This is a genomic window from Tropicibacter naphthalenivorans (genome assembly GCF_900176475.1).
GTDB classification, from domain to species: Bacteria; Pseudomonadota; Alphaproteobacteria; order Rhodobacterales; family Rhodobacteraceae; genus Tropicibacter; species Tropicibacter naphthalenivorans.
This window is the reverse complement of sequence record NZ_FWXX01000006.1, coordinates 55,926-167,405: the sequence shown is the minus strand read 5'-3', so window position 1 is coordinate 167,405 and position 111,480 is coordinate 55,926. Positions and strand designations below refer to the sequence as shown.

The 111,480-nt window shown below is 64.3% G+C and carries 103 protein-coding genes and 2 riboswitches (2 of these 105 running past the window's edge); of the genes, 73 read left to right on the top strand and 30 right to left on the bottom strand.

Going from position 1 to position 111,480, the window contains the following annotated elements:
• The 3 genes in view from B9A11_RS13955 to cobD are tightly spaced (at most 6 nt apart) and all read left to right on the top strand, a layout consistent with a single transcriptional unit that may run on beyond the window.
• Positions 1–456, top strand: partial view of a hypothetical protein gene (locus tag B9A11_RS13955; protein WP_058248652.1) — the 3' portion only. It extends 306 nt beyond the left edge of the window; only the last 456 of its 762 coding nucleotides appear in the window; its start codon lies beyond the left edge, outside the window; its stop codon occupies positions 454–456.
• On the top strand, positions 453–1,391 hold the full coding sequence (gene cbiB / locus B9A11_RS13950) for an adenosylcobinamide-phosphate synthase CbiB (protein WP_058248651.1): 939 nt from the start codon (positions 453–455) through the stop codon (positions 1,389–1,391). Before B9A11_RS13955 ends, cbiB begins: the two co-directional genes overlap by 4 nt.
• A 6-nt stretch (positions 1,392–1,397) precedes the next feature.
• Positions 1,398–2,387 carry a threonine-phosphate decarboxylase CobD gene (cobD, locus tag B9A11_RS13945; RefSeq protein WP_058248650.1) on the top strand — a complete coding sequence of 330 codons (990 nt, stop codon included), beginning with the start codon at positions 1,398–1,400 and terminating at the stop codon, positions 2,385–2,387.
• On the opposite strand, the gene B9A11_RS13940 is transcribed toward cobD, so the two are convergent.
• Together B9A11_RS13940 and cobO are read right to left on the bottom strand one after the other, a co-directional pair.
• Positions 2,384–3,838, bottom strand: coding sequence for a cobyric acid synthase (locus B9A11_RS13940; protein ID WP_058248649.1), 1,455 nt, complete (start codon positions 3,836–3,838; stop codon positions 2,384–2,386). The genes cobD and B9A11_RS13940 overlap by 4 nt on opposite strands.
• 3 nt (positions 3,839–3,841) lie before the next feature.
• Positions 3,842–4,453: a cob(I)yrinic acid a,c-diamide adenosyltransferase gene (cobO, locus tag B9A11_RS13935; protein ID WP_058248648.1), complete on the bottom strand. Its 612-nt coding sequence runs from the start codon at positions 4,451–4,453 to the stop codon at positions 3,842–3,844.
• A gap of 38 nt (positions 4,454–4,491) precedes the next feature.
• Positions 4,492–4,698, top strand: a riboswitch (cobalamin riboswitch).
• A 103-nt stretch (positions 4,699–4,801) separates the two neighbouring features.
• On the opposite strand from cobO, the gene B9A11_RS13930 reads away from it, so the two are divergent.
• The 7 genes from B9A11_RS13930 to cobJ are packed head-to-tail and all read left to right on the top strand — an operon-like array spanning position 4,802 to position 12,811.
• Positions 4,802–5,218: a DUF1636 family protein gene (locus tag B9A11_RS13930; RefSeq protein WP_058248647.1), complete on the top strand. Its 417-nt coding sequence runs from the start codon at positions 4,802–4,804 to the stop codon at positions 5,216–5,218.
• The gene (cobW, locus tag B9A11_RS13925) at positions 5,211–6,266 is read left to right on the top strand and encodes a cobalamin biosynthesis protein CobW (protein ID WP_058248646.1); all 1,056 of its coding nucleotides are present in this window, start codon (positions 5,211–5,213) and stop codon (positions 6,264–6,266) included. The genes B9A11_RS13930 and cobW overlap by 8 nt, the downstream gene beginning before the upstream one ends.
• An 18-nt stretch (positions 6,267–6,284) precedes the next feature.
• Entirely contained in the window at positions 6,285–9,584 is a 3,300-nt protein-coding gene (gene cobN, locus B9A11_RS13920) for a cobaltochelatase subunit CobN (protein WP_058248645.1), read from the top strand.
• Positions 9,581–10,702: a cobalamin biosynthesis protein CobG gene (locus B9A11_RS13915; protein WP_234988853.1), complete on the top strand. Its 1,122-nt coding sequence runs from the start codon at positions 9,581–9,583 to the stop codon at positions 10,700–10,702. The genes cobN and B9A11_RS13915 overlap by 4 nt, the downstream gene beginning before the upstream one ends.
• A gap of 5 nt (positions 10,703–10,707) precedes the next feature.
• Positions 10,708–11,337 (top strand): precorrin-8X methylmutase, encoded by a 630-nt coding sequence (locus B9A11_RS13910; protein ID WP_058248644.1) that lies wholly within the window; start codon positions 10,708–10,710, stop codon positions 11,335–11,337.
• Positions 11,334–12,062: a precorrin-2 C(20)-methyltransferase gene (gene cobI / locus B9A11_RS13905; RefSeq protein WP_058248643.1), complete on the top strand. Its 729-nt coding sequence runs from the start codon at positions 11,334–11,336 to the stop codon at positions 12,060–12,062. The genes B9A11_RS13910 and cobI overlap by 4 nt, the downstream gene beginning before the upstream one ends.
• A complete protein-coding gene (gene cobJ, locus B9A11_RS13900; RefSeq protein ID WP_058248642.1) occupies positions 12,059–12,811 on the top strand; it encodes a precorrin-3B C(17)-methyltransferase in 753 nt (250 codons plus the stop codon). Before cobI ends, cobJ begins: the two co-directional genes overlap by 4 nt.
• Here the strand turns inward: cobJ and B9A11_RS13895 are convergent.
• Entirely contained in the window at positions 12,784–13,539 is a 756-nt protein-coding gene (locus B9A11_RS13895) for a cobalt-precorrin-6A reductase (protein ID WP_058248641.1), read from the bottom strand. The genes cobJ and B9A11_RS13895 overlap by 28 nt on opposite strands.
• On the opposite strand from B9A11_RS13895, the gene B9A11_RS13890 reads away from it, so the two are divergent.
• The 11 genes from B9A11_RS13890 to B9A11_RS13840 all read left to right on the top strand — a co-directional run bounded on the left by B9A11_RS13890 (position 13,538) and on the right by B9A11_RS13840 (position 22,476).
• Positions 13,538–14,737, top strand: a complete 1,200-nt coding sequence (locus B9A11_RS13890; protein ID WP_058248640.1) for a bifunctional cobalt-precorrin-7 (C(5))-methyltransferase/cobalt-precorrin-6B (C(15))-methyltransferase — start codon at positions 13,538–13,540, stop codon at positions 14,735–14,737. The two genes, B9A11_RS13895 and B9A11_RS13890, sit on opposite strands and share 2 nt — an antisense overlap.
• Positions 14,719–15,102: a cobalamin biosynthesis protein gene (locus B9A11_RS13885; protein WP_370736543.1), complete on the top strand. Its 384-nt coding sequence runs from the start codon at positions 14,719–14,721 to the stop codon at positions 15,100–15,102. Before B9A11_RS13890 ends, B9A11_RS13885 begins: the two co-directional genes overlap by 19 nt.
• Entirely contained in the window at positions 15,099–15,893 is a 795-nt protein-coding gene (cobM, locus tag B9A11_RS13880; RefSeq protein WP_058248638.1) for a precorrin-4 C(11)-methyltransferase, read from the top strand. The genes B9A11_RS13885 and cobM overlap by 4 nt, the downstream gene beginning before the upstream one ends.
• Positions 15,886–17,202 (top strand): cobyrinate a,c-diamide synthase, encoded by a 1,317-nt coding sequence (locus B9A11_RS13875; RefSeq protein ID WP_058248731.1) that lies wholly within the window; start codon positions 15,886–15,888, stop codon positions 17,200–17,202. Before cobM ends, B9A11_RS13875 begins: the two co-directional genes overlap by 8 nt.
• A complete protein-coding gene (cobA, locus tag B9A11_RS13870; RefSeq protein ID WP_058248637.1) occupies positions 17,199–17,936 on the top strand; it encodes a uroporphyrinogen-III C-methyltransferase in 738 nt (245 codons plus the stop codon). Before B9A11_RS13875 ends, cobA begins: the two co-directional genes overlap by 4 nt.
• Positions 17,933–18,676 carry a precorrin-6A synthase (deacetylating) gene (gene cobF / locus B9A11_RS13865; RefSeq protein WP_058248636.1) on the top strand — a complete coding sequence of 248 codons (744 nt, stop codon included), beginning with the start codon at positions 17,933–17,935 and terminating at the stop codon, positions 18,674–18,676. Before cobA ends, cobF begins: the two co-directional genes overlap by 4 nt.
• 66 nt (positions 18,677–18,742) lie before the next feature.
• A riboswitch (cobalamin riboswitch) is annotated at positions 18,743–18,944 on the top strand.
• Between the two features lie 131 nt (positions 18,945–19,075).
• On the top strand, positions 19,076–19,861 hold the full coding sequence (locus tag B9A11_RS13860; RefSeq protein WP_058248635.1) for a DUF4198 domain-containing protein: 786 nt from the start codon (positions 19,076–19,078) through the stop codon (positions 19,859–19,861).
• Between the two features lie 10 nt (positions 19,862–19,871).
• Complete coding sequence (cbiM, locus tag B9A11_RS13855; RefSeq protein ID WP_058248634.1) at positions 19,872–20,489, top strand: cobalt transporter CbiM; 618 nt, start codon at positions 19,872–19,874, stop codon at positions 20,487–20,489.
• Positions 20,486–21,055, top strand: a complete 570-nt coding sequence (locus B9A11_RS13850; protein WP_058248633.1) for a hypothetical protein — start codon at positions 20,486–20,488, stop codon at positions 21,053–21,055. The genes cbiM and B9A11_RS13850 overlap by 4 nt, the downstream gene beginning before the upstream one ends.
• Entirely contained in the window at positions 21,056–21,844 is a 789-nt protein-coding gene (gene cbiQ, locus B9A11_RS13845; RefSeq protein WP_058248632.1) for a cobalt ECF transporter T component CbiQ, read from the top strand.
• Complete coding sequence (locus tag B9A11_RS13840) at positions 21,835–22,476, top strand: energy-coupling factor ABC transporter ATP-binding protein (protein ID WP_058248631.1); 642 nt, start codon at positions 21,835–21,837, stop codon at positions 22,474–22,476. Before cbiQ ends, B9A11_RS13840 begins: the two co-directional genes overlap by 10 nt.
• 63 nt (positions 22,477–22,539) lie before the next feature.
• On the opposite strand, the gene B9A11_RS13835 is transcribed toward B9A11_RS13840, so the two are convergent.
• Entirely contained in the window at positions 22,540–25,305 is a 2,766-nt protein-coding gene (locus B9A11_RS13835; protein WP_058248630.1) for a calcium-binding protein, read from the bottom strand.
• Between the two features lie 595 nt (positions 25,306–25,900).
• On the opposite strand from B9A11_RS13835, the gene B9A11_RS13830 reads away from it, so the two are divergent.
• Both B9A11_RS13830 and flbT read left to right on the top strand, forming a co-directional pair.
• Positions 25,901–27,196, top strand: coding sequence for a flagellin (locus B9A11_RS13830; RefSeq protein ID WP_058248629.1), 1,296 nt, complete (start codon positions 25,901–25,903; stop codon positions 27,194–27,196).
• 181 nt (positions 27,197–27,377) lie between these two features.
• The gene (gene flbT, locus B9A11_RS13825) at positions 27,378–27,779 is read left to right on the top strand and encodes a flagellar biosynthesis repressor FlbT (protein WP_058248628.1); all 402 of its coding nucleotides are present in this window, start codon (positions 27,378–27,380) and stop codon (positions 27,777–27,779) included.
• 48 nt (positions 27,780–27,827) lie between these two features.
• Here the strand turns inward: flbT and B9A11_RS13820 are convergent, their stop codons facing one another.
• From B9A11_RS13820 to B9A11_RS13810, 3 genes are all read right to left on the bottom strand, one after another.
• A complete protein-coding gene (locus B9A11_RS13820) occupies positions 27,828–28,907 on the bottom strand; it encodes a transglutaminase-like domain-containing protein (RefSeq protein WP_058248627.1) in 1,080 nt (359 codons plus the stop codon).
• A gap of 138 nt (positions 28,908–29,045) precedes the next feature.
• Entirely contained in the window at positions 29,046–31,247 is a 2,202-nt protein-coding gene (locus B9A11_RS13815; protein WP_058248626.1) for an NADP-dependent isocitrate dehydrogenase, read from the bottom strand.
• 116 nt (positions 31,248–31,363) lie between these two features.
• Positions 31,364–33,316 (bottom strand): sensor histidine kinase, encoded by a 1,953-nt coding sequence (locus B9A11_RS13810; protein ID WP_058248625.1) that lies wholly within the window; start codon positions 33,314–33,316, stop codon positions 31,364–31,366.
• A gap of 206 nt (positions 33,317–33,522) precedes the next feature.
• Here B9A11_RS13810 and B9A11_RS13805 point away from each other — a divergent pair, with 206 nt between their 5' ends.
• From B9A11_RS13805 to B9A11_RS13795, 3 genes are read left to right on the top strand one after another with little or no spacing between them, the layout of a single operon-like run.
• Entirely contained in the window at positions 33,523–34,227 is a 705-nt protein-coding gene (locus B9A11_RS13805) for an ABC transporter permease (RefSeq protein WP_058248624.1), read from the top strand.
• The gene (locus B9A11_RS13800) at positions 34,224–34,937 is read left to right on the top strand and encodes an ATP-binding cassette domain-containing protein (protein ID WP_058248730.1); all 714 of its coding nucleotides are present in this window, start codon (positions 34,224–34,226) and stop codon (positions 34,935–34,937) included. Before B9A11_RS13805 ends, B9A11_RS13800 begins: the two co-directional genes overlap by 4 nt.
• Positions 34,937–35,734 (top strand): ABC transporter substrate-binding protein, encoded by a 798-nt coding sequence (locus B9A11_RS13795; RefSeq protein WP_058248729.1) that lies wholly within the window; start codon positions 34,937–34,939, stop codon positions 35,732–35,734. The genes B9A11_RS13800 and B9A11_RS13795 overlap by 1 nt, the downstream gene beginning before the upstream one ends.
• Before the next feature lie 71 nt (positions 35,735–35,805).
• On the opposite strand, the gene B9A11_RS13790 is transcribed toward B9A11_RS13795, so the two are convergent.
• From B9A11_RS13790 to B9A11_RS13775, 4 genes are read right to left on the bottom strand one after another with little or no spacing between them, the layout of a single operon-like run.
• Positions 35,806–36,315, bottom strand: a complete 510-nt coding sequence (locus B9A11_RS13790; protein ID WP_058248623.1) for a DUF6505 family protein — start codon at positions 36,313–36,315, stop codon at positions 35,806–35,808.
• The gene (locus tag B9A11_RS13785; RefSeq protein ID WP_058248622.1) at positions 36,312–37,019 is read right to left on the bottom strand and encodes a biotin/lipoate--protein ligase family protein; all 708 of its coding nucleotides are present in this window, start codon (positions 37,017–37,019) and stop codon (positions 36,312–36,314) included. Before B9A11_RS13785 ends, B9A11_RS13790 begins: the two co-directional genes overlap by 4 nt.
• Positions 37,016–38,077 carry an Mrp/NBP35 family ATP-binding protein gene (locus tag B9A11_RS13780; RefSeq protein ID WP_058248621.1) on the bottom strand — a complete coding sequence of 354 codons (1,062 nt, stop codon included), beginning with the start codon at positions 38,075–38,077 and terminating at the stop codon, positions 37,016–37,018. The genes B9A11_RS13785 and B9A11_RS13780 overlap by 4 nt, the downstream gene beginning before the upstream one ends.
• Positions 38,078–38,269: a DUF6494 family protein gene (locus B9A11_RS13775; protein ID WP_058248620.1), complete on the bottom strand. Its 192-nt coding sequence runs from the start codon at positions 38,267–38,269 to the stop codon at positions 38,078–38,080.
• A gap of 56 nt (positions 38,270–38,325) precedes the next feature.
• Here B9A11_RS13775 and B9A11_RS13770 point away from each other — a divergent pair, with 56 nt between their 5' ends.
• A complete protein-coding gene (locus B9A11_RS13770) occupies positions 38,326–39,069 on the top strand; it encodes a hypothetical protein (RefSeq protein WP_058248619.1) in 744 nt (247 codons plus the stop codon).
• A gap of 5 nt (positions 39,070–39,074) precedes the next feature.
• Here B9A11_RS13770 and B9A11_RS13765 read toward each other — a convergent pair whose 3' ends face one another.
• Complete coding sequence (locus B9A11_RS13765) at positions 39,075–41,018, bottom strand: 4Fe-4S binding protein (protein WP_058248618.1); 1,944 nt, start codon at positions 41,016–41,018, stop codon at positions 39,075–39,077.
• A 374-nt stretch (positions 41,019–41,392) separates the two neighbouring features.
• Here B9A11_RS13765 and B9A11_RS13760 point away from each other — a divergent pair, with 374 nt between their 5' ends.
• The 10 genes from B9A11_RS13760 (at position 41,393) to B9A11_RS13720 (ending at position 51,108) form a co-directional block, all read left to right on the top strand.
• On the top strand, positions 41,393–41,926 hold the full coding sequence (locus B9A11_RS13760) for a DUF3305 domain-containing protein (RefSeq protein ID WP_058248728.1): 534 nt from the start codon (positions 41,393–41,395) through the stop codon (positions 41,924–41,926).
• A complete protein-coding gene (locus tag B9A11_RS13755) occupies positions 41,923–42,516 on the top strand; it encodes a DUF3306 domain-containing protein (RefSeq protein WP_058248617.1) in 594 nt (197 codons plus the stop codon). Before B9A11_RS13760 ends, B9A11_RS13755 begins: the two co-directional genes overlap by 4 nt.
• A gap of 2 nt (positions 42,517–42,518) precedes the next feature.
• A complete protein-coding gene (locus B9A11_RS13750; protein ID WP_143595887.1) occupies positions 42,519–43,121 on the top strand; it encodes a TorD/DmsD family molecular chaperone in 603 nt (200 codons plus the stop codon).
• A gap of 74 nt (positions 43,122–43,195) precedes the next feature.
• Complete coding sequence (locus B9A11_RS13745; RefSeq protein WP_058248615.1) at positions 43,196–43,381, top strand: hypothetical protein; 186 nt, start codon at positions 43,196–43,198, stop codon at positions 43,379–43,381.
• A 109-nt stretch (positions 43,382–43,490) separates the two neighbouring features.
• Positions 43,491–46,385 (top strand): formate dehydrogenase subunit alpha, encoded by a 2,895-nt coding sequence (locus tag B9A11_RS13740; protein ID WP_058248614.1) that lies wholly within the window; start codon positions 43,491–43,493, stop codon positions 46,383–46,385.
• Between the two features lie 12 nt (positions 46,386–46,397).
• Positions 46,398–46,991, top strand: coding sequence for a formate dehydrogenase FDH3 subunit beta (gene fdh3B / locus B9A11_RS13735; protein WP_058248613.1), 594 nt, complete (start codon positions 46,398–46,400; stop codon positions 46,989–46,991).
• Positions 46,992–47,127: 136 nt separating this feature from the next.
• Complete coding sequence (locus B9A11_RS13730) at positions 47,128–48,327, top strand: formate dehydrogenase subunit gamma (RefSeq protein ID WP_058248612.1); 1,200 nt, start codon at positions 47,128–47,130, stop codon at positions 48,325–48,327.
• Positions 48,324–49,613, top strand: coding sequence for a c-type cytochrome (locus B9A11_RS13725; protein ID WP_058248611.1), 1,290 nt, complete (start codon positions 48,324–48,326; stop codon positions 49,611–49,613). Before B9A11_RS13730 ends, B9A11_RS13725 begins: the two co-directional genes overlap by 4 nt.
• A gap of 6 nt (positions 49,614–49,619) precedes the next feature.
• Positions 49,620–49,745, top strand: a complete 126-nt coding sequence (locus tag B9A11_RS22485; RefSeq protein ID WP_268811252.1) for a hypothetical protein — start codon at positions 49,620–49,622, stop codon at positions 49,743–49,745.
• Between the two features lie 28 nt (positions 49,746–49,773).
• Positions 49,774–51,108: a sigma-54-dependent transcriptional regulator gene (locus B9A11_RS13720; RefSeq protein ID WP_058248610.1), complete on the top strand. Its 1,335-nt coding sequence runs from the start codon at positions 49,774–49,776 to the stop codon at positions 51,106–51,108.
• Here the strand turns inward: B9A11_RS13720 and B9A11_RS13715 are convergent, their stop codons facing one another.
• Positions 51,109–52,287 carry an ROK family transcriptional regulator gene (locus B9A11_RS13715; protein ID WP_058248609.1) on the bottom strand — a complete coding sequence of 393 codons (1,179 nt, stop codon included), beginning with the start codon at positions 52,285–52,287 and terminating at the stop codon, positions 51,109–51,111.
• A 256-nt stretch (positions 52,288–52,543) separates the two neighbouring features.
• Here B9A11_RS13715 and B9A11_RS13710 point away from each other — a divergent pair, with 256 nt between their 5' ends.
• From B9A11_RS13710 to B9A11_RS13700, 3 genes are all read left to right on the top strand, one after another.
• Positions 52,544–53,563 carry a sugar ABC transporter substrate-binding protein gene (locus B9A11_RS13710; RefSeq protein ID WP_058248608.1) on the top strand — a complete coding sequence of 340 codons (1,020 nt, stop codon included), beginning with the start codon at positions 52,544–52,546 and terminating at the stop codon, positions 53,561–53,563.
• Between the two features lie 99 nt (positions 53,564–53,662).
• Positions 53,663–54,745, top strand: a complete 1,083-nt coding sequence (locus tag B9A11_RS13705) for an ABC transporter permease (RefSeq protein ID WP_058248607.1) — start codon at positions 53,663–53,665, stop codon at positions 54,743–54,745.
• Positions 54,721–55,542, top strand: coding sequence for an ATP-binding cassette domain-containing protein (locus tag B9A11_RS13700; protein WP_083499900.1), 822 nt, complete (start codon positions 54,721–54,723; stop codon positions 55,540–55,542). Before B9A11_RS13705 ends, B9A11_RS13700 begins: the two co-directional genes overlap by 25 nt.
• 73 nt (positions 55,543–55,615) lie before the next feature.
• On the opposite strand, the gene B9A11_RS13695 is transcribed toward B9A11_RS13700, so the two are convergent.
• The 6 genes from B9A11_RS13695 to B9A11_RS13670 all read right to left on the bottom strand — a co-directional run bounded on the left by B9A11_RS13695 (position 55,616) and on the right by B9A11_RS13670 (position 66,759).
• Positions 55,616–57,100, bottom strand: coding sequence for a hypothetical protein (locus tag B9A11_RS13695; protein WP_058248605.1), 1,485 nt, complete (start codon positions 57,098–57,100; stop codon positions 55,616–55,618).
• Positions 57,101–57,135: 35 nt separating this feature from the next.
• On the bottom strand, positions 57,136–61,635 hold the full coding sequence (locus tag B9A11_RS13690; protein ID WP_058248604.1) for a molybdopterin cofactor-binding domain-containing protein: 4,500 nt from the start codon (positions 61,633–61,635) through the stop codon (positions 57,136–57,138).
• Between the two features lie 21 nt (positions 61,636–61,656).
• Complete coding sequence (locus tag B9A11_RS13685; protein ID WP_058248603.1) at positions 61,657–63,654, bottom strand: alkaline phosphatase family protein; 1,998 nt, start codon at positions 63,652–63,654, stop codon at positions 61,657–61,659.
• Positions 63,655–63,829: 175 nt separating this feature from the next.
• On the bottom strand, positions 63,830–65,122 hold the full coding sequence (locus tag B9A11_RS13680) for a TRAP transporter large permease (RefSeq protein WP_058248602.1): 1,293 nt from the start codon (positions 65,120–65,122) through the stop codon (positions 63,830–63,832).
• Positions 65,119–65,664 carry a TRAP transporter small permease gene (locus tag B9A11_RS13675; protein ID WP_058248601.1) on the bottom strand — a complete coding sequence of 182 codons (546 nt, stop codon included), beginning with the start codon at positions 65,662–65,664 and terminating at the stop codon, positions 65,119–65,121. The genes B9A11_RS13680 and B9A11_RS13675 overlap by 4 nt, the downstream gene beginning before the upstream one ends.
• A 75-nt stretch (positions 65,665–65,739) precedes the next feature.
• On the bottom strand, positions 65,740–66,759 hold the full coding sequence (locus B9A11_RS13670; protein WP_058248600.1) for a TRAP transporter substrate-binding protein: 1,020 nt from the start codon (positions 66,757–66,759) through the stop codon (positions 65,740–65,742).
• Between the two features lie 324 nt (positions 66,760–67,083).
• Here B9A11_RS13670 and B9A11_RS13665 point away from each other — a divergent pair, with 324 nt between their 5' ends.
• Genes B9A11_RS13665 through B9A11_RS13650 form a run of 4 tightly spaced genes read left to right on the top strand, consistent with a single transcriptional unit; the run spans position 67,084 to position 72,001 of the window.
• Positions 67,084–68,940: a methyl-accepting chemotaxis protein gene (locus B9A11_RS13665; RefSeq protein WP_234988852.1), complete on the top strand. Its 1,857-nt coding sequence runs from the start codon at positions 67,084–67,086 to the stop codon at positions 68,938–68,940.
• Between the two features lie 14 nt (positions 68,941–68,954).
• Positions 68,955–69,812, top strand: a complete 858-nt coding sequence (locus B9A11_RS13660; protein WP_234988851.1) for a CheR family methyltransferase — start codon at positions 68,955–68,957, stop codon at positions 69,810–69,812.
• Positions 69,812–70,291 carry a chemotaxis protein CheD gene (locus B9A11_RS13655; protein ID WP_058248597.1) on the top strand — a complete coding sequence of 160 codons (480 nt, stop codon included), beginning with the start codon at positions 69,812–69,814 and terminating at the stop codon, positions 70,289–70,291. Before B9A11_RS13660 ends, B9A11_RS13655 begins: the two co-directional genes overlap by 1 nt.
• Positions 70,292–70,294: 3 nt before the next feature.
• Positions 70,295–72,001, top strand: coding sequence for a chemotaxis protein CheW (locus B9A11_RS13650; protein ID WP_058248596.1), 1,707 nt, complete (start codon positions 70,295–70,297; stop codon positions 71,999–72,001).
• On the opposite strand, the gene B9A11_RS13645 is transcribed toward B9A11_RS13650, so the two are convergent.
• Positions 71,983–73,632 carry a sulfatase-like hydrolase/transferase gene (locus B9A11_RS13645; RefSeq protein WP_058248595.1) on the bottom strand — a complete coding sequence of 550 codons (1,650 nt, stop codon included), beginning with the start codon at positions 73,630–73,632 and terminating at the stop codon, positions 71,983–71,985. The two genes, B9A11_RS13650 and B9A11_RS13645, sit on opposite strands and share 19 nt — an antisense overlap.
• Entirely contained in the window at positions 73,629–74,138 is a 510-nt protein-coding gene (locus tag B9A11_RS13640) for a MarR family winged helix-turn-helix transcriptional regulator (RefSeq protein WP_058248594.1), read from the bottom strand. The genes B9A11_RS13645 and B9A11_RS13640 overlap by 4 nt, the downstream gene beginning before the upstream one ends.
• 141 nt (positions 74,139–74,279) lie before the next feature.
• Here B9A11_RS13640 and B9A11_RS13635 point away from each other — a divergent pair, with 141 nt between their 5' ends.
• From B9A11_RS13635 to paaE, 9 genes are all read left to right on the top strand, one after another.
• Entirely contained in the window at positions 74,280–75,335 is a 1,056-nt protein-coding gene (locus B9A11_RS13635) for a TAXI family TRAP transporter solute-binding subunit (protein ID WP_058248593.1), read from the top strand.
• Positions 75,336–75,393: 58 nt separating this feature from the next.
• Positions 75,394–77,361, top strand: a complete 1,968-nt coding sequence (locus tag B9A11_RS13630; protein WP_058248592.1) for a TRAP transporter large permease subunit — start codon at positions 75,394–75,396, stop codon at positions 77,359–77,361.
• Entirely contained in the window at positions 77,342–77,800 is a 459-nt protein-coding gene (locus tag B9A11_RS13625) for a DUF3237 domain-containing protein (protein ID WP_058248591.1), read from the top strand. Before B9A11_RS13630 ends, B9A11_RS13625 begins: the two co-directional genes overlap by 20 nt.
• 289 nt (positions 77,801–78,089) lie before the next feature.
• Positions 78,090–79,295 carry a 3-oxoadipyl-CoA thiolase gene (pcaF, locus tag B9A11_RS13620; RefSeq protein WP_058248590.1) on the top strand — a complete coding sequence of 402 codons (1,206 nt, stop codon included), beginning with the start codon at positions 78,090–78,092 and terminating at the stop codon, positions 79,293–79,295.
• Positions 79,296–79,313: 18 nt separating this feature from the next.
• Positions 79,314–80,297, top strand: a complete 984-nt coding sequence (paaA, locus tag B9A11_RS13615) for a 1,2-phenylacetyl-CoA epoxidase subunit PaaA (RefSeq protein ID WP_058248589.1) — start codon at positions 79,314–79,316, stop codon at positions 80,295–80,297.
• 13 nt (positions 80,298–80,310) lie between these two features.
• Positions 80,311–80,598, top strand: coding sequence for a 1,2-phenylacetyl-CoA epoxidase subunit PaaB (gene paaB / locus B9A11_RS13610; protein ID WP_058248588.1), 288 nt, complete (start codon positions 80,311–80,313; stop codon positions 80,596–80,598).
• Entirely contained in the window at positions 80,598–81,377 is a 780-nt protein-coding gene (gene paaC / locus B9A11_RS13605) for a 1,2-phenylacetyl-CoA epoxidase subunit PaaC (RefSeq protein WP_058248587.1), read from the top strand. The genes paaB and paaC overlap by 1 nt, the downstream gene beginning before the upstream one ends.
• Positions 81,371–81,874, top strand: coding sequence for a 1,2-phenylacetyl-CoA epoxidase subunit PaaD (gene paaD / locus B9A11_RS13600; RefSeq protein ID WP_058248586.1), 504 nt, complete (start codon positions 81,371–81,373; stop codon positions 81,872–81,874). The genes paaC and paaD overlap by 7 nt, the downstream gene beginning before the upstream one ends.
• Before the next feature lie 71 nt (positions 81,875–81,945).
• The gene (paaE, locus tag B9A11_RS13595; protein WP_058248585.1) at positions 81,946–83,007 is read left to right on the top strand and encodes a 1,2-phenylacetyl-CoA epoxidase subunit PaaE; all 1,062 of its coding nucleotides are present in this window, start codon (positions 81,946–81,948) and stop codon (positions 83,005–83,007) included.
• Between the two features lie 26 nt (positions 83,008–83,033).
• Here the strand turns inward: paaE and B9A11_RS13590 are convergent, their stop codons facing one another.
• Entirely contained in the window at positions 83,034–84,443 is a 1,410-nt protein-coding gene (locus B9A11_RS13590; RefSeq protein WP_058248584.1) for an RtcB family protein, read from the bottom strand.
• Positions 84,444–84,858: 415 nt separating this feature from the next.
• On the bottom strand, positions 84,859–86,409 hold the full coding sequence (locus tag B9A11_RS13585; RefSeq protein WP_058248583.1) for a vWA domain-containing protein: 1,551 nt from the start codon (positions 86,407–86,409) through the stop codon (positions 84,859–84,861).
• A gap of 176 nt (positions 86,410–86,585) precedes the next feature.
• Here B9A11_RS13585 and rtcR point away from each other — a divergent pair, with 176 nt between their 5' ends.
• Positions 86,586–88,157: an RNA repair transcriptional activator RtcR gene (rtcR, locus tag B9A11_RS13580; RefSeq protein ID WP_058248582.1), complete on the top strand. Its 1,572-nt coding sequence runs from the start codon at positions 86,586–86,588 to the stop codon at positions 88,155–88,157.
• 14 nt (positions 88,158–88,171) lie between these two features.
• On the opposite strand, the gene B9A11_RS13575 is transcribed toward rtcR, so the two are convergent.
• On the bottom strand, positions 88,172–90,052 hold the full coding sequence (locus B9A11_RS13575; protein WP_058248581.1) for a trypsin-like peptidase domain-containing protein: 1,881 nt from the start codon (positions 90,050–90,052) through the stop codon (positions 88,172–88,174).
• Between the two features lie 358 nt (positions 90,053–90,410).
• Positions 90,411–90,848 (bottom strand): helix-turn-helix domain-containing protein, encoded by a 438-nt coding sequence (locus tag B9A11_RS13570; RefSeq protein ID WP_058248580.1) that lies wholly within the window; start codon positions 90,846–90,848, stop codon positions 90,411–90,413.
• Between the two features lie 266 nt (positions 90,849–91,114).
• Here B9A11_RS13570 and B9A11_RS13565 point away from each other — a divergent pair, with 266 nt between their 5' ends.
• From B9A11_RS13565 to B9A11_RS13510, 12 genes are all read left to right on the top strand, one after another.
• Positions 91,115–93,118: a hypothetical protein gene (locus tag B9A11_RS13565; protein WP_058248579.1), complete on the top strand. Its 2,004-nt coding sequence runs from the start codon at positions 91,115–91,117 to the stop codon at positions 93,116–93,118.
• A 55-nt stretch (positions 93,119–93,173) separates the two neighbouring features.
• The gene (locus B9A11_RS13560; RefSeq protein WP_083499898.1) at positions 93,174–93,956 is read left to right on the top strand and encodes an AAA family ATPase; all 783 of its coding nucleotides are present in this window, start codon (positions 93,174–93,176) and stop codon (positions 93,954–93,956) included.
• Positions 93,956–94,375 carry a hypothetical protein gene (locus tag B9A11_RS13555; protein ID WP_058248577.1) on the top strand — a complete coding sequence of 140 codons (420 nt, stop codon included), beginning with the start codon at positions 93,956–93,958 and terminating at the stop codon, positions 94,373–94,375. Before B9A11_RS13560 ends, B9A11_RS13555 begins: the two co-directional genes overlap by 1 nt.
• Positions 94,372–94,782, top strand: coding sequence for a regulatory protein GemA (locus B9A11_RS13550; protein WP_058248576.1), 411 nt, complete (start codon positions 94,372–94,374; stop codon positions 94,780–94,782). The genes B9A11_RS13555 and B9A11_RS13550 overlap by 4 nt, the downstream gene beginning before the upstream one ends.
• 452 nt (positions 94,783–95,234) lie before the next feature.
• On the top strand, positions 95,235–96,131 hold the full coding sequence (locus tag B9A11_RS13545; RefSeq protein ID WP_058248575.1) for a Mu-like prophage major head subunit gpT family protein: 897 nt from the start codon (positions 95,235–95,237) through the stop codon (positions 96,129–96,131).
• Between the two features lie 17 nt (positions 96,132–96,148).
• The gene (locus B9A11_RS13540) at positions 96,149–96,589 is read left to right on the top strand and encodes a hypothetical protein (protein WP_058248574.1); all 441 of its coding nucleotides are present in this window, start codon (positions 96,149–96,151) and stop codon (positions 96,587–96,589) included.
• 64 nt (positions 96,590–96,653) lie between these two features.
• Positions 96,654–97,502 (top strand): phage protease, encoded by an 849-nt coding sequence (locus tag B9A11_RS13535; RefSeq protein WP_306345512.1) that lies wholly within the window; start codon positions 96,654–96,656, stop codon positions 97,500–97,502.
• A gap of 106 nt (positions 97,503–97,608) precedes the next feature.
• On the top strand, positions 97,609–97,977 hold the full coding sequence (locus B9A11_RS13530; RefSeq protein ID WP_058248572.1) for a hypothetical protein: 369 nt from the start codon (positions 97,609–97,611) through the stop codon (positions 97,975–97,977).
• Positions 97,974–98,348, top strand: coding sequence for a hypothetical protein (locus B9A11_RS13525; protein WP_058248571.1), 375 nt, complete (start codon positions 97,974–97,976; stop codon positions 98,346–98,348). Before B9A11_RS13530 ends, B9A11_RS13525 begins: the two co-directional genes overlap by 4 nt.
• 261 nt (positions 98,349–98,609) lie before the next feature.
• Positions 98,610–99,410 carry a DUF4394 domain-containing protein gene (locus B9A11_RS13520; RefSeq protein WP_234988850.1) on the top strand — a complete coding sequence of 267 codons (801 nt, stop codon included), beginning with the start codon at positions 98,610–98,612 and terminating at the stop codon, positions 99,408–99,410.
• Positions 99,411–99,614: 204 nt separating this feature from the next.
• Positions 99,615–100,145, top strand: coding sequence for a sigma-70 family RNA polymerase sigma factor (locus B9A11_RS13515; protein ID WP_058248569.1), 531 nt, complete (start codon positions 99,615–99,617; stop codon positions 100,143–100,145).
• A complete protein-coding gene (locus tag B9A11_RS13510; protein ID WP_058248568.1) occupies positions 100,142–100,864 on the top strand; it encodes an anti-sigma factor in 723 nt (240 codons plus the stop codon). The genes B9A11_RS13515 and B9A11_RS13510 overlap by 4 nt, the downstream gene beginning before the upstream one ends.
• 39 nt (positions 100,865–100,903) lie before the next feature.
• Here the strand turns inward: B9A11_RS13510 and B9A11_RS13505 are convergent, their stop codons facing one another.
• Positions 100,904–101,737, bottom strand: a complete 834-nt coding sequence (locus tag B9A11_RS13505; RefSeq protein WP_058248567.1) for an NAD(P)H-binding protein — start codon at positions 101,735–101,737, stop codon at positions 100,904–100,906.
• Positions 101,738–101,891: 154 nt separating this feature from the next.
• Between B9A11_RS13505 and B9A11_RS13500 the strand changes: the two genes are divergently transcribed.
• Both B9A11_RS13500 and B9A11_RS21430 read left to right on the top strand, forming a co-directional pair.
• On the top strand, positions 101,892–102,869 hold the full coding sequence (locus B9A11_RS13500) for an AraC family transcriptional regulator (RefSeq protein ID WP_058248566.1): 978 nt from the start codon (positions 101,892–101,894) through the stop codon (positions 102,867–102,869).
• Between the two features lie 106 nt (positions 102,870–102,975).
• Positions 102,976–103,152: a hypothetical protein gene (locus B9A11_RS21430; protein WP_159452504.1), complete on the top strand. Its 177-nt coding sequence runs from the start codon at positions 102,976–102,978 to the stop codon at positions 103,150–103,152.
• On the opposite strand, the gene B9A11_RS13495 is transcribed toward B9A11_RS21430, so the two are convergent.
• The 4 genes from B9A11_RS13495 to B9A11_RS13480 are packed head-to-tail and all read right to left on the bottom strand — an operon-like array spanning position 103,149 to position 108,276.
• A complete protein-coding gene (locus tag B9A11_RS13495; protein WP_058248565.1) occupies positions 103,149–103,688 on the bottom strand; it encodes a sarcosine oxidase subunit gamma in 540 nt (179 codons plus the stop codon). The two genes, B9A11_RS21430 and B9A11_RS13495, sit on opposite strands and share 4 nt — an antisense overlap.
• Positions 103,685–106,684 (bottom strand): sarcosine oxidase subunit alpha, encoded by a 3,000-nt coding sequence (locus tag B9A11_RS13490; protein ID WP_058248564.1) that lies wholly within the window; start codon positions 106,682–106,684, stop codon positions 103,685–103,687. Before B9A11_RS13490 ends, B9A11_RS13495 begins: the two co-directional genes overlap by 4 nt.
• Positions 106,681–106,983: a sarcosine oxidase subunit delta gene (locus B9A11_RS13485; protein WP_058248563.1), complete on the bottom strand. Its 303-nt coding sequence runs from the start codon at positions 106,981–106,983 to the stop codon at positions 106,681–106,683. Before B9A11_RS13485 ends, B9A11_RS13490 begins: the two co-directional genes overlap by 4 nt.
• Before the next feature lie 39 nt (positions 106,984–107,022).
• On the bottom strand, positions 107,023–108,276 hold the full coding sequence (locus B9A11_RS13480; protein WP_058248562.1) for a sarcosine oxidase subunit beta family protein: 1,254 nt from the start codon (positions 108,274–108,276) through the stop codon (positions 107,023–107,025).
• A 106-nt stretch (positions 108,277–108,382) separates the two neighbouring features.
• Here B9A11_RS13480 and B9A11_RS13475 point away from each other — a divergent pair, with 106 nt between their 5' ends.
• From B9A11_RS13475 to B9A11_RS13460, 5 genes are all read left to right on the top strand, one after another.
• A complete protein-coding gene (locus B9A11_RS13475; protein WP_058248561.1) occupies positions 108,383–109,375 on the top strand; it encodes a GlxA family transcriptional regulator in 993 nt (330 codons plus the stop codon).
• Positions 109,376–109,398: 23 nt separating this feature from the next.
• Entirely contained in the window at positions 109,399–110,178 is a 780-nt protein-coding gene (locus B9A11_RS13470) for an SDR family NAD(P)-dependent oxidoreductase (protein ID WP_058248560.1), read from the top strand.
• A 60-nt stretch (positions 110,179–110,238) separates the two neighbouring features.
• Complete coding sequence (locus B9A11_RS13465) at positions 110,239–110,820, top strand: exonuclease domain-containing protein (protein WP_058248559.1); 582 nt, start codon at positions 110,239–110,241, stop codon at positions 110,818–110,820.
• A 173-nt stretch (positions 110,821–110,993) separates the two neighbouring features.
• Positions 110,994–111,359: a thiamine pyrophosphate-binding protein gene (locus B9A11_RS22205; RefSeq protein WP_058248558.1), complete on the top strand. Its 366-nt coding sequence runs from the start codon at positions 110,994–110,996 to the stop codon at positions 111,357–111,359.
• Between the two features lie 12 nt (positions 111,360–111,371).
• Positions 111,372–111,480, top strand: the beginning of a protein-coding gene (locus B9A11_RS13460; protein WP_306345511.1) for a thiamine pyrophosphate-dependent enzyme. 890 nt of this gene lie beyond the right edge of the window; 109 of the gene's 999 nt are visible here — the first part of the coding sequence; it begins with the start codon at positions 111,372–111,374; its stop codon lies beyond the right edge, outside the window.

Below are 111,480 nucleotides of genomic sequence, written 5' to 3'. Positions count from 1 at the left end.
GAAGGCGCAACCGACCCGCTGATGTTCGATGCCCCCGACGCGCTGCTTTGGGCCTCTCGCCAAGGGCAAATTCTCGAACATTTCGCGCCTCCCCCGGCTTGCGTCATCGTGGGCGGCTATTGGGGCGCGCCGACGCGAACGGACGCGCAAGATATTGATTTCCCGGACATCTCGGACTTTATCCCTACATGGCAACAGGCCGTCTCGCGCGGCGACCTGCCCGCCGTGGCCCGCCTCTCCAGCCTCTCCGCAGCCCGCTGCACAGCATTGCGCGGCCCGGGCGATCCAATGGCGGATCTCGCCCGAGACCTCGGCGCTTTGGGCCACATCCGGGCGCACACCGGCTCGGCCCGAGGCTTGGTTTTCCCGCCCCAAGGCGCGCCCGCATACGCCATCAACGCCCTCACCGAAGCGGGCCTCAAACACGTTTTCACCTTTGAAACGGGGGCGCTATGAGCTTTGCTGCAATGATTCTGATCGGGGTGCTGATCGACCTCGCCCTCGGCTGGCCGGACGGCCTGTACGCGCGCATCGGCCACCCAGTGACATGGCTGGGCAAGGTGATTTCCGCGCTGGAGGCCCGCCTCAACACCGGCCCGCGTTTGCGCCGCCTGACCACCGGAACCCTGACTGTGATCCTTTGCGTCGCGCTCGCCGCACTGCCCATGTGGGCCATCCAGACGCTGCTGCCAGGCGGTTGGCTCGGCGCGCTCCTCGGCGGCATCCTCGCTTGGCCGCTGATCGCCGTGCGCTCCATGCACGACCACGTGGCCGCCGTCGCCAAGCCCCTCGTCGCCGGGGACCTCCCTGCTGCGCGCCACGCCGTGTCGATGATCGTCGGCCGCGACCCCAGCGTGCTGGACGAGGCCGGCGTCGCCCGTGCCGCCACAGAAAGCCTTGCCGAAAACACCTCCGACGGGATCATCGCGCCGATCTTTTGGGGTGTCGTTCTGGGGCTGCCGGGGATCGCCGCCTACAAGGCGATCAACACGATGGATTCGATGATCGGCCACCACAACGACCGCTTTGAGGCCTTTGGCAAAGCCGCCGCCCGCCTTGACGATCTGGTCAACCTGATCCCGGCGCGGCTGTGCGGGGGGCTCTTTGCGCTGGCCTCCGGGGCGCAGGTGCTCAAGGCTCTCAAGGTCATGGCCCGCGACGCCCGCACGCACCGCTCGCCCAACGCCGGTTGGCCCGAAGGCGCCATGGCCGGAGCGCTGAACGTCCGCCTCTCTGGCCCGCGCATCTATGGCACCACCACTGTGGCCGAGCCTTGGCTGAACGGCGGTGCGCCGGACCCCACCGCGCAGGATTTGGCGCGGGGGCTGCGCCTTTATCGGCGGGCGATGGCGCTGATGATGCTTGCACTTGCCGCGCTGGCGCTGTTCTAAGGCGGCATGACACAGCAGACTCGTGACCACGGCGGCAACCTTGATGCGGCGATCCAAGACTTTGGCGGCGCGCCCGAGGATTGGATCGACCTGTCCACCGGCATCAACCCGGTGGCCTATCCGGTGCCGCCCATCCGCGCCGAGGCTTGGGCGATCCTGCCGCGCAAATCTGACATGGCGCGGCTGATGGGTGCCGCGCGCGTGGCCTATGGCACAAAGGCGGACATCGTGGCGCTCGCCGGGGCCCAAGGCGCGATCCAAGCCGTGCCGTTCCTGCGCGCGCCGGGTCTCGCCCGCGTATTGACACCCACCTACAACGAACACGCGGCGGCTCTGCGCATGGGCGGCTGGACCACCCAAGAAGTGCCGTCTGTAGACGCCTTGACCGGCGCGGAGCTCGCCGTGGTCGTCAACCCCAACAACCCCGACGGGCTTTTCTACACCCCCGAAGCGCTGCGCGATCTGGCGGGGCAGGTGGGTCTGCTGGTGGTGGACGAAAGCTTTGGCGACCCCGCGCCGGAATTGTCCCTCGCAGGCCAAGTGCATGAGCTGGATAACGTCTTAATCCTAAGGTCTTTTGGCAAGTTTTACGGGCTGGCGGGGGTGCGTTTGGGTTTTGCCCTTGGGGCCGCGCCCTTGGTGGACTGCCTGCGCGAGATGGCGGGGCCGTGGCCGGTGTCTGGCCCGGCGATTGACATCGCCTGCGCGGCCTTGGCGGATACCGATTGGCAGGCGGAAACCATCGCGCGGCTGACCCAAGACGCGGCGCGGCTCGACGCCTTAGCGCAGGGCGCGGGCTGGACGCTGATCGGCGGCACGCCGCTGTTCCGCACCTATCACGCGCCGGACGCCGCAGAGGCGCAAAACGCGCTGGCCAAGGCGCATATCTGGTCGCGCATCTTCCCCTATTCGCCGAACTGGGTGCGGCTGGGGCTGGCGGGGACAGAGCCAGAGTGGCACCGCCTCACCGCCGCTTTCAATACGCTCAAAGGTTAAGGTTTTAGCCCCAATTCGAGCAATCCACCCACGTCGAGATGCGTCTCAAGGTGGTCCGCAAGCGCGTCCAAGGTGTCTTCGACCGATTGCTCATAGGCGTGGTCGGACAGGCTGACGCCCAAGGTTTGCAGCCACGCGCGGCGAAAGCCATCGTCCGAGAACATGCCGTGTAGATAACTGCCCGCGACGCGACCATCGGCGGACACAGCGCCTTCGGGCGTGCCTGCCACATGTGCAAAGGGGCGCGCGCGGTCGGGGCCGTTCGACTCTCCGATGTGAATTTCATACCCCGAGAACGGCAGGCCCAGACCAGCGTGCTGGGCGCGCACTTCGGTCAGATGCTTGTCGCCGCCCATGACGGTTTCAATGTCCAAAAGGCCAAGGCCGGGGGTCTCACCCGGTGCGCCCTCTAGTCCTTGGGGGTCGGCCACCACGCGGCCAAGCATTTGATACCCCCCGCAAATCCCCAAAACACGCCCGCCGCGCCGGTGATGCGCGAGCAGGTCAATGTCCCAACCTTGGGCGCGCAGGAACGCCAGATCGCCGCGCGTGGATTTCGAGCCGGGGATGATCACCAGATCCGCATCGGCGGGGATCGGCTGCCCCGCAGAGAGCATGGTCACGCGCACGCCGGGTTCGGCCACCAGCGGGTCAAGATCGTCAAAGTTCGCGATCCGCGTCAGGCGCAGGCAGACCACGTGAAAGCCGCTCTGCTTGGGGGCGCTGGCAATGTCCAAAGCGTCCTCGGCGGGCAGGCGCCACGCCTCGGGGAACCACGGGGCGACGCCATAACCGCGCCAGCCGGTCTGCGCCTCGATCATGGCGTAGCCATCGTCGAACAGAGACGGATCACCGCGGAATTTGTTAACGAGAAAGCCGCGCACGCGGGCGGTATCTTCGGGAGGCATAACGACCTGCGTGCCGACGATCTGCGCGATCACGCCGCCCCGGTCGATGTCACCGCACAGCACCACGGGTACCTCCGCCGCCTCGGCAAAGCCCATGTTGGCAATGTCGCCCTTGCGCAGGTTGACCTCGGCGGGGCTGCCCGCGCCTTCGACGATGACCAGATCATGCGCCGCGCGCAAGCGGTTGAAACTGTCCAGAACCGCGCCCATCAGCGTCGGTTTCAGCTTGGCGTAATCGCGCGCCTTGGCGGTGGTCAGGCGCTTGCCCTGCACCACGACCTGCGCGCCCACATCCGTTTCGGGTTTCAGCAGCACCGGGTTCATGTCCGTATGCGCCGCCAGCCCGCAAGCCCGCGCCTGCAAGGCCTGCGCGCGGCCAATCTCTCCGCCATTGGCGGTCACGGCGGCGTTGTTGGACATGTTCTGCGGCTTGAAGGGCGCGACGGACAGCCCCCGTCGCTTTGCTGCACGGCACAGCCCGGCCACCAGCATCGACTTGCCGACATTGCTGCCGGTCCCCTGGATCATCAACGCGCCGCTCATGGCTTACATCTCGACGCCTTTTTGGGCCTTGATACCGTCGCGGAAGGGGTGCTTGACCAAGGTCATCTCGGTCACCAGATCGGCGGCCTCGATCAGCTCGGGCTTGGCGTTGCGCCCGGTCAGGCAGACGTGGGTCATTTCGGGCTTTTGATGCAAAAGGAAATCGACCACCTCGTCGATGTCCAGATAATCATAGCGCAAGGCGATATTGATCTCGTCCAGCAGGACGAACTGGATTTCGGGGTCAAGGATCTGCTGCTTGGCAATCTCCCAACCCTTTTGCGCGGCGGCAATGTCACGCTCGCGGTCCTGCGTTTCCCAGGTAAAGCCTTCGCCCGACACGAAAAACCGGCATTCCTCGGCAAAGCGTTCGCGGATCATCATCGCCTCGCCGGTGATCCAGTTGCCCTTGATGAACTGCACCACGGCGCAGGGCATCTGGTGCGCGATGCAGCGCATGATCATGCCAAAACCGGACGACGATTTGCCCTTGCCCGGACCGGTGTGCACGATGATCAGACCTTTTTCGTCGGTCTTGGTGGCCATCATGCGGTCCCGCGCGGCTTTGATTTTCTTCATCTTCTCCGCGTGGCGGGCGTTGATGTCGTCGCTCATAGGACATTCCTCGGTGTTGACAAGTTGCTTGGATTCGGACCATGTGCCCAAACGTTGGTGCCTGTGTAAACAGGTGAAAAGGGAATGTGCAGCCGCGTTTTGCGAGGTCAAGCACAGCCGCCCCCGCGACCGTGAACAAAAAGGGCGCGATCCGCCACTGGCCAAAGGCTGGGAAGGCACGCGACCGAAGGGGAGCCTCCCCGAGATTTGTAAGCCGGGAGACCTGCCAACCCACGACTTTGAGACCGGACGGGGTGTTCCGGTGTCGGGATGCGCCTGCCGGGGCGGTTCCGCCATCAGACCCGCGTGCCATGTAATTTGGGACCGAGCAGAATGGAGCCGAGGACCATGAAGGATCAGGCAAACGCCCCCCAGACCGAGCTGCTGGTCTGCGTTAAATGCCGTCGCGGGCAGGAAATCCCGTCTGACGCGCGCCGTCCCGGGCAGTATCTGTACGATGAAATCACCGCTTTGGAGACGCCCGAAGGGGTGAGCGTGACCCCCGTCGAGTGCCTGCAAAACTGCGATCACGGCTGCACGGTGGCCCTGCGCGGCGGCGATGCCCGCTGGACCTATGTTTTCGCAAACGTCGACGAAGTGTCGCATCCGAAGATGATCCTTGATGGTGCAGCACAGTATCAAGAAACCGCCGACGGCGTCATTCCATGGCGTCAACGCCCCGAACATTTCAAACGCAACTGCGTGGCGCGTATCCCGCCCGTGACTTTGCCCGAAACTCTGCCTGAGGAGACCAACAATGACTGATCTGGCCAAACTTCCCGTCACCGTGATCACCGGCTTTCTGGGCTCGGGCAAGACGACGCTGGTGCGTCACCTGATGCAGAACCCGGGCGGCAAGCGCCTTGCGGTTGTGGTCAACGAATTCGGCGACGTGGGTGTGGATGGCGACATCCTCAAATCCTGCGCGATCCCCGATTGCCCCGCCGAAAACATCATGGAGCTGGCGAACGGCTGCATCTGCTGCACCGTGGCGGATGATTTCATCCCGACCATCGAGGCGCTGATGGCGCTGGAGCCGCGTCCCGACCACATCCTGATCGAAACCTCTGGTCTGGCGCTGCCGAAACCCTTGCTCAAAGCCTTCGACTGGCCCGATATCCGCTCCAAGATCACCGTCGACGGCGTGATCGCCCTGGCCGACGCCGAGGCTGTGGCGGCGGGTCGTTTCGCGCCGAACGTGGCGGCGGTGGACGCGCAGCGCATGGCCGACGACAGCATCGACCACGAAACCCCGCTGTCCGAAGTCTTTGAGGATCAGATCAGCTGCGCCGACATCATCCTGCTGACCAAGCCCGATCTGGCCGGTCCCGAAGGTGTCGCCAAGGCCAAGGAAATCATCGCCGCCGAAGCGCCCCGTCCGCTGCCCGTGGTCGAGGTCGCCGAAGGCGCGGTGGACCCGCGTGTGATCCTCGGGCTCGAAGCCGCCGCCGAAGACGACATGGACGCGCGCCCCAGCCACCACGACGGCCATCACGACCACGAGCACGACGATTTTGAATCGATTGTCGTTGACCTCCCCGAGCTGGACGACCCGGCGCAGCTGGTCACCGCCATCGAACGCCTCGCGAATGAGCTGAACATCCTGCGCGTCAAAGGTTATGCGAGCGTCAAGGGCAAGCCTATGCGTCTGCTGGTGCAGGCCGTCGGCGCGCGCGTGCGTCACCAGTACGACCGCCCGTGGACGCCCGGCGAGGCGCGCGACAGCCGCGTGGTGGTCATCGCCGAGCATGACGACATCAAGGTGGCCGAAATCCGCGCCATCCTTGGGGCCGCGCCGGTCGCGGCGGAATAAGGCTCTCGGACGCTCGCCATGCACGTCATCTTTCGCGAAAGCCACGGGCTCGAAGAGACCGAGACGCCGACCGATCTGGGGCAGACGCCTGCGGATCTGGTGGTGCTGTCGCTGTCTGACAGCGATCTCGGGGCCTTTGCCGAAGGCTGGCAGCGCGGTGACGGGCGCGACGGGCGGATGCCGTCCTTGCGTTTGGCGAATATCGCGGCGCTCAAGCATCCCTTATCCGTCGATACCTATGTGGAACAGACACTTAGCGGCGCCAAGGGTATCCTGATCCGGCTGATCGGCGGGGTGCCGTACTGGCCCTACGGTCTGCAACAGATCCACGCTTTGGCGCAGGCCAAGGGGATTGCCTTGGCGGTTTTGCCCGCTGACGGGCGCGTCGATACCCGGCTGGACGAACTGTCCACTTTGCCAGTCTCGACCCTGCGGCGGCTGGCGCATCTGTGCGACACCGGCGGGGTGATCGCGGCGCAGGCGGCCTTGGCGCAGATGGCGCTGGCGGCGGGGCTCTATGCCGGTCCGGTGATCGGGGCCAAGGGCTTGCCGCCCGTGGGCGCGTGGACACCCGAAACCGGCGCGGCCTGTCCCGTGCTGGCGCTGGGGCAAGAGGCCGCTTTGGCGGCCAAACCGCGCGTCTTGGTGGTCTTCTACCGCAGCTATCTGGTGGCCGCCGACCTCGCGCCGATCACCGCATTGTTCGAGGAGTTCCGGGGGCGCGGCTGCGACGTGATCGCGCTGTTCGCGCCGACGTTAAAAGCGCCCGACGTGGCCGGATGGCTGCGCCGCCAAGTGCGCGCTTTGCGCCCCGCCGCGATCCTCAACGCCACGGCGTTTTCCGGCAAAGGCGACAGCGGCACGTCTCCCTTGGATGCGGGCGAAGTCCCTGTTTTCCAAGTGGCTTTGGCCACCTCGACTCGCGAGGCATGGGCGGAGGCAGAGCGCGGCTTGTCCCCCGCCGACCTCGCCATGCACGTGGTCCTGCCCGAGGTGGACGGGCGCGTTCTGGCGGGCGTTGCGTCCTTCAAGGAACCCGCGCCACGCGACCCCGATCTGCAATTCTCGCGCTACGCCCACCGCCCCGATCCCGAGCGGATCAGCGCCATTGCCGATCGGGTGCTGGGCTGGATGGGGCTGGCGGCAAAGCCTGCCGCCGACCGCCGTCTTGCGGTGATCCTGTCAACCTATCCGGGCAAAGATTGGAACATGGGCCACGCGGTTGGCCTTGACGCGCTGGCCTCCACCGAGGCGATCCTTTCGGACCTTCAGGGCGCGGGCTATGCGGTGGATACGGACGCCACGCCTTTGCCCGATGCGCTCAAGGCGCGCGCCCTCCGCTGGCCGCTAAGCGCCTATAGAGACGCGCTTTCCAAGCTGCCGCAGCAGATGCAAGACGACCTGCACACCGCTTGGGGCGACCCCGAGGGCGACACCCAAGACGGGCATTTCCACTTTGCCGCCACCCAGCGCGGCCACGTCACCATCGCGCTTCAGCCCGAGCGCGGCACCGTCGAGACTCGCGACGACAGCTATCACGACCTCGCGCGCACGCCCCGCCACGCCTATGTGGCGTTCTACCTGTGGCTGCAAATTCAGACCGACGCGCTGGTCCATATCGGCGCCCATGGCACGCTGGAATGGCTGCCGGGCAAGGCCGTCGCCCTGTCCGATACCTGCTGGCCCGAGCGGCTGACCGGCGCGTTGCCCGTGGTTTACCCCTTTATCGTCAACGATCCCGGCGAGGCTGCGCAGGCCAAGCGGCGCATCGGCGCGGTCACCCTCGGCCACATCCCGCCCCCTTTGCGCGCCTCCGAGACGCCCGACCGTCTAGCACGGCTCGAAGCGCTCTTGGACGAGTTTTCCAACGCTGACGGGCTTGACCCGAAACGCCGCGATCGTCTGCAAGCGGACATCCGCGCCGAGGCGCAAGCCCTTGGGGTGGAACAGGATTTGGGGCTGGACCAAGCCAGCTGCACCGCCGAGGCGATCACCCGCATCGACCGGTTTGTCTGTGACATCAAGGAAAGCCAGTTCGGCGAGGGCTTGCACATCTGGGGCCGTACCCCGCGCGACGGTGCGCCCTTTGCCACCGAAGCCGCCGTGGCCAGCGAACGTCAGGCCTTGCTCGACGCTTTGGATGGCAAACGCATCGAGGCCGGCCCGTCCGGCTCGCCGTATCGGGGCCGTTCGGACGTGCTGCCCACCGGGCGCAATCTGTTCACCACCGATCCGCGATCGGTGCCGACGCGCTCGGCCTATGCGCAGGGGCTGACGCTGGCGCAGGAACTGGTGCGCCGCCATTTGCAGGACGAAGGCGACTGGCCCAAAGGCGTGATCGTCGATTTGTGGGGCTCGGCCACCATGCGCACCGCGGGCGAGGAATTCGCCATGGCCTTGGCGCTGCTGGGGGTCAAACCGATCTGGGACAAGGGGTCCGAGCGGGTGTCGGGCATCGAAGTGCTGCCCATCGCCGAGCTTGACCGCCCGCGCATCGACGTGACCTTGCGGGTGTCCGGCCTGTTCCGCGACGTCTTTCCGACGCTGTCGGCGCTGTTCGGGCAGGCGGTGCGGGCGCTGGCGGCGCGCGACGAGGCATCCGACTGGAACCCCTACGTGGGCCGCAGCGATCTGGCGCGCGTTTACGGGCCTGCGCCGGGGCAGTTCGGCATGGGCATGGGCGCCTCGGTCGAGGATTACACCGACGAAGGCCGCCGCGCCGCCGGGGAGGCATGGCTGCGGGCCAGCGCCTGGGCTTATGACGGCGACAAGGCGCAGCAGAACACCCAAGGGATCGCCGCGCGGGTCGCCGGGGCGGACAGCTTTATCCACCTTCAGGACCTGCCGGAAACTGACCTGTTGCTGGCCGGGGATTACGCCGCGCATGAGGCGGGCTTTGCTGCGGCCCAAGGCGTCACGGGCGGGCAGGCCAACCTCTATCACCTTGATAACACGGACCCTTCGCGCCCCCGCGCGCGGTCCCTGACTGAGGAAATCGCCCGCGTGGTGCAGGCCCGCGCCGCCAACCCGGCTTGGATCGACGGCATGAAGGATCACGGCTTTCGCGGGGCGGCCGAGATCGCCGCGACGCTTGATCACATGGCCAGCTTTGCGCATCTGGCGCGGGCGGTTCCGGCGCATCTGTTCGACCTCTACCACGAGGCGACCTTGGGCGATGAGGCCACCGACGCCTTTCTGCGCGAAGCCAACCCAGAGGCGCACGCTGCCATGCAGGCGCGCTTTGCTGCCTTGCTTGAGGCCGGTCTGTGGCAGACCCGCCGCAACTCGGTCCTTGCCCAGATGGGAGCCGCCGAATGACCACCGCAGTCGCCCCCAGCGTCAAGGGCTGGTGCCCCGGAGCCTACCGCCCGATGATGTCCGCCGATGGTTTGGTTGTGCGGGTGCGCCCGCAGTTCGGGCGGCTGGACGGCGCGCAGGTCGTGGGGCTGTGTGATCTGGCGATCCGCTATGGCTCTGGCGCGCTGGACCTGACGAACCGGGCGAACCTGCAAGTGCGCGGGGTGGCCGAGGGCGATCATGCGGCGCTGCTGGACGGGCTGAATGCGCTTGGCCTGCTGGACGCTGATCCGGGCCTGGAGGGGCGGCGCAATATCCTGATTTCGCCGTTCTGGACGGCTGGGGATGTGACGCATCGCCTGACCACCGATCTGATGGCGCGGCTGGCGGACCTGCCCCAGCTGCCGCCCAAGGTCGGCTTTGCGGTGGATTGCGGCGATGCGCCTTTGCTGACGCGCGACCCGGCGGATTTCCGGTTTGAACGCGCGGACGACGGGCTGATCCTGCGCGCCGATGGCGTAGCCTTGGGCTGTCCGGTGACGCCCGAGACGGCGATTGATGCGCTGATCGAGATGGCCGAGTGGTTCAACGCCCACCGCACGCCGGATCGCCGCCGCATGGGCCTTGTCACAGCTGTGAACTTGCTGCCCGAGACGTGGCAGACCACCGCGCCGCGCGCCTCTGCCTCGCGCCCGCAGATCGGCAAACGGCCCGAGGGCGTTTTGATCGGCGCGCCGTTTGGCCAGATCGACGCGGCGGCCCTGCGCGAGACCGGGGCGCACGCCTTGCGCGTCACCCCGTGGCGGGTCTTTTTGCTCGAAGGGGCCGAGATGCCGCGCGACGCTGCCTTTCTGACCGTGCCAAACGACCCGTTAACCCGCGTCGATGCCTGCCCCGGCGCGCCGCTGTGCCCTTCGGCTTCGGTGACCACGCGCGACATCGCCCGCGCGCTGGCCCCGCGCGTGACCGGCACATTGCACATCTCGGGCTGCCCCAAGGGCTGCGCCCGCACCACCCCCGCCGATCTGACCTTGGTCGGGAACGCGGGACGTTTTGACCTCGTGACGCGTGGCCTTGCCAGCGATACGCCCCAGAAAACCGGGCTCACGCCCGAAGACTTGCTGTCCGGAGACTTCTGACGCCCATGCCCTACACCTACGAAACCAATGGCGCGGCCATCTACAAGGAATCCTTTGCCACCATTCGCCGCGAGGCGGATCTGGCGCGGTTCACCCCCGAAGAAGAGCCGATCACCGTGCGCATGATCCATGCCGCAGGCATGGTGGGGCTGGAAAAGTTCGTCCATATGTCGCCCGATTTCGCCACCGCGGCGCGCGCCGCTCTGGCCAATGGCGCGGCGATCCTGTGCGACGCTTATATGGTGTCCGAAGGCGTCACGCGCCCGCGTCTGCCCGCCGACAACCCGGTGATCTGCACCCTGCGCGATCCCGCCGTGCCGCAGATGGCCAAGGACATGAGCAACACCCGCAGCGCCGCAGCTTTGGAACTGTGGCGGCCCCATCTGGAGGGCGCTTTGGTCGCCATCGGCAACGCGCCCACCGCGCTGTTCCACCTGCTCAACATGCTCGAAGACCCGGACTGCCCGCGCCCCGCGGCGATCATCGGCTGCCCCGTGGGCTTTGTCGGCGCGCGCGAGAGCAAGGACGCCCTGTGGGAGGCGCAGCCGGTCCCGTCGCTGATCGTCGAAGGGCGCCTCGGCGGCAGCGCCATCACCGTCGCGGCGATCAACGCCATCGCGAGCTACGCGGAATGAGTGTTGGGACGATCCATGGCGTGGGTCTTGGGCCGGGCGATCCCGACCTGATGAGCGTGCGCGCCCACCGTCTGCTGACCGGGGCGAAACACGTGGCGTTTTTCCGCAAGGCGGGGCGCACGGGTCAGGCGCGCAAGATCATCGACGGGCTGCTGCGCGAGGACGTGGTGGAATACCCGATGGACTACCCCGTCACGACCGAGATTCCGCTGACCGATCCGCGCTACAATCAGGCGCTGTCGGCCTTCTACGAAGAGGCGTCGGCCCATCTGCGCGCGCTGGCCGAGGGCGGCGAGGACGTGGTGGTGCTCAGCGAAGGGGACCCGTTCTTTTTCGGCTCTTTCATGCACATCTACACCCGCGTGCGCGATCATGTGCCGGTGCAGGTGGTGCCCGCGATCACCGGGATGGCGGCGGCGTGGACCGCGACCGGAGAGCCGATCACCTGGGGTGACGACGTCTTGACCGTGCTCATGGGCACGCTGAACGAGGCAGAGATGCGCGCCCGGATGCAGACCACCGACGCGCTGGTGGTGATGAAGATCGGGCGCAACATCGACAAGGTGGTCGGCGCGCTGAAAGCGGCGGGCAAATACGACGACGCTTGGCTGGTGGAATACGCCTCGATGCCGAACCAGACGGTGCACAAACTGGCCGACGTCGAAGGCCGCGTGACGCCGTATTTCTCTATCATCATCGTGCACGGACAGGGGCGCAGACCATGAGCGGATGGGTCAAGATTGCCGGGCTTGGCCCCGGCGCAAGCGATTTGGTGACGCCGCAGGTGGACGCCGCGCTGGCCGAGGCGACGGACGTGGTGGGCTACATCCCTTACGTGGCGCGGGTGGCAGAGCGCCCCGGCCTGACGCTGCATCCGTCGGACAACCGGGTGGAAATCGACCGGTCGCGCCATGCGCTGGAAATGGCCGCCGAGGGCAAGCGCGTGGTCGTCGTCTCTTCGGGCGATCCGGGCGTTTTCGCAATGGCGGCAGCGGTTTACGAGGCGGTCGAGGCGGGGCCAGAGGCGTGGCGCAATTTGGATATCCAAGTTCTACCGGGCATCACCGCGATGCTCGCGGCGGCGGCGGCGGCGGGCGCGCCCTTGGGGCATGACTTCTGCGCCATTAACCTCAGCGACAACCTCAAGCCGTGGTCGCTGATCGAAAAGCGCCTGCGTCTGGCGGTCGAGGGCGACTTTGCCATGGCGTTTTACAATCCCCGCTCCAAATCGCGGCCCGAAGGCTTTGTCAAAACGCTGCAAATCCTTAACGAGGCGGCCGGGGATCAGCGTCCGGTGATCTTTGCCCGCGCCGTGTCCACGCCCGAGCAGGCGATCCGCGTGGTCCCTTTGGATCAGGCCACGCCGGACATGGCGGACATGCGCACCATGGTGATCGTCGGCGCGTCCAACACGCGGATCATCGAGCGCGACGGCGCGCCCATCGTCTACACCCCGAGGTCGGTGGGCGTATGATCCAGCCAACCCAGAACTTCGGCAACGCTGTGCGCCTCGGCGCGGGCGGGCAGGGCAGGGCGGTCGATCATGACCACCGGCAGGCCCAGCGTCCGCGCGGCCAGCAGCTTGGCCTGCGCGCCGGTGCCGCCAGAGTTCTTGGACACGACCATGGTGATCTTATGCGCGCGCATCAGCGCCAGATCTCCGTCATAGCTGAACGGGCCTCGGTCGACCTGAACGAAGTGGTCGGGGAAATCGGGGGGCGTGTCCGGCGCATCCACCAGCCGCAGCAGGTAGAAATGCTGGGGGTTGGGCGCGAATTCGGGCAGGTGCATCCGGCCCACGGCCAGCATGACACGCTCGGGGGCGCGGTCCAGCGCTTTGACCGCCCCGGCGATGTCCGGCACGCGGGTCCAGTCGTCGCCCGCCTCGGGCGTCCACGGCGCGCGGGTCAGGGCGATCAGCGGCGTATTGGTCAGGGTGCAGGCCTCCACCGCGTTGCGGCTCATTTGCGCCGCGAAAGGGTGCGTCGCGTCAATCACATGGGTGATCTTGTGCGCGGTCAGGTAGGCGGCAAGGCCCTCTGCGCCGCCAAAACCGCCCACGCGCAAGGGCAAGGGCTGACGGATGGGTCGTTCCACCCGCCCCGCCAGCGACACGGTCGCGCGGGTCCCCGCCTCATGCAGGGCGCGGCACAGGGCGGTCGCCTCGGTTGTGCCGCCCAGAATAAGCAGGTTTGGCTCCATGACTGACGCTCCTTGGTTGCATATCATCGGGCTGGGCGAAGATGCGCCACAAGGCTTGTCGCCCGCAAGCCTAAGCGCCTTGAAAAACGCCGAAATCGTCATGGGACCGCCGCGGCATCTGTCTTTGCTGCCCGCCTTGGACGCCGAGAGGATCGCTTGGCCGGTGCCGTTCGCGGATGGCGTCACGCAGTTGCTCGCTTTGCGCGGGCGGCGGGTGGCGATGCTGGCCTCGGGTGATCCGTTCTGGTTCGGCGCGGGCACCAGCGTGACGCGGCACTTGGAAGCGCAGGAATGGGTCGCCCTACCGGGTCCGTCGACGTTTTCGTTGGCCGCAAGCCAGATGGGCTGGCCGTTGGAGCGGACCGCCTGTTTCGGCCTGCACGCGGCCCCCTTGGCGCGGTTGCGAAGCGCCTTGGCCCCCGGTGCGCGGATGATCGTGCTGTTGCGCGACGGCGCGGCTGTGCGGGACTTGGCGGACTATCTGACGGGCGAAGGCTTCGGCGCGTCCTTCATGACGGTTCTCGAAGCCCTCGGCGGGCCGCGGATGCGCCGCACCGACGCGGTGGCCGATGCCTTGCCCGACGTCGCCTTTTCCCACCCGGTCTGCTGCGCGGTCGAGGTGCAGGGCGCGGGCGCGGTCTTGCCCTTGGCGTCGGGCCGCGCGGACGCGTGGTTCGACAGCGACGGCACCATGACGAAACGGCCTGTGCGGGCGTTAACCCTGTCGGCCCTCGCGCCGCGCCCGTTTGAGCACCTGTGGGACATCGGCGGCGGCTCTGGCTCCATCGCCATCGAGTGGCTGCTGAGCCATCCGACCCTGACCGCCACCACAATCGAACCGCGCGCAGACCGTGCCGAGCGTATCACCGCCAACGCCGCCAAGCTGGGTGTTGACCGGCTAAAGGTGATCCACGGCAGCGCACCCGAGGGGCTGAGCGGCCTGACCCCGCCCGACGTGGTGTTCATCGGTGGCGGGCTGTCCGAAGGCTTGCTGGCGTGGCTCGAAGACACCCTGCCGCAAGGCACGCGCCTTGTCGCCAACGCCGTAACGCTGGAAAGCGAAGCGCTGGTGACGCTCGCTCATGCGCGCCTTGGCGGCGATCTTTTGCGGATTGAACTGGCCGCTGCCCAGCCCTTGGGCCCGAAACGCGGCTGGAAGGCCAGCTATCCCATCGTGCAATGGAGCGTGACGCTATGATCGTGGCGGGCTTTGGTTTTCGCAAGGCGGCGGGCGTGGACAGCCTGCGCGACGCGCTGAGGCGCGCGGGGCAAACCCATGCGCCCACGCATCTGGCGACCGCTGCCGAAAAGGCCTCCTCTGCCGTGTTCCAATCCCTTGCGCAGACGTTGGACCTGCCCACCGTCGCCGTCTCGCAGGACGCGCTACAAGCGATTGAAACGCAAACACACTCCGTCGCCGCCGAGGCCCGCTTTGCCACCGGCAGCGTTGCCGAAGCCGCCGCCCTTGCCGCCGCTGGCCCCGGCGCGCGGCTGCTGACCCCCAGACAGATATCCACCGACCGCATGGCCACCTGCGCCATCGCCATTGGAGAGACCCCATGACCGTTCATTTCATCGGTGCCGGCCCCGGCGCGCCCGACCTTTTGACCCTGCGCGGGCGTGATATCATCGCGTCTTGCCCGGTGTGCCTGTACGCGGGTTCGCTGGTGCCCGAGGCGATCCTTGGCCACTGCCCAAAGGACGCCAAGATCGTCAACACCGCCGCCATGTCGCTGGATGACATCATCGCCGAGATCAAAGCGGCGCATGACGCAGGCCAGGACGTCGCGCGCCTGCACTCGGGCGATCTGTCGGTCTGGTCCGCCATGGGCGAGCAACTTCGCCGCCTCAAGGCGTTGAATATCCCGGTGTCCGTGACCCCCGGCGTGCCGTCCTTTGCCGCCGCCGCGGCCGCTTTGGGGGCCGAGCTGACCCTGCCGGGGCTGGCGCAATCGGTGGTGCTGACCCGGACGCCGGGGCGCGCGTCGAGCATGCCCGAGGGCGAGACGCTGACCAATTTCGCCGCCACCGGCGCGACCCTCGCGATCCACCTGTCGGTGCAGAACATCGACAAGGTGGTGGCCGATCTGACCCCCGCCTATGGCGCCGATTGCCCGGTCGCCGTGGTGTACCGCGCCAGCTGGCCCGACCAGCAGATCGTGCGCGCGACGCTGTCCGACATTGCCGCCAAGCTGGGCGAAGGCATCACCCGCACCGCGCTGATCCTCGTCGGGCCTGCGCTGGCGGGCGAAGGTTTTGACGAAAGCTGTCTCTACGCTGTCGATTACGACCGCCGTTACCGCCCGCAAAGCGCCGAAAGCCCATGGGCCAGCTGGAGCCATGGGGATGACTAATATGCCGGGCGTTCTGGTCTCCGCGCCCTCGTCGGGGACGGGCAAGACCACCGTGATGCTGGGCCTGCTGCGCGCCCTAGCTGACGACGGGCTGCGGGTGCAGGCGTTCAAATCCGGCCCTGACTACATCGACCCGGCCTTTCACCGGGCGGCGAGCGGGCGGCCTTCGTTCAACCTGGATACCTGGGCCATGGGGCCGGGGTTGCTGGGGGCGGTTGCGGCACAGGCGCAGGGCGCGGACATCTGCGTCGCTGAAGGGTCCATGGGTTTGTTCGACGGGGTCGCCACACGCGGTCAAAGCGGATACGGCAGCAGCGCCGAGACCGCGCAGCGCATGGGCTGGCCGGTGGTCTTGGTGCTGGACGTGGGCGGGCAGGCGCAATCGGCCGCCGCGACCGCTTTGGGCTTCAAGATGTACAACCCGGACGTGCCCTTCGCGGGGGTGATCCTGAACCGCGTCGCCTCGCCCCGGCATGAACGGCTGGCGCGGCTGGGGATGGACAAGGCGGGTCTGCCCGTGCTTGGCGTCTTGCCCCGGCGCGGCGATTTGGCCCTGCCAGAGCGGCACCTTGGCCTGATCCAGGCGGTCGAGCATCCCGACCTTGAGGCGGCGATCAAAGGCTACGCCGACTTCCTGCGCGAACACGTGGATTTGCAGGCGATCAAGGCCGCTGCGAAAGGCGCGCGCACCGGGCAAGGCGGGCCTTTGCCCAAGCCCCCCGCGCAGCGCATCGCCCTTGCGCAGGATGCGGCGTTTTCCTTTGCCTATCCGCATCTGACCGAAGGTTGGCGGGCGGCGGGCGCGGAAATCCTGCCTTTCTCGCCGCTGGCAGATGAGGCTCCGGACCCCAGCGCCGACATCGTCTGGCTGCCCGGTGGCTACCCCGAGCTGCACGCGGGCAAACTCGCCGCCGCGCAGACTTACCTGACGGGCCTGCGCCAGCACGCACAGACCAAGCCGGTGCACGGCGAATGCGGCGGCTACATGGCTTTGGGCGAAGCCTTGATCGACAAGGACGGCACGCGCCACCAGATGGCGGGCTTGCTGGGCCTTGTGACCAGCTACGAAAAGCGCAAGTTCCACCTTGGGTATCGTCAGGCGGTGCTACAGGCCCCGATGCCGGGGTTCGACGCGGGCCATAAGCTGCGCGGGCATGAATTCCACTACTCGACGATCCTCGATCAGCCCGACGCCCCGCTGGCGCAGGTCAGCGACGCCGACGGCAACCCTGTCCCGGAAACAGGCTCGACCCGCGGGCATGTCACCGGAACCTTCTTTCACCTTATCACCGAAGAGGAACAGCCATGACCGGTTTTGTCAGTTTCGTCGGCTCTGGTCCCGGCGATCCCGAGCTGCTGACGCTCAAGGCCGTGGACCGGCTGAAACGCGCCGACGCGATCCTGTTCGACGATCTGTCCGCCGGGCCGATCCTTGAATACGCCGCCCCCGGTGCGGACCTGATCGGCGTGGGCAAACGGGCCGGGCGCGCCTCGCCCAAGCAAGACCATGTGAGCCGTCTGCTGGTCGATTACGCGCAGGCGCATCAGCGGGTGGTGCGGCTGAAATCCGGCGACAGCGGGCTGTTTGGCCGTCTCGAAGAAGAGCTGACCGCCCTGCGCGCCGAGAAAATCCCCTACGAGCTGGTCCCCGGCATCCCCTCTGCTGTGGCGGCGGCAGCGGCGGCGGGCATTCCGCTGACCCGGCGCCTCAACGCGCGGCGGGTGCAGTTCGTCACCGGCCATGACGTGACCGGACAATTGCCCGATGATGCCAACCTTGCCGCGCTGGCCGATCCCAAGGCCTCGACCGTGGTGTTCATGGGCAAGCGGACCTTCCCCAAGCTGCTGGCGCAACTGCAAGAGCATGGGCTGGACGCGAACACGCCTGCGATCCTCGCCGAGGACGTCAGCCGCCCCGAGCAAAAGATCACCCGCACCACCATGGCCGCCTTGGCCGAGCAACTGGCGGATGAGGTCGGCACCAGCGCGGCGCTGATCCTGTACGGGCCGCTGGCCGAAGAAATGCCGGAGGATGTCCTATGATTACAGACCTTTGGCTGGTGGGCATTGGCAGCGGCAGCCCGTCGCATGTGACCGGTGAGGGGATGCAAGCCTTGCGCGAAGCCTCGGTGATCCTCGTGCCTGAGAAGGGCGAGGGCAAAGACGATCTGGCGGGCCTGCGCCGGACCTTGCTGGACGCGGCGGGGTCAAACGCGCAGGTGGTGCCGTTCGAATACCCTGTGCGCGACCCGGCGCTGCCCTACCAAGAGCGGGTCATCGCGTGGCACGATGAAATCGCGCGCCGTTGGCAGGCCGCTTTGCAAGGGGTCGAGGTCTCTGGCCCCGTGGCGCTGTTGGTCTGGGGCGATCCGTCGCTGTACGACAGCACCATGCGCATCGCCACGCGGCTGACCCCCGCGCCCAAGCTGCGCGTGATCCCCGGCATCACCGCGATCCAGGCGCTGACGGCGGCGCATTGCATCCCGCTGAACACGGTGAACGGCCCGGTGACCATCACCACGGGGCGGCGCCTGCGCGATTACGGCTGGCCGCCCGAGGCAGAGACCTTGGTTGTCATGCTCGACGGGCTGTCCAGCTTTCAGCATCTGAGCGAAGAGGCGCATATCTGGTGGGGGGCGTTCCTTGGGATGCCCGAACAGATCCTGATTGACGGGCCGGTCCAAGAGGTCGCGCAACAGATCGTCGAGACCCGTGCGCGTGCCCGTGCGGAACACGGCTGGATCATGGACACCTACCTGATGCGCCGAAAAGAGGCGTCGTGACGCCGATGTCGTTTTCGGCCCGCAACTGAGACAAAAAGCCGATTGACGCCGCGCGGGCGTCTCTGGCAAGACGACTTTGTGATCGGTCCCGGCCTCCAACCGGGCGAAAGAGGGAATGTAGTGCGGCGCGCCCACGCGTCAAATCTGCAACTGCCCCCGCAACTGTGAGCGGTGAGCAGGGCCAAACATGCCACTGGTTTCGACCGGGAAGGCTGGCCCAATGCCAAGACCCGCAAGTCAGGAGACCTGCCGAACACGCGCCCCATGGCAAACGGGGCGCATTCACCGGACGCCGGGGTGTGCGTTTGGCCGATCTCGGGCTTTTGTCCGGTCTCGGTCCGCGTCCCACGGCGTTCAGACGCATCCGCGCCGGGGAGGGCGCTTGGACAGGATCGAATGATGAAACGCCTCTTGATGGCATCTGCGCTGGCCGTGATGGCCCCGGCCTTGGCAAATGCGCATTTCTTGCTGCAATACACTGAAAACACGATGATCGAGCGCCCCGGCGAGGTGCCGGTCAAGCTGGCGTTCTGGCATCCGATGGACAACGGGCCGGTGATGGACCTGGCCTTGCCGGAGGCGTTCTACGTCATCCACCGGGGCGAGCGGACGGACCTGCTGGACACCCTCCAGCCCGTTACCTTCACCAGCCCGGTGAACTCTGGCGCGGCGTTCAACGGCACGGTGCCGGTGCGCCGCTCGGGGGATTACATCCTTGTGACCGTGCCGCAGCCGTATTTTGACGAGACCGAAGAGATCTATATCCAGCAGATCACCAAGGCGTTCCTCAACCGCAACCAGATCCCCACCGACTGGGACCAAGCGCTTGGCCTGCCTGCGGAAATCCTGCCGATGACCAAGCCCTATAACGTGATCGCTGGGTCTAGCTTCACCGGCCGAGTGCTGGCGGACGGCCAGCCCGTGCCGCATGCCGAGATCGAGGTGGAATACATGGCCGCCCTGCCGCAGATGGACCGCGCCGAAGTGTCCGAGCCGGTGGTGGGCCCCATGCCGGGCGGCGCCATCGTGATCAAATCCGACGCAAACGGGTACTTTAGCTTTGCCGTGCCGCGGGCCGGGCATTGGGGCTTTGCCGCGCTGGGGGTTGGACCGCAGACCGAACACGACGGGGTTGAACTGAGCCAAGACGCGGTCATCTGGGTCCGCGCCTGGGACATGCAATAGGAGACGCGCCATGCACATCGTAGACGGAGCCCTCTCGAACCCGGTGGTCATCGCCGGAGCCGTGGCCGCCGCAGGCGGGATCGCCATGGGCCTGCGCCACCTGACCTTGGAGCGCATTCCCGCCGCTGGGATGCTGTCCGCCAGCTTTTTCGTTGCGTCCCTGATCCACGTGCCGATCGGGCCGTCTTCGGTGCACCTGATCATGAACGGGCTTGCGGGGCTCGTGCTGGGCTGGGCGGCCTTTCCGGCGCTGTTTGTCGGGCTGCTGCTTCAGGCGGTGTTCTTTGGCTTTGGCGGGCTGACAGTGCTGGGCATCAACGCGGTCAATATCGCCTTTCCCGCCGTTTTGGCGGGGCTGATCTTTGGCCGTCTCGCCAGCCGGGGCACGCCCCTCGCGGGGGCGATCTGGGGCGGGATCGGCGGCGGCTTTGCCATCGCTTTGACCACCGCCATGGTTGCCGCCTCGCTGGCGCTGTCGGGGGATGAGTTCCTGCCCGCCGCGCAACTGGTCTTCGTCGCCCACATCCCGATCATGGTGATCGAAGGCGTCTTGTCCGGGTTTGCCATCCTCTTGGTGCGCAAGGTGAAACCCGACCTGTTCTATGCCGCAAACGGGGCGACGGCATGATCCGCGCCGCGCTGATCGCGCTGCTGTGCGCTGCGCCTTTGCCCGCCTTGGCGCATAAGGTCCTGGCGTCGGTGTTCCCCTCGGGCAGCGCCATCGAAGGCGAAATCGGCCTGTCCAACGGTGACATGGCCCAAGGCCTTGAGATCACCGTGACCGGCCCGGATGGCGGCCTGTTGGGACGCACGGTCACCGATCAGGACGGGTTTTTCCTGTTCACCCCGACGCAGGCCGTGTCTCACACTTTTTATGGCAATATGGGCTCGGGGCATGTGGCCAAGATCACCATGCCAGAGGCCGAAGTCGCCGCCATCATGGGCCAGACCGTGCCCGCCCCTGCGCCCGAAACGCCGGACGCGCCGACCGCGCGTGTTACCGTCCGCGCCGACACCCGCGAAGCCATCGCGCAGATCGTGCGCGACGAAATCCGCCCCCTGCGGCGGGAAATCGTGCTCAGCCGCGAAGAGCAGGACTTTCAGTCCATCCTTGGCGGCATCGGCTATATCGTCGGGCTGTTCGGGCTTGGGTTTTACATCGCCGCGCGGCGCAAGCTGGCGGACGCTGGCTAAATGACGCATGTGCTGGGACAAAACGCCGATCACCTGACCCGGACGCGCTTTGGCCGTCTGGCGGGGGCGGTGGGCGCGCTGGACCCACGGGTGCGAATCCTTGGCGCGGTGGCCTTTGGCATGACTGTGGTCAGCCTGAACGGCCTGTTGGCGCTGGGGCTTGCCTTGGCCGTGGCCTTGGGCCTTTTGGGGCTGTCGCACCTGCCGCTGCGCGCGACCTTGCTGCGGATGGCGATGGTTGACGGGTTCATCATCGTCATGCTGGTGTTCCTGCCGTTTACCATGCCCGGCGACGTGATGTTCACGCTCTGGGGCTATCCCGCCAGCTGGCAAGGGCTGTGGCGCGCGGTGCAGATCGCGCTGACCGCCAATGCCGTGGTGCTGGTGCTGATGACGCTGGTCGGCACCTTGGAGCCGGTCACGCTGGGCCACGCCTTGCACAAACTGCGGGTGCCGGAAACGCTGGTGCATCTGCTGATGTTCACCATCCGCTACATCGAAGTGCTGCGCGAGGAATACCTGCGCCTGCGCGCCGCCATGAAAGTCAGAGGCTTTCGCCCCGGCACGAATTGGCATACCTACCGCAGCATTGGCTATCTGGTGGGGATGATGCTGGTCCGCGCAATCGAACGATCTGAACGCATCTTGGGCGCGATGAAATGCCGGGGCTTTTCCGGGCGCATCTACCTGTTGCAGGAGTTCGCGCTGACCCGCGCCGATGCAGTGTTCGCGTCGCTTGGCCTCGGCGCGCTGGCGGCCCTGATCTGGGTGGATCTTCTATGGCGTTGATCGCGCTGGACAATATCCACTTCAGCTATCCCGGATACGCGCCTGTGCTCAGCGGCCTGTCTATGCGGCTGGAGGCGGGGCAAAGGCTGTCTTTGCTCGGGCCGAACGGTGTGGGGAAATCGACGCTGCTGCGGATCATCCTCGGGCTGCAACGCCCGTCGCAGGGGACGGTAACCGTCTTTGACCGCGCGCGCGTGACCGAGGCCGACTTTCACGAGGTGCGCCGACGTGTTGGTCTGGTGTTTCAGGACCCGGACGATCAGCTGTTTTGCCCCACGGTGACCGAAGACATCGCCTTTGGCCCGCTGAACCTTGGGAAATCCAAGGCCGAGGCGCTGGGGATCGTCGACAGGATGCTGACCGATCTTGACCTGATGCACCTGCGCGACCGCGTCACGCATAAGCTGTCCGGTGGGGAAAAGCGGCTGGTGACCTTGGCGACGGTGCTGGCGATGGAGCCTGAAGTGCTGCTACTGGACGAGCCGACCAACGCACTGGACCCTGAAAACGAGGCGCGCTTGATCGAGATTTTGCGCGGCCTGCCGCAGGCGGTTTTGCTGGTGTCGCACTCTGCCGAGGTGCGCGCTCAGGTGGCGCCCGAGACCTTTGAGATGCGCAAAGCGGCGCAGTAACCGCCAGGCACAAAGAAACCCCCGGCGACTGCGCATCGCCGGGGGTCTATTCGTATCAATGGCTTAGCCGATCGGCAGGCCGTAGTCGATGGTAATCGCGGTGGACACCGCGTCCAGACCAGAGCCCAGCAGCGTGATGCTGTCGCCGCCGCCAAAGTCGAGCACCATATCGGCGCCGGACACCGTCCCGAAGGTCGTTACCAGCAGGCCCGTGTCGATCACGCCGCCGTCCATGATCGACGCCGCAAGCTGGGCGTCCAGCATCAGGGTGTCTTCGCCCACGGTCAGGTCCACGATGGTGTCGCCGCCGTCGCCCACGCCGAACACAAAGGTGTCCGCCTCGGTGCCGCCCTTGAGCCAGTCGTCACCCGCGCCGCCAACCAGCGTATCCGCATCGCCGCCGCCGTAGAGCGTGTCATTGCCGTCTTCACCATACAGCTCGTCGTCGCCCGCCTGACCCGACACGAGGTCGGCGTCATCGCCGCCGAACAGGCTGTCGTTGCCAGTGCCCGACTTGAGCGTGTCAAAGCCCGCGCTGCCCGCCAGCCAGTCTTCGCCCGCGCCGCCGTACAGCTCGTCGTCGTCGCCGCCGCCGTTCAGGACGTCGCTGCCTTCGTCGCCGATCAGCGTGTCATCGCCAGCGTTGCCGGACAGGCTGTCGTCGCCCAGACCGCCATCGACGATGTCGTCATCCTTGCCGCCGCGGATCGAGTCGTTGTCCTCGCTGCCCAGCAGGGTATCGTCGCCGTCCATCCCAGAGATGTAGTCATAGCCCGCGAGACCGTCGATATAGTCGTCGCCCGCCGTGCCGATCAGGATGTCATCGCCGGAGGTCGGGGTGTTGGCATCCACGCCGGGGCCGGGGTTGGTGATGAGGAAGCTGTCCTCGACGCTCAGACCTTCGCCCGCGTCCAGCGTTGCGCCGATGCCCAGATCGGCGGCAGTGCCCACCAGCGTTGCGACCAATTCGCCGTCGACGCTGATCAGCAGGTCGTCGCCCGACACCGCTTGGCCGATCAGCGCAAGGCTGGCCTGGCTGTCGACGTTGAACCCGGCGAGGGCGTCAAAGCCGATCAGGCCCAGCTTGTCCGCGCCGACTTCGAAGTCGGTGATCACGCTGGCGGTGACGATATCGCTGGCCGAGGTGCCATAGGACAGCACAAACAGGTCAGAGCCCGCGCCCCCGGTGAAGATGTTGTTGCCAATCCCTACGAGGAAGTCCGCCTCGGCGGTGCCCATGATGGTGGTGCCATCTGCGTACATCGGCAGCTCTTGGTAATCGAGCAGCACTTCGGTGCTGTAGAGCGTCGCCGGCTTTACGTCGCCCTTGATATAAAAGGCCACGTCAAAGTTGTCGGTCATGTTCAGACCGTTCACAGACACGTCGCCCGCGTTGTTCTGCCAGCCCGCGCTGATTTCCAGCGGCGAGATGTCGGTGGCCCAGTCGAGCAGATTGATCACGGTCTGGGTTTCCGCGCCGACCTCGTATTTCACCTCTGCGCTGGTGACCGGCATCGGATCGCTGGGGTCGGTCGGAATGGTCACGGCGGGCAAATCCTGTCCGTACTTATCCGACTGGAGACGCCAGCGCGGCCCGGTCACGTATTCGGTGCCGTCCTCGTTCAGCACCGGCTCGAACGGCTCGCGGTCCATGGTGGTGTACCACGCGTTGGTAAAGCCAAGGTCCAGATCGCTGGTGGTCGCGCCGTTGCTTTCGATCAGCGTTCCGGTGACCGCATCCGCAAGGAAGGTATCGCGCAGGATCGTGCCCGCCGGGTACAAGGTGCCGTCGCCCGCATAGTAATCATCGGTGGAGGCCCAGACGGTGCGACCCGTCTCGCCATTATAGTTCTCGATCACCTCGTAGGTGGGCAGGGTGCCGATCGCCGATTCGTTCTCGAAGTCTTCGGGGCGAATCTGGTCGTTGGGGTTGTTGGTGATGGTGTGATGCACCGTCAGCTCGGCCGCGGTGACCTGATACAGGCTCTTGAGGCCGCTGGTGGCATCCACCTGGTTCCACTCGGTCGGCAGCGGCAGCTCTGCCTCGATGCGCACGTCGTTGGGGCGCTTGATCGCGTTGCCCCAGCGGTACAGCAGCTTGCCATCGTCCTTCATGGTCACCGAATAATCGGTGCTATAGGCGATGTCATAGGCGATGGTGCTTTCGTTGGGGTTCAGCAAGTCCTTGAGATCAATGACCCCATCGTTGTTCTTGTCGGTGACGACCACCGGCGCACCCTCAAAGGTTGCGGTGCCGTTGATCAGGTCCGACACATGCTGGCCGTTCAGCGCCGGATCAAGGCTCAGCAAAATCAGGTCGTCGTCCAACTGGTAAATCGCATCGGGATCTTCGGGGAAGGCCTGATCCGACAGGATGTTCTGCATCACGCTGTAATGTTCGGTCGACGCCTTGACGGTGTTGCTGCCCAAGCCGGTCAGCCACGTCCCCAAGGTCGCGGGCGTTTTGAAGGTGTCGGTGGCGGCGTCGGAAATCACCAAGCCAGCCTGCGCGCCGTCGATCAACAGATCGCCCGCCCAGCCTTCGGCATAGTCGCCGTCGATGACTTTATCCTCTGCGCCGATGAAATCCTCGACGTAAAAGCCAAATTCGCTGTCGATCGGATAGAGCGTCACGCCCTCTTGGGTGACTTTGGTGCCGTTCGCACCGGTAAAGTCGATAAAGGTCGCGCCGTCGTCGCCCTGGGTTTGGCCATCAAACGTGGCGGTGATGTCGTTGGTGCTGAAAATATGGGTCGCCGAATACATCGGATCGGTGTTCAGCGCTTCGTCCCAATCTTGAACGTTGCTGGGGTCAATAATCGTAGCCATGGTGCGTCCTCGCTCCTGTGCAGAATGCGTTTCCCTGTTCGCTTTGTCGGCAGGAATACTTATTTGTTATGACGCATTCAAAGCATGGAACATGATTCAAATCAATATTCCAATGTTAAGCGCGTGTTAATCTATGCTCGGTTGGTGCGAAGCGTGTCGCGCCATGATGTTATCCAATTGCCCTGTATTGTTGCATATTCAACTGAGGCTTCGCAGGCCACATGCCGATCATGTCGGCGCGAAATGCGGTGCGCCCTGATGGGTCGCGGCGGCGTGGCGGGCTTGGTTTTTCAAGCGCTTATTGACTTTATAGTTGCCTGAATTTTATATCGAGGGTTCTGGGCGACCCCCACCGCTTCGACCACTTGTGAAGCAATTCTCTAAAAATCCCGCACAATTTTCCGCAAGTTTCAAACCGGATCGTTGCGTCTTTTAGGTTTCTTTTAGGAGGTCTGGGCGAGGTTGGCGCTGCACCAGAAACGGTGGCGCAGGTTCGGAACTCGATGACCTGCATTCGTCAGAAAGACGTCAGAGGTGCCGCTCGCGGCAAGCAACCAGCGCAAAAAAGCGCGTAGAAAAAGCAAGGACCAGAATTATGTCTAGCATCCTGACGAACAACGGCGCCATGGTGGCGTTGCAAACGCTCAAAACCATCAACTCCAACCTGTCCGACACCCAAAGCGCCATTTCCACCGGCAAGCGCGTCGCCACCGCCAAGGATAACTCTGCCGTTTGGGCGATTTCCAAGGTGATGGAGGCCGATGTCAAAGGTTTCAAAGGCATCTCGGACAGCCTCAACCTGGGCCAGTCCACCGTGTCCGTGGCGCGTCAGGCGGCGGAAACCACGGCGGACCTGCTGTCGGACATCAAGGGCAAGATCGTCGCCGCCCAAGAGGAAAACGTCGACCGCGACAAGATCCAGGAAGACATCAACGCCCTGCGTGACCAGATCGCGGCGGTTGTGGGCGCGGCGCAGTTCAACGGCCTGAACCTGCTGTCGAACACCGAAACCACCGCCGGGTCCGGCAGCATCAACATCCTGTCCTCGCTGGATCGCTCTGGCACCGGGGTGACCGCCTCTGACATCACGGTCTCCAAAGAAGACCTTGGCACCGGCGCAAGCGACATCGACAACGGCGCGACGGCGGCCACCGCCACTTCGGACACCATCACCGGTACCGCGGGTGGCGCGGCGGCGACCGCTCTGACCGGTGCTGCGACCGCTCCGACGGCCACGGTGATCATCGGCGCATCGGCGGATGAGGAAATCACCGCCGGGACGGGCTATTCCATCGCGATCACCGCCGGTGCGGCGGGTCTGGCTTCGGCCAACACCACGGTCAAGAACGACATCAGCTACGTGGCGCGTGATGGCGACACCGCGGCGGATGTGGTCAAAGGTCTGAACGACGCCTTCAACAAGTGGGTCGACGCCCAGGTCGGTGAAGATGCAGAGCTGACCGCAACCTTCAGCGGCAACACGATCACCATCACCGGCTCGACCACCACCGGCGACAACGCATCGGTTCAGGCGTCGGAATACGCTGCGGCCGATACCGTCATCGGCGGCCGCCTTGCCGCGCTGAACGACATCGACGTGACCACCCAAGCGGGCGCGGACGCTGCGCTGACCGCGGTCGAGGGGCTGCTGCAAACCGCCATCGACTCGGCGGCCAGCTTTGGTTCCGCGCAGGGCCGCATCGAGACCCAGACCGACTTTATCACCGGTCTGACCGATGCGCTGAAATCGGGCATCGGCACCCTCGTGGATGCCGACATGGAAGAGGCCTCGGCCCGTCTCCAGGCGCTTCAGGTTCAGCAGCAGCTGGGCGTGCAGGCGCTGTCCATCGCCAACCAGGCCCCGCAGTCGCTGCTGTCGCTCTTCCAGTAACGCACTCTGGTCCAGGGGCGAGCGCACTCGTCCCTCTGACCTAGTGCCCCACCTTTAACCAACTGGAAGGATCTGAAGTGAACGCCAAAAGCAATAACAAGCGTGCTTTTTCAGAGCCCGATCATGGCAAGCGTCGGATGATCTCATCCCGCGTCTCGCCCAAGGTGCCGGGGGCCGTAGTATGAGTGGTCTCGTTTTGAAACTTGCCCCGCGTGAGCGTGTGCTGATCAACGGGGCTGTCATCGAGAATGGCGATCGTCGGGGGTGCGTCACCATCGTCACCCCAAGCGCAAACGTCCTGCGGTTGCGCGACGCCATTCACCCCGAAGAGGCCAAGACCCCGGTCCGCCGGCTGTGCTATGCGGCGCAGTTGATTCTGACCGGGGACGCCGAGCCCGCCGAGGCGCGCCAGCAGTTGATCCCCCGGATCGAAGAGCTGAGCCACATCCTCGTCGATAGCGACAGTCGGCGGCTCTTGTCTCAGGCCAGCGATGCCTTGCTGAGCGAACAATTCTACCAGTGCCTCAAGGCGCTGCGCGCATTGATCCCTCGGGAAGATCGGCTTTTGTCGACAAAAGCGTGAAACTCGCGCCTCGCCCGCATCACGACGGGCGGGGCGCTTTTATGACGATCAGGCGGGCAGTTCGCTGGCCGTGATCGTGTAGACAAAATCGTCCGGTTCCAGCGAATCCTGCCGCGCGCCGTCGATTTCGGCCTGCGGGTACATCAGGTATTCCACCGCGTCGCCCTCGCTGCCCGGCAGCACCACGTCATGGGCAAAGTTGTAGCCCAGCCAGTTGCCTTCCCAACCGCCGAACAGCCCTTTGCGCACGTCCACGACCTTGGGGTCATCCAGCGACAGATCGGTGGGCGGCTCTTGCAGCATCACCTTGCGCACATCCGCCGGATCAACCGCGACCCAACCAAAGCCTTCGAGGAAAACCTCGGCGCGGCAGTGCTGCGCCTTGGTCACGTTGGCAGAGCCAGCGCCGAGGCTCTTGTAGCCAAAGGCCGACGGGGCCACGCGCAGACCATAGATGTCACGCGCGGGCAGGCCGGCGGCGCGGGCCAGACCCACGTACAGCGCGTTCAGGTCGGCGCATTTGCCGGTCAGATCGCCGGTGTGCAGCATCGAGGCAATGTCGCCCAGACCGCAGCCGCGCGTCTCGGGGTTGCGGGCGGTGTTCTCGACGATCCACTCATAGATACGGCGGGCTTTTTGCAGGTCGGTCTTGGCACCCGTGACGATCTGCTGCGCGGTTTCCAGCACGATCCCGTCGGTGGGCAGCAGCTCGGTCGCCGAGGTGTACAGCGCGCGGTCAGCGTCGGACAGCGCAGGCGTCTCGCCGGGCTGGGACAGATCGACGGCGCGATCTTGCGTGCGCACCGACGTCGTCACCTCAAGCACGGGGGCGTCATGCGCGGCCCACACAGCGTGCACAAACTGCGCGCCGCTGACCGGGTCGGTCTTGAGTGAGACTTCATCGGCGTTGCCGGTCCAGGAAGCCTCGCCCGAGGTCATCCAAGCGGCCTCATTGACCGACGCGACCGGCACCCAGGCCTGCGCCTTGGTCTGGGCGGCGGGCAGCTCCAACCGGGTCACGGTCTGAAACGTGCGCCAGCCGGACGGGGCGGGCTGAAACGCCGCCCTTGCGGCAAAGGGAAACGCGGCAAAGCCGGCGCTGAGCTGTAGGAAAGAACGACGGTCCATGGTGCCCTCACAAACTTAGGTTGCCGCCCCTTAGCCTCTGGCGGAGCGGGTGACAAATCGCTTGGGCGGAATGTGACCCAAGCAAAAGCCCCCACGACCGGGATCGCGGGGGCCTTGATTTTCAATCAACGCAACGGCTTAGCCGATGATCGCGTTCAGCGTCGCCGAGGGGCGCATGACGTCTGCGGTTTTCGCCGCATCGCCGTGGTAGTAGCCACCCAGATCGGCGGGCTTGCCCTGAACGGCGGCCAGTTCCGAGGTGATCGCCGCTTCGCCATCGGCCAGCGCCGTTGCGATGGGGGCAAAATGCGCGGCCAGCTCGGCGTCGTCACTTTGCGCGGCCAACGCTTCGGCCCAGTAGCGGGCAAACCAGTAGTGGCTGTCGCGGTTGTCCGGCTCACCCACCTTGCGGCTGGGCGAACGGTCGTTGTCGAGGATGCCTTGGGTCGCGGCGTCCACGGCGTTGCCCAAAACGCGCGCCTTGGCGTTGTCCTTTTGATCGGCGAGGAACTTGAAGCTTTCCCCCAGCGCGCAGAATTCGCCAAGCGAGTCCCAACGCAGGTGGTTTTCTTCCATCAGCTGCTGCACGTGCTTGGGGGCAGAGCCGCCCGCGCCGGTTTCGAACAGACCGCCGCCGTTCATCAGCTTGACGATGGACAGCATTTTCGCCGAGGTCGCCAGTTCCAGGATCGGGAACAGGTCGGTCAGGTAATCGCGCAGCACGTTGCCGGTGATCGCGATGGTGTTCTCGCCCTTGGTGATGGTCTCCAGCGAGGCAATCGTCGCCTCACGCGGGGCCATGATCTCAAACTTGTCGGCGACGCCCTTAGCCTCGAGGATCGGCTTGACGTATTCGATCAACTGCGCATCGTGGGCGCGGTTTGCGTCCAGCCAGAAGATCGCGCGGTAGCCGGTGGCCTTCTGACGGTCGATGGCGAGGTTCACCCAGTCTTCGATCGGGGCCTTGCGGGCCGAGGCCGAGCGCCAGATGTCGTTCGCCTCAACCTCGTGCTGGTGCAGCACGGTGCCATCTTCGAGGATCATCTTGACGGTGCCCGCTGCGGGCATCTCGAACGTGGTCGGGTGGCTGCCGTATTCCTCGGCCTTTTGCGCCATCAGGCCGATGTTCTGAACGGTGCCGGCGGTGGCCGGGTTCAGCTTGCCATTGGCTTTGAAGAACTCGATCGCGGCGTCGTAAACCGGCGCGTAAGAGTTGTCGGGGATCACGCAGTTGGTGTCCGCTTCGTTGCCATCGGGGCCCCAGCCCTTTCCGCCAGCGCGGATCAGCGCGGGCATCGAGGCGTCGATGATGACGTCGGACGGCACGTGCAGGTTGGTGATGCCCTTGTCAGAGTTCACCATGTACATCGGCGGCCGTGCGGCGGTGATCTCTTCGATGGCGGCCATGATGTCGGCCTCACCTTTGACGCGCTCAAGAAGGTCGCCCAAGCCAGCGTTGGGGTTCACGCCAAGGCTCGCCAGCTTGTCGCCGAACTTGTCGAACACCGGCGCCAGCCAAGCCTTGACCGCGTGGCCAAAGATGATCGGGTCAGAGACCTTCATCATGGTGGCTTTCATGTGCAGCGAGAACAGCGTGCCTTCGGCCTTGGTCTTCTCGATCTCATCGGCAAGGAAGGCGTCCAGCGCCTTGGCCGACATAAAGGTCGCGTCGACGACGGTGCCCGCCGGGTAGGACACGCCGTCCTTGAGCACGGTTTCACCGTCAGCGGTTTCCAGCACGATTTTCGCGGTGGCCGCATCCGCCAGCGTTGCGGATTTCTCGTTCGAGAAGAAGTCGTTGCCATCCATGGACGCGACGCGGGTCTTGCTGTCGGCGGTCCACTCGCCCATGCGGTGCGGGTTGTTCTGGGCAAAGGATTTGACCGCAGCAGCTGCGCGGCGGTCCGAGTTGCCTTCGCGCAGGACCGGGTTCACGGCAGAGCCCTTGATGGTGTCATACTTTGCGCGCACGGCCTTTTCCTCGTCCGTTTCCGGCGCATAGGGGTAATCGGGCAGGGCGTAACCTTGGGATTGCAGTTCCTTGACGGCGGCGACCAGCTGCGGCTCGGAGGCCGAGATGTTCGGCAGCTTGATGACGTTGGCGTCGGGCTGCTTGACCAACTCGCCAAGCGCGGCCAGATCGTCGGACTGGCGCTGCGCTTCGGTCAGGTGCTCGGGGAAGGTCGCGATGATGCGGCCCGCCAGAGAGATGTCCTTGGTGCCCACGGAAACCCCCGCCGCAGCGGCGAATTTCTGAATGATCGGAAGGAACGATGCGGACGCCAGTTCCGGCGCTTCGTCGACCTTGGTGTAGATGATGTCAGCAGTTTTATCAGACATGGAGTTAACCCTTTCCTACGCTTGCCGCTCTCATAGGACAACGCGGGCGGGGCGTCTATAGTATACACTGGTATACATCGCCGCATCGGGTGATTTTTTTGTCGCAAGGGGGCAGATCAGGCGGCCACGGGCAGCCAAACGGTGAATTCTGCGCCCCCTGATGGGTGATTCCGCGCGGTGATGATCCCGCCTGCGCGTTGAATCAACGTCTGGGAAATCGACAGGCCAAGGCCCGTCCCCTCGGCCTGCTTGGTGGTAAAGAACGGGTCGAACACGGAATCCAGCCTGTCGGGCGCGATCCCCGGCCCGCTGTCGCGCACGGTCAGGCAGACGCCGTCGGCCTCATCGCGCGCGCAAGCGCCCAGCGTCAGGGACAAAGCCCCGGTCTGCCCCATGGCCTGCACCGCGTTGACGATCAGGTTGATGACCACCTGCTGCATCTCGCCGGGGTCGATGCGCACGGGCGGGGTGGGGGGCAGGTCCTGGGTGACCGCGATCTGCCGCTTGGAGATTTCGTGTTCCACCAGCACAAGGCAATCGCCCACCACCGGCCCCAGATCCACCGTCCGGTCATAGCTGGCATAGTCGCCGGGGCGCGCGAATTGCAGCAGCTTGCCGACGATCGCGTCGATGCGCGTGACCTGCTGGTCGATCAGGTCCAGCTCGGTCTTTACGGCGGCGGCGCTTTCGGGGGGCAGGCATTCGCGCATCACGTCGACGTTGCCTTGGATCACCGCCACAGGGTTGTTGATCTCATGGGCGACGCCTGCGGTGATCTCGCCAATGCTGGCGAGTTTCTCGGACATGACCAGCTGGCGAAAGGTCTCTTCGAGCTTGGCGTTGGCCTCGCGCAGCTCGGCGGTGCGCTGGTCGACACGCTGGTTCAGCTGATCGGCCCAGGCGCGCAGCCGCTGGTCGCGTTCCTGCACCATGCCCAAGAGGCTGTCGAGGTGGCTGGCGACTTGGCCGATCTCATCGCGCGAGCCGACGTTGCCGATCCGCGCCGACAGGTTGCCTTGGCGCACGCGGTTCATGGTCTGGGTCATCCGTTCGAGCGGGGCGAAAATCCCCTTGGCAAGCCACAGGAACACCGGCGCGGACAGCAGCAAAACCCCGGCAAAGGCGGTGATCATCCACAGGTAGGCGTCGCGCTTGGCGGCGGCAAAGGGCTCTTCGAGAAAGCCGACGTAGAGCATCCCGACGCGGTTGCCAAAGCTGTCGGTGATCGGATGATAGCCCGAGATATACCAGTCGTTCACCACGAAAGCGCGGTCGAGCCACGTCTGCCCGTCGTCCAGCACCGCGCCACGGACAGCGGCGGACACGCGGGTGCCAAGAGCGCGGACGTCCTCGAACAGGCGCACGTTGGTGGACACGCGCACGTCGTCAAGGAACAGCGTCGCGGTGCCCTGACGGTCGCCGCCAGTGACGGCATTGAGGTAAACCAGCGCGTTGATCGTGTCGATGAATTGCAGGTTGCGGTTCAGCAAGATGCCCCCCACCAGCACGCCGTCTTGGCCCGCCAAACGCACGGGGCTGGCGGAATGCACCACCATGCCGCGGTCCTCGACCCGGCGGTCGGTGGGCACGGCGGCTTCTGTTTCGATCAGGGGGATGCGGGCGCGGACGGCCAGCGCGCCGGGCAGGGCGGCCAGATCCTCGGCCTCAAAGATGTCGATCTGTGTGTCCGCCGTGCCCTGCAACGCCGAGGCGATGACGGGCCATTTGCGCGCCATCTGACGCGCCTCAGCCATCGGCAAATAGGTCAGGAAATCCAGCTCGAGCTCGGTGCGTTTGCGGGCGAAATACTGGCGCTGCGCCTCTGGCCCTGCGGTCAAAACACGCGCAAAATCCGCCGCGCCCGCCGCGCCGCGCAGGTCGTCGCCCGTACCGGCCATGATCCGTGCAAGGTACTGCTCGGCGATGCGCAGGTCGGATTCGACATTGGCGATCAGCACTTCGTCATAGTCGGCGGTCCAGCGCGCCATGCCGATCAGCATGAGCAGCGGCATCAGCACGATCAGCGGGATCAACGCCAGAACAAGCAGGCGCAGGCGGACAGAGTTCATGGCGGCCTCAGGGCTAGGGTGGCGGTCAGACTAGCTGTCACGCCCCCCGCGCGCCACCCGCGAAAGCCGGACAGAATGGCCCGCCTGACGCCGCAAAGGGACAATTTGTCGGCCAAGCTGTCCTTTTCGCCGCTTTGCGCGTGTTTTGCAGTGGCGGCGCGCGCTACTGCGGGCCAAGGTCCGCGCAAGTACGAGGGAGGAGGGCCATGGTCGATCTGTGGCAGGGACTGGCGCAGGCCTTTTGGATGGTCGTGACGCTGGACCCAGAGTTGGTCGAGATCGCAGCGCGGTCGTTGCGGGTGACGCTGAGCGCGCTGGTCGTGGCCTCGGCGATTGCCCTGCCCTTGGCGGCTTTCCTCGCGGTGCGCCGGTTTCGGGCGCGCCGTTTGATCATCGCTTTGCTCAATGCCCTCATGGGGTTGCCCCCCGTTGTCGTCGGGTTGATCGTCTATGTTTTGCTGTCGCGCTCGGGGCCTTTGGGGGTGCTGGGGCTGCTGTTTACGCCGACGGCGATGGTGATCGCGCAGGTGATCATCATCGTGCCGCTGATCGCAAGCATCGCCCACCAGTCGATCCGCGATCTTTGGCAGGAATACCACGACCTGCTGATTTCCATGAACGTCACCCAATGGCAAAAGGTCCGCACTCTGCTGTGGGACGCGCGCCGCGCGCTGTTGACGGCGGCCTTGGCGGGCTTTGGCCGGGCAATTGGCGAGGTCGGCGCGATCATGATCGTTGGCGGCAATATCGACCACGCGACGCGGGTGCTGACCACGGCCATCGCTTTGGAAACCGGCAAGGGCGAATTCGCCCTCGCGCTGGCTTTGGGGTTCGTGCTGATCGGCCTTGCGATTGCGGTGAACCTGTCGATCCACTGGCTGTCGCGCACAGAGCAGGAGGGGCGGTGGTGACGCAGCTTTTTCCTCTGATCGTGACGGGCGCAGAGACGCGCCGCCGGGGCAAGACCTTGGTCGGACCAGTGGATTTGCAGCTGGAGGGGCAGGGGATCACCGTAGTGATCGGCCCCAATGGCGCGGGCAAGACAACCCTGCTGCGGATGCTGCACGGGGCGGCGCGGCTGCACGCGGGGTCGATCCGCTGGGCCTGCCCCACCGAAGAGGCGCGCCATGTCCAAGCCTTTGTTTTTCAACGTCCTGTCATGCTGCGCCGGACCGTCGAGGAAAACCTGATCTATCCGTTGCGCATTCGCGGCGTGGCCAAGGCGGACGCCCGCGCGCAGGCCCGCGACTGGGCCGAACGGGTTGGTCTGGACCAGATGCTCGACCGCCCCGCGCCCGCGCTGTCGGGGGGCGAGCAGCAAAAGCTGGCGCTGGCCCGCGCGCTGATCGCCAAGCCCGAACTGATTTTCCTTGATGAGCCCTGCGCCTCGCTGGATGGGCGGGCCACGCGCGAAATCGAAGAGATCCTGCACACCGCCGCCGCCAGCGGCACGCGGCTGATCCTGTCCACGCACGACATGGGCCAGGCCCGCCGTCTGGCGAGCGACGTTCTGTTCCTGTTCAAAGGCCGGGTGCACGAAGCCGCCCCCGCCGAGAGCTTTTTCGATACCCCCCAAACGCCGCAGGCACGGGGCTTTCTCAGAGGAGACATATTGGAATGATGAAGACTTTGCTGCTGGGCGCGGCCCTGCTGTGTGCCGGGGCCGCTCAGGCCGCCGACACCATGAAGATGGCCGTGACCACGTCCTTTCACAACTCTGGCCTGTCGGACGTGCTGCTGCCTGCGATCCAAGAAGACCTTGATCTTGAAGTGCAACTGCTGGTCGTCGGCACCGGGCAGGCGCTGAAGCTGGGCCGCGCGGGCGATGTGGACGCGATCCTCGTGCACTCGCGCGCCGCCGAGGAAAAGTTTCTCGAAGAGGGCTTTGGCACCCACCGGACCGAGATCATGTACAACGATTTCGTCTTTATTGGCCCCGCGTCCGACCCCGCCAAGATTGCCGATGACGCCAGCGCCGCCGAAGCGCTGAAGGACATCGCAGAGGCGCAGGCCGCCTTTGTCAGCCGCGGCGACGACAGCGGCACCCATAAGAAAGAGCTCAGCCTCTGGGCCTCTGCCGAGCAGAACGTCGACGGTTTTGGCGACTGGTACAACGCTGTGGGCGCGGGCATGGGCGCGGCGCTGAACACCGCCTCGGGCATGAACGCCTACATCCTGTCGGACCGCGCAAGCTGGCTGAACTTTGGCAACAAGGGCGATCTGGCGCTGCTGTACTCGGGTGATCCGGTGCTGTTCAACCAGTACGCCTATCTGCCGGTGAACCCCGAGCTGCACGGCCATGTGAAATCCGATCTGGTCGAAAAGCTCGAAGGTTGGCTGGTGTCTGACCGCGCCAAGGAGCTGATCAACGGCTATGAGATCAACGGCGAAAAGCTGTTTGTCTTCAACGCGGAATAAGCGCCTGAAGAGATAGGAAAAGGCCCGCCAGAGCGATCTGAGCGGGCCTTTTTATGCGCTGTGACAGGCGTTTAGTGGCTATGGCCGTGGTCGTGGCCAGGATCGTCGTCCAGACTGCCGTGGATGGCGAATTGGTCCAGCCCCGCTTCGGACGGCTCAATGACGCGGAACGCTTCGCGCACGCCGGCCTCGGTCAATTCCCGCGCCACCATCAGCAGGGTGTTGGGGTCATGATCCTCGCACAGGTCGGCCATGTGGAACAGCTCTTCGCGGGCGACGGGGCGGGCGGCATCAATCGACGGCGCGCCATAGTAGGTCACAAAGTGCTGCGCCAGCAGGGTTTCCAGCTCGGCCAGCTCAGAGGGTTCGATCTGCGTCACGGCGACAAAGGTCACCCGCCCGCCGGTTTCCAGTCCGAACCACCCGTTGGCAAAGGCTTGGCGCTGCTTGCCGGTCAGGTCGCCTTCGCCCCAGTCAGAGAATTCAAAACCGCCGGAAATGCACCATTCCCCGGTGCGCGCCGGGCTGGCAAAGACCATCTGGTCGCTTTCATCGAAATGGATCGCGCGGGCGAGGTTCACGGGCTGTCCTCCAATAGGGTTGTCAGCGGGATCAGGTGGGTGGTGGCGTCATCGCGCAAGAGCATCCCAAAGGCTTCGTCGATCCCGAGGAACGTGCCGGATTGGCCGTTTTGCGTGGTCTCTTCGCCGATGCCATGGGCGAGGCCGCGCCATTCCGCGTGAAGCGGGGCGGGGCCATCCTGTTCCCAGCGGGTGATCCAGTTCAGCGTGTGGCGCGCCCATGCTTCGAGCAGGGCGGGGGGTTCCACGTCCGCGCAGCCTTCGGCATAAAGCGCGGTCTGGTCGGGGGTGGCGCCCATGTCCTCGGACATCGGGTACAGCGGCAGGGTCCAGCCGATCACCAGCCAGTCGGGCACCTTTGCGGGGTCAAGCTCCGAGGCAATGGCCCGGAACCGCCCGCAGGACGCGCCGTTGATGCGAATGCCGCCGTCCCAATCCAGATGCACCGCGACCTCGGGCGGGGCCAGCGCGCCCAGAGCGTTCTGGAAGCCAACGCCGCAGGCGGGCAGCATCGCCATGGCCTGCGCCAGCGGCACCTCGGGGGCAAAGACCAAGGCTGCCTCCAGCGTCGCCGGGTCGGGCCGGTAGGCGATCAGCCCCGCGTCGCAGCCCATGGTCGCCCGCAGACAGGCGTGTTCCAGCGCCGCGCCGCCCTGCGCCTCTTCGCCGTACATCAGCGGCGGAAAGGTCAGGGGCGCGCTCATGCGACGCCCGCCGCGACCAGCTTGGACGCCACGTCGTGGAACGCCTTGGCCTGCGCGCTGTCGGGCTGGCTGACCACAATGGGCGCGCCGCCGTCCGCCGCGAGACGGATCTGCAGGTCCAGCGGGATTTCCGCCAGCAGCGGCACGCCCATCTTGTCGGCCTCTGCGGCAACACCGCCATGGCCAAAGACGTGCTCTTCGTGGCCGCATTGCGAACAGATATGCGTCGACATGTTCTCGATCATGCCGACGATCGGCACCTTGAGCTGGTTGAACATGTCGATCCCCTTGCGCGCGTCCAGAAGCGCCACGTCCTGCGGGGTCGAGACGATCACCGCACCGTCCACTTGCGCCTTTTGCGCGAGGGTCATCTGCACGTCGCCGGTGCCGGGAGGCAAGTCGACGATCAGCACGTCCAAAGCGCCCCACTGCACCTGCATCAGCATCTGTTGCAGCGCGCCCATCAGCATCGGCCCACGCCAGACGACCGCCTGGTCTTCGTTGGTCATCAGGCCGAGCGACATCATGGTCACGCCGTGGTTGCGCATGGGCAGGATGGTCTTGCCGTCGGGGCTGGCGGGGCGGCCAGAGACGCCCAGCATCCGCGGCTGCGACGGCCCGTAGACATCCGCATCCAGCAGGCCCACGCGCCGCCCCTGCGCCGCCAGAGCGCACGCGAGGTTGGCGGAGACGGTGGATTTGCCCACGCCGCCCTTGCCCGAGGCAACGGCGAGGATGTGATCGACGCCCGGCACCTTTTGCGGGCCTTGCGGCTGGGCGGGGCGCGAGGGTTTCAGATCGGGCGGCGCCTTGTCCGAATGGCCCGTCAGCACGATGGCGGTCGAGGCCGCGCCGAGCGCTTTCAGCGCCGCCTCGGCCTGCGCCTTGATCGCCTCATAGGCCTTGGCCTGCGACGGCGCGATCTCCATGACAAAGCGCACCGCGCCCGCCTCATCCACGTTCAGCGCGCGCACCACGCCCGCCGAGACGATGTCGCTGCCCGAAGGATCTTGGATCGCCTTGAGTGCTGTCAGGACGTCTTCTCTGGTGATGGCCACTTATGCGTCCCCTTTGATTTCGCCGGAGACTTCGTGCGTCATGTCCAGCTCTTCGATGGTGATAACCGCCTTGACCGCATAGGTTTTCCCGGCGGTGTCGGCCCCGCGCAGCGCCTCTTCGATGGCCTGCTGAGAGGTCACGCCGACCTGTTTGAGGAACTTGCGCATGGACATGTTGAAATCGTCGCTCATGACGGTCTCCTTTGCAAAAGTTGACGCAGACGCGGGCCCCGGCCTAGGCTGACCGAATGGGAGCGATACGTGCCGCGATTTGGGTTCTGATCTGGGCTGTCTTGCCGCTGGGGGCAAGCGCGCAGGATCGCTTGGTGCGCTTGTACGCGCCCGCGCCTCTGGTGGATAGCGGTTTGATGCGGCATATCCTGCCGCGATTTACGCTGAAACATCAGGTGCGGGTGGAATTGGTGCCTTTGGAGGACGCCGGGCTGGTTTTCGGGCCGGATGGCGTCGCGCTGTTCCAAGGGGCCGGGGCCGTTTGGCACATGGACCAGCGCAGCCCCGACGCCGCGACCCAGCGCTTGGCCGACTGGCTGACGTCGGATGTGGGGCGCAATACGGTGACCAGTTTTGCGCCCGAAGGTGTCGCTCTGTTCACCCTGCCGCAGCCCAAGGCCCGCGCGGTCGCAGAAGTGGCCCTGACCGGCGACGCCGATCTGGGTCTGACGGTGTCGCGCGTAAAATGCACCCGCTGCCACGCGGTCGATGCGCAAACGGCCATGGCGGGGATCGGCTCGACCCCCAGTTTCGCCGTGTTGCGTAGCCTGCCCGACTGGGAAGAGCGGTTCAGCATTTTCTACGCTTTGAACCCGCATCCGGCCTTTACCCTGATCACCGACGTGTCCGAGCCCTTCCCCGAGGACCGCCCGTCGCCCATCGTCCCCATCGAGCTGACGCTGGACGAGGTCGAGGCGGTCCTCGCCTATGTGGCGGGCATGGCCGCCGCCGATCTTGGGGCACCCTTGGCGCATCAATAGACGCATCAGTGATCGCGGCGCTTGGACAGGTAGTCTTCGGTCGTACGCGGACGCGGACGCTCGCCCCCCTGGAACGGGTTGTTCGCGGAATGGAACTGCGCGTTGACCCGGCAATCGTCGCACATCTGGATCATCCGCAGCTTGGCGTCGTCCTGGAACATGGAATGGCCTTGCAGCTTGGCGGTGATCCGCTCGATCGTCGATTTCACCCCGAAGAGCGTACCGCATTCCACGCAGGCAAAGGGCTCTTCCTCGTTGAGCGTTTCCTGACGCAAAGCCGCCTCGGTCAGGTCCAAACGCGGCTCTAGCGAGATCGCCTTTTCGGGGCAGATGTTGGCGCATAGCCCGCATTGCAGGCAGGCGTCCTCTTGGAACCGCAGCTGCGGCATGTCCGGGTTGTCGGCCAGCGCGCCGGACGGGCAGAGCGACACACACGACAGGCACAGCGTGCAGGCGTCCGTGTCCACCAGCACCGCGCCATAGGGCGCGCCCGGCGGCAAGGGCAGCTGGGCCGTGTCCGGGTGCAGCGCGCGGGCCGCTTGGCGGGTGATCTGGCGGCGGGTGCCCATGGGGCGGACGGGGCTGGCGACCGGGGTCGGGGCGTCTTCGGCATAGAGCGCGTCAGACATCGCGTCCGGGTCGGGCGTGTCGATGATCTGGACCTTGGCCTCGCCGCCGATGGCCTGCGCCAAAGCGACCTGCGCGCCCAAGGCATCAAGGTCCGCCTTCGGCCCGGGCAGCAGGCTGACCGAGGCAAAGCCAGCGGCCAGCGCAGCGATCACCTCGGCATGACCAAACGCGCCCAAGGCGCTGATTTCAAAGGGGATTACATCGGCGGGCAAGCCGCGCCCGTGGCGGGCGGACAGGCGGATCATCTCGGCCCCGTGCGCGTCATGCACCAGCAAGCGGGGCGCGGTGCCGCCCGCGTCGAGGAAGGCTTTGGCCAAGGTCTGCACCCGGCGCATGGTCAGATCGACGGCGGGGGCGTCATAGCTGATCGCGCCGGACGGACAGGCCGCCGAGCACGCCCCGCAGCCCGCGCAGATCATCGGATCGACGGTGACATGGTCGCCGTTCGGGGTGATCGCGCCGGTGGGGCACAGGTCCAGACAGCGGGTGCAGCCGGTCTGTTCGGCCCGCGAATGGGCACACAACAGCGCTTCGGTACGCACATACAGCGGCTTTTCAAACGTCCCGACCAGATGCGAGGCCGCCATGACCGCCGCCGCCACGCCGGGCGCGTGGGTGGGATCGGCGCGCAGGTAACCTTCGCGTTTTTCATGCGCCGGGAACAGCGGGCTGTCGCCGCGCAGGTCCAGAATGATGTCGCACTGCGAGACACCGCCGTCGCGCGGAGCGGTCAGGGTCAAAGGCCCGCGCCCAGTGGGGTCAATCTGCTGCAAGGCGTCGATGACCACTTCGAACTGGCCCAAAGCGCCCTTGGCCCGGCGCAAATCCCCCTTGATGACGTCGAAATCGCGGGTGTCTGGCAGGTCGCCAGCGGTCAGCAAAACAGTCACCCCAAGGTGGTTCTTGAGCTGCTCTGCGGCGTCCAGGGCGGGCTGACCGCCAAGGATCAGACACAGCCCCTCGGAGACCACGTCGAGCGACTTGGCCGGGGCGGCCGGCAACAGCGCCTCGGCGATCAGCGCGGACATTTTGGGTAGTTTGGGGGCGGGATCGGCGCTCCACCCGGCGCGGTCGCGCAGGTCCAAGGTGGGGGGCGCATCCACGCCCAACTCTTCTGCCAAAGTCTCGAAAATGCGCGACTCCTGCGTGCAGCAAAAAATTGTGTCAGGGGTGCTCAGCGCCTCTGCGGCGCGGTCCAACTGGGTGGTGCACAAGGCCGAACAGGGGCTTTGCACGCTGCATCCGGTCCTTTGCGCCAAACCCGCTGCGTCGATCTGCTGCGATCCAGAACAATCACATGTTATCAATGTCTTGGTCATGATTTCCCCTCTGCCCAAACGGGTCTGTCTGCCCGCCGATCTGGCCCCTGCCGGGCGCTAACGTAGGCATGATTCGATAAGGCCGACAACCGGTTTTGACCGCGCCGACGCCGCGCAGAACACCGCCGAATCACCCCTGAACGTGCGTGTGATTCGAATTGCTGCGACGCGGCGTTTTTCCGAGCAAAAAAGTAGGATTAGACATTTCGTCCGTCCCGGTGATCTGCGCGCCCAAGCTTGGCCCAAAATGTCCAACAGGCGCACAAGAATGCAGCGGTATACAAATTCGCCCTTTCCCCAAGGGCGCTGGCTGGACCACTCTAAAGCCCCAGGGAGGACTTAGGTTGATCCACAACCCGAACATGTATCGCACGATGCCCGTCGGCATCGTTCTGAGAAAGACACCCGGCGTCACTCGCTGGGCGGCTTGGCATTGGACGGCGGTTGCCGTGCTGCCGGGCGCGCCCGAGGCGGACTGGCGCGAGCTGCGCCGCGAAGGCGAGGCGGTCGAATATCACGCCGCCACCCTGACGCTGGAACTGCATGGCGCCGAAACCGAAGCCTATCTGCACGGCATCACCGCCGAGGTGCCCAGCGTCTTTGTCGTGATGCGCGCGGGCGAAGGCAGCGATCCCTTGGATGTTCTGCTGGTCACCGCTTCGCCCTACGAGGCGCAGGATTACACCGACAGCGGCGAGGAGATCGTGGAAAAGGTACCGATGCCGCACGGGCTGGTGGCTTGGGTCCGCGATTTCATCGAGGATTTCCACGAGGACGAGGTCTTTGTGAAGCGCAAGCGCGACAAAAAGCGCGTCGATCTGGTGCAGGATGGCGTCGGCGATCCGCGCATCGGCAAGGCGGCGGATATCTACGCGTCCCCGGCGCTGAAACGGGGGCGGCTGCAATGAGCTTTTGGGAAAAGCGCAAAGCGGCCGTCGAAGCCGAGGCCCGCGCTGAACAGGCCGCCGTTGCCGCCGCCGAGGCGCAGGCGCAAGAGGCCGCCTTGGCCGAGAAATCGGACGAAGAGCTGCTGGCCGAGGCGGGCCTGCCCGATCCCGATAGTTTGGAAAGCGCCGAGCAGGTGCAGGATTTCCTCAAGGCGGCGCTGCCCCAGCGGCTGAAAACCCGCGCGCTGCGGCGGCTGTGGCGGCTGAACCCGGTGCTGGCGAATGTCGACGGGCTGGTGGATTACGGCGAGGATTTTACCGACAGCGCCACCGTCGTCGAGAACCTTCAGACGATTTACCAAGTGGGCAAGGGCATGTTCGACAAAGCGCTGGAGGCCGAAGCCGAGGCAGAGGCCAAGGCCGCGCGTCTGGCTGAACCCGAGCCAGAGCCGGTCGCCGAGGCCGAGCAGGCCCCAACGCTCGACACAGCCCCCGAGCCCGCGCCCAACACAGCGCCCGCCGCACCGCAATTCGAAACCGCAGACCAAGAGCCGCCCGCGCCCACAGCGCCGCGCCGGATGCGTTTTCATTTCGAGAGTACGCAAGGATGACCATGACCGCAGACCCCGCCCCGCAGATCGCCGCCGAAGACCGCCTTCGCGCGGATCTTTACAACTTTCTTGGGCTGATCCTGTCCGGGCCGCCGGACCAGATGTTGCTGGACCAGACGGCCGGGCTGTCCGGGGACGACAGCGATCTGGGCAAGGCGATCACCACGCTGGCAAAGATGGCCCGCCTGACCAAGCCGCAGACCGTCCAGTCCGAGTACAACAAGCTGTTCATCGGCCTCGGGCGCGGCGAGCTGCTGCCCTATGCGTCTTATTACCTGACCGGGTTCCTGAACGAGAAACCGCTGGCGCTGCTGCGGCAGGACATGGCGGCGCGCGGTCTTGCGCGGGCCGAGAACGTCTTTGAGCCCGAGGACAACATCGCCAGCCTGATGGAGATGATGGGCGCGATGATCGTGGGCCGCTTTGGCGCGCCCGCCGATCTGCAAACCCAGCGCGACTTTTTCAACAAGCACATCGGGCCGTGGGCGGCGCATTTCTTTGGCGATCTCGAAGGCGCGAAAACGTCGGTGTTCTACGCGCCGGTGGGCAGCGTTGGCCGCGCCTTCATGGAGATCGAGGCCGAAGCGTTCCGCATGAGCGCCTGACCGGATTTCACCGCGGGGCAACCCGTTTTCGAGCGGCGGGCAACCGTCGGAACCACTCAAAAGGGAGAGACCTGATGAGCAAGGAGAAAGAGGCCTCACGCCGCGATTTCCTGAAACTGGCCGGGACTGCGGCGCCGATTGCGGCGGTGGCAGTGGCGACCAGCGGGACGACGGCAGAGGCCGCCCAGCCCGACCTGACGTCTGACAAGATGCAGGACACCGCGCACACCCGTGCGTTCTACGACAGCGCCCGGTTCTAAGCCCGGCCCTGCGTTTGCCGACCAAGGCGACTGGTTGCGTGACGCCCGACTGCCAAGGTCATTTCGTTATCTTGCGCTTTGAAATCAAAGCGTTGAGGGAGAGAGACACATGCTTAGGAAAAAGACCAACGGGGTTGCGCGACGCCCCCAGCGGACTTCGATCCTGTCCGAGGTGGCGAACGCCTCGGTTGACCGCCGCGCGTTTTTGCGCGGATCGGGTCTGGCCATCGGTGGGATGGCGGCGATTGCCGCGACCGGCGGCACCGTGCAGCAGGCCAATGCGGCCACCGCCACCGGCGCGGTGGAGCTGAAGAAATCCGTATGTACGCACTGCTCGGTCGGCTGTACCGTCGTGGCAGAGGTGCAGGACGGCGTCTGGACGGGGCAGGAACCCGGCTGGGACAGCCCGTTCAACCTTGGGGCGCATTGCGCCAAGGGCGCTTCGGTGCGCGAACACGCCCACGGCGAGCGCCGCCTCAAGTACCCGATGAAAAAGGTGAATGGCGAGTGGACCCGCATCAGCTGGGAGCAGGCGATCAACGAGATCGGCGACCAGATGATGACCATCCGGGACGAAAGCGGCCCTGACAGCGTCTATTGGCTGGGCAGCGCCAAGCACAATAACGAGCAGGCCTATCTGTTCCGCAAGTTCGCCGCCTACTGGGGCACGAACAACGTCGACCACCAGGCGCGGATCTGCCACTCGACCACCGTTGCGGGTGTTGCGAACACATGGGGCTACGGCGCCATGACCAACAGCTACAACGACATCCATAACTCCAAGGCGATCTTTATCATCGGCGGCAACCCCGCAGAGGCGCACCCGGTGTCGCTGCTGCACGTGCTGCGCGCCAAGGAACAGAACAACGCCCCGCTGATCGTCTGCGATCCGCGCTTTACCCGCACCGCGGCGCACGCGGACGAGTACGTGCGCTTCCGTCCTGGCAGCGACGTGGCGCTGATCTGGGGCATCCTGTGGCACATCTTTGAGAACGGTTGGGAAGACAAAGAGTTCATCCGCACCCGTGTCTGGGGCATGGACCAGATCCGCGAAGAGGTTGCGCGCTGGACCCCCGAAGAGACCGAGCGCGTCACCGGCGTTCCGGGATCGCAGCTGCGCCGCGTGGCGATGACGCTGGCCAACAACCGTCCCGGCACCCTGATCTGGTGCATGGGCGGCACCCAGCACACCAACGGCAACAACAACACCCGCGCGTATTGTGTGCTTCAGCTGGCGCTGGGGAACATGGGCACGTCCGGCGGCGGCACCAACATCTTCCGCGGCCACGACAACGTGCAGGGCGCAACCGACCTTGGTGTTCTGTCGCACACCCTGCCGGGCTACTACGGTCTGGCCAAGGGCTCGTGGCAGCACTGGGCGCGCGTCTGGGGCGAAGACTTTGACTGGCTGTCGAACCAGTTCGCCAAGGAAACCGGCGCCGACGGCAAGGAAAAGAACCTGATGAACCTGACGGGCATTCCGGTGTCCCGCTGGATCGACGGCGTTCTTGAAGACCCGGACAACATGGACAACCCCAACAAGGTCCGCGCCATGGTGTTCTGGGGCCACGCGCCCAACTCTCAGACCCGTATGGTCGAGATGAAAAAGGCGATGGAGATGCTGGATATGCTGGTCGTGATCGACCCCTATCCGACGGTCTCTGCCGTGCTGAATGACCGCACCGATGGCGTCTACCTGCTGCCGGCGGCCACGCAGTTCGAGACCTACGGGTCGGTGACCGCGTCCAACCGCTCGATCCAGTGGCGCGAGCAGGTGGTCCAGCCCTTGTTCGAAAGCAAACCCGACCACGAGATCGTCGGCCTGTTTGCCAAGAAGTTCGGCTGGCACGACCGGTTCTTCCGCAACATCGAGCTGGAAGCGGACGGCATCACGCCGAACATCGAAAGCACGCTGCGCGAGATCAACAAGGGCATGTGGACGGTGGGCTACACCGGCCAGTCGCCAGAGCGGATCAAGCTGCACATGGCCAACCAGCACACCTTTGACCGCACGACTTTGCGCGCGGTGGGTGGCCCGGCTGATGGCGACTACTACGGTCTGCCGTGGCCCTGCTGGGGCACGCCCGAGATGAACCATCCCGGCTCGCCGAACCTGTATGACATCTCGAAGCCCGTGGCCGATGGCGGTCTGCCCTTCCGGGCGCGCTATGGCGTGGAACGCAATGGTGAAAACCTGCTGGCCGAGGGCGTCTATAACCCCGGTTCGGAAATTCAGGACGGTTACCCTGAGTTCACCATGCAGATGCTCATGGACCTCGGCTGGGACAGCGATCTGACCGACGAGGAACGCGCAGCGATTGATGCCGTGGCCGGTCCCAAGACCAACTGGAAGACCGACCTTTCGGGCGGCATCCAGCGGGTCGCGATCAAGCACGGCTGTGCGCCCTATGGCAACGCCAAGGCGCGGACCGTTGTGTGGACCTTCCCCGATCCGATCCCGGTGCACCGCGAGCCGCTGTACACCAACCGGCGCGATCTGGTCGAGGATTACCCGACCTACGAGGACCGCAAGTTCTATCGTCTGCCGACCATGTATGCGTCGATCCAGAAGAACGACTTCAGCAAGGATTATCCGATCATCCTGACGTCGGGCCGACTGGTCGAATACGAAGGCGGCGGCGACGAGACGCGCTCCAACCCGTGGCTGGCCGAGCTTCAGCAGGACATGTTCGTCGAGATCAACCCGCGCGACGCCAACGATCTTGGTGTGCGGGACGGCAGCATGTGCTGGGTCGAAGGCCCCGAGGGCGGCAAGGTCAAGGTCAAGGCGATGGTCACCGAACGCGTCGGATCGGGCGTGGCTTTCATGCCCTTCCACTTTGGCGGCCACTTCCAGGGCGAGGACCTGCGGGACAAGTACCCCGAAGGCAGCGACCCCTATGTCCTGGGCGAATCCACCAACACCGCGCAGACCTACGGCTATGACTCGGTCACTCAGATGCAAGAGACCAAGGCCACCCTCTGCAAGATCATGCCGGCATAAGGAGACACAGATATGGCAAGAGCAAAATTCCTTTGCGATGCTGAACGTTGCATCGAGTGCAACGCCTGCGTCACCGCCTGCAAGAACGAGCACGAGGTGCCGTGGGGCATCAACCGTCGCCGCGTGGTGACCATTCAGGACGGCAAACCGGGCGAACGCTCGATTTCCGTGGCCTGTATGCACTGCTCGGACGCGCCCTGCATGGCCGTGTGCCCGGTCGACTGCTTCTATCAGTCCGAAGAAGGCGTCGTCCTGCACTCCAAAGACCTGTGCATCGGCTGCGGCTACTGCTTTTACGCGTGCCCTTTTGGCGCGCCGCAGTACCCGCAGGCGGGCAACTTTGGTTCGCGCGGCAAGATGGACAAATGCACCTTCTGCGCCGGTGGCCCCGAAGAGAACAACTCGAATGCCGAGTTCTCCAAGTACGGGCGCAACCGGATCGCCGAGGGCAAGCTGCCCATCTGCGCCGAGATGTGTTCCACCAAGGCTCTGCTCGCCGGTGACGGCGATGTGGTCTCGGCCATCTACCGCGAGCGCGTTGTGGCGCGCGGCTTTGGCTCGGGCGCATGGGGCTGGGGCACCGCTTATGACCAAAAGGATGGCTAAAGCCATCCGGGCGACCAAAAAGACTGCTAAACCGCGCGTTTAGCGGTGGGGCGGGGGATTTCCCGCCCTACCTTTCGTTGCACCGTATGGCGAGGGCCATGCGGCATCTTTGCTTTGCACATGAGGGGGAAGACCCATGTTGCGCCACTTGATGGCTCTACTGACTTGCATCCTGCTGACCGCGCCGGGACTTGGCCACGCGCAGGACACGGATGCACCCGCGATCGACCGTTCCGCCACCGGCGGGGCGCAAACCCTAGAGGACATCCTGCGCCGTCAAGAGGGGCAGGCCATCGACGACAGTTTCCGCAGCGATGCGATTGGCGGTGATGCGATCAGCGCGCCGGGGCTTGGTCCCTTGGGCGGCGCCTCCGACCCAGAGCTGTGGCGCGCGCTGCGCTACAACAAGGCGGACGTGACCGTGTCCACCCGTTCTGACGTGGGCAAAGTCCTTGTCCAGGACGGCGGGATGCGCTGGTACGAGTTCCGCAAGGGGCCGCTGGCGACCTATGGCGGCTGGCTGTTGCTGGGGACCATTGGCTTTTTGGTCGTGTTCTACCTGCTGCGGGGCCGCATCGGCATCGACGGCGGCAAGGCGGGCAGCACCGTCACGCGCTTTCAGTTCTTTGAGCGGTTCTCGCACTGGCTGCTGGCGGGCTCTTTCATCCTGCTGGCGGTGACGGGTCTGCTGACGCTGTTTGGCCGGATGTTCATCGCGCCCTATCTTGGCAAAGACCTGAACGCGACGCTGCTGACCGCGTCCAAGTTCATCCACAACAACGTGGCCTGGGCCTTTATCCTTGGGCTGATTTTCGTGTTCTTCCTGTGGGTTTGGCACAATATCCCCAACAAGCTGGACCTCATTTGGTTCAAGCAGGCAGGCGGGATCATCGGCAACGCGCACCCTCCGGCCAAGAAGTTCAACGCCGGGCAAAAGATCATCTTCTGGAGCGTGATCGTGTTGGGCGGCTCGATTGCCGTGTCGGGCCTGTCGCTGCTGTTCCCGTTCCAGATGCCGCTGTTCGGGCACACCTTTGGTATCCTGAATGATCTGGGCGTGCCGGGGTGGTTCGACATGGCCGCCCTGCCGACCGAGCTTGCCCCGCAAGAGGAAATGCAGCTGGCGCAGTTGTGGCACGCCATCGTCGCCTTTGTGCTGATGGCGATCATCATCGCGCATATCTACATCGGCTCGGTGGGCATGGAAGGCGCCTATGACGCCATGGGCTCTGGCCAGGTGGACGAGGCATGGGCGCATCAGCACCACTCGATCTGGCTGGAGGAGATCAAGGCCAAAGAGGGCAAAGCGTCCGATCAGGCCACCCCAGCCGAATGAAGGCGCTGCTGACAGCGCTGATGCTCTGCGCCGGGGTCGCCTCGGCGCAGGAGTTCACCACGCTCAAGGGGCACGGCGGGCCGATCATGGACATCGCCGTCTCGCGCTCTGGACAGGTGGCGACGGCCAGTTTCGACAATTCCGTCGGGCTGTGGGACGGGGCGGTGCCCCAGTGGCTCGAAGGCCATGAGGCGGCGGTGAACGCCGTGGTCCACTGGGGTTGCGGTCCCGACGGGACGGGGTGCGGCGTGTTCTCGGCGGGCGATGATTTCGCGGTGCGCAGTCTGGGCGGTCCCGACCCTCGGGTTTTGGGGCGTCACAAGGGCAAGGTCACGGATCTTGCCCTGTCGCCGGGTGGCGGCCTGCTCGCCTCTGCCTCTTGGGATGGGACGATCGGGCTTTGGTCGCTGTCTGGCACGCCCTCGGCACACCTTGATGCGCCGGGGGGCGTGAACGCCGTCGCTTTTGAAAGCCCATCGCGCCTTTATGCCGGGACGTCGAATGGCGTGCTCATGCGCTACGATCTAACCAAGGCCGAGGCGCTGCCGGTGGTCCAGCACGGCTTTGGCATCAATGAACTGGTCGTGACCGGGGATTGGATCGCCTATGGCGCGGTGGATGGCGGCACGCGTATCATCGACCAAGATGGGGCCGAGATCGCGGACTTCACGCTGGATCGGCGCCCGATTCTGGCGCTGGCCTATCACGCCGAGACCCATCAGCTCGCCGTGGGCGATGGTGAAGGCTACATCATGATCATCGACACCGCCAACTGGCGCATCGCCCGCGATTTCCGCGCGACCCGGCGCGGGCCGGTCTGGGCGCTGGCCTTTTCGCCCGACGGCGCGGTGATCTGGGCCGGAGGGCTGGACGATGTGGCCTATGGCTGGCCCGTCGCCTTGTTGGACGCCTTCGAACCGGGGATCGACGGGCAGCGCAGCTTCTTGCGCGCGGCAGACACAATGCCCAACGGCGAGCGGCAATTCATGCGCAAGTGTTCCATCTGCCACGCCCTGACGCCGGGCCCATCGCGCAAGGCAGGGCCGACGCTGTACGGGGTCTTTGGCCGCCGCGCCGGAAGCCTGCCGGGCTACAGCTATTCGCAAACCTTGCAGAGCGCCGATTTTACGTGGTCCGACGCCACCATCGACGCGCTGTTCGACCAAGGGCCGGATCACTATATTCCTGGCTCAAAAATGCCCATGCAGGTGATCGCAGGCGCCAATGACCGCGCCGATCTGATCGCTTTTCTCAAGCAGGCCACCACGGCCAACCGACAGGAGTAACCCGCAATGAAAGCCATGTTCACCGGCTTTGTCGCCATGACCCTCATCGCCATCGGCGCCTATTTCGCGCTGCACGAAATGGGGTTTTCCTCGGCGGATGTGATGTCCGGCCCCAACGTCCGCCTAGAGTAACCGGCCCTTTTCAGGTAGCACCAAGCGCATGAGCACCCCTGACGATTACGGCGGCACCTTGGCGGGCGCATCGATCCTTGTGATCGATGACGAGCCGGGGATGCGTCATTTCCTGACCCGCATCCTGTCCTCGCGCGTCAAACGCGTGGCCGAGGCTGGCTCTCCGGCAGAGGCGACCCGCCTGCTGGACGAGGCGCATTTCGATCTGGTGATCCTCGACAATATCATGCCCGGGACTACCGGGCTGGAATGGGTGACGGAACAGCGCCGCAAGGGCTTTTTCGCCGATACGATCATGATCACCGCCTATGCGGATCTGGAAACGGCGATTGCCGCCCTGCGCGCCGGGGTCAGTGACTTTGTGCTCAAACCGTTCCGGGCGAACCAGATTCTGGGGGCGGTGGCGCGGACGCTTGATCGCAAATATCTGCGGCGCGACAACACCTTGCTGCGCCACGAGCTGAACACCGATGCAGCGCGCGGCAAGCTGCTGGGCACCTCGCAGGCGGTGTCTGCGGTGCGCGACATGCTGCACAAGCTGGGGCCGTTGCCGACGCCCGTCCTGTTCACCGGCGCGAGCGGCACGGGCAAGGAAATCGCGGCCCGGTCGCTTCATGCGCTGTCGGACCGCGCCGAAAAACCCTTTGTCGCGGTGAATTGCGCGGCGATCGCGCCGGATCACATGGCCTCGGAGCTGTTTGGCCGGGTCGAGAGCGACGACCGCCTGAAACCGGGGCTGTTCCTGCTGGCGGATGGCGGTACGCTGTTCCTGGACGAAGTGGCGCAGATGCCCGAGCAGCTTCAGGCAGCGCTGCTCCGTGTGCTCGAAGACCAGCGGGTGCGCCCCATCGGGGCCGAGCGGGAAATCCCGCTGAACCTGCGGTTCCTGTTTGCGACCAACGCCGATCTGGATCAAGCGGTGGCCATGGGCAAGTTCCGCGCCGATTTGTACCACCGGATCAATGTTTTGCGGATCGAGATGCCACCTTTGCGCGAACGCGCAGACGACATTGTCGAGCTGGCATCGCTGTTCATGGAACAGTTCGCCACGACCTTGGGGATGCGGCCCCTTGCGCTGGACGAGCAGACCTTGCTGAAACTGCGACGTTACGACTGGCCGGGGAATGTGCGCGAGCTGCGCAACCTGATCGAACGGTCTGTGATCCTTGGCGGGTTCCCCGACGAATTCTCGGGGCAGGGCAGTGTCGCGGGCACCGAGGCCATCGAGAACCTCGATCTGGTGATGCAGCGCCACATGATGCACGTGCTGGATCGCTGTGACGGCAACCGGGCCGAAGCGGCGCGGCGCTTGGGTGTCTCGCGCAAGACCATCGACCGCAAGATGGCGGTCTGGGGCGAATAGCTATTGCCCGGCAGACAGCAGCGCCGCGCGATCCACCATAAAGCGATCCGCCAAGGGCAGGCTCGCCGCGCCAAAGGCACGCGCATCCGGGCCGACAGAGCCTTCGCGGATGTAGGGCAGTTCCAGCCCCGGAATGGTTAGGCTGCGCAGTTGGCGCTGGGTGATCTCGACGATGCGCGCGCGCACGTCCTGCGGGATGCTGCCGTCGAGGATCACACATTCCACGTCAATCACGCTGGTCGCCGAGGCGATGGCATAGGTCAGCCCCTGCGCCGTGCCCATGATCCACGGATCAAGGATGTGATCAGGCACGTTCCACGCGCGTGAATCCTCGGACACGGCGTCATTGTCGCCGGTGGCGGCGCTCATCTCGCGTTCAAGATTGGCCAGCGAGGCGACGTTGAACAGCTGTACGATCTTGCCGCCCTTGACCCCGATCGGGGTCGAGCCAAAGGCCGCCGCGTTCCCGGTCGAGCCGGTGTAAAGCGCATTGTCCAGCACCAGCCCACCGCCGATGAAATAGCCAATGAAGTAATACAGAAAGTTCGCTGGTTTGTTCTGATCGCCAAAGACCAACTCGGCCCCGCAGGCGCAAGAGGCGTCGTTTTGCAGATAGACCGGAAAGCCCCATTCGGCGTGCAGCTCCGCCGCCAGGTCATAGTCGCGCCAGCCTTGCATTTCGGCCTTGTCGACCTTGAAGGGCGTCGGGAATTCCCACAGCCGGAATGGCGTTGCGATGCCGAGGCCCGCGACGCGGGCACGCTGAGCCTTGGTCAGGGTCTCGAGCAGCGCGCCAATCGAGGCGTTGGTAAACTCGGTGACGGTGCGGGGCAGGGGCGCAGTGTTGCGCAGCGACCGGCGGCCCAGTTCGGCGCCCAGAAAATCCGTCAGGATCAGGTCCAGACTGCGCTGCCCGATCTTGAGCCCCAGAAAGAATGCCCCATCGGGTTGCAACCCCATGGGCACCGAAGGCTGGCCGACCTTGCCGCGCACCGGCTCTCCCTTGCCAAGCAGGCCGTCGGCCTCAAGCGCGCGCATGATCACCGACACGGTCTGCGCCGACAGGCCAGTGCGCCGGGCGATCTCGACCTTGGCGAGCGGTCCGTTTTGTCGAATCAAAGTCAGCACGAGGCGTTCGTTGTAGGCACGAATGCCGCTTTGGTTCGATCCACGAGACATGGACGCTATCGAATAGGCCGTTTCCTGTGTCACGTTTTTTCCGTTACTTCAAACGCTTGCGTAAAAAACCCGGGTTTAGGGTGTCCTGAACAGTCCCGCAAGTCGGCCCTCAAGTCAATAATAAATAAGATTGCTTTATCTATTGACGCGCGGGGTTCGAATCTGCTTACCTTGGGCCACGCGATGCAGAAGGTGAGGCTTCGCTGGGCGGCCAAGCCCAAACCATCGCACCGGATTTCTTTTGGGAGGATACACCATGAAGACCATTAAATCAGCCATCAAATTGGCTGCGACCGCATCCATCGTTGCCCTGTCCGCTGGCGCGGCACAGGCTGAAACCGGCGCATGCCTGATCACCAAGACCGACACCAACCCTTTCTTCGTCAAGATGAAAGAGGGCGCGCTGCAAGGGGCAGAGGCCAACGGCATCAGCTTGCAGACCTTTGCGGGCAAGATCGACGGCGACGTCGAAAGCCAGGTCGCGGCGGTTGAATCCTGCATCGCAAGCGGCGCCAAGGGCATCCTGATCACCCCGTCCGACAGCCGCGCGCTGGCGCCGGTCATCGGTCAGGCGCGCGACGCTGGCATCCTTGTGATCGCGCTGGACACGCCGTTTGAACCGGCGGAAACTGCTGACGCGACCTTTGCCACCGACAACTTCAAGGCTGGTGAGTTGATCGGCCAGTGGGCCGCCGCGTCCATGAACGCGGACGAGGCCAAGATCGCGCTGCTCGACCTGAACGCGTCGGAAATCTCGGTGGACTACCTGCGCAACAACGGCTTCCTTCAGGGCTTTGGCGTCGACATCAAGGACCCGACCGACATCGGTGACGAAGATGACGCGCGTATCGTTGGCAACGACGTGACCAACGGCAACGAAGAAGGCGGCCGCACCGCCATGGAAAACCTGCTGCAAAAAGATAGCGGCGTGAACGTGGTTTACACCATCAACGAACCGGCGGCTGCGGGCGCTTACGAGGCGCTGAAATCGGTCGGTCTGGAAAGCCAGGCGCTGATCGTGTCCGTCGACGGCGGCTGCCCCGGCGTGCAGAACGTGGCCGAAGGCGTGATCGGCGCGACCTCCATGCAGTTCCCGCTGCTGATGGCTTCCAAGGGCATCGAAGCGATCAAAACCTTTGCCGAAACCGGTGAAAAGCCGCAGAACTCCGAAGGTCTGGACTTTTACAACACCGGCGTTCAGCTGGTGACCGACAAGCCGGTTGACGGCATCGAGTCCATCACCTCGGAAGAAGCGCTCAAGCTCTGCTGGGGCTAAATCCCGCACGATAAAGGGGGCGGGCCAGCGATTGGCCTGCCCCTATTTTATTCCCGCGCCGCATAGCGCGCCGTTTTTCCAATTCCCGGAGGTATGGCCATGGCCGAACCCGCGCCTCAGCGCCCCGGCGGTCAGGATTTCGAACAGACCCTGAACCAAAGCGACACCAACGTCGCGCGTTTCGAAAATACCGACCGTACGTTTCTGAAATCCCTGCAACATTTCCTGCATGGCAATCCGACGATCGTGCCGGTGGTGATCTTGATCCTCGGCATTGTCGGCTTTGCGGTTGTCACCGATGGCAAGTTCCTGTCCCTGTACAACATGAACGTGATCCTTCAGCGGGTCAGCATCGTCGGCACCTTGGCGGCGGCGCAAACGCTGGTTATCCTGACGGCGGGGATTGACCTGTCGATTGGCGCGCTGATGGTGCTGATGAGCATGGCGATGGGCCATTTGGCGGTGTCCATGGGCGTGCCTGCGCCGCTGGCGGTGCTGATCGGTCTTGGGGGCGGCGGCCTGTGCGGGTTCCTCAACGGTCTGCTGGTGACCAAGGTCAAACTGCCGCCGTTCATCACCACACTGGGCACGTGGCGCATCTTTTATGCGTTGATTTTCATGGTCTTCGGGTCGCAATCCATCCGTGGCGGCGACATCGACAAGGTCGCGCCCTTGCTGAAATTCTGGGGCAATGTGCTGGTGCTTGGGCCGGTGCGGCTGACCTATGGGTCCATCCTGCTGTTCGTGATCTTTTTCGTGCTATGGTACGTGCTGACGCAGACCGCCTGGGGCCGACACGTCTATGCCGTGGGCGATGATGCCGAGGCCGCCGAGCTGTCGGGGATGCAGTCCGACCGCGTTTTGCGGCAGGTCTACATCGTGGCCGGTGTCGTTGGCGGGCTTGCGGCTTGGATGGCGATTGGCCGTCTGGGATCGGCGTCCCCAACGTCGTTCGCCGAGGCTAACCTTGAAAGCATCACTGCCGTGGTGATCGGGGGAATCTCGCTGTTTGGCGGGCGCGGCTCGATATGGGGCGTGTTCTTTGGCGCGATCATCGTGCAGGTGTTCGACGCGGGGCTGTCCATGACCTCGCTGGACACACAGGCGAAATACATGGCGCTTGGCGTGCTGATCATCGTCGCGGTGGCCATGGACCAATGGATCAGAAAGGTGTCGGCATGACTGTGCAACCCATCGTTCAAGGTCGTGGGATCGTCAAACGCTACGGCCACGTCACAGCCATCGACCATTCCGATTTTGACCTCTATCCGGGTGAAATCCTCGCCGTGATCGGCGACAACGGGGCGGGCAAGTCCTCTATCGTCAAGTCGATCTGCGGCGCGGTGCATCCCGACGAAGGCGAAATCAAGATCGAAGGCAAGCCGGTCCACTTCAACAGCCCTCTGGATGCGCGCGACATGGGGATCGAGATTGTTTATCAACAGCTTGCGCTCTCTCCGGCTTTGTCCATCGCGGACAATATGTTCGCCGGGCGCGAGCTGCTGAAACCGGGGGTCATGGGCAAGGTCTTTCGCCAGCTCGACAAGAAGGCGATGGAAGACTTCGCCCGTCAAAAGCTGAGCGATCTTGGCCTGATGACCGTGCAATCGATCAATCAAGCCGTGGAAACCCTGTCCGGTGGTCAGCGCCAAGGCGTCGCGGTGGCCCGCGCTGCGGCCTTTGCCAAGAAGTTCATCATCATGGATGAGCCGACAGCGGCGCTTGGCGTCAAGGAAAGCCGCCGCGTGCTGGAGCTGATCCAAGAGGTCCGGTCGCGGGGCATTCCGATTGTGCTGATCTCGCACAACATGCCGCATGTTTTCGAGGTGGCGGATCGCATCCACATCCACCGTCTGGGCAAGCGTCACGCGGTGATCGACCCGGCCAAGTTCTCGATGTCCGATGCGGTGGCGATCATGACCGGCGCGTCAGAGGCGCCGCCCATCGAAGACCAGCAGTTGACGCCGAAGGTCGCGTAAACCAGCGAAAAACAAGGGCGCAGAGAGTCAATCCTCTGCGCCCACTTACTTTACATAACGTTGATTATCCGTGTCAGTCCTTGTAGCCGCGCTGGATCGGGACCGGCTTGATGCGGAACTCATCAGCGTAATAGCCTGCGTCCAAGGCGTTGCGCGCCGCAAAGAAGTTGGTCAGCGAAATCGCCACCTGGAACGAGAAGTCCGTGGAATAGGCGGCTTCGGTCGTGGGCATCGCGGCGGGCGTGTTCTGGAACCAGAACATCCACTCATCTGTCCCGGCCTGCTTTGGCACTTCGGTGCCGCCATCGGGAACCGCGCCATCGGGCACCAGAGACACCAGCGCCGGATATTGCGCGTTGATGTGGCACGACAGGCACGACGTGGTGCTCAGATCCACCGGCCCGTTCAGACGCCCGTTCCACCCAAGGTGCTGCGGCGGCAGATGCGGGTTCAGGTCCGGATGATCAAAGATCACCGTCTCTTTCAGACCGGGGTTTGATCGCGTTTCGGTTGCGGGAAAGCCGGTGATGTAACCGGGCTCGGTGTTGTCAGGATCGTTCCCCCATTGCACGCCCACCGGGATCAGGTTGTTCTGCATCCGGGTGGCGTCATCCTGCGCCTTCGGGTCGGCAGCACCGTTATAGGCAAAGGTGCCCATGACCCACTTTGTTTCCCCTGCCCGGCTGTCGCGCACAGCGACGTCCATCTGCACCAGACGCAGCGGTTGCACCGTGCGTTTGTCGGATGTCCAGAAGTTCTGCGTGATGTAGCCGCGCCATTCCACAGGGTTTTGCAAGACGGCAATGTCCGCGCCATCCTTGGCCGCATCGGTGAACAGCAGCTTGGCAAAGACCGCGCCATCCTTGAACCCGCCGCCATAGCGCGCATCGGTGGTGCGCGGGTCGGGATTGGTCGGATCGGCCCACATCTGCCCCAGCGTATAGCCCGCAATGTCGTTGACCAGTGTGATCGCGTAGACCGAATAGTTCCCCTCTTGATCGGTTTGGTTCGGGCCAATCTGGCCTTGGCTGATGGGGGCTTCCTTGATCAGGCCGCGAAAGCCTTCGGTGCCGCCGTTGGGCGGATAGGCCGTGGGCGAGCTGTGCAGCCACGGGATATGATACCAGTTGGCCTGCGCGTTCTGGAAAGGATCCCAACTGGGGGCGTTGCCGGTGAGCGAATAGGTTTTCACGCCAACGAGATAGTCCAGAGCCTGCACGGGATCGGTGGGATCAAGCTCCCAGAAGGGCGGCATTTCGCTGGGCAAATCCTTTGGGAAATCGGTTTTTAACCGGAAAATCGGCTGGTCCGAAAAGCAGGCGAAATAGACGTTCGGCTCGATCATAAAGCCAAAGTCCGGGTACGGGTTCTGCGTGTTGGCCTGCGGGCCGCCCGCCGTATGGCCGACCTGCGCGGCCTTGGCCGCCTCGACCGGGGTCAGGGGCTTGGTCGCGGTGGCGTCGCACAAGGGATTGATTTCGCTTGGGGATTGGGCGGCAAGTCCGCCGGGCAATGCCATGATGGCAGCACAAATCGCGCCGGGAATCCGGTGTTTCATAGGGTTTCTCCTGTTGCGTGGTTAGAAAACTTGGGTCAGGTGGCGAATTGCTCTGGCGTCACCCCCAGCGCGGCGCTGACGGCGTCCACCGTGGCGGGCGCATCCAGCGTGAAATAGGGGTCCAGCCCCCGTTCCACGCGGGACGCACGCACCGCATTGCGCAGCGCAAGGAAGACGCTGGTCGCCAGAACCAAGGGCGGCTCGCCGACCTCTTTGGACGACAGCACGCCGCTCATCGGGTCCAGCGGGAAGGGCACCTCGGACCGCGGGAAGAGATGCGTGTTCATCTCCAGCGGAATGGTCGTGGTGGCGGGGATCTTGTACCGCCAAGTATTGACCGAGTTCAGCGTCCCGGCGTTCGGCCCGTCCGGCTGAAAGGCCAGACGTTCGGTCAGCACATAGCCGATCCCCTGGACAAAGGCGCCCTCGATCTGGCCGATGTCGATCGCAGGGTTCAGGCTCATCCCCATGTCATAGGCGATGTCAGAGGAAATCACCTTGGTCTCGCCGGTCAGCACGTCGACCTCGACCACCGACGCCGCCGCCGAATAGGTCCAGCCGCAGAACTGGGTAAAGCTGCCGGGTTGGCCATCGGTGCCCGTATAGCCGGGGATTTTCGGCTGGTCGTTCAGAGGCTTATAGGTGACGTTCGGCATCTCGGTCGTGCCGCCCTGGATCACCGCGTTAAAGCTGGCGGTCAGGTTGACGCGCGCCTGATAGGCTTGGGCCACGATCAGCGACCATATCAATTTATGTTGGCCGTCCGGGGTTTTCACCACCGCATTCCAGCCGCCTTCGTGGTTCCAATAGTCGATCTGGTTGCGCTTGCACCACCCGTCGCCATGCTCCAGCCGCAGCTCTTCGACAAAGCTGCTGATCCGCGTACGCATCTGCTGGCCCAGTTGTTTGACCGCCTCGGCGTTGTAGGAGGTGCCCGTCGAGCCACCCGAAGACGTGGGGTTCGGCGTCACTGAGGTATTGGCGTTTTCCACCCGGACCATGTCCATGGGGATATTCAGAACCAAGGCAACCACTTGGCGCGCAACAGTCAGCAGCCCCTGCCCCATCTCGACGCCGCTTTGGTGGATCACCACCGTGCCGTCCGCCTGATAGATCGAGACCGTCGCCGTTGCCTGTTCCAGCAGCGGCAGATTGTATCCCGAGCCGTATTTGACCGGCAGCATGGCGACCCCGCGCTTGCGCCAGCGGTTGGCGGTGTTAAAGGCCTCGACCTCGGCCACCTTTGCGTCAAAGTCGCACTTGTCCTTGAGCCAGTGCCAGACCTCGCGGATATAACATTCCGGCAGAGCCTGTCCGAACGGCGTGACCTCACCTCGGGTATAAAGGCTTTTCTCGCGGACGTCCTCGCCGCGCATCCCAAGGGCGTGGGCTGCGTCATCAATCGCCGCCTCAACAATCACCTTGCTTTGGATATCGCCAAAAGACCGCATGGCTGTCGAAGGCGCGGTGTTGGTGCGGCACACGTCGATCTGCGCTTGGTAGTTCGGCACGCTATAGGCGTTATCTGCGCGCGTTATCAGACAGTTGGACACGATGAACGAGCAGTCATAGAACGCCCCGCCGTCGCCCCAGAATTGCAGCGATTGCCCGCGAATGCGGCCGCGATCCTCGGGGCGGATGTCGCCTTGGTCCAGCGCGATGGTGCAATGACCCTTGTAGCCGTGGCGTTTGCCGATCATCGACGTGTCTTGCTCACGCGTCAGCGCCAGCTTGACCGGACGATCCGTCGCCGCAGCCGCCACCATCGCCGGGCCAACCACAAACCGGGTCTGCTCGGTCTTGCCGCCAAAGCCGCCACCCACCGGGGGCACCTTGACCTCGATGTGGTTATACTGCGCGCCGAGCGCCATGGCGCTGGTCTGGTGCATTTCCTGCGGGCTTTGGGTCGAGGGGTGGATCAGGTAGCTATGCGCGTCCCCCGGCTCGACCAGAACGGCCTGCGGTTCCATGTAGAAATGCGCCTGCCCGCCGCAGCTGTGCGCGCCGCTGACCACGGTGCAGGCGATGTTGCCCACCAGCGTGTCGGCCTCGACCGTAACCGGGGCGGCGTTCGCCTCTGGCATCCAATCCAGCACGCTGCCCGGGCGGGTGATCCGCCAGATATGAGAGACAAACGGCGCAGAGCTGGGGTAGTCGGGATAGATGCTGCCCAGCTCGATCGCCTTGTCCAAGGTCAGCACCGGGGCGTCCCACCAATCGGGGCCGTCATAGGTGATCGGGCCGTAAGCCACGCAGCGTTGCGTCACGAATTCCGCAATGGTTTCCGCCTCTTGCGGGCCGCTCGCCCCGATCAAGGCCAAGGCCTGCCCGACGTAGACCACCGCCCCCGTCGAGAACAGCGGCTGGTCCGCGCCCATGCCTTGCAGGTTGATCCCGCCCTTGGGCACGTCGTCGCAGGTGATGAGATCCTGGAAGGCGGGGAACTGCGCGGCCAGCAGCGCTGACAGCGCCCCGGCGGTCAGGTCGGCCCCCGTCTCGGGATGGACCCAGCGGAACATCCCCAGCGGTTTGGTGCTCTGGACAAGGCTCGCGTAGAGCGTGCCGTTCGGCGTCGGCAGCTCATGCGTATAGCGCAGTTTGCCCGCCGTCTGCTCCATCGCGAGATACTTGATGTAGGGGTCGCCCACTGGCTGGCGTTCCCAATCCTTGTCGCTTTCCCAATCCTGATGGCCCTTGCTGATCGGCCAATTGCCCCACATCTGCTGGCCGGCCGAGGCGACCTCTGGCGGGACATCGCTTTGCGCCGCGACCACGGCTTTGTACAGGAAACTGGTGGCCAGCTGTGCCTTGTAGGCGTTGGGGATGTTCTCGGACGGCAAGCCCTCCATGCGCGGGGCGGTGGCGTCGAGCGCCTCGCTCACCTCTTTCAAGAGAAGGGTCGCGATCTCGCCCATCATCTCCAGCGACAGGGGGCGGCCCAGCAGCGCCTCTTGCGTGGCCCGCGCCGCCCAAGGCAGCGGCAGGATGCCCCCAAAGACCAGATACGCTTCGGTCACAATCCCTTGGTCATCCACGCAAATTCGCGTGCAGGCGTTGACGAGGCTGTGCGAGTTCACCTCGCGCAGCGCCGTCTTATGGGCCGAGACAAAGGCCCCCGGCTGCGTCGGGATTTGCACGTTCAGGATCACCACGCGGCGGGCAAATTCGGGCACCTGCGCGAGTAAATCATAGAGCTCGCCCAAGGGCGTCGTCTTGACGCCGTCTTCGGCGAAATCCATCCATTCGACCTGCGCGCCCACACCGACCAGCGCGGTTGCGGCATCCGAGGGAAAGGGCTCTCCGGCGGCGATGTGATGCGCCACCAGCATGAGGTTGCCGCCAAGGGTCGCGGCGTTGCGCACCAGCCGCCCTGCCGTGCGCCGCGCCATGTAATGCACCGCGCCCAGCGGCGTCGTGCTGGGGAAACGCGCCTCGCCCGTGGCATCCGGATCGCTCTGGCCCAAGTCGGTCATGGCCTGCTGCAAGATCTCAATCAGCTGCGAATAGGTGATTGAGGCGGGTACCGTCAGACAGTCGCTCAGCTGAGGCGCGTGGTTCAAGTCTGGCACCGCGCTAAGGTCGATCAGCACGTCGGCGGCAAGGTATTCGTCCTTGTAGACACCGTAGGATGTGTTCGCCTGCACCAGCCGCGCCTCGGGGTAAGCCCCCATCATATCGCGCAATTTATCCAGATCCCGCGGCACCAGCCACAGCTTGTTCCCTTCGATCTGGGCCGGGGTCGCGGGGGCTTTGGCCCCATCGGGAAAGGGAATGTCGTAGCCCGTCGCGGGAATTTGCACCTGCGCTTCGTGGTCGAGTTTCAGCGGCATTTGCGCAGCCGCGTCGGCCTCTGTCCAATCCGAGGCAAGCGATTTCATCCCCGACAGGATCGCGCGATAGCCGGTGCAACGGCACAGGTTGCCGTCCAGCGCCGCCTCGACCTCGCGCTGGGTGGCCTGCGGGTTGTTGGCGAAAAACTCGGTCATGTTCATGACGAACCCGACCGAACAATAGCCGCATTGCGTGCCGTTGTTTGCGGCCAACGTGTGCGCGACCTTGTTCATGCCACCGTGTTCCTGCTTGCCCGTGATGGCTTCGTCGACGTCTTCGAGAATGTCGGCCAAAGCGTCCATATGCGCGTCCAAGGCCTTGGCCACCTCGGGCAGGTCCGCCGGGCGATCCGGCGATTGCGTCGCCGCCATCCAGCCGAAAACCGGGTTGTGCGACAGGCGCGCAGGGGTTGGTTTGACCGGGGTGCCGGTGCCTTCGACCGTGGTGACGGCCAGCCCGTTCAGGGCTGTGACAGGCCGTAGACAAGAGTTGATGGCGCGATGGTTCGGCGCGCCTTTTTCAGCGTCCCAATCGGACAGGATCACCGTGCAGCCGCCGCAACCGCCCTGTCCACAAGGCTTTTTCGGCCCAGACAGGTTCACCTGCGGCGACTTGAGATAGTCAATCAGCAGCAGATCCGGCGACGGGTTCGCGATCTCGACCTGCTTGCCGTTCAGATAGAACTTTACCACGTTATCGGTCATCGCACCCCTCCTCTGGGTCGGTTAAGTCTTGCGCGCATAGCCGCCGCGGGCCCAAAGGGGGCCGTTCGGCCCTCGCCACAGCAAGATCAAATCGTCCCCATCGGTACACAGTCCGTGGGTGCCGTCTGTGGGCAAGGTCACACCTTTAAGCTGTGTCTGCTCGGTCCACCCCGCTTGATCGAGACTGCCAAAGCCGTTGGTCCGCTGATCCACCGGCGCCAGCAGCCCGGTCAGGCCAAAGCAGCAGTCATAGGCTTGCGGGGTGTCCTCGTAGGCGGCGCGGTGGACCAGATGCAGCTCGCCCTCGATCGCGGCGAGCGACAGCGGGCCGTGCGCCTGGTAGGCATCCTTGAGCGCGGCGAATTTCTTGGCAAAATGGCCGACGGGGAAATCGGCGACGGCCCAAGTATGCACCCCCGTGTCATTCTGCGGCGCGCGATTGTCTTGGAAATCCAGCGCCTTGATGGCATTGAACGGCGCGAGGTTGTAGTTCACCGCGCGCATCCCGCGCGTATTGCGCTCCTTGTAGGTCAGGATCAGGGACGGCCCCAATTGCCCCAAGGCCATCGGCCCGTCAGAGAGTTGACCGACCGGCGCGGGCGCGCTCCACCCGTTGCCATCAAAGATCGCGGAGTGGATGAACCCTTGCGTATCCTGCCCGCAGAGCATGGCGCGCGGGGCCCCACCCGCGTCGGTAAAGCCCGCAAGACAGGGGTTGCGCCAGTCCGCATAGAGCGGCGCGAATTGGTTCCACTCACAACCATCGGGAGAAAGCCAGACCTCGAACCCGTCGCCCTGCACCGTGACCATCAGACCCCCTGCAAAACTCGTCGCCAGCACCGGCGCGGAGGTATCGAATGGCAAAGGCTGCGGGTCGGTCCATGTGTCGCCGTCCAGCCGCGACAGCGCCATGTCGCCCTCGCCGGTCAGCACACAGGCGCGCCCTTGCAGGGTTCCGGCGACCAGACGCCCGCCGGTGTCCCAGCCGCCATCCTGCGGCGCGCCCCAGCCGAACGCTTGGCCCCAGAGCGCGCGCAGCCAGCCCGCGCCCATGTCATTCTTGCCCAAGTGCCCAAGATCAAAGTTCTTTTGCACCGTGCGCAGCAGGTTGTAATGGTTAAACGGCGCGTCCCACGTCGTCCCCGGCGTGATCATATCGCCCAGCAGCACCGTATAAATCTGGTTCGGCCCGTCGTAATTGGTGTCATATCCAATGGCGCTGTAATCGGCCTCGTCAAAGGTCACCACGACCAGCGTTTTCGGCGGCAGGCGGCACTTGGCCCAAGCGGCCTGCGGATCGGTCAAGAGCAGCTCGACATCGAGGTTCAGGCCGACGTGGGTTTCATTGGACGGGGCCGCGCCTTGCAATTCGCCCACCACCAGATTGCCAAAGAAAACATATTCCAGCCAAGAGGATAGCTGCGGCACCAGATGGGTGCGCGGCTGCGTTTCGAGGTGGGTGTTATAAAGGTAATGCCCATCGTTCCAGATGTCCGGGCTGAACCAGCTGAACTGCGGCAGTGCGCCGTTTTCCACGTCGCGCCAAAAGGCGTTTTCATCACCGATCTTGGCCCACTCGGCTTGCGATTTCTGGACGTTGTGAAAGCTGGCAAAGGCGTTGTGCTTGCGGAAATAGCGCGCCAGATGCGCGGGGTCGTTCGGCGCACTGGCCAGAGGCGCCTGGCCCGCCGGATAGCTGTCCTGCGCCCAAATCGGGTTCCACGGCTCGGGCGGCAGCGCTTCCATATAGGCGCGCCACGAAACACCCGCTTCGTTCAGCTGGTCCGTCAAAAGGCGCTGTTTCAGGGCATAGCTCGGCGCGGTGTCATTGCTGATCTGGCACAGCTCTCCGGCCAGCGCGGCCACGTAGTTGGTTTGCGACGGGTGAAAACAGCCGAAAGAGTTGGTCAGGCTCATCCCCGCCTTGGCCAGCCGCCGCATAAAGCGGTCCTGCATCACGTAGCTGCGATACTGGTTTTCCATCATCACAACGATGATGTGGTCAAACGCCTTGTCCATGTGCCCCTCCCCTTGGGTGTGACCCGTGGTGGCCACTTTCCTTTAAGGGTAGTTATAGGGGCGTTTTTCGCGAGTGATCTACATCACATACATCTTAGGGTTTATAGGGCTAACACAAAAACGCCCCGCGCCGGGTCATCGGCACGGGGCGCTTTGGCGTCGGATGACAAACCGCTTAGTTCATCGTGTTCGGCAGCCACAGCACCAGTCCGGGCAAGGCGATCAGCAGGATCAGCCGCAGCACATCGATGGTCACAAACGGCAGCACCCCGCGGAAGATCGTCACAAGGCTCACGCGCTGCGCAATGGAGTTGATGACAAAGACGTTCATACCCACCGGCGGCGTGATCAGGCCCAGTTCCACAGTCATCACGATGATGATGCCGAACCACACCGGGTCAAAGCCCAGCTCGACAATCACCGGAAAGACGATCGGCACCATCAGGATGATCATCGCCATGGCGTCCAGGAAACAGCCCATGACAAAGAACAACAGCAGGATCAGCGCCAGCGTGCCATAGCGCCCTGCCCCCAGTTCAGTCAGGAAGGTGGTAATGTCCTGCGGAACTTGGGTGACCGCCAAAAAGTAGCCGAACAGTGTCGCGCCGATCAGGACGACATAGATCGACACAGAGGTGCGCAGGGCTTCGACAAGGCTGTCCAGCAGGCCCGCCCAAGACAGCTTGCCCCGTGCCATGCCGATCACGGCGGTCAGCAAGGCGCCCACGGCGGCGGCTTCGGTGGCGGTGACCACGCCGAAATAGATCGACATGATGACGGCGATGAACAGCAGGCCCACGGCCCAGACGCCGCGCAAGGCTTCGATCCCTTCGCGCAGGCTGAACTTGTCCGCGGCGGGCAAGTGACGGCCGTACCACACGCGCACCGTCAGCATGTACAGCACCAGCGCAAGGATGCCCGGAACAACGCCCGCAATGAACAGCGTGCCGATGTCGGTTTCGGTGATAAAGCCGTAGATCGCCAGCACCACCGACGGCGGGATCAGGATGCCCAGCGTGCCGCCCGCGGCGATGATGCCCGTGGCAGCGGCGTCCGGGTAGCCGGCCTTTTTCATCTCGGGGTAGGCGATTTTCGTCATGGTCGCGGCGGTTGCCACGGACGAGCCGCAGATTGCCGCAAAGCCCCCGCAGGCCCCAACAGAGGCCAGCCCCAGACCGCCCTTGAACCCGCCCAGCCACGCGCGCGCGGCGCGGTACAGCTCGGCGGACATGCCAGAGTTCGTCGCCAGCACCCCCATAAGGATAAAGAACGGCACCAGCGTCAGGTTAAAGTCGGTGATCGAGGCGATGGGCGACTGCGAAAGTAGGTTCATCGCGGGCACCGGGTGGACCACGGCGGCAAAGCCCCCGACCCCGACAATGCCCATGGCGATGCCGATCGGCACCCGCAGGGCCATCAGCGCAAACAGGACGACAAAGCCCCCGGCGGCAATGAATTCATTGCTCATTTCTTTTGTTCCTCAAGGAGTTGCTCGTCGATTCCGTCGAATTCGCCCAAATCGGTGCCATGCCGCACAATCCGCCACAGACGCAGCGCGGTGGTGAACAGCGCCGCCACCAGCCCCAGCCAGATCGCAAGGAAAAACGGCCAAAGCGGCAGGCGCAGGTCCATGGTCGCGTCCCCGCCCCCCATGGCCGCATCCACCCGCTGGCCGATCTTCCAAACCAAGGCGGCGGTAAAGCCCAGCAGCACCAGCCACGCAATGGCGTTGATCACGCGGCGGGCTTGGTGGTGGACCATCTGCGCCAGAAGGTCGACCTTGATGTGGGTGCCATGCCACGCCACAGAGGCCATCCCCCAGGCAATCGCCACCCCAAGGATCAGCCGCGACAGGTCGAACGCATCGGGCAGCGGGCGAGCAAAGCCATAGCGGCCAATCGCAGAGGCCACGATCAGCAGGGTGACCAGCCCAAGGATAATGGCGGCCACGCGCTCGATGAAAACCACGGCGCTGCGGACCGGGCGCCGTGCGGGACGGTGTTCTGACATGATATGCTCCGGGAAACGGGCCTTGAAAGGCACGGGGCGCGCGCCGAAATGGCCACGCGCCCCGGCTGTTCAGGCTCAGTAAGCGGCGTCGAACTTGTCGAGCGCGGCTTTGTAGGCGTCGAGGATCGCGTCCGCGTCACCGCCCTTGGCGGTCACGGCGGCTTTCCATTCGTCGAACAGCGGCATGGAGGCTTCGCGCCATGCGGCCACTTCGGCCTCGGTCGGGGTGTTGAAGGTCTGGGCGTCGTCCGCCATCAGACGCTCACGCGCGGCCATGTCGTCATCGGCCCAGCCCTGGGACACCTTGCCCGACCAGTCGAGGTTGCAGTGATCGTCGATCACGGCCTTGTTCGCGTCGGACAGGCGGTCATAGCTGCCCTTGTTCATGACCAGCAGCTGGCTGGACAGGTAGAACGGCATGTCGAGGTGCACCGGCACTTCTTCGGTGAGTTTGAAGTCGTACTGCGCCCCCCACGGGAAGGTCACACCCTCGGCGGTGCCTTTGGACAGGGCTTCACGCACTTCGGGGGCGGGAACCTGCACCGGGCCGCCGCCCAGCAGCGAGACAAAGCGCGCCATGGTGGCATGGGCCGGGCGGATGTTCTTGCCCTTCAGGTCGGCAGGGCTGGTGACGTTTTCCTGCGTGTGCAGCGCGCCGGGGGCGTGCGGGTGGACAAAGCAGATCTTGACGTCGGACATTTCCGCTTCGGCGCCATTGGCGAGGTACCACTCGTGGATCGCCTTGGACGCCGCGACGCTGTCATCGGCCATAAAGGGGATCTCGGTCAGGGCATAGATCGGGAAACGGCCCGCAGTGTAACCGGGGTTCACGTAGGACAGATCGACGATGCCCTGCACGGCCATGTCATAGTGATCGGGTGCCTTACCCAGCTGCTGCGCCGGGAAAATGTCGATCTTGATGCGGCCTTCAGAGGCCTCCATCACCGCTTCTGCCCAAGGGTTGATGCCCTTGGACGCCGGGGCGATGGTCGGCGGCACCCAGTGCGACAGACGCAGGGTGACTTCTTGGGCGCTGGCGGCCAGCGGGCCCATGACAGCAAGGATCGCGCCAAGCGCGACGGTTGTCTTTTTCATGATTTCCTCCCATGTGGCCGGGTCTCCCATCCCGGCCTATGAGGTAATTGGTATCAAAAGGCCCAAAGAAATCAACAAAAATTGTCCACAAAGAAACATTTTCTCATCCGCTGACTTTCGCCTGAGTTGTCTTGCCAAATGCCACACGCTCGCGCCCAACGATGCCTACAGGTTGTTGAAAATTCTCAATATTCTCCTGTGGTTTGATCCAAGCATTAAGGCGACTCTTAAGTTTTGTGGTGCAAGGTCGCTGTCGGGTTAGGTTTAAATTGAGGCGGGGCCATGAGTGGCAATGAGACAGCAGCGAAGGCTGAAACAGGCGCAGTGAATCAGGCTGACACGGCCTATTTGATCGACGCACTTCACAACACACAGTCGGTCGTCGAATTCGATCTGGACGGAAATATCCTTTCAGCAAACGACAACTTTCTGGGGATCGTAGGCTATGACAGCGGCGATCTGACCGGACGGCACCACCGGACGCTCAGCGATCCGCAGACCGTGGGCACCGATGCTTACCGCGATTTCTGGATGCAGTTGGCCATGGGGCAAAGCGTGTCCGGCGAATACCCCATGATGTCCAAATCGGGCGGGAAAATCTGGACCAAGGCAACCTATAGCCCTGTCCTTGGCGCCGGGGGCAAGCCGCATCGCGTGGTGGCTTTTGTGTCGGATGTGACCGCACAGCGCGCCGCCCGCATCGAGGCGTTGCGCAAAACCACCGGTTTCGAAAACTCCGCTGCGGCAATGATGACCGTGGACCGTGATTTCATCGTGACAGAAGTCAACAAATCGACGCGCGACCTGCTGCGCCGCAACGCTGCGGTGTTTGGGCAGGTCTGGCCGGGCTTTGACCCGGACAAGATCGTCGGCAGCTGCATCGACCAGTTCCACAAGAACCCGGCGCACCAACGCCGCTTGCTGTCGGACCCGGCGAACTTGCCCTTCCAGACAGAGATCACCGTGGGCGATTTCAAATTCGCGCTGAACGTGGGCGGCATTTTCGAAAGTGACGGCACCTACACCGGCAACATCCTTGAATGGGCCGACGTCACGCAGGCGCGTAAAAATTCGGGTGTGCTGGCGGCTTTGGACCGTGCCCAAGCCACGATCGAATTCGACCTCAGCGGCAATATCCTTGACGCCAACGATAATTTCTTGTCCGTGACCGGCTACGCACTGGACGAGGTTCAAGGCAAACATCACCGCATGTTTTGCGATCCGGCCTATGCGTCCTCGTCCGAATACAAACAGTTCTGGGCCGCTCTGGCCGAGGGCGAAGTGATCGCGGCGCAGTTCCAACGCTTTGGCAAGAATGGCAAAGAGGTGTGGATCAACGCCTCTTACAACCCGATCCTCGACGCCAACGGCAAGGCGTTCAAGGTGGTGAAATTCGCCACCGACATCACCGCGCAAAAGGAAATCGAAAAGAACGTCTCGCGCATTGCCGAAGAGTTCCAGCGCCAATCCGGTGACATCGCCGCCCAGGCGCAAAAGGTTGCCGAAGGCGCGCAGTCGCTGGGCTGCACCACCGAGGAAATCAGCGCCTCGGTCGAAGAGCTCAGCGCGTCCATCGACTCCATCGCGCACAACAGCGTCCTTTCGGACGAGATCGCCAAGCGCACCAAGGACGAGGCCGACATCGGCGCGCAAGCCATCGACCGTTCCATCGAGGCGATGGATTTGATCAACGCCTCCTCCGAGGAGATCAATGAAATCGTCAAGGTGATCAGCGAGATTGCCAGCCAGACCAATCTCTTGGCCTTTAACGCCGCGATCGAGGCCGCCCGCGCGGGCGAACATGGCTTGGGCTTTTCCGTTGTGGCCGACGAGGTCCGCAAACTGGCGGAACGGTCGTCACAGGCGACCAAGGAAATCTCCAAGCTGATCAGCGAAACGGTCAAACGCGTGAACCAAGGCAGCGATGTCTCACGCGAGGCGGGCGCGGCCTTTTCCAAGATCCTCGCCGGGATCCAGGAAACGACCGAGTCGATCACGCAGATTTCCGTCGCGGCCAACGAACAGCAGACCGCCGCGCGCGACGTGGCCGAAGCGATCCAAAGCATCGCCAACGCCTCGGAGCTGTCGGTGGTGGCCTCTGACTCGATTGCCGAGGCAACCGAAGGGCTCAAGAACGGCGCCGTCGGGCTGACCGACGAAATCGCCAAGCTCGACAAATGACCACGAGCAAACCGATGAGCGCCGCAACGGGGATAGGCATGACCGTGTCCAAGACGATGACAGAGTCCGAGTTCACCAAGCTGCGCGCCATCATCTATGATCAGACAGGCATTTCCATCGGGGCCGAACGGCAGTCGATGCTGATGTCCCGTCTGAACAAACGGCTGCGCGCGCTCGATCTGGCAACCTACAAAGAGTACATCTCGCGGGTGCAATCCGACCCGGTCGAGCGTCAGGAATTGACCAACAGGGTCACCACAAACGAGACGTATTTCTACCGCACGCCGCGCATTTGGCAGTACTTTCGCGACGAGGTCGTGCCAAACTTTGCGGTGAATGGCCCAAACCGGCCCTTGCGTGTGTGGTCGGCGGCCTCCTCTTCGGGCGAAGAGGCGCACACAGCTGGTGTGCTGCTCGAAGATATGCGCCTGCAAACGCCCCGCTTTGACTATGCGATCCTTGGCACCGACATCTCGTCCCGCGTGCTGGAAATGGCGACAGAGGGGCACTACGTCGGTCGCCCAGTCGCCCGATTCAAAGAGGCCGAGCCAGAGCTGTTCGCCCGCCATATGGTTGGCGATGACACCAACGGCTGGAAGGTCAAACCGCAGATCAAAACCCGCATCCGCTTTCAACAGCACAATCTGCTGGGCCAGTTGATGAACGCGGGTCAGTTCGATGTGGTGTTCCTGCGCAACGTGCTGATCTACTTTAACGCGAAGAACCAAGAACGGATTTTGCGCAACATTCACAAGGTGATGCACCCGGACGGCATCCTGTTTATCGGCGAGAGTGAGTCGCTCAAACACATCTCGACCGAGTTCGAACAGGTCGCCCCCATCATCTACAAACCCCGGACCGGAGGCGCGTGATGACCACGGCAACCAAGGTGCACGTCCAGATCGGCGAGGTCAAAACCGGCGGGCCGGGCGAACTCCTGACGGCGATCCTTGGCTCGTGTATCGGGCTGGGTCTGCTGTATCCGTCTCGGCAAATCTACGGACTGGCGCATTGCTTGCTGTCGAACTCTGGCCAGCAAAGCGACGAAATCAGTGGGCGCTATGTAGATCAAGCTTTGAAATCCATGATTTCATTGATGAAAATCACACCAGACGACTACCGAAAAATCAAGGCGATCGTCGTTGGCGGGGCCAATATGACCATGCCCGCCGACACCGAACCGTCCCGACTGGTTGGCAGCATCAACAGCACCACCGCCTACAAAGCCGTGCGAAAACAAGGGTTTCGCAACATCTACGAAGACATTGGCGGCGTCGTCGGTCGCCAGATCACCATCGACTGCACCACGGGCGAATTCACCGTTGCTGAGATTCCGCGATTTGGAGGCTAGGCCATGTCCGAACAGATCACCGAAGAGATCACCCAAGATCCGCTGACACAGCCCGACGGCGTGCCCCCCATAACTGTCGCGCCTCCGACCGAGGTGGCGACCGCGGACCCTCGCAAGCGTCCAAACATTTATGGCTCTTTCTGGATGGCCGAGACGGAATTCGCCATTGAGGCCAGCATGATCCAAGAGGTCGTGCCCCTGCCCGACGTGATCGCGCCCATGCCGCTTGCGCCGTCTTACATGAAGGGGTTGTTCAACCTGCGCGGAACAATCGTGCCGATGATCGACCTGCGTCAACTGCTGCACCTGCCCCACAGTGACACGTCCGAACAAAAGGTCGCGATCATCGAAGATGGCGAGTTGTGCATCGGCCTGATCATCGACCGCACCGGCGAAGTCTTGAATGTGCAGGGCGCAGCACGGGTCGAGTTTCGCGCCCGCCACGGCGAGCCAAAAGACGTGGTTGTCGAAGGGTTGCTCAAACTTGATGACGGCCAGCGGATCATTCAGGTGCTGGACCCGCGCGAGTTGCTCAACCTCAAAAAGGTGCCCCGCGGCGAACGTATGATCCGAGAGCGTCCCAGCACAGCCAGCCTGACACGTGGGCGCCGGTTCAACTGCATCTCGTTCCAGTTCGGCCACACCACCTGCGCCATCGACCTGAGCCACGTCCAAGAGGTGATGGAAGCGCCCGATATCAACGACTCGATGATCGTGCATGACTGTTTTGTCGGCGTGGTGAACCTGCGCGGGCATATTATGCCGGTCGCCGATTTCCGCAATTTCATGGGCGACGACGCCAACCTTGCCGATACGACAGAGGTACCGCCCACCCGCAAGATGTTGGTCATTCGCACCGATGGCGGCTTGGTCGGTCTGCTGGTCTATTCGATCGACAGGATCATGACCTGTTTCGAAGACGAGGTCTTGCAATTCACCAAGCTCGCCCTGCCCCGCGCCGAAATCGTCCGGGGGTGTCTGGTGGGAAAAGGCAGCAACATCATTATGTTGCTGGATGACGATGCGCTGCGCTCGGACCCGATGCTGGTCGATACGGCGCGCCGCTGCCAAGAGGTGCACGCCACCACGGAAAACACGCGATCCTACAAGAAACAGCTGATCAACGGCGATCGGTTGACCTTTATCGTGTTCACGATCGTCACCCGCTTTGCCTTGGACTCCTCTCGCGTCAGCGAGGTGATCAGCTATCCCGATGAGTTGCTCAAACCGCCCTATGCGCTTGATTTCATTGATGGGATCGTCAACCTTCGCGGCGAGCTGATTACCCTCATCAATCCGCGGACGCTCTACGATCTGCCAAAGGTCGACCGCGAGAACGCGCGCGTCGTGATTTTCCTGCACGAGGGGCGCAAATACGGTTTCGTGGTGGATGGCGTGGATGAGATTGTCGTGACCGGCTCGAACATGGTGGCCGACAAGATGACGCTGAACCACAACGATCAATCGCTCAAGATTGTCGAGGATGACGGCGGCTGCATCCAAAGCAACAGCTATGGCGCGGTGATGATCCTCGACACCGGGGCGTTTCTCAAACGGTGCTTTGCCAAGGCGAATGGCGCGCTGCTAGAGGCCCCCGACCCGCAGTTGGCCTTGGCCAGCCCGCCGCCGGAGCAGACCAAGGCACCCGCCGCCACCTCGCAGCTCAAGGGGCTGAAACTGATGGAAACGGGTCAGTCCGGGCGCCCCTGAGGCATGAGCGAGTCAAAGGGTTTGCCGGTTGCTTCAAGGTATTCCTTTCCGTCCCAGAACCCGATGAGGATGCCGCTTTCGGCGGCGCGTTTCTGCCGCGCGAGCACCTCGTGTGTGGCGGTGATCCGGGTGTGATGCCGCCGCGCCCAATCCAGCAGGGCGCTTTCCATCCGGGCGCGCACGGCCACATGCTCGGGCGCGTCAGACGCCCCCAGATCGGTCAGCTCTTGCGGATCGGTCTCTAGGTCGAACAGCACCGGGCGAAAGCCTTCGCAGCGGATGAACTTCCACCGTCCGTCGTGGATCATCACCGTGTGCGCGTGCTCTTGCGGCTGGTTCAGGCTGCGCGCCATTTCGGACCAGTGGTAGTCATGCTCGGAAATCGCGTATCGGCGCGAAAAAACCTCGGTCCCGTGCAGGATCGGCGTCAGGTCGCGGCCTTCGATCACATGCGGTTTCGGGTCCAGCCCCAGCGCGCTCATGCAGGTGGGCGCAATGTCGATCATCTCGACCAAGGCGTCGGACACAACCCCGCGCGTGTCATTCGCCTCGGCGCGCGGATCGGCAATGATCAGCGGCACTTTCACCGCCATCTCGTGGTAGAAATCCTTGTCGCCCATCCAGTGGTCGCCCATGTAATCGCCATGGTCCGAGGTAAAGACGACGATGGTGTTCCCGGCGATCCCGCTGTCGTCCATCCATTTGAAAAGGCGTCCCAAATTGTCGTCGAGCTGCTTGATCAGACCCATGTAAGCGGGGATCACATGGTCGCGCACATGATCGCGCGAGAAACTGCGGCAGACGCGGGCGTCCTGATAGGCGCGCACCAAGGGGTGATCGGTGTCGCGCTCGGCCTCGGACCGGACCGGGTCGACGATATGTTCAGGCCCATACATGTCATGATAGGGCGCGGGCACGATGTAGGGCCAATGCGGCTTGATGTACGACAGGTGACAGACCCAAGGCCGCCCGTCCTCCTGCGCCTCGGTCATAAAGTCGATGGCGCGGTTGGTCATATAGGCGGTTTCGGAATGCTCCTCGGGAATGTTGGCGGCGAGGCGCGAGTTCTTCAAAAGCCACGCGGACAGCAATTCGCCATCCGGGTCGACACCGGAATTTGCGAAGTCTTCCCATGGGTTATCGGACTGGAACCCATGCGCAACGAGGTAATCGTCATAGGCCGACCACTGCTGACGCGGGCTGTCCGGGTGCAGACCGTCGTCACGCTCGAAGGGTTCAAACCCGCATTCGGACACGCGAACATCGATTTCCGACGCGGGGTCGATGCCCAGCCAAGCCATGCCCTCGGCGTCCGCGGTCATATGGGTCTTGCCCACCAGAACGGCGCGCGCCCCGGCTTCGCGCAGATGGTCCCCGAGGGTCGGCTCGCCCACCCGCAGCGGCATCCCGTTCCACGTCGACCCGTGCGAGCGCACGTAACGCCCGGTATAGGCCGACATCCGCGACGGCCCGCAGACCGGCGATTGCACATAGGCATTGGTGAACCGCACCCCGCGCGCCGCCAAAGCGTCGATATGCGGCGTGTGCAAATGCGGGTGGCCGTAGCAGCTGAGATAGTCGAACCGAAGCTGATCGGCCATGATCCAAAGCACGTTGGGGCGGTCTGTCATTCTGCGGGGTTCTTTTCGATCAGAGCCTCGACGGGCTGGCGTAGAAACTCTTCGAGCCGGTCGAGAAAACCGACGAAGGTTTCGATTTCATCCGGGGTAAAGACGTCTCGCAACGCGGCGCGGCGTGCGGCCATCACCGGAGCGGCCTGCGCGTAGGCGGCCTCTCCCATGGGCGCGATTTCGACGATGGTCTGGCGCGCGTCGTCCGCGTCGCGGCGCATGGTGACGTAGCCTTTGTCGCGGATCGCGGGCAAAGCGCGGCTGAGCAGCGAATGGTCGGTGCGTTGCAGCGCCGCGAGATCGCGGATCGTCATCGGCCCGCCCTCGTGCAGATCCCACAGCACGCGCCATTCGACGATCGACAAGCCGCCGCCCATTTGCAGGAACTGCTGCCCCTGCTTGCGCGAGGCCGAATAGACCGCCGGTAGCCGCGAAAAGACGTTGAAGTCCTCGCGGGTTCGGCGCGCCTTGATCCGCGCGGCGTCCTTTGTGTCGGGCTTGCCCATCGTCTCATCCTCCCTGCCGCCGATAATGCCGGAAAATTAATGCGTGACAAGTCATATAATTCTGCAACCCTTTTTGGCAGGACGTCCCCATCTGGGGGCATTCCGTCTTTGGAGGAAGGCGGAAACCTAAAGGGAGGAAACATGCTGAAAACGACGCTTTTGGGCGGGGTGCTTGCGCTCGCGCCGATGATGGTGGCCGCGCAAGCGACGCTGACCGCCGAAACCACGACGCCGGGCTCCACCCCGCATTACATCGACACCACGCTGGCCACCGTTCTGGAAAGCGCGGGCGTCGCGAGCCTGCAAATCACCGAAGGCGCAACGCTGACCAATTCGGTCGAGGCGGTCGCCAACGGGCGTTTGGACATGGCCCCCGCGCCGCTGATCCTGCCGTTCCTGCTGTCGCGCGGCATCGGGCCGTACTCGGGCGTTGGCCCGGAAAAGGGCGCAGAGCTGGCGGGCAACCTGCGGGCGCTGTTCTTTAACGCCGGCTCGGCGCAGCTGTTCGGCTTTTACGACAGCAACCCGGTGGACGACATCCGCAGCCTCGATGGCAAGCGCGTCTGGAACGGTCCGCCGCGCGGCGCGGCCCTGACCTCGGGTCGGGCGATGGTGTCGCTGCTGGCGGGCGGCAAGGATGGCGAGACCTACGAGGGCATCCAGACCCCGTGGCCCGACGCCGTTGCCACCATCACTGGGGGCGGCGCGGACGCCTGGACCATCCCCGAAGGCCTGCCCTCTGGCCGTCAGATCGCCCTTGCGGCGGCGGGCGCGACCACCATCTACGACGTGCCGTCTGACCTGCTCAACAGCGAGCTGGGCCAACAGATCATGACGGCACCGGGCCATGCGCCCTATTCCGTCCCGGTCGAGGAATACCGCAAAGCCTACGCGGGCAATGACATCACCATCGTCACCGACGATGACACGTTCGACAGTTTTGCCACCGCCTTTGCGCAGGTCGTGTCCGCCGATATGGACGAACAACTGGCCTATGACATCACCAAGGCGATGCTCGCCGCCGAAGAGCGGTTCAAGACCGGCTCGCCGCGCGGCCCCTACCTGATGATGAGCTTTGGCGATCTGGACGGCAAAACCCAAGGTGCCTGCGGCGCGGTGCAGATCAAGATGCACCCCGGCGCGATCCGCGCCTATGAGGACGCAGGCCACACCGTGGCTGACTGCCTCAAGCCCTGATCCCGACACCCCCCGAGGCGCTAAGCGGTGCCTCGGGCCAACCTGCGCGGGCTGACCCATGACAGATTCACAAACCCTTCCGCTGGGCAAACGCATCGCCGTGGCCCTGGCGCTGATCCTTGTTGTCCTTGGTATGACCAACACCATGCCGGAAATCCCCGGCCTCCAAGGCTTTTTCCGCGAGATCACCGGCCAGCCCTTCTTTCGGGTCAGCGGCTTTGCGCCCGAATATTTCTACCCGCCGGTGTTCGTGCTGATGATGGTGATCGTGGCATTGGACGCCAGCGTCTACCGCGAATGGTCGGTCATGGCGCCACAAAAGCGCTGGCTGGGCCTGGGCTTGGACATCGGCTTGGTGCTGGCGGCGGTGCTTGGCGCGGTAGGGTTCCTCGTGGAAATCGACTCGGTCTGTTTGATCGACCAGATCACCGGCGAGCGCGCCCGCCTGATCCAAGAGGCGGCGGAACGCTCGGCGGGGGTGATCCCCGGCATGACCTTCGAAGCCGAAGTCCTCGCCTGCCAAGCGCGCTTTGGCGGTTGGATCATCCCGCTGCTGTTCACCATCATCACCCTGTTTTTCCTGTATAATTGGCGCGTCTGGGGTCTGCCGCTCGTGGCCGTGGCCAGCACGGTGGTGGCCTACACGGTGGGCACGGCGCTGATCTGGATGTTCGATCTGTCGGACAACACTTTCCTTTTGACCAAGCTCGGCGCGGACGGCGGCGATGTCATGGCCGCAGCCGTGCAAAAGGCGACCAATGTGTTCATCACGCCGGACGGCTTCATGGGCCGCTTCATGGACATCGTTGTTAATCAGGTCTTTCCCTACGTGATCCTTGGCGCGCTGTTTGGCACCTCTGCCGGGGGCACCTCGCTGATCAAGCTCGCCGTCCGCGCCACTGCACGCCTGCGGGTCGAACCCATGCGCGACATCCCGCAGGACTTGGTGATGAACCGCCAAGACTGGCTGAACCTGATCATCATCGTGGTGCCGATCCTGACCATCCTCTTGCTTTTGCTTGGGAATAAGGACTCGATCAGCACCGGACTGCTGTCGCAACTCCTGCCGCGCGGCTTCACCCAGACCATCACCAACGCCACCGGCGACGCGGTTTCCGCAGGCTGGTGGGCGGTCGCGGTGCTGCTGCCCTTGCTGTTCCTTGACCCGGAAACGCGGGCGAGGCCGTCGAAAATCCTGCACGCCTTGGCCGAAGGCGGCATCCTCGTCTCGCGCCTCTTCCTGCTGCTCTTCGCGGTGTCGATCATCTCGGCCTTTCTCAACGAAAGCGGCCTGACCGGCGAGCTGACCCCCGCCGTGACCTCTTGGCTGGAAAACGCGCAGGTGATCCACCTGTTCGGCATCGAAATCCACATCGTCGGCGGCGTCTACCTGATGCTGGCGCTGACCTGCGCCATGGTCTGCGCGATCCTGCTGGGCATGGGGATGCCGACCGTGCCCGCCTATGTTAACGTGGCGCTGCTGGGGCCGCTGCTGGCGAACCTTGGGGTCAGCTTTTTCACCGCGCATATGTTCGTGTTCTATTTTGCCGTGGCCTCGGCGATCACGCCGCCCGTGGCGATTGCCGCCTTTGCCGCCGCGTCGATCACGAAATCCGAACCCATGCGCACCGGCATTGCCGCGGTTCGCGTTGGCATCGTGATGTTCACGATCCCCTTTGTGTTCGCGTGGTACCCCGAGCTACTGCTGATCGAACAAGCGGTCACGATCACCGACGCCATGGGCCGCCGCACCCTGATCGAAGGCTACGCCGGCCAGATCGACCCCGTCGCCCTGACGATGCTGGGCGCGCGGCTGGTCCTGGCGCTGTACCTGATGGCCTCGGCGCTGGCGCGGTATGACCGGGGGCCGATGGCCTCTTGGGAAATCGGGCTGCGGCTGTTGCTTGCGGTGCTGGTCTTGTGGAAAACAGGGCCGGTGATGGGCTTTGGCATCGCCGCCGCCCTCGCGCTGATTGCGCTGCATTGGATGATGGCAAGGAAAAACGATGGAAAAGCCTACGCTTGAGCTGGTTTGCCGGCTAGAGGTCGAACTGGACCCGATCAAGGAAATGGGCGCGGGCCGGGCAGGCCAGCGCCGCATTATCCCGATCATTGGCGGCACGGTCAGCGGGCCGCGCCTGTCGGGCAAGATCCTGAACCTCGGGGCGGATTGGCAGACGATCTTTGCCAATGGCATGGCCGAGCTGGACACCCGCTATGCGATGGAAACCGATGACGGCGCGCTGATCGAGATCATCAACTACGGCTACCGTCACGGCCCCGCCGAGGTGATCGCCGCCATCGCCCGCGGCGAGGATGTGCCGCATGAGGATTACTACATGCGCACCCACGCGCGGCTGGAAACCGGCGATCCGCGCTATGATTGGGTCAACAAGACGCTGTTCGTCGGCACCGGCGAGCGCAAGCACTCTCGGGTGTTGGTGGACCTTTACGCGGTGGGCTAAGCCGCTGCGCAGCCCCCGCGCGGGTCGTTTTTTAGAATCTGTTCAGCCCCGTCAGAGCCTTTTGGCCCGGCGGGGCTTGTTCATGTCTGCGCCGCGCCATGGCGCTGTGAATATGCGCTACCCTGCTGATTTTGAGACATTTTCCGCACAGTCAGGCGCGCCAAATCGTCATTACATCACGCGGCATCGAAAAAATGAATTTACACGTGATGTTTTGTCCGGTAGCAATTCACCAACCGGTCGGTCAGCGTTTGGAGGCGAGACCGACAACGACTTGGAGGAGACGCGCATGGCGCAAGCATTCATCTGTGACAGCATCCGCACGCCCATTGGCCGCTATGGTGGGGCGCTGTCGTCGGTTCGGGCCGATGATCTGGCCGCCGTGCCGCTGGCCGCATTGAAGGACCGCAACGCGGGTGTGGATTGGGACAGCGTCGATGACGTGATCTTTGGATGCGCGAACCAGGCGGGGGAGGACAACCGCAACGTGGCGCGCATGGCGACCTTGCTGGCGGGCCTGCCCGATGTGATCCCCGGCACCACCGTCAACCGCCTGTGCGGCTCTGGCATGGACGCGATTGGCCTTGCCGCGCGCACCATCCGCGCCGGGGACGGCGATCTGCTGCTGGCGGGCGGCGTCGAAAGCATGTCCCGCGCGCCCTTCGTGATGGCCAAGGCCACCAGCGCCTTTAGCCGCAACGCGGAAATCTACGACACCACCATCGGCTGGCGCTTCAAGAACCCCAAGCTGGACACCCAGTTCGGCACGCATTCCATGCCCGAAACCGCCGATAACGTCGCCGAGGACTATGGCATCAGCCGCGCCGATCAGGACGCCTTTGCCCTTGAATCGCAGCGCCGCTGGGCGCAGGCCCATGCCGCCGGGATCTTTGCCGATGAAATCACCCCGGTGAGCATCCCACAGCGCAAGGGCGATCCGCTGACCGTCGACACCGACGAACATCCCCGCCCCCAGACCACGCCGGATCAGCTGGCCAAGCTGCGCGGCGTCAACGGGCCGGACCTGACGGTCACGGCGGGCAACGCCTCTGGCGTCAACGATGGCGCGGCGGGGGTGATCGTTGCCTCCGAGGCCGCCGCCAAGGCCAACGGCCTGATCCCGCAGGCGCGCGTGGTTGCCATGGCCGCCGCTGGTGTGGCCCCGCGTGTCATGGGCATCGGCCCGGTTCCCGCCACCCGCCGGGTTCTGGCGCGCGCGGGACTCACGCTGGACCAGATGGATGTGATAGAATTGAACGAAGCCTTTGCGGCGCAGGGCTTGGCCGTGCTGCGCGAGCTGGGCTTGCCCGATGCGGCCCCGCATGTGAACGCCAACGGCGGCGCGATTGCCATGGGCCACCCGCTGGGCATGTCCGGTGCGCGTCTGGTTCTGCACGCCACGCGCCAGCTGCACCGCACGGGCGGGAAATACGCGCTCTGCACCATGTGTGTCGGCGTCGGTCAGGGGATCGCCATGATCCTCGAACGTGTTTGAGCCACAGGAGGTACGACCATGTACGCCCAGATGATCAAGTCCGAAAAGTCCAACGAGACCCCCGAGGAGCTCGCCGCCTTTCAGGCGCGCATTGACCGCGGCGAGCGGATTGAGCCCAAGGAATGGATGCCCGAGGGCTACCGCAAGACGCTGATCCGCCAGATCGGCCAGCACGCGCATTCCGAGATTGTCGGCCAGCTGCCCGAGGGCAACTGGGTCACCCGCGCGCCGACCTTGGAACGCAAGGCAATCCTGCTGGCCAAGGTGCAGGACGAGGCGGGCCATGGTCTGTACCTCTATAGCGCCTGCGAAACGCTGGGTGTCTCGCGCGATGAGCTGTTCGAAAAGCTGCACTCGGGCGCGATGAAATACAGCTCGATCTTTAACTACCCGACGCTGACCTGGGCCGATATGGGCGCGGTCGGCTGGCTGGTCGATGGCGCGGCGATCATGAACCAGGTGCCGCTTCAGCGGACCTCTTATGGTCCCTACGCCCGCGCGATGATCCGCATCTGCAAGGAAGAGAGCTTTCACCAGCGCCAGGGCTATTCGGTCATGATGAAGATGGCTCAGGGCACCGAGGCACAAAAGGCCATGGCGCAGGATGCGCTCAACCGCTTTTGGTATCCGGCGCTGATGATGTTCGGCCCGTCGGACGCGGAATCCGTGCACTCGGAACAGAACATGGCGTGGAAGATCAAGATCAACTCGAATGACGAGCTGCGCCAGCGCTTTGTCAACGAGACGGTCCCGCAGGCGCATTACCTTGGGCTGACGGTCCCGGACGAGAACCTGAAATTCAACGAAGAGACCGGCAACTGGGACTTCTCGCAGCCCGACTGGACCGAGTTTTTCGAGGTGCTCAAGGGCAACGGCCCCTGCAACGAAGAGCGCCTTGGCGCGCGGCGCAAGGCTTGGGACGACGGCGAGTGGTTCCGCGACGGTCTGAGCGCCTACGCCGAGAAATCCGCAGCGCGCCGCGCCGCTGTGGCAGCAGAATAAGGGAGGAAACCCCATGTCGAAAAAAGAATGGCCCCTGTGGGAAATCTTTATCCGCGGTCAACACGGCCTGAACCATCGCCACGTCGGCAGCCTGCACGCGCCGGACGCCGAGATGGCGATCAACCACGCACGCGACGTCTATACCCGCCGCAAAGAGGGCGTGTCGATCTGGGTCGTGCCCTCGTCCGAGATCACCGCATCCAGCCCGTCCGACAAAGGCCCGCTGTTTGATCCGGCCGAAAGCAAGGTCTACCGCCACCCGACCTTCTTCGACATTCCTGACGAAGTGGGGCACATGTGATGGCTCTGGACGCAACGCAAGTGGATCAAAAGGCGCTGTTCGACTGGCTTTGCCGGATGGGGGACAACGCGCTGATCCTCGGGCACCGCACGTCTGAATGGTGCGGCCATGGCCCGGTTCTGGAGGAAGACATCGCGCTGGCGAACACCGCGCTGGACCTGATTGGCCACACGCAGATGTGGCTGGGGCTGGCGGGCGAAGTCGAGGGCGCAGGCCGCACGGCGGACAACCTCGCGTATCTGCGCGACGCCATGCAGTTTCGCAACGTCAAGCTGGTCGAGCTGCCCAACGGCGACATCGGTCAGACGATCATGCGCGAGTTCCTGTTCGACGCGTTTCACTTTGAAATGCTGACGGCGCTGGTGGCGTCTGCCGACGCCCGCGTGGCCGAGATCGCCGCCAAGGCCTTGAAAGAAGTGGCGTATCAGTTCGACCGCTCGTCGGACCTGGTGGTCCGCCTCGGGGACGGCACCGCAGAAAGCCACGACCGGATGCAGGCCGCGCTGGAGCATTTCTGGCCCTACACCGGCGAGATGTTCGTGGCCGATGCGGTGGACGAGGCCATGGCGCAGGCGGGCATCGCCCCGGCCCTGTCCGAGATCGAATCCCGCTGGGACACGCTGGTGTCGGAAACGCTGGCCGAGGCGACCTTGGTCTGCCCCGAGCGCCGCGCCGACGTGCACACCGGGGGAAAGCAGGGCCGCCACACGGAACATCTGGGCTATATCCTGGCCGAGATGCAGTTCCTCCAGCGTGCCTATCCGGGGGCGGAATGGTAGAGCCGGACACCATATGGCAATGGCTGGCCGAGGTTCCCGACCCCGAGATCCCCGTGGTCTCGGTGACGGAACTGGGCATCATCCGCGAGGTCCGCTGGGACGGTGACACGCTGCATGTTGCGGTGACGCCGACCTACTCGGGCTGCCCGGCTACGGCGGTGATCGACCTGATGGTCGAGGACAAGCTGCGCGAGAAAGGCGTCGAAAAGATCGCCCTTGAACGCCGGTTGTCGCCGCCTTGGACCACCGACTGGATAACGGGCAGCGCCCGCGACAAGCTGCGCGAATACGGGATTGCTCCGCCGGTGGATGGCACCGCCAGCGATGGCCGGATGGGCCGCGCGGCACGCATGGCGGGGTCGAACCTGACCATCGAATGCCCGCGCTGTGGGTCCAGCCACACGGACAAGGTCAGCCAGTTCGGCTCGACCCCGTGCAAGGCCGCCTATGTGTGCCGCGACTGCCTGGAGCCATTTGACTATTTCAAGTGCCACTAGAGGCACGTCCGGCACCGCAGGTGCCCTGCCCGCTCATGGCCTAAACCCTTTCAGACAAGAGGAGGTCTGACATGCCCCGCTTTCACACTCTGGATGTCACCAACGTCGAGCGGAACACCCGCGACGCGGTCACCGTCACCCTGCGCCCACGCGATGGCGATTTCGACTTTATCCAAGGCCAGTACCTGACCTTCCGCCGCGATTTCGACGGCGAAGAGCTGCGCCGCAGCTACTCGATTTGCGCGGGCCTTGACGATGGCGCCCTGCGCGTCGGGATCAAGCGCGTGGACGGTGGCGCCTTCAGCACCTGGGCCAACGAAGAGCTGCAACCCGGCGACACGCTCGAGGCGATGCCGCCGCAGGGCCGCTTTTTCACCGTGCTCGACCCCAGCACCGCCAAGAATTACCTCGGCTTTGCCGGCGGCTCTGGCATCACGCCCGTCCTGTCGATCATCAAGACGACGCTGGCGCGCGAGCCGGGCAGCACCTTCACGCTGGTCTACGCCAACCGCCAGGTCACCTCGATCATGTTCCGCGAGGAAATCGAAGACCTCAAGAACACCTATCTTGGCCGTCTCTCGGTGATCCATATCCTTGAATCCGAAGGCGATATTGACCTGTTCACCGGCCGCATCGACGCCGAAAAGATGGAGGCGCTGTTCCGCCTTTGGATCGACGCCGAGACCGTGGACACGGCCTTTATCTGCGGGCCGGAACCGATGATGCTGACCATCAAGGACAGCCTGCTGAAACACGGCCTGACCGAAGATCAGGTCAAGTTCGAGCTGTTCGCCAGCCAGCAGGGCCGGGCCAAGAAACGCGCGGTGTCGCGCCACGTACAAAACGACGGCGCGCAATGCGACGTGACCGTCACGCTGGATGGCGAGACGCGCGCCTTCAAGATGCCGAAAGACGGCACCGCCGTGCTGGACGCGGCGATCGACAACGACATGGACGCACCCTATTCGTGCAAGGCCGGGGTCTGCTCGACCTGCCGCGCCAAGGTCACCGAGGGCGAGGTCGAAATGATGACCAACCACGCGCTCGAAGACTACGAAGTGCGCGCCGGGTATGTCCTGTCCTGCCAGTGCATCCCGCTGTCGGACAAGGTAGTCCTGACCTACGACGAATAAGCGCACTTGGGATTGGGACGGGCCGTTCAGGCCCGCCCTTTGCGCTTGGTCCGCCAGAACGGCGGCACATCCCCTGCCATGATGCAGCCGTAGGGGTCGATGTAATCTTCGATCTCGGCCAAGCCAAAGCTTTCGATCTGCCGCACAACGTTGTCCGCGCGCTTGTAGCTGGATGGCAGCTCCGAGGCGTCCACCGCCCCGGCGTGGAACCGCACGTCCAGCCCTTGGGTTTCGGCGCGCAGCATCTGCTCGGGCGTGACGGAGCCCATGCGGCGGCGATGCTCGGACCGGGAAAAGTTCCGCCCCGCGCCATGCGGGCTGAACCCCAAGCCATGATCCGCGTCCTTGCCGCGCACCACCAGAACCGGCTCTGCCATGTTCAGCGGGATCAGGGTCAAGCCATTGGCGTCGCTTGCATAATCCCCCCAAGCCGGGGTCGCCCCCTTGCCGTGCAGGTACAGATCGCCGCGCTTGAACACAAAGTTATGCTCGTTCCAATAGCGGTCCCCAAGCTGCGCGCCGGTCGCCTCTAGCGTGGCCTGATGGAGCGCCGTGTGGTTCGCCTTGGTCCACTTGCGGATCAGCTGCAACGCCTGCCAATAGGCGCGCCCCTCGTCGGTGTCGGCGGGAATCCAGGCGTTCTGCTTGGGCGTCTCGGGCGAGAGCCGCTTGCGGAACTTTTCAGCCGCGATCATCCCGTGTTTGTACAGCACCGCCCCCGGCCCACGAGAGCCGTGATGCGTCACCATCGCCGTCCGCCCGGTCTTGCGCGAGCGCCCCACAAACAGGAAGTGGTTCCCATCCCCTTGCGTGCCCATATGTTCCTGCGCCATGCGCAAAGCCTTGGGGTTGTTCAGGAAAACGTTCTCGCGAAAGGCATCGAGCAGCTTGAGCGACACGGTGAACCGCGTCCCATTGCGCCGCCCGCCCGGGCCGAAATGGGTCACCGCTTGGGCCGCGTCCAAGACCGCCTTGGGGTCAACATCGCCAAGGTCCGACAGCATCACCGAGCAGCAGATATCGGCCGAGTGCATCCCCGGATGGATCGCATTCCGCGCCGCCACGACACCGCCCACCGGGATCGTGCCCACCGGCCCAGCCGGGCAGGCGTCGGGCATGACCGCTCCGGCCTCGACCGTGGGCACACGCATGACTTCGGTCATGGTCTCGCGCACCTTGGTCAGGTTGTCGGCCTCGTCGGCGTCGCTGGTTTCGATGTTCTCATGGAAGGCGACAGCCCCCGGCGCACGCAACGGCAGATGCGGCGGGTCCAGCGGGAATTCCGCCTCAAGATCCGCACGGATTTTCGCCAGGCCAAAGCCTTCGGCCCGCAGCGCATTGGCGCGTGCCAGGATGGCCGGGTATTCCTTGCCGGGGCGATGCCCCCACTCTTTGAGATGCTCGCCAGTCACGGCGTCAATCATTTCAATCGTCATATCGTTACCCTCCGCGGGGGGCCGTCCCCCGCTTACGTCAAAAGTCTCGGCGACAAAGGTGGCCGCAGTTGCGACCCTGAGAAACAACCCGGGACCCGCCCCGCTTGAGTTGCCCCAAGCGTTTGCCGTCTGGGCGCCCGCAAGGAGGGGAATTGAACCCACTCGGCGACCCGGAAAAAGATGCGCTGTAGTTCCTCGGGCATTCGCCGAGACTGTTCCTTTCGTTTTGGTTGCGCGGACAAGGGGTTGCGAGACGGGTACATTTTGAAGCTGTAGTCCCGCAGGCATTCCGCGCAGTTTTGTTTGGCCCCGCCATCCGGCCGGAAAACCGGTTTCCACTATTCCTGATGGCGGGCGCGTTTGGCCCCGCCATCCGGGCGGAAAACCGGTGCCCACTTTTCCTGATGGCGGGCGCTTACACCTCGATCGATCCGATCCGGGCCAGCCAATCCGCGCCACCGCTTTGGCCCTTGGCGAACATCGCGATCTGGTCCCAGACCACATCCGAGAACCCGCCAATGTTCAGCACGTCAGGGCGGCTGGGCACCTGCGTCGTCGCATAGGGGGCGATGTCCAGACACACCAGCCGCGCGCGCGGGTTGCGCCGTTTCAGCACGTCCCATTCGCGCAAAGCCGGCGTGCCTTGGTTGCCGAAATCACCGCCGAGCCAAGACTCGTTGTCCGACACCATCACCACCAGATCGGGCGCTTCGCCTCGGTCGTTTAGCCACCGCAGGGGCGCGGCGCAGTTCGTCCCGCCCCCGGCCAAAGCGGCCAGCCTTTCGGCGTTGGTCAGCACCGTGTCCTGCGCGCGCAAAGACGCCTCGCGCACCCGCACTTCAAACGGCAGGACGTGCGCGCCCCTGTTCGCCCGCAGCACCGCCGCCGCGACCAACGCCGCCACATCGACGCAGCGCACCGCCGTGCTGGCCCCCCGCCGATAGCCCGTCACCGGGCACAGCATTGAGCCGGACACATCCGGGCAGACAACGACCCGCCCCGGCACGCTCGGGACATTGGCCACCGCGTGCTCCATCGCCTCATACAGCGCCTCGACAATCGGCACAGGCATCTCTGGGCTGATGTTCTGCGCCGCCACCATCAGCTGGTAGGGAAAGGCACGCGCCTTGGCGATGGCCTCTGGATTGCGCAGCAGATCGGCCACGCGCACGACCACCTCAGGGTCGGCAAAGGCGCCGTTCCTCAGCAACATGTTCAAGCCCTGCCGCACCATCTGCCAAGACCCATTGCGCGCCACCTGCCCCCATTGTTCAGGCGTCAAAGGCAGTTGCGTCAGCATCTGGAACGGCACATCCGGCACCTCGCCCTGCCCCGTTTCACGGAACGCCAGCCAGTCCTGCACCGCCTGCGGCAGCAAGGCCGCCTCGCAGGGACGCCCGACGATCCACGCAAAAAGCGCTTCGCGTTCAGGGGTTTGCGGCTTGGGGTGGACCATCTTGATGACATCCGCCAGCGTCGGGTTGCCGCCGATACGCGCGTTCAGCAGCGCCCAGTCGGACGCGCCGTTCAGCCAATTCTGCACCATCGCCTTGGGCGCGGACCCCAGCGAGCGCCGCCCCGTCTGCCCCGAGCGCACGACCTGCACAAAGCTTCGCAGCATCTTGCCATTGTCGACCACGCGCGCAAACGCCTTGCGGAACAGCGCCGGATCGCGCCGCGCCAGAACTGCGAGCAGCACCGCGGGCATGTCCTTCATATAGCCGCTTTCGCGGGCATAGATCGCGGTCTGCGCCAACATTTGCGGCGAGACCGCCTCGGCCAGTTTCAGAACCTGCGCCAGTTCCTGCTGCGGCTGGGTGTAGAACATCCCGCCAAAGGTGCCGGTCACCGCCATCTGCGCCAGTGCTTCGGCGTCGGACAGGGCGTAGGCCGCGCCGCCCGCCGCGTTGCGGGTGGTGGTCGGCAGCACCGCTTTCAGGGATGCAAACAGAGATGCGTTTGCCATGGCTGTGGTCCTTTTCGTTTTGCTGGGCCTGTTGTGCCATGGGCCGCGCTGGGTGCCGAAGAAAAAGCGATTTCCGGATAACACTCTGGATTTGCTGAAAAACTTCGCAGATTGCGCCAAGGCGTCCCGCAATATACGATCCAGATGTATCGCTGTATATCGAATTGGATCGCACTATGCGCAACGTGGTCATCGGCTTTCTGGGCACCCAACTGGATGCGGGCAAAAAGCGCCGGTGGAAGCCGACCGTCAGCCTTCTGACCCACCCCGGCTTTGACGTCGATCGGATTGAGCTGCTGTACGACCACAATTTCAGCCGCCTTGCGCACCGGGTTGCGGATGAGCTGCGCGAAGCCTCGCCCGACACCGAAGTGCTGCTGCAACGGCTTGATCTGGACGACCCTTGGGACTTTGAGGAAGTCTACGGCAAGTTGTTCGACTTTGCCCGCAGCTATGGCTTTGACGAGGACCGCGAGCGCTATCACGTGCATCTGACCACCGGCACCCACGTGGCGCAGATCTGCTGGTTCCTGCTGACCGAGAGCCGCCACGTCCCCGCCAAGCTGCTGCAATCCGGGCCGCCGCGCGGGCTGGAACAAGGGTCAAAGCTGGACATCATCAACCTTGACCTGTCGCGCTACAACGCGCTGCAACAGCGGTTTGACCAACTCTCGCGCGAATACTCGGACCAGCTGAAAGGCGGGATCGAGACGCGCAACCCCGCCTATAACGCCTTGATTGATCGCATAGAATTGGTGGCCAGCAAGTCCGACGCGCCGATCCTGCTGCTGGGTGAGACGGGCACCGGCAAGACCGATCTGGCCGCGCGCATCCACAACCTAAAGCTCGACCGACGCCGGGTCAAAGGCCGCATGGTCCACGTCAACTGCGCCACGCTGAACGGGCCGGACGCCATGGCGATGCTGTTCGGCCAGCGGCGCAGTCACACCGGGCTGGCGGGAAGTGAACGCAGCGGCCTGCTGCGCGAAGCGGACGGCGGCACGCTGTTTCTGGACGAGATTGACGCGCTTGGGATGAACGAACAGGCCGTCCTGCTGCACGCGATCGAGACCGGGCGTTTTTACCCCGTCGGGTCAGATTACGAGGTGTCGAGCCGCTTTCACGTCATTGCCGGGGCGGGCGTCGATCTGCGCACCCGCGCCGCCGAGGGGCGCTTTCGCCCCGATTTGCTCGCGCGTCTGACCATGTGGTGCTTTACCCTGCCGCCGCTGCGCGCCCGCCCCGAGGACGTAGAGCCGAACCTGATGTTCGAACTGGCGCGGGCCGAACGGGAATTGGGCGTGCAAACCGGCTTTAACAGCGACGCGCGCGACCACTATCTGCGGTTTGCCCGCGATCCCGCGACCGCTTGGCCGGGGAATTTTCGCGATTTCAGCGGGTCGGTGCGGCGTCTGTGCACGCTGGCCCCCCGTGGCCGCATCACCCGCGCCATGGTCGACCAAGAGATCGCCGCGCTGCAAGCCGACTGGGCGCAGGCCAGCCGCGATGACGACACGCGGTTGCTGTCGGACCTCTTGGGCGCGGCGGCGCAGGACATCGACCCGTTTGATCAAGTGCAACTGGCGCAGGTGGTGCGCGTCTGCGCCGCCTCCAGCAGCCTCAGCGCGGCGGGCCGCACGCTCTTTTCGGTTTCGCGCACGCGGCGCACCAGCACCAATGACGGCGACCGCTTGCGCAAGTACCTTGCCAAGTTCGGGCTGGATTGGGAACAGGTCAGCGCCCTTTAGGCGCCCTGCGCCCCTCAGTCGCTGCGCAAAACGCGGATGTTGACGTGAAACGCCTCGTCCCATTCGCCGTCCTCAAAGGTGATGGCGCGGCCTGTGGCCCAGCGTTTGGCAAGCGGTTCATCAAGGTTCAGCACCTTGGGCCGCACCTTGCCGAAGAGAAAGTTGATGGTCGAGCGCAGCTTGAGCCGCCCCTGCGCATCCAGCGAGACGCGCAGATCTTTGTAGGCATCGGTTTTCTGGCGCGACAAATCCTGAAAGCCCAGCACCTCGGTCCGGCCATTTTCCACCTTGATCGCCACCGACCCGAGGGTTTCAATCTTGCCGGGACGATAGGCCGGATCGGGCCGCCGGCGGAAATAGGCGTCGTCCCAGCGGCGACGGACAAAGATCCGGTAAGTGCCGTCCAGCGTGGCGGGCGCGGCGTTGTATTCATCGGCGATCCGGTCAAGCAGGTTGGCGCTGAGGTAGCCCGTCTCTTCGATCAGGTTTTCCTTTTGAAAGGCCCGCACGGCACTGCGCGAGGCAGGCCCGAACAGCCCGTCCGGCTCGCCCAGACCATAGCCCAAGGCATCCAGCGTGCGCTGAATATCCCGGTAGTCGTCGCGCCCAAGGCTCAGGGCCGCCTCGGTTTCCTCTGGCGACAGAGCGGGGCCGGCGCCCGGGTCCGGCACAGGGGTGTTCAACAATGCGGCAAAGCGCGTCGGGCTGGCATCCGGCGCGGGCTTGGCAGGCGCGTCCGCCTCGCTGGGGGCGCGCAATTGCGTCAAGGCCAGCTCTGCCGCCTGCGCCGCCATGGTTGCGGGATGATCGTCGATCACAGCGCGCAGAGCCACGGCGCGGGCGGAGACCTCTGCCTGCCCCAGCGCGTCCAAAAGGGCGGCATTGGCAAGGCTCTCACGCTCGGCGGTTGCGCGGGCGGCGGCGCTGTCGGCCTGCTGCGCGGAGGCTTTGGCGGCGGCGGCCTTGGCCGCTTCGGCTTCGGCCAGAATGCGGGCGCGCTCATCCGCAAGGGCGGCCTTTTCCGCCTCGAGGCGCTGGCGCTCTGCCTCAATGTCATCCAGCACCACGTCGCCGCGCACGGCGGCCTTGAGCACCTTGGACTGGCGCAGGATGTCGGCCATGGGCACGGCAAAGTTCACCGCCCCCGCCCGGCTGCCCGCATGGTGCAGCGCCACGACCTGTTTGAGATCGGTGTCGATCACCGGCGAGCCAGAATTGCCCGGCAGCGTGTCACAGGTGTGCCGCAGCCGCCCCGAGGCCACTGCCGGACTGTCGGCTTGGCACTTTTCGCGGCTGATGCGCTGCGCCTCGCCCATGGGATGGCCGATCACCCACAGCGGATCGCGGTCAGAGGGCAAAACGGACGACAGCTCCAGCGCGCCGAACTCGGCGTTGGCATCACCGCCGACCACTTGCAGCACCGAGTAATCCAGCGCTTCGCTGGTTTCCAGCGGGGCGGGATTGACGTGGAACATGCGCGTGCCCTCTTCGATGCCGTCGCGCAGGTAGCCCATGCGCAACTGCACCGCGATGATCGCGCTGGCCCCTAGTTTTTCGTTGTTCAGAATGCCCGGCACACAGTGGTGGTTGGTCACCAGCCTGTTGCCCTCGACCAAAAAGGCGGTGCAGGGCGCGTGGCCCTTGTCGGTCAGGATATCCAGCCGCCCGATGGGCCGCCCGGTGCGCGCAAAGACCGAGGTCGCGCCGTAGTTGGACACGAATTCATTGTTGTAATCGCCGATCTGCGCCTCAAACTCGGCCCCCGGCAGGGCGGATTGATTGCGCGACAGGACGGTGTTGCCAAAGGTGCTGGCGTCGAACATCAACAAGTCCTGAGCCTGCGCCCCTTGGGCCAGTGCCATCCCCCCGGCCAAGATCATCGCTGCGCGTTTCATCGAAATGCTCTCCCTTTTGGCGGCCTGCTTTGACCGCTTGGCCGGGCCAGAATGTCATGTCTGAAAAGTGGTGTGTTCAATCCCAGCGCGCCGGGCCCGGCCAGTGTAGGCAGCAAGACGGCCCTGTGCCAAGGGCGCAATCCCTGCCCCTTGCGCGACGCTGAGACGCGACTTTTGGATTTTGCCTGAGTGATACCTTTGGATTTTGCCTGGAGGGGCTAGAATTCGCGGCTAAGCCGCTGATTTTCCCGAAAGATTTTTGAGCGCAAGATTGCCGCAATCCGAAGCGCGGGTTTGGAGCGACTAACCCATTGATTTTGTTTAAATCGGGGCCGACTGCGGAACCGATTGCGGAACCTTATTGATCCTCAAACTCTGCATATGCCAAGAGCTGCAAGCAGTTGTCGGGATCGTCGGAACCACGCGCTTCCATCTCGTTCATCACGTCTTGGCAAGCCTCCGCGTAATACGGTTGAACTGAAGCTGCTGCCTTGGCGTAGTTGGCCAAGAAACCTCTGAAGTCCTTTGCTATATCACTGAAGTCGCGGACCAGCCGCATGATAGCCAAGCGCATACCCGCGCGCTCAATATCGGTCATCTCCCCACCAAACAGAAAGAGATCGCCTTCACCTTGGTCCAGCTTCCGATACCGAGCTGGGATGCTGTTTCGATTGCGCCAGTTGGCAATGGCGCTTCTGCTCACCATCAACCGGAAGGCCAAATCGCTATCACTATCAACGCCGAAGCGCCGTTTCATACGTTCGATGATTTCACCAACGTCATTGGCGTCTTCCATGGTTGACCGTCCCTTTGTGAACAGGTATGCTCATTGTGAACAACCTGAAAGCTATGCTAATAAATATGTCCCAACGTTACCCCATCTCCTGAGCTATTGAAAGAAGTTCGCGCCAAGCTGGTGCTGCGAGGAACGTCGTTCGCGGCCTTCTGTGCGGAGCATGGATTTGTGCGCCAGCATGTTGGCGACGTGGTTGCCGGAAAGCGCGACGGGAAGAAGGCGCGTGAGCTCGTTCAAGCTTTCATGACGAAGCTCAGGGAGACGGAATGAACTACGTCACCACAGAGCAATTTTCAGAAGTTGTCGGCATTTCTGATCGTGCGGCGCGGAAAGCTTACGTGAAGGCCGCAGCAAACAAGCCGTGGCGCGGCCACCATCTGCCGGTTGTGCAGCTCGATGGGCAGCGCGGCGGGGCGGGTGGCGCGACCTGGGCGATTGACCTGGCACGGGCCACGCCCGCGTTGCTGGCAGACTTCCCGGCCTTGGGTGAGCTTCTGGACCCCGCCCCGGTGCCCGCTGTTCCGGCGGCGAAATCCGAAGTCGATCCATGGCGGACGAAGGTTCAGGGCCAGCGGTTCGACCTGATCAAGCCCGCCATCGGCACGGAACCGGGCACCAAGGAACGGGCGGACACGTTGCGGAAAATCGCCGCAAGTGCAAAGCCTTGCTGGGGAACATCGAAGCCGCCGAACATCGTTACCTTGCGGAAATGGCTGCAAGACTATGACCAGCGCGGGCTTGCTGGGTTGATCCCCGAGGCATCCGCTCTCAAGGGACGGTCCAAGGTGCTTGTCAGCCGTGTATGGGACGGCGGCATTGACCTGGACGAAGATCGGCGGGCGGCGGTAGCGCGGTCCCTGGACACCTACACGCGGTCCCTGATCGCCAAGAGCGTGTCTGGCATCAAGGCCAGATCACTGGCGGAAACCCGGCTGGTGGAGCTGTGTCAGGAGGCGGGAAGCCTGTTGTCGCTGGCTGAGCTGGAAAGCATCTGCAAGATCACCCAGAAGTACATCGACCGCTTTGCAGCATACCGTCGCGTTGCCCGTCATGACCATGACAACAAAGCGTTTTTCGACAATGATCGCGGACGGATCAGGCGCGGCAAGTGCGCATTGCCGATGGAAGTCGTCTATGGCGACGTCCACCCGATCAACATCTACATGCAGGCAGCAGACGGCAAGGGCCAGCGACGGCTTCGGCTGATCACTTGGATGGACGATTGCACCCGCTACATGTGGGCTTCGGTTGCGGTATTTGAGAAGGGCCGGGGCATTCGTCAGACCGATATTGCCGACTCGCTGTTCAATATGGTCTGCGACCCCGTGGGCGGCGTGGCCCATACCCTGTACCTGGACAACGGCGGTGAGTATTCCGCCCTGGGTGAGGCCATGGCGGAAATCCCCGGCGCGGTGGACGTGCTCGAAGGCTTCGGTGGTGTGGTCAAGGCGCGGCCTTACAACGGTCCTGCAAAAGGGCTGCTGGAACATTCCTTTGCGATACTGGAACAAGGCTACTTCAAGCATATACCCGGATGGATCGGCGGGGACCGGACGAACAAGAAGACCCATGCTGTGGGCAAGCCTGTAAAGGGCTTTTCAGGCACCGTTGAAGAGCTTGTTCAAGCCGTCTTGGACATGGTTGCAGCCTACAATGCCGCGCCTCAGGGCGGGCAGCTCAAGGGCACGTCGCCCCGCGCCGCAATGCAGGACGCAATTGAACGCGGCTGGCAGTCGGTGACGATGGATGTTGACAGTTTCGACTTCGCCTTTTCCCGTCGCGATGATCGTGCCATTCGCCAAGGTGGCTTCCGTTTGGACAACACCTGGTGGAGCAGCGATGCGACCCAACGGCTGGGCGCGGGCGATGTTGTAAACCTGCGCATTCCCCTGCGAAGCGGCGCTCAAGGCGTCTACGTTCTGCATGATGGACAACGTCTGCATGGGCGCGCGCTTCCGGAGACCCTGTATCACCCGCTGGACCGTGACGGCGCGCGGGAGAGTGCCCGCCGGAACCGATTGCAGGAAGAGGCAATTCGCCAGCTCAAGAAGGGCGTGGACCCCAAGGTTGATCCGGCGACGGAGATCCTCAGGGGCGTGGATCGGACCCCGTTGGACGTGGTGGCCGGAACCACCATCGGCCTGGACGACGCAAGCCCGCGCCACAACGAACACGAGCACATCGAGCGGCGGCGGTCGCAAATGATCGAGATTGCGGAAGACTTCGGCTGGGCCGGGTACTCCGACGAGCGAAGAGCCGAAGGGAACTGATTTGGACGTCACCCCTTCGGCACTTCTAAATGCAACCCCTGTCAAAAGGTATAAAATGACAGAGGGACCCAGACTTCCTACCATTGAAACTCCTTTGTTCGCAACTATCCGTGGCGTCATCGGGGAAGTGCTGGAAAGCGCAGGGCTTGCCGTTCTGCGCGGTCCAGTGGGCATCGGCAAGAGCTATGCCCTGGCACAGGTTTGCCAGTCGCTTTCGGACAACGGCGCGACTGTGTTCCTGATCACTGCGGGCGGTTCGCTCGAAGGCAAGGTTATCGAGTTCTGTCGCGCCATTCATGGGCGCGCGGGGCTTTCGGCCTCCGAGGGGCTGGAGCAAGCCTTTCGCGAGCTTTCCGGCTATCCGTTCCGGACGTGGGGCCACCGCGTTATTCTGGTGGTGGATGAGGCGCAAGAGTTGAAAGCCTCCGTCATTTCCTTGGTGCGCGAGCTTTGGGATCGCGGGGAAGCCGCGCGCCTTGGCGACGAACACTGCCCATCCTTCGGCCTTGTCTTGGTCGGGAATGATCAGTTCCTCTCGGACGGCACGCGCAAGGATCGGGTCAACCTGTTACCGCTCTTGGATCGTGTCACGCATGACGTGCGGCTGGCACGTCCGACCGAAACCGATCTTGCCAACTTCAACGCCAGCCTTTTTCCGGAAACGCTGGGCGAATACCGCCAGCTTCGTGAACGGGCACAAGCCTTTGCAGAGCAGCGCGGGAACTTCCGAGGCATCGCCACTGCGGCGCGGCAAGCCCTTCTGCGGGCGGATCGGGAAGGCTCCGAGGTGCAGTTGAAGCACCTGGACACGGCAATTCGTATGATGGGAGGCCGGTGATGATCTATCAAGAAGAAGACTACCGCGCGGTAAACGCGCGGGAAGGCAAGGCACTCTTTATTCCCGGCAAAACGGATGAGCAGATGAAATCTGAATACGAACAGCGCGAGGCCAAGGCGAATACACCGCTCACTGTCGAACTGACCATGACGAACCGTGAAGCGGATCGTCTCTGCGATGCGCTGGACGAGGTGCTTTACACCTATAAGCGCGCGGCCACTTTGTTCGACTTCATGTATGAGGCGCTGGCGTCCGGCTACTTCGGCGCTGACCACCCCGGCATTCTTGCTCTCTGCGAAGTGTCGGGCAAGGCTTTCAGCGCGGCGGCAGAAGGCGACGGGGATTTTGTCGAACGGATGAACCGCGACTTCAAGCTTGAAGTCATTGCGAAGCAACGTGAACAGGAGCAAGCGGCATGACCATTTCCACGAACCAGCTCAAGTTGCTGTGGACCGCGAAGACCAAGGTGCGGCTCAAGGATGATGACTTTCGAGTGGCGCTGATCCACCTGACCGGCTGCACCAGTACCAAGGAGCTGGATACAGACGGCTTCGACGTGATGATGGGCTTGATGGAATGGATGGGCTTCAATCCCGTCTCCGCCCATGGCCCGAACTACGGGGATCGCCCAGGCATGGCGAGCTTCCGTCAGATCGAATTCATCCGCACCCTCTGGCACGAATACACGGGCGGCAAGGCGGGCGAAGACGAGCTGAACAAATGGCTTCTGAGCAAGTGGAAGCTGTCCAGCCTGCGGTTCCTGCGCGCCGACAAGGCGGGCAAGGTGATCACCGCGCTCAAGGTGATGAAGAGCCGCGCCGCCTGATCGGTGCGCGACGACCTGGACAAGACGGGCGGTGCCGAAAGGTGCCGCCCTTCTTCGTTTTCGGCCAAGGGCGATTTTAGCGCCGTAGAGCGCCGCTTTCCCCTTTGGGCACCCTTGCCACCTGAAATGCGCTCGCGGGTATTCAAACGGTGTTCAAATTCAGTCTCAGACAGCATTTCATTCGACACCTTGGCGCGCATCTGCTACAGTATGGCTTGCAGGCGTGACACGGTGATATTCTCGCGGCCGTAACACGGTCCACCGGACCGGAGTGCCATGCAGGGTTTCCGGGCAACCGGGGGCGAGGCCCTGCCGCCTGCACCTTCTCCAGTTCAGCCGCCCGAATGTGCGGGATCAACCTTCCCGACGTCCGGGGCCTTCCTGAATTGCTAGAGTGTTTCCAGAAATTGCAACAGCGGCTTGCGGGCCGCGCCTGACCTGGGAAAACACTGATGATCGTGAATGCCTCAAACCTCGCCCTTGCCTTCAAGGGCTTCAAGTCCGTCTACACCGATGCCTTCCTGAATGCCCCGGTGGACTGGGACAAAATCGCCATGGTCGTGAACAGCGACGGCAGCGAAGAAGAATACGGCTGGCTTGGCGCGTTCCCGCAGTTGCGTGAGTGGATCGGGCCGCGTGAGGTCAAGTCGCTCACGGCGCATGGCTTTGCCATCCGCAACCGGAAATTCGAAAGCACGATTTCCGTGTCGCGCGAGAAGATCGAAGACGACAAGCTGGGCGTCTTCAAACCGATGTTCTCGGAGATGGGCCAGCTTGCGAAGACCCATCCCGAAGAGATGATCTTCGCGCTCCTGGCCGCTGGTTTCGACACCGAATGCTTCGATGGTCAGAACTACTTCGACACCGACCACCCCGGCTTCGACAAGAACGTCGAGGAAACCACCTATTCGAACATGCAGGACGGCACGGGCGAACCGTGGTTCCTGCTGGATACCAGCCGCGCCGTGCGCCCGATCATCTGGCAGGAGCGCGTCAAGTACGAGTTCACCGAGATCACGGCGGCGAATGACACTCACGTGTTCTTGCAGGATGAATATGTCTACGGCGTCCGGGCGCGTGTGAACGCGGGCTTTGGTCTGTGGCAACTTGCCTTCGGCTCGAAGGCTGAACTGAACACCGACAACTACGCCAGTGCCCGCGCGGCCATGATGAATTTCCGCAGTTCCGAAGGTCGCATCCTTGGCGTCAAGCCCAAGTTGCTGCTGGTGCCGCCGTCGATGGAAAGCGCCGCGCTCAAGCTGGTGAACAGCGACCTTGGCAGCGGCGGTGAAACCAACGAATGGAAGGGTACTGCTGACCTGATCGTCACGCCGTACCTTGCAGCGTAAGCGAAAGGATCGGACCAATGGCAGCTTTGACTTCTGACCGTAACACCCCGGCCCGCGTCGGGGACAACCGCCAAGACACCGTGGCGGCAAATGTCCGCATCTTCGCAGGCGCACTGCTGATGCGTGATGCGGCGGGCAATCTGACACCCGGCGCGACGGCCACGGGCGCGACCGGCGTAGGCCGCGCCGAAGAGGCCGTGGACAATACCGGCGGCGCGGCGGGCGCGCTGTCCGTCCCATGGTGCCCCGGCGTATTTCAGGCGCTCAACCACGGTCCCGATGCCGTGAGCGCGTCGGACCTGGACGGCCTGTGCTACTTCGTCGATGACCAGACCGTGGCGGCAACGGATGGGACGGGCACACGGTCCCCCGCCGGGATCGTGGAGGCCGTGACTTCAACCCATGTGTGGGTACGGTTCGACGCGGGCTTGACCCGTGCCGCCGCCGGGACGTCCTGACCATGAGCGACATGATCACCGTTCACTGTGACCATGCGCGGGCACCGCGCCGGAATGGGTCCACCTGCTGTCCATCGGCTGGAACAATGCGCGCGACGGGCGGCGCTTCCTTCTGGACGAACCGGAGGCGGTGCTTGCCGCCTTCGACGCGGGCGGGATCGACCTGCCCATGGATTACGAACACCAGAACGACCGCCCAGAAGCCAAGCTGTCCGGTCCCGTCCCGGCGGCAGGCTGGATCAACGAACTTGCGGCACGGGCGGACGGAATTTGGGGACGCGTCGAATGGACCGAACGGGCGCGGGCGCTGATCGCCGCGCGCGAGTATCGCTTTCTGTTCCCTTCCATGCTGGCCGAAAAGACCACGGGTAAGGTGCTGCGCATCAAAGGCGCTGCCCTTGTCCACAATCCCGCTCTGCACCTGACCGCCCTTGCTTCCGAGGAAACCCCAATGTCTTACACGCCGACTTTCCTGTGCCATCTCCGCGCCATCATGAAGCTCGAAGAGAGCGCTTCCGAAGACGACATCCTGGCAACCCTTGAGCGCCGGTTGGAAGCCAAGCCGGACCCGAAGGACTATGTGCCGGTGCAAGCTTGGGAAGAGACCTCGCGCCACATGGCGGCAGAGCTGGCAGCATTCAAGGCGGAACGGATCAACGCCAAGGTCGAAAAGGCCATGGACGAAGGCTACTTCCTGCCCGCCGCAAAGGAATGGGCGCTGGACCTGTGCCGATCTGACGAGGCGCAGTTTGACAAGTTCCTTGAGACCACACTGCCGCCTTGGGCCTACCTCACGCAAACGCTGTGTGACGGCTCGCCGCCGGTATCCAAGCGCGATGCAGCCTCCCACGCTTCAGAAGAGGTGCAGCTACTCAGCGAACAACTGGGCCTCACGCCCGACCGTTTCGACTGATCAGAATTGCCGCGTTCCATCCCCAGCGGCAATCCCGCCTTGCGCGGGCAAAAGGTCAGGGCGAGGTCAGCGCCCTGACCTTCGATTTAGGCAAGAGGCCGTCGCAATGTCAGAACACCTTCCCGCCATCCGCTACCCTCGCCACCCCGCGCACCTCGACGCCTATGTTGAGGTACTGGGGCCAGCCTTGGCAGTGCGCTTCCTGATCGCCTTCGGCGGTTGCCCGATGTACTTCCCGGACGATCCGAAGGGAAGAAGCATGGCCGAAGCTCTGATCGGCCCTGCGCGTCTGCAAGCCCTGGGCCAGCGAATGCCCAGCCGTTCGATTGAAATTCCTGTGCCGCGCGTGTGGCTCATTCTCGCGCTCAAGGCCGAAGGCAAGGGCATTGCCGAGATTTGCCGAACATTGAAGACCACCAGCCGGAACGTCAAAGACGTGATCCGCCGAGACATGCTGAAGGCGCGAGCCGCATGACAGACTTCCTCAGCCGCGCCGACAAGATCAGGCAGGATATCCAAGATGCCCGCGAACTTGCGCGGGCCGGATTGGATCGCCTGGGGCTGGCCTACGCCGAACTTGAAGACCTTGTTCAAGACACATTGAAGGCACCGCCCAGCGAAGCCCTTCGCTGTGATGTGCCGGTGACGGACCATCGCCGCGCGCACCGTTCCGGACGTCCCGCCAAGCTGGACTCGGACCCCGAGCTTCGCGCGTTCGTTTTAGCCCGGATCGACCGCTTGACCTTCCCGCAGATCGAAGCTGATATTGCCGAAGCCTTCCCTGAGGATCGCCGCGTCCGCAAGAGCGCAATCCATGCGTGGTGGACCCGCAGGAAGTCCCTGTAATGGCCCATCCGGATATCCTCAAAAGGTCCGGACGGTCCCGGAACTCCCGAGGACTACCGGCCACTTCCGGATAAAATCCATAAGTATCAGTAAGAATTGATAAGTATCACTACAACGGGTCGTTCGGCGCATCCGGCGCGGGGCGCGCAAAATTTTTTCAAAAAAAATTTTGGGCCGCTGCATCCAAACGCGCCGTTGCCCGAGTCAGAGAGGTAGAAGGCAACGGCAGACCCGTCGCCACGCGTCCCGAAAGGACATATGATGAAAACGACTTTGACCGCGCTCACCCTGACCACTCTGCTCTCTGCCACCGGCGCGCAGGCGGCGGGTCACGGCGGCCTGATGGCCATCGGCCTGTCCGGCGACAAAACCCTGCACACGATCGACGCGGCCTCGGCCGAGGTGACGGCGACGATGAACATCATCGGCGTGGACCGGCTGCTGGGCCTCGACCTGCGCCCCGCCACCGGCCAGCTGATCGGCGTGACCGACGCCTTTGAGATCGTCGAGATTGACCCCTCGACCGGCGTGGCCACTGTGATCTCGACCATGGACAAGGAATTGCCCATCGAAGAAGGCGCCCCGGTGATCGTCGACTTTAACCCCAAGGCGAACAAGCTGCGCTTTATGTCCGGCACCACCAACCACCGCGTGGATATCGAAAGCGGTGCGGTGACCGTGGACGGCACGCTGGCCTTCGAAGATCAGGACATGCACGCATGCGAAGCCCCGGCGATTGTCGCGGCGGCCTACATCAACTCCTTCGGTCAGCCCGATGCCACGGCGATGTATGACATCGACAGCACCATCGTCGCGCTGATCCAGCAGACCTCGCCCAACGACGGCACACTGGCGGCGGTTGGCAAACTGGGCTTTGACGGCTCGGACAGCTACGCCTTTGACATTGCCACCGATGCTGCGGGCAAGAACACCGCGTGGCTGGTGGCGATGGATCAGCTGCACACCGTCTCGCTCGAAGATGGCTCGGTCACCGAAAGCTGGGACATCACCGGCGCGAATGGTGCTAGCCTGCGCGACATCACCTTTATGACCGCCAAGTAAGCCTTTGATGCGGTTATGATGGTCCGGCGCGTCCCCTCGGCGCGCCGGATCGCTTTGCGCCTGTGGAAACTTACCGATGCGTGACAATGCCTTAGCCCCTGCGGATGCGCCGTTGTGCCCAATGGATTTGACAGGCATAGGACACGCAATAGCTGTGAAAGACGAAAAGGGCACAGGCCCACAGCAGCAGGAGCACAGCCCCCGGTGACCGACCACGCCCAATTGATCGAGGCCTGCGCCGCCGGAGACCGCGCCGCTCTGAAACGTTTGCTGGACGCCGAAGGCGGGCGCATGTTGGGCGTGGCCACCCGGATGCTGAGGCGTTCTGATCTGGCAGAGGACGCGGTCCAGGACGCGATGGTTCTGGTCTGGCGGCGTGCCGGGCAGTATGATCCGCAGCGCGGCAGTGCCTTGGGGTGGATCTACACGATCCTGCGCAACCGCTGCCTGACCATGCTGCGCAATGAGGCGCGCGAGACGCCGACCGCGCCCGATGTCATCGACGAGACGCGCGAGGGCAGCGTGCTGGACCACGCTTGGGACCGTCTGGACCATGCCTCGGACCTGCGCCGCTGTCTCGAAGGGCTGGACGCAGGCACCCGCCGCGCGATCCTGTCGTCCTACGTGCTGGGCCACAGCCACGGCGAAATCGCGGGCCGCATGAAAGCGCCGCTCGGCTCGGTCAAATCCTGGGTCAGGCGGGGATTGTCGAAACTGCGGGAGTGTCTGTCATGACGGATCGCGCAATGGATGTGCTGATTGACGAGGTGGTCGTCGGCTTGGCCGAGGACGCCGACGTGGCCCGCCTAGAGGCGCTGGCCGCTGAGGACCCCGTGCTGGCTGCCCGGTTGGATGTGGCGCGCGCCAAGTTCGCCGCCTTGGATGCCACGGCGGATGAGCTGGCGGTGCCCCAAGACCTATGGGCGCGGATCGACGCTGAATTGAATTCTGAACCCACGGCAACCGCGCCGCAGCCCACGCCCTCAGCCGGGGTGATTGACCTCTCTGCCGTGCGGGCGCAGGTGTCGCGCTGGCGTGCCTCGGCCCTGACCGGGATCGCGGCGGCGCTGGTGATGGCGATCCTGCTGGGCTGGAACGTGCTGACCCCGCAAGATCCGGCCGTCGTGGCCATCTTGCTGGACGCGCGCGGCGAAGCCGTGGCGATGGTCGAAGGGATGCCCGACAACACCACCCGCGTGACCTTGCTGGAGCGGCAGGACGTGCCGCCGGACCAGGTCATGCAGGTCTGGACCAAACCGCGCGCCGATGGGCCGCCGGTGTCGCTGGGCCTGCTGGAGACGGGCCGCTCGCGGACCCTGACGATCCAAGGGTTGCCGACGCCAAACCCCCAGCAACTCTATGAAATCACGGCAGAACCGGCGGGCGGCTCGCCCACGAACCTGCCCACCGGCCCGATCCTGGGCAAGGGTTTGGCAAAGGCGCCGGTGATCTAAACCTCGCCTACAAACCCCTGCCCATCCGTCAGGCCACCCTCACGCCGCCTTGGCCCAAGCCCCGGCGCGGGCGGCGTCCTGCGCGAACGCGGCAAAGTCGCGCGGTGCACGGCCCAAGGCGCGTTGTACCCCGTCCGCCAGATGCGCGTTGCGGCCATCCAGCGTCTCGCGCGCGATGGCGGTCAGCAGATCGGCGATCATCGCGCCGTGCTCTGACGACAGCGCCGCGTGAAACGCCTCAAAGCTGATCGGGATATGGGCGATCTGCCGCCCGGTCGCCTGCGTCATCACCTCGGCCATCTCGGCAAAACTCAGCAGACGCGGGCCGGTGACCTCATAGGTCTGGCCGTCGTGGCCCTCTTCGGTCAGGGCCGCCACGGCGACGTCGGCAATGTCGTCCACGTCGACGATCGGCTCGCGCACAGCGCCCCCCGGCATCCGCATCACGCCCGCCATCACCGGCCCCATCAGCGCGCCTTCGGAAAAGTTTTGGGCAAACCACGCGGCGCGCACGATGGTGAACGGCAACCCGGCGGCGCGGACCATCTCTTCGGCGCGCTGCGCATGATACTCGCCCCGCCCGGTCAGCAGCACCAGCCGCGACACGCCCGCCGCGCGCGCCTGATCCACAAAGGCGGTGACGGTTTCGACCGCGCCGGGCACCGCGATATCGGGCGAATATGAGATATAGACCGCCGAGACACCGTCCAGCACCGGCCCCCAGGTCTGCGGCTGGGTCCAGTCGAACGGCAGCGCTGCGGTGCGCGAGCCGCGGCGCACGAGCAGGCCGCGGGCCTCAAGGCGGCTGGCGATCCGCGCGCCGGTCTTGCCGGTCGCGCCAAGGACGAGGATGGGTTTGAGAGCGTTGGTCATGGGGTATCTCCTTTGGAAAAGCGAAGGTGCATCGTTGTCGATGGCCCGAACTTGGGCGATCCCAGCCGGACGTACCATTCCCGCACGTCTTGCTTTCTTATCCAATCGTCCAGCATGTCTGGACGCGAGGGATGAGCTGCGGCAGAGTGTGCCCATGACCCAGCCCCATGTCCCCGACCCCGCGCGCCTTGCCCAGCCCACCGGCGATCCGCTGGGCGAAATCCTGCATCTGCTCAAGCTGACCGGCACCTTTTACTGCCAATCACGCATGACCGCGCCTTGGGGGATCGCCATCCCCGGCTTTCCAGAGGTCATGAGCTTTTTGGTGGTGATCGACGGCACCGCCCGCTTGCAGGTTGGCACCGATGCGCCCTTCGAGGTCACCAAGGGCGAGCTGGTCCTGATGACGGGCGGCGCGCCGATCAGCCTGTCCAGCGACGCAGGCGCACGGCTGCACACGCTCGAAGAGCTGCCGATCCGCAAGGTCACCGACCTGTATGAGACGGTGGAATTCGGCGGCGGCGGCGCGCCGTGCAGCGCCATGTATGGGCTGGTGCGGCTGGACCATGCCTCTAGCCCGATGCTGATGGCGCTGCTGCCGGACGTGCTGCGGATCGACCCGTGGGACGAAGAGGCGGGCAGCTGGCTTCAGGGCACGCTGCGGTTCATTGCGCGCGAGGCAGGCGCGTTGCGACCGGGGGGCGAGACGGTGATCACCCGGCTGGCCGACGTTGTGGTGATCGAGGCGATCCGGCGCTGGCTGGCCCACGCGCCAGAGGCGAACACCGGCTGGCTGCGCGCCGCGCGCGATCCGCAGATTGGCCGTGCCATCGTCGCCATTCACCGCGATCCCACCGCCGATTGGACGGTCGAGGGGCTGGCGCAGGTGGCGGGGCAGTCACGCTCGGCTTTTGCGGCGCGCTTTACGGCGCTGGTGGGCAAACCGGCCATGCAGTACCTGACCGAGTGGCGCATGAACCTCGGCCGGCAAAGCCTGCGGGACACGCGCTTGCCCATCGCCAGCATTGCCGCCGATCTGGGCTATCAGTCGGAGCCGGCCTTTAACCGCGCCTTCAAACGGGTGTTTGGCATCCCGCCGGGACAGGTCCGGCGCGCCGCGCCACCCGGTTGATGCAGCCAGCGCATAAGACCTATCGCAACGCCCCCTCTGATCGGCGCAAACATCCGCCCTATATACTGTCCATAACTTCGGGCATCGCCCGCAGAAAGGATAGATCATGACAGCATTTGCAGGGGGCAATGGCGGCCCTGTTTTCACCGCCCGCACCACAGAAAACCGCGCCCGCAGCGTTCAGCCAGAGGCAAGCGCGCCTTTGGCCGAGGGCACAGCCCCGACGGCCCGGGACTGCGCCGCCCAAGGCCACGCAATCAGCGGGCCGAACGCAGCGGCCTAGGCCATTTCGGCGGCAAGCTCCCGCGCGCCGCTGGCCAAAAGATGCGCGACGTGCGGGGCAAAGCTGTTCCACACGTCGATGCGAAAGCGTTCCGCCGTGTCCCGCCACAGGGTCACCGTGACGCCATCGAACACCGTGCGGCGGGCGGTGCCGTCGGGGATCGCGTCAATGTCGCGCGGGCAGCCCAGCGTCAGCAACTCGGAGGCGCGCGGGCCTTCGATCTCGAAGGTGATCTCGCGCCCCGAGACATCCACCAGACTGTGCGGCAAGGACACCTCGGCGCAGGCCGTCATGACCGCCGCCGCGTCATCGGTCAGGATGATCCACTCGTCGGGGCCAAGGCAGGCGGTGCCAAGGGTCACGCCGCCAATGCCGCGCGGCAGGGCGAACCCCAGCGCCCGGTCCAGCGGTGCAAGATCGCCGCGCGCGCGCAAGGACAAACGCGCGCGATGCGGCACTTGGGTCACCGTCACAGCGGCGGTGGACACGAGGGTTTCGGGCTCCTGGCCCTGCGGAAAGGACGTGAGCGCGTTCATGCGGCGGCTCCTATCTTGAGACGAGAGTTTTCAGGGTCGACAAAGACGGCAGAGACGACTTTGGCGGCGATGGTACGGTGCGGCATCGGGACATGGACGGTCTCGCCCATGCGGTCCTGCCCCCCTTCGATCAGCGCCAGCGCGATGGGCCGGCCCACGGTGCCTTGGTCATACGAAGAGGTGACAAAGCCCACCATCTTCATCGGGATCGGCTGGTTGGGGTCGAGCACGATCTGCGCGCCTTCTTCGAGTTTCGAGCCGTCCTCGGTCAGCAGGCCGACCAACTGACGCCGGCCCGAGGCCACGAGGTCAGGCCGCGCCATGCCGCGCATCCCGACGAAATCGGCCTTCTTCTTGCCCACGGCCCAGCCCATGCCCGCATCAAAAGGCGTGACCGTGCCGTCGGTGTCCTGACCGACGATGATATAGCCCTTTTCGGCGCGCAAAACGTGCATGGTTTCCGTGCCATAGGCGCAAATGTCGTACTGCTGACCGGCCTGCCACAGCGTTTCCCACAGCTGGCGACCCAGCGGCGCGGGCACGTTGACCTCAAAGCCGATCTCGCCGGTAAAGCTGACCCGCCAGAGGCGCGCAGGCGTGCCCGCCACGTTGACTTCGGCGCAGGACATATGCGGGAAGGTCTCTTCGGTCAGCTCCAGGTCCGGCACAAAGGGTTGCAGCAGCTTCGCCGCGTTCGGGCCGTTCAGCGCGATGGTGGACCACTGTTCGGTGACCGAGGTCAGCCAGACATCCAGATCGGGCCATTCGGTTTGCAGGTAATCCTCCATCATGTTCAGCACGCGCGCCGCGCCGCCCGTCGTCGTGGTGACGTGAAAGCGGTCCTCGGCGATGCGCCCGATCACGCCATCATCACGGATAAAACCGTCATCGCCACAGAGCAGCCCATAGCGGCACTTGCCGACGCCGAGCTTGAGGAACGGATTGGTGTACATACGGTTGACGAATTCCGCCGCATCCGGGCCGACCACCTCGATCTTGCCCAGCGTCGAGGCGTCGAAGATGCCCACGGACGCCCGCGTTGCGGCGCATTCGCGCGTCACCGCCGTGTCCATATCCTCACCCGCTTTCGGGAAATACCGCGCGCGCCGCCATTGGCCGACGGGTTCATACACCGCGCCATTCTCCTCGGCCCAAGCGTCGATCTGCGTCTTGCGCGTCACCTCGAAATGGCTGCCCCGGTGATACCCCGCAAACGCGCCAAAGGTCGTCGGCGTGTAGGGCGGGCGGAAGGTGGTCAGGCCCACCTGCGGCTGCTTTTTCCCCAGAGCGTCGGCGGCGATGTTCAACCCGTTGATGTTGGACATCTTGCCCTGATCGGTGGCCATGCCGTTGGTGGTGTAGCGCTTGACGTGCTCGATGGAGCGCATCCCCTCGCGCACCGCCAACCGAAGATCCTTCGCCGTCACGTCGTTCTGATAGTCGACAAAGGCCTTGGCCTTGCCGGGGCTGCGATCCGTCGGCAGTTCCTTATGGGTGACACCGGTGCCGGGGCGATCCTCGGTCACGCTGTAGCCTTGGGCCGCCTCGGTCTGGCCGAGCGCCTCCAGCGCCGCCTGAGCCTGCGCCGCGCCGTCCCTCAACGCCGCTTCGACGCCCCAAAGCCCCCGGCCTGCACCCGCGATCACGCAATCCTCGGGGGTGTCCGATGGCAAGAAGGTGGTCAGGTCGTCATCCCAGGCCAGCTTACCTTTGGTGTGCGAGAACAGATGCAGCGAAGGCGTCCAGCCGCCTGACATCAGCACCGCGTCGCACTTGATCTCTTCGCCCGCGCCAACGGTCGCGCCCGTCACCTTGTTCACACGCAGCGAGGACACCCGCAGACGCCCCGAGGTCGCCGTGGCGGTGTGGCCCAGTTTGACGGGGATGTTCAACGCCTTGGCCTGCGCCAGCAGGTCGTCGCGGACCTCGCCGCGGGTGTCGACGATGGCCTGCACCTGCGCGCCAGCGCCCGCCAGATCAAAGGCCGCGTACCACGCGCTGTCATGCGACGTCATAACGACGGGACGCTTGCCCACCAGCACGCCAAAGCGGTTGAGGAAGGTCTGCGCAGACCCCGCCAGCATCACGCCGGGGCGGTCGTTGCCGTGGAAGACCAACGGCTTTTCCAGCGCGCCCTGCGCCAGCACAACCTGCTTGGCGCGCACCCGCCACATGCGTTCGCGCGGAGTGTCGGCAGGCACCTCGTCCAGATGGTCGGTCAGGCGTTCAACCATGCCGATGAGGTTCTCGTGGTAGTAGCCGATGGCGGTGGTGCGGGTCATGATCTTGACGCCCGCCGCCTTCAGATCGGCCAGCGTCGCCGCCAGCCAGTCCCACGCGGGCGCACCGTCGATAACCGCCTGCGGCTCTGACAACAGCGTGCCGCCCGCCTCGGCGTGTTCGTCCACCAGAACGACCTTGAGCCCCTTGCCTGCCGCCTGCCGCGCCGCCGCCAGACCCGCAGGACCCGCGCCGACGATCAGCACGTCGCAGTGCATGTTGCGCGAGGCGTAAATGTCGGGGTCTTCTTCGGTCGGGCTGACGCCCAGCCCCGCCGCCGCGCGGATGAACGGCTCATAAACCTTGTGCCAGAAATTCTTGGGCCACATGAAGGTCTTGTAGTAAAAGCCCGCCGAAAACAGCATGTAGGCGGCATCGTTCACCGCGCCCACGTCGAACTTGAGCGACGGGTATTTGTTCTGCGAGGTGGTCTGAAGCCCGTGGCGCAGCTCTTGCATGGTGGCGCGGGTGTTCGGCTCGAACTGGCCCTTGCCGCGGCGGGTGCCGATCAGCGCGTTGGGCTCTTCGGAGCCTGCCGCGACGGGGCCACGCGGACGGTGATACTTGAAAGACCGGCCCATGAGGTGGTTGCCCTCCGCCAGAAGGGCCGAGGCCACGGTGTCGCCACGAAAGCCCGTGACCTCACGCCCGTCAAAGGTAAAGCGGATGGGCTGGCTGCGGTCGACGCGGCCGCGTTCGGGAATGCGATAGCTCATGCCTTGCCCTCCATCAGGCTGCTCAGATCAGGGCGCGGCGCGCCAGAGACATAGGTGGTCAAAAAGCGGTCGGACACGGTGTCGCGCACCGCATTGAAGAAGCGGCCGCAGCCGTGCAGGTGCCGCCAGCGTTCATAATGCGCGCCCTTGGCGTTCTGGCGGATGAACAGGAACTCCTCCCACTGTTCGTCCGTCTGGCTCATGGGATCGGCGGGGCGGACGATATGGGCCTGTCCGGCGTAGGTGAATTCCGCCTCGGGCAGGGTTTCCTGACAATGGGGGCAATGGATCAGAAGCATGTCTCGTATCCTTTAGTGCGCATTCATCTGGCGCGCAGGTCAGTGCGCGACGGCTGCGGCAGCGGCCTCGTCGATCAAACGGCCCGTGCGGAAGCGCTCCATGGTGAAGGGCGCGTTGATCGGGTGCGGCTCATCCTTGGCCACGGTCCAGGCAAAGGTATGTGCCGCGCCGGGCGTGGCCTTGAACCCGCCGGTGCCCCAGCCGCAGTTGACATAAAGACCCTGCACAGGGGTTTTCGAGATGATGGCCGAGCGGTCCGGCGTCACGTCGACGATCCCGCCCCATTTGCGCAGCATCCGCATGCGGTTAAAGATCGGGAACACCTCGGTGATCGCCGCCACGGTATGCTCGATCAGCGGCAGCCCGCCGCGCTGGGAATAGCTGGTGTACTGGTCGGTGCCCGAGCCGATCACCAGCTCGCCCTTGTCGGACTGGCTGATGTAGGCGTGCACCGCGTTGGACATCACCACGCAGGGAAAGATCGGCTTCACCGGCTCCGACACCAGCGCCTGCAGCGGGTAGCTTTCCAGCGGCAGGCGCACATCCGCCGTCTGCATCACGGTCGAGGTGTGACCGGCGGCGGATACCGCAACCTTCTTGGCCTTGATAAAGCCCTTGGCCGTCTCGACCCCCGCCACGGACCCATCGGGATTGCGGCGGATCGCGGTCACGGCGCAGTTCTGAATGATGTCGACGCCCCGCTCGGCGGCCCCGCGCGCATAGCCCCAAGCCACCGCATCGTGACGCGCGGTCCCGGCGCGTTCCTGCAAGGCGCCGCCCATCACCGGATAGCGCGCATTGGCCGAGATGTTCAGCGGCGGGCAGTAGTCCTTGCACTCTTGCGGGGTCAACCAGCGGTTGTCGACACCGTTCAGGCGGTTGGCGTGGATGTGGCGGGTAAAGGACTGCACGTCATGGACGTTATGCGCCAACATCAGCACGCCGCGCCGCGAATACATCACGTTGTAGTTCAGCTCTTGGCTGAGATTTTCCCACAGATCGACCGCATGATCGAACAGCCGCGCGCTTTCGTCATACAGATAGTTCGAGCGGATGATCGTGGTGTTCCGCCCGGTGTTGCCGCCGCCCAGCCAGCCCTTGTCGATCACCGCAACATTGGTGATGCCATGCTGCTTGGCCAGGTAATAGGCCGCGCCCAGACCATGCCCGCCCGCGCCGACGATGATCACGTCGTACTCTTTCTTGGGCTGGCTGTCGGGCCATTGCTCGGTCCAGCCTTTGTGGCCGGTCAGGGCATTCTTGAGCAGGGCAAAGGCGTTGAAACGCGTCATGGGGCGGCCTCGCAACGATGTGGGAAGAGGGTGATTTGACCGACCCTAAGCAAAGAACCCGGCGCGCGCGGGTAGTATTGGGCCGCTTCATATGTAAATATGGGACATGGTGAACTCCGATCATAAACGGCTCAAGGTCGCGTTTTTGCTGGCGGAAAGCTTTACCTTATCCGCCTTTGCCAACTTCGTGGACGTGCTGCGCCTCGCGGCGGATGAGGCCGACCGCTCGCGCCCGATCCTGTGCGATTGGGGGGTGCTGTCGGACACCATGAACCCGGTGCGCTCGTCTTGCGGGGTACGCGTCTCGCCGGACACCCGGCTGCGCGATGCCGGGGCCTATGATTATGTGATCGTCGTTGGCGGGCTGATGAGCGAGGAAACGGGGCTGTCGGCGCCGATGACCACCTTTTTGCAGGATCGCGCCGCCAAGGGCACACCGCTGATCGGGCTTTGCACCGGGGTGTTTCACCTGCAAGAGGCGGGGCTGCTGGCGGGCTATCGCTGTTGCGTCAGCTGGTTCCACCACCAAGATTTTCTGGATCGGTTCGAGACAGAGCGCCCGGTCTCCGACCAGATTTTCGTCGTGGACCGCGACCGTCTGACCTGCTCCGGCGGGCATGGCGCGGCGCATCTGGCGGCGCATCTGGTCTCGCGCCATTTGGGGCAATCGGCGGCAATCAAGAGCCTGAACATCATGATGATCGACAACGCCCTTGGCGGGGATCGTCCGCAGCCGGGGCAAAGTCTGGACCGTCAGCCGCGCGACCCGCTGGTCAAACGCGCCGTCCTGCTGATGCAGCAGAACATAGAGGTGCCGCTGACCGTCGCCGCCCTTGCGGATCGTCTGGACACGCCGCGCCGCACGCTGCTGCGCCGCTTTGAGGCGGACCTCGCGGCCAGCCCGTCGCGCGTTTACATGGACCTGCGGCTGGACCGGGCGCTGTCCAAACTGGCCAGCTCTGATGCGCCGATCCCCGAGGTCGCGCAGCTGTGCGGCTTTTGCGACAGCGCACATCTGTCCAAGACCCTCAAGCAAGACCGGGGCTGGACCCCCAGCCAGTACCGCGCGGCCAAGCGTGCCGCCCCGCCCCAACCGTAGCCCAAACCTAAAGGACCCGAGACATGCACGACTTTACCGGCAAGATCGCCGTCATTACCGGCGGCGCGGGCGGCATCGGAGAGGCCACAGCCGCAGGCTTTGCCAAGGCGGGCGCGCGGGTGTTTATCCTCGACTGGTCGCAGGAGGCGCTCAACGCAGCCCTGACCCGCCTGCGCCCCTTGGGCCACGTCACCGCCATGCAGGTCGATGTGACCGACCGCGCGAGCCTTGACGCGGCCTTTGCCCGGATCGCAGAAGCCGGCGGGACCGACATCCTTGTGACCTCGGCGGCCATCGTGAAAACCGGGCGCATCCTTGATTTCGACCCCGATGACTGGACACGCATTCTGGACGTGAACCTGACCGGCACCTTCCACTGTTGCCAGATCGCAGGACGGCAGATGCGCGCCAAGGGCAAGGGCCGCATCATCACCGTCAGTTCGGTCAACGGTCAGATCGCCAACACCGGGCGCGGCGCGTATTCCTGCACCAAGGGGGGCGTCGACATGCTGACCCGTCTGCTCGCCAATGAACTGGGTGAATTCGGCATCACCGCCAATGCCGTCGCCCCGGTGCCGGTGGACACGCCAATGGTCTTGCAGGTCCACGGCCCCAAGGACCGCGCCATCTGGGAAGACCAGATCCCCGCCAAGCGCTACGCCAAACCCCAAGAGGTCGCCAGCGCCATCCAGTTCCTCGCCAGCGACGAGGCGGCCTATATCAACGGGCATATCCTGAACGTGGACGGCGGCTTTATGGCGTCGGGCGTGATCCTGCGCGAAACCGCGCCCTCGCGCAGCTAGACGCCGCGTCAGGATCGCGCTACCGACAGCCCTTCACGCCGCCAAATCCGGGAAGCGACCATGCCGACACCACAGCGCCACACGCCAAGCCAGCCAGACAGCGCGTTCCCCACCGGGCCGTTCCGCTTTCTTGCGCTGGACGTCGAGACCGCGAACCACGACCGGGGCAGCATCTGTCAGATCGGCGTCGCCTGCGTGCGGCCCGACAACAGCATCGAGACTTGGGTGACCTTTGTGGACCCGCAGACCGCGACCTGGGCCTTTACCGGCCTGCATGGGATCAGCCAAAAGACCGTGCGCGGCGCGCCTTTCTTTGCCGATGCGCTGGCGATGATCGAGGCCCCGCTTCAGGGGGTGACGATCTACCAGCACTCTGGGTTCGACCGCAGCGCCTTTCGCGCCGCCTGCGCGGGCTTGCAGCGATCCGAGCCGGATTGGACGTGGCAGAACAGCGTGACCGTGGCGCGCCGCGCGTGGCCCGAGTTGAAAGGCAACGGCGGGCATGGGCTGGCCTCGCTCAAGCGGCACCTGCGCCTGTCGTTTGACCACCACGACGCCGGGGAAGACGCCCGCGCCGCCGCCGAAGTCGTGCTGCTGGCCGAGCAGGCCCATGGTCGCAGCGTCTGTTTTCACGACACCTGAGCGCGACGGGCCGCGATGCCTGTGACCCGCGCAAGCGGTTGCGGTGTGGGTGTTTCCGCGGCTCATTTTCTAAAGTGCCATAATGGAACTTTTGCGTGTCGAAGCTTGAACTTTTGTCATGAAAGAACTGCGCCTAGGGTGAGTCCAGACAGGAGACGAGGCCAAGCGGCGACATGCGAGACACTGCACCTTCCCCGAAACTTCACCAACAGCTGGTACAGGCGCTGATCGCGCAGGGCACGTCCCATCTGTATGGGCTGGTCGGCGACGCCAACCTGTTCATGGTGGACGCCTACATCGGGACCGGGGCGGGCCGCTATGTGCCCTGCACGCACGAAGCCAACGCCGTGCTGGCCGCCATCGGCTTTGCGCAGGCGACCGGGCAGACGGGGGTGGCAACCATTACCCACGGGCCTGCTCTGACCAACGTGGTCACCGCCCTGGCGGAAGCGGCGCGCGGCGGCATTCCTCTGGTCCTGCTGTGCGGCGACACCGCGCCGGGCGATCTGTTCGCAGAGGCGGCCGGGATGCTGGCCTAGGCGCGGCGGCCGCTGATCCTTGCCGGGCGCGGCGCCTGCACCCCGCAGGCGCGCGCCGCGCTGATCGCCTTGGCCGAGCGCATTCAGGCCCCGCTGGCCACCACGCTCAAGGCCCAAGGGC

What these genes read in the sequence shown, in the direction of transcription:
- B9A11_RS13690 (WP_058248604.1), bottom strand. Translation starts at nt 61,635, where the DNA reads ATGACCGATAACGTGGTAAAGTTCTATCTGAACGGCAAGCAGGTCGAG.
- B9A11_RS13575 (WP_058248581.1), bottom strand. Translation starts at nt 90,052, where the DNA reads ATGAAACGCGCAGCGATGATCTTGGCCGGGGGGATGGCACTGGCCCAA.
- cobW (WP_058248646.1), top strand. Translation starts at nt 5,211, where the DNA reads ATGACTGATCTGGCCAAACTTCCCGTCACCGTGATCACCGGCTTTCTG.
- B9A11_RS13470 (WP_058248560.1), top strand. Translation starts at nt 109,399, where the DNA reads ATGCACGACTTTACCGGCAAGATCGCCGTCATTACCGGCGGCGCGGGC.
- B9A11_RS13805 (WP_058248624.1), top strand. Translation starts at nt 33,523, where the DNA reads ATGGTCGATCTGTGGCAGGGACTGGCGCAGGCCTTTTGGATGGTCGTG.
- cobN (WP_058248645.1), top strand. Translation starts at nt 6,285, where the DNA reads ATGCACGTCATCTTTCGCGAAAGCCACGGGCTCGAAGAGACCGAGACG.
- B9A11_RS13625 (WP_058248591.1), top strand. Translation starts at nt 77,342, where the DNA reads ATGGAAAAGCCTACGCTTGAGCTGGTTTGCCGGCTAGAGGTCGAACTG.
- cobD (WP_058248650.1), top strand. Translation starts at nt 1,398, where the DNA reads ATGACACAGCAGACTCGTGACCACGGCGGCAACCTTGATGCGGCGATC.
- B9A11_RS13750 (WP_143595887.1), top strand. Translation starts at nt 42,519, where the DNA reads ATGACCGCAGACCCCGCCCCGCAGATCGCCGCCGAAGACCGCCTTCGC.
- B9A11_RS13740 (WP_058248614.1), top strand. Translation starts at nt 43,491, where the DNA reads ATGCTTAGGAAAAAGACCAACGGGGTTGCGCGACGCCCCCAGCGGACT.
- B9A11_RS13630 (WP_058248592.1), top strand. Translation starts at nt 75,394, where the DNA reads ATGACAGATTCACAAACCCTTCCGCTGGGCAAACGCATCGCCGTGGCC.
- cobO (WP_058248648.1), bottom strand. Translation starts at nt 4,453, where the DNA reads ATGAGCGACGACATCAACGCCCGCCACGCGGAGAAGATGAAGAAAATC.
- B9A11_RS13475 (WP_058248561.1), top strand. Translation starts at nt 108,383, where the DNA reads ATGGTGAACTCCGATCATAAACGGCTCAAGGTCGCGTTTTTGCTGGCG.
- B9A11_RS22485 (WP_268811252.1), top strand. Translation starts at nt 49,620, where the DNA reads ATGAAAGCCATGTTCACCGGCTTTGTCGCCATGACCCTCATCGCCATC.
- B9A11_RS13910 (WP_058248644.1), top strand. Translation starts at nt 10,708, where the DNA reads ATGCCCTACACCTACGAAACCAATGGCGCGGCCATCTACAAGGAATCC.
- B9A11_RS13685 (WP_058248603.1), bottom strand. Translation starts at nt 63,654, where the DNA reads ATGGACAAGGCGTTTGACCACATCATCGTTGTGATGATGGAAAACCAG.
- B9A11_RS13850 (WP_058248633.1), top strand. Translation starts at nt 20,486, where the DNA reads ATGATCCGCGCCGCGCTGATCGCGCTGCTGTGCGCTGCGCCTTTGCCC.
- B9A11_RS13660 (WP_234988851.1), top strand. Translation starts at nt 68,955, where the DNA reads ATGAGCGCCGCAACGGGGATAGGCATGACCGTGTCCAAGACGATGACA.
- paaD (WP_058248586.1), top strand. Translation starts at nt 81,371, where the DNA reads ATGGTAGAGCCGGACACCATATGGCAATGGCTGGCCGAGGTTCCCGAC.
- B9A11_RS13820 (WP_058248627.1), bottom strand. Translation starts at nt 28,907, where the DNA reads ATGGACCGTCGTTCTTTCCTACAGCTCAGCGCCGGCTTTGCCGCGTTT.
- B9A11_RS13695 (WP_058248605.1), bottom strand. Translation starts at nt 57,100, where the DNA reads ATGAAACACCGGATTCCCGGCGCGATTTGTGCTGCCATCATGGCATTG.
- B9A11_RS21430 (WP_159452504.1), top strand. Translation starts at nt 102,976, where the DNA reads ATGACAGCATTTGCAGGGGGCAATGGCGGCCCTGTTTTCACCGCCCGC.
- B9A11_RS13480 (WP_058248562.1), bottom strand. Translation starts at nt 108,276, where the DNA reads ATGACGCGTTTCAACGCCTTTGCCCTGCTCAAGAATGCCCTGACCGGC.
- B9A11_RS13915 (WP_234988853.1), top strand. Translation starts at nt 9,581, where the DNA reads ATGACCACCGCAGTCGCCCCCAGCGTCAAGGGCTGGTGCCCCGGAGCC.
- B9A11_RS13505 (WP_058248567.1), bottom strand. Translation starts at nt 101,737, where the DNA reads ATGACCAACGCTCTCAAACCCATCCTCGTCCTTGGCGCGACCGGCAAG.
- B9A11_RS13635 (WP_058248593.1), top strand. Translation starts at nt 74,280, where the DNA reads ATGCTGAAAACGACGCTTTTGGGCGGGGTGCTTGCGCTCGCGCCGATG.
- B9A11_RS13715 (WP_058248609.1), bottom strand. Translation starts at nt 52,287, where the DNA reads ATGTCTCGTGGATCGAACCAAAGCGGCATTCGTGCCTACAACGAACGC.
- B9A11_RS13650 (WP_058248596.1), top strand. Translation starts at nt 70,295, where the DNA reads ATGTCCGAACAGATCACCGAAGAGATCACCCAAGATCCGCTGACACAG.
- B9A11_RS13885 (WP_370736543.1), top strand. Translation starts at nt 14,719, where the DNA reads ATGGAGCGTGACGCTATGATCGTGGCGGGCTTTGGTTTTCGCAAGGCG.
- B9A11_RS13490 (WP_058248564.1), bottom strand. Translation starts at nt 106,684, where the DNA reads ATGAGCTATCGCATTCCCGAACGCGGCCGCGTCGACCGCAGCCAGCCC.
- B9A11_RS13670 (WP_058248600.1), bottom strand. Translation starts at nt 66,759, where the DNA reads ATGAAAAAGACAACCGTCGCGCTTGGCGCGATCCTTGCTGTCATGGGC.
- cbiB (WP_058248651.1), top strand. Translation starts at nt 453, where the DNA reads ATGAGCTTTGCTGCAATGATTCTGATCGGGGTGCTGATCGACCTCGCC.
- fdh3B (WP_058248613.1), top strand. Translation starts at nt 46,398, where the DNA reads ATGGCAAGAGCAAAATTCCTTTGCGATGCTGAACGTTGCATCGAGTGC.
- B9A11_RS13720 (WP_058248610.1), top strand. Translation starts at nt 49,774, where the DNA reads ATGAGCACCCCTGACGATTACGGCGGCACCTTGGCGGGCGCATCGATC.
- B9A11_RS13550 (WP_058248576.1), top strand. Translation starts at nt 94,372, where the DNA reads ATGACCATTTCCACGAACCAGCTCAAGTTGCTGTGGACCGCGAAGACC.
- cobA (WP_058248637.1), top strand. Translation starts at nt 17,199, where the DNA reads ATGACCGGTTTTGTCAGTTTCGTCGGCTCTGGTCCCGGCGATCCCGAG.
- B9A11_RS13895 (WP_058248641.1), bottom strand. Translation starts at nt 13,539, where the DNA reads ATGGAGCCAAACCTGCTTATTCTGGGCGGCACAACCGAGGCGACCGCC.
- B9A11_RS13520 (WP_234988850.1), top strand. Translation starts at nt 98,610, where the DNA reads ATGAAAACGACTTTGACCGCGCTCACCCTGACCACTCTGCTCTCTGCC.
- paaA (WP_058248589.1), top strand. Translation starts at nt 79,314, where the DNA reads ATGTACGCCCAGATGATCAAGTCCGAAAAGTCCAACGAGACCCCCGAG.
- B9A11_RS13565 (WP_058248579.1), top strand. Translation starts at nt 91,115, where the DNA reads ATGAACTACGTCACCACAGAGCAATTTTCAGAAGTTGTCGGCATTTCT.
- cobJ (WP_058248642.1), top strand. Translation starts at nt 12,059, where the DNA reads ATGAGCGGATGGGTCAAGATTGCCGGGCTTGGCCCCGGCGCAAGCGAT.
- B9A11_RS13785 (WP_058248622.1), bottom strand. Translation starts at nt 37,019, where the DNA reads ATGAGCGCGCCCCTGACCTTTCCGCCGCTGATGTACGGCGAAGAGGCG.
- B9A11_RS13875 (WP_058248731.1), top strand. Translation starts at nt 15,886, where the DNA reads ATGACTAATATGCCGGGCGTTCTGGTCTCCGCGCCCTCGTCGGGGACG.
- flbT (WP_058248628.1), top strand. Translation starts at nt 27,378, where the DNA reads ATGAGTGGTCTCGTTTTGAAACTTGCCCCGCGTGAGCGTGTGCTGATC.
- B9A11_RS13860 (WP_058248635.1), top strand. Translation starts at nt 19,076, where the DNA reads ATGAAACGCCTCTTGATGGCATCTGCGCTGGCCGTGATGGCCCCGGCC.
- B9A11_RS13730 (WP_058248612.1), top strand. Translation starts at nt 47,128, where the DNA reads ATGTTGCGCCACTTGATGGCTCTACTGACTTGCATCCTGCTGACCGCG.
- B9A11_RS13890 (WP_058248640.1), top strand. Translation starts at nt 13,538, where the DNA reads ATGACTGACGCTCCTTGGTTGCATATCATCGGGCTGGGCGAAGATGCG.
- B9A11_RS13810 (WP_058248625.1), bottom strand. Translation starts at nt 33,316, where the DNA reads ATGAACTCTGTCCGCCTGCGCCTGCTTGTTCTGGCGTTGATCCCGCTG.
- B9A11_RS13540 (WP_058248574.1), top strand. Translation starts at nt 96,149, where the DNA reads ATGGCAGCTTTGACTTCTGACCGTAACACCCCGGCCCGCGTCGGGGAC.
- rtcR (WP_058248582.1), top strand. Translation starts at nt 86,586, where the DNA reads ATGCGCAACGTGGTCATCGGCTTTCTGGGCACCCAACTGGATGCGGGC.
- cobI (WP_058248643.1), top strand. Translation starts at nt 11,334, where the DNA reads ATGAGTGTTGGGACGATCCATGGCGTGGGTCTTGGGCCGGGCGATCCC.
- paaB (WP_058248588.1), top strand. Translation starts at nt 80,311, where the DNA reads ATGTCGAAAAAAGAATGGCCCCTGTGGGAAATCTTTATCCGCGGTCAA.
- B9A11_RS13500 (WP_058248566.1), top strand. Translation starts at nt 101,892, where the DNA reads ATGACCCAGCCCCATGTCCCCGACCCCGCGCGCCTTGCCCAGCCCACC.
- B9A11_RS13760 (WP_058248728.1), top strand. Translation starts at nt 41,393, where the DNA reads ATGCCCGTCGGCATCGTTCTGAGAAAGACACCCGGCGTCACTCGCTGG.
- B9A11_RS13545 (WP_058248575.1), top strand. Translation starts at nt 95,235, where the DNA reads ATGATCGTGAATGCCTCAAACCTCGCCCTTGCCTTCAAGGGCTTCAAG.
- B9A11_RS13710 (WP_058248608.1), top strand. Translation starts at nt 52,544, where the DNA reads ATGAAGACCATTAAATCAGCCATCAAATTGGCTGCGACCGCATCCATC.
- B9A11_RS13815 (WP_058248626.1), bottom strand. Translation starts at nt 31,247, where the DNA reads ATGTCTGATAAAACTGCTGACATCATCTACACCAAGGTCGACGAAGCG.
- B9A11_RS13495 (WP_058248565.1), bottom strand. Translation starts at nt 103,688, where the DNA reads ATGAACGCGCTCACGTCCTTTCCGCAGGGCCAGGAGCCCGAAACCCTC.
- B9A11_RS13745 (WP_058248615.1), top strand. Translation starts at nt 43,196, where the DNA reads ATGAGCAAGGAGAAAGAGGCCTCACGCCGCGATTTCCTGAAACTGGCC.
- B9A11_RS13555 (WP_058248577.1), top strand. Translation starts at nt 93,956, where the DNA reads ATGATCTATCAAGAAGAAGACTACCGCGCGGTAAACGCGCGGGAAGGC.
- B9A11_RS13700 (WP_083499900.1), top strand. Translation starts at nt 54,721, where the DNA reads ATGGATCAGAAAGGTGTCGGCATGACTGTGCAACCCATCGTTCAAGGT.
- B9A11_RS13770 (WP_058248619.1), top strand. Translation starts at nt 38,326, where the DNA reads ATGGGAGCGATACGTGCCGCGATTTGGGTTCTGATCTGGGCTGTCTTG.
- cobM (WP_058248638.1), top strand. Translation starts at nt 15,099, where the DNA reads ATGACCGTTCATTTCATCGGTGCCGGCCCCGGCGCGCCCGACCTTTTG.
- B9A11_RS13645 (WP_058248595.1), bottom strand. Translation starts at nt 73,632, where the DNA reads ATGACAGACCGCCCCAACGTGCTTTGGATCATGGCCGATCAGCTTCGG.
- B9A11_RS22205 (WP_058248558.1), top strand. Translation starts at nt 110,994, where the DNA reads ATGCGAGACACTGCACCTTCCCCGAAACTTCACCAACAGCTGGTACAG.
- cobF (WP_058248636.1), top strand. Translation starts at nt 17,933, where the DNA reads ATGATTACAGACCTTTGGCTGGTGGGCATTGGCAGCGGCAGCCCGTCG.
- B9A11_RS13725 (WP_058248611.1), top strand. Translation starts at nt 48,324, where the DNA reads ATGAAGGCGCTGCTGACAGCGCTGATGCTCTGCGCCGGGGTCGCCTCG.
- B9A11_RS13755 (WP_058248617.1), top strand. Translation starts at nt 41,923, where the DNA reads ATGAGCTTTTGGGAAAAGCGCAAAGCGGCCGTCGAAGCCGAGGCCCGC.
- B9A11_RS13560 (WP_083499898.1), top strand. Translation starts at nt 93,174, where the DNA reads ATGACAGAGGGACCCAGACTTCCTACCATTGAAACTCCTTTGTTCGCA.
- B9A11_RS13585 (WP_058248583.1), bottom strand. Translation starts at nt 86,409, where the DNA reads ATGGCAAACGCATCTCTGTTTGCATCCCTGAAAGCGGTGCTGCCGACC.
- B9A11_RS13775 (WP_058248620.1), bottom strand. Translation starts at nt 38,269, where the DNA reads ATGAGCGACGATTTCAACATGTCCATGCGCAAGTTCCTCAAACAGGTC.
- paaE (WP_058248585.1), top strand. Translation starts at nt 81,946, where the DNA reads ATGCCCCGCTTTCACACTCTGGATGTCACCAACGTCGAGCGGAACACC.
- B9A11_RS13525 (WP_058248571.1), top strand. Translation starts at nt 97,974, where the DNA reads ATGACAGACTTCCTCAGCCGCGCCGACAAGATCAGGCAGGATATCCAA.
- cbiQ (WP_058248632.1), top strand. Translation starts at nt 21,056, where the DNA reads ATGACGCATGTGCTGGGACAAAACGCCGATCACCTGACCCGGACGCGC.
- B9A11_RS13675 (WP_058248601.1), bottom strand. Translation starts at nt 65,664, where the DNA reads ATGTCAGAACACCGTCCCGCACGGCGCCCGGTCCGCAGCGCCGTGGTT.
- B9A11_RS13680 (WP_058248602.1), bottom strand. Translation starts at nt 65,122, where the DNA reads ATGAGCAATGAATTCATTGCCGCCGGGGGCTTTGTCGTCCTGTTTGCG.
- B9A11_RS13510 (WP_058248568.1), top strand. Translation starts at nt 100,142, where the DNA reads ATGACGGATCGCGCAATGGATGTGCTGATTGACGAGGTGGTCGTCGGC.
- B9A11_RS13570 (WP_058248580.1), bottom strand. Translation starts at nt 90,848, where the DNA reads ATGGAAGACGCCAATGACGTTGGTGAAATCATCGAACGTATGAAACGG.
- B9A11_RS13940 (WP_058248649.1), bottom strand. Translation starts at nt 3,838, where the DNA reads ATGAGCGGCGCGTTGATGATCCAGGGGACCGGCAGCAATGTCGGCAAG.
- pcaF (WP_058248590.1), top strand. Translation starts at nt 78,090, where the DNA reads ATGGCGCAAGCATTCATCTGTGACAGCATCCGCACGCCCATTGGCCGC.
- B9A11_RS13485 (WP_058248563.1), bottom strand. Translation starts at nt 106,983, where the DNA reads ATGCTTCTGATCCATTGCCCCCATTGTCAGGAAACCCTGCCCGAGGCG.
- paaC (WP_058248587.1), top strand. Translation starts at nt 80,598, where the DNA reads ATGGCTCTGGACGCAACGCAAGTGGATCAAAAGGCGCTGTTCGACTGG.
- B9A11_RS13930 (WP_058248647.1), top strand. Translation starts at nt 4,802, where the DNA reads ATGAAGGATCAGGCAAACGCCCCCCAGACCGAGCTGCTGGTCTGCGTT.
- B9A11_RS13640 (WP_058248594.1), bottom strand. Translation starts at nt 74,138, where the DNA reads ATGGGCAAGCCCGACACAAAGGACGCCGCGCGGATCAAGGCGCGCCGA.
- cbiM (WP_058248634.1), top strand. Translation starts at nt 19,872, where the DNA reads ATGCACATCGTAGACGGAGCCCTCTCGAACCCGGTGGTCATCGCCGGA.
- B9A11_RS13465 (WP_058248559.1), top strand. Translation starts at nt 110,239, where the DNA reads ATGCCGACACCACAGCGCCACACGCCAAGCCAGCCAGACAGCGCGTTC.
- B9A11_RS13705 (WP_058248607.1), top strand. Translation starts at nt 53,663, where the DNA reads ATGGCCGAACCCGCGCCTCAGCGCCCCGGCGGTCAGGATTTCGAACAG.
- B9A11_RS13835 (WP_058248630.1), bottom strand. Translation starts at nt 25,305, where the DNA reads ATGGCTACGATTATTGACCCCAGCAACGTTCAAGATTGGGACGAAGCG.
- B9A11_RS13830 (WP_058248629.1), top strand. Translation starts at nt 25,901, where the DNA reads ATGTCTAGCATCCTGACGAACAACGGCGCCATGGTGGCGTTGCAAACG.
- B9A11_RS13530 (WP_058248572.1), top strand. Translation starts at nt 97,609, where the DNA reads ATGTCAGAACACCTTCCCGCCATCCGCTACCCTCGCCACCCCGCGCAC.
- B9A11_RS13590 (WP_058248584.1), bottom strand. Translation starts at nt 84,443, where the DNA reads ATGACGATTGAAATGATTGACGCCGTGACTGGCGAGCATCTCAAAGAG.
- B9A11_RS13655 (WP_058248597.1), top strand. Translation starts at nt 69,812, where the DNA reads ATGACCACGGCAACCAAGGTGCACGTCCAGATCGGCGAGGTCAAAACC.
- B9A11_RS13840 (WP_058248631.1), top strand. Translation starts at nt 21,835, where the DNA reads ATGGCGTTGATCGCGCTGGACAATATCCACTTCAGCTATCCCGGATAC.
- B9A11_RS13765 (WP_058248618.1), bottom strand. Translation starts at nt 41,018, where the DNA reads ATGACCAAGACATTGATAACATGTGATTGTTCTGGATCGCAGCAGATC.
- B9A11_RS13795 (WP_058248729.1), top strand. Translation starts at nt 34,937, where the DNA reads ATGAAGACTTTGCTGCTGGGCGCGGCCCTGCTGTGTGCCGGGGCCGCT.